The sequence below is a fragment of the Pedobacter jeongneungensis genome (assembly GCF_039538295.1).
Lineage (GTDB): Bacteria > Bacteroidota > Bacteroidia > Sphingobacteriales > Sphingobacteriaceae > Pedobacter > Pedobacter jeongneungensis.
In genome coordinates, this window is sequence record NZ_BAABBY010000014.1 from 57,672 (window position 1) to 143,811 (window position 86,140).

72 protein-coding genes (1 of these 72 running past the window's edge) are annotated in these 86,140 nt (G+C 38.1%); 33 read left to right on the forward strand and 39 right to left on the reverse strand.

Annotation, left to right across the window (positions count from 1 at the left end; translation table 11 throughout):
- Nucleotides 1-112, forward strand: partial view of an OmpP1/FadL family transporter gene (locus ABD769_RS22240; RefSeq protein ID WP_344853556.1) — the final stretch only. 1,424 nt of this gene lie to the left of the window's left edge; the window shows 112 of its 1,536 coding nt (coding positions 1,425-1,536); the start codon falls outside the window, past its left edge; it ends in the stop codon at nt 110-112.
- A gap of 53 nt (nt 113-165) precedes the next feature.
- Here the strand turns inward: ABD769_RS22240 and ABD769_RS22245 are convergent, their stop codons facing one another.
- From ABD769_RS22245 to ABD769_RS22255, 3 genes are all read right to left on the reverse strand, one after another.
- Nucleotides 166-2,586, reverse strand: coding sequence for a hypothetical protein (locus ABD769_RS22245; protein WP_344853557.1), 2,421 nt, complete (start codon nt 2,584-2,586; stop codon nt 166-168).
- 89 nt (nt 2,587-2,675) lie between these two features.
- On the reverse strand, nt 2,676-4,511 hold the full coding sequence (locus ABD769_RS22250) for a UbiD family decarboxylase (protein ID WP_344853558.1): 1,836 nt from the start codon (nt 4,509-4,511) through the stop codon (nt 2,676-2,678).
- Nucleotides 4,512-4,616: 105 nt separating this feature from the next.
- A complete protein-coding gene (locus ABD769_RS22255) occupies nt 4,617-5,096 on the reverse strand; it encodes a Dps family protein (RefSeq protein WP_344853559.1) in 480 nt (159 codons plus the stop codon).
- A gap of 285 nt (nt 5,097-5,381) precedes the next feature.
- On the opposite strand from ABD769_RS22255, the gene ABD769_RS22260 reads away from it, so the two are divergent.
- Nucleotides 5,382-6,911, forward strand: coding sequence for a muramidase family protein (locus ABD769_RS22260; RefSeq protein WP_344853560.1), 1,530 nt, complete (start codon nt 5,382-5,384; stop codon nt 6,909-6,911).
- A complete protein-coding gene (locus ABD769_RS22265; protein ID WP_344853561.1) occupies nt 6,908-7,558 on the forward strand; it encodes a uridine kinase family protein in 651 nt (216 codons plus the stop codon). The genes ABD769_RS22260 and ABD769_RS22265 overlap by 4 nt, the downstream gene beginning before the upstream one ends.
- Nucleotides 7,559-7,660: 102 nt before the next feature.
- Here the strand turns inward: ABD769_RS22265 and ABD769_RS22270 are convergent, their stop codons facing one another.
- From ABD769_RS22270 to ABD769_RS22290, 5 genes are all read right to left on the reverse strand, one after another.
- Nucleotides 7,661-8,320: a CoA transferase subunit B gene (locus ABD769_RS22270; protein WP_344853562.1), complete on the reverse strand. Its 660-nt coding sequence runs from the start codon at nt 8,318-8,320 to the stop codon at nt 7,661-7,663.
- 108 nt (nt 8,321-8,428) lie between these two features.
- On the reverse strand, nt 8,429-9,133 hold the full coding sequence (locus tag ABD769_RS22275) for a CoA transferase subunit A (protein WP_344853563.1): 705 nt from the start codon (nt 9,131-9,133) through the stop codon (nt 8,429-8,431).
- A gap of 296 nt (nt 9,134-9,429) precedes the next feature.
- On the reverse strand, nt 9,430-10,518 hold the full coding sequence (locus ABD769_RS22280; RefSeq protein ID WP_344853564.1) for a PQQ-dependent sugar dehydrogenase: 1,089 nt from the start codon (nt 10,516-10,518) through the stop codon (nt 9,430-9,432).
- 226 nt (nt 10,519-10,744) lie between these two features.
- Nucleotides 10,745-13,123 carry an endonuclease MutS2 gene (locus tag ABD769_RS22285; RefSeq protein ID WP_344853565.1) on the reverse strand — a complete coding sequence of 793 codons (2,379 nt, stop codon included), beginning with the start codon at nt 13,121-13,123 and terminating at the stop codon, nt 10,745-10,747.
- 6 nt (nt 13,124-13,129) lie between these two features.
- Nucleotides 13,130-13,669, reverse strand: coding sequence for a DUF4296 domain-containing protein (locus ABD769_RS22290; RefSeq protein WP_344853566.1), 540 nt, complete (start codon nt 13,667-13,669; stop codon nt 13,130-13,132).
- Between the two features lie 93 nt (nt 13,670-13,762).
- On the opposite strand from ABD769_RS22290, the gene ABD769_RS22295 reads away from it, so the two are divergent.
- From ABD769_RS22295 to ABD769_RS22310, 4 genes are all read left to right on the forward strand, one after another.
- Complete coding sequence (locus ABD769_RS22295; protein WP_344853567.1) at nt 13,763-14,464, forward strand: YggS family pyridoxal phosphate-dependent enzyme; 702 nt, start codon at nt 13,763-13,765, stop codon at nt 14,462-14,464.
- 1 nt (nt 14,465) lies between these two features.
- Nucleotides 14,466-14,933 carry a GNAT family N-acetyltransferase gene (locus ABD769_RS22300; RefSeq protein ID WP_344853568.1) on the forward strand — a complete coding sequence of 156 codons (468 nt, stop codon included), beginning with the start codon at nt 14,466-14,468 and terminating at the stop codon, nt 14,931-14,933.
- A 1-nt stretch (nt 14,934) separates the two neighbouring features.
- Entirely contained in the window at nt 14,935-16,200 is a 1,266-nt protein-coding gene (locus ABD769_RS22305; RefSeq protein WP_344853569.1) for an aspartate kinase, read from the forward strand.
- Between the two features lie 119 nt (nt 16,201-16,319).
- Nucleotides 16,320-17,507 carry a class I SAM-dependent methyltransferase gene (locus ABD769_RS22310; protein WP_344853570.1) on the forward strand — a complete coding sequence of 396 codons (1,188 nt, stop codon included), beginning with the start codon at nt 16,320-16,322 and terminating at the stop codon, nt 17,505-17,507.
- A gap of 720 nt (nt 17,508-18,227) precedes the next feature.
- On the opposite strand, the gene ABD769_RS22315 is transcribed toward ABD769_RS22310, so the two are convergent.
- The 4 genes from ABD769_RS22315 to ABD769_RS22330 form a co-directional block, all read right to left on the reverse strand.
- Nucleotides 18,228-18,425, reverse strand: a complete 198-nt coding sequence (locus tag ABD769_RS22315; RefSeq protein WP_029276380.1) for a cold-shock protein — start codon at nt 18,423-18,425, stop codon at nt 18,228-18,230.
- A gap of 211 nt (nt 18,426-18,636) precedes the next feature.
- A complete protein-coding gene (locus ABD769_RS22320; RefSeq protein WP_344853572.1) occupies nt 18,637-19,272 on the reverse strand; it encodes a peroxiredoxin in 636 nt (211 codons plus the stop codon).
- 163 nt (nt 19,273-19,435) lie between these two features.
- A complete protein-coding gene (locus ABD769_RS22325) occupies nt 19,436-20,530 on the reverse strand; it encodes a S1C family serine protease (protein ID WP_344853573.1) in 1,095 nt (364 codons plus the stop codon).
- An 8-nt stretch (nt 20,531-20,538) separates the two neighbouring features.
- Nucleotides 20,539-21,105 carry an RNA polymerase sigma factor gene (locus ABD769_RS22330; protein ID WP_344853574.1) on the reverse strand — a complete coding sequence of 189 codons (567 nt, stop codon included), beginning with the start codon at nt 21,103-21,105 and terminating at the stop codon, nt 20,539-20,541.
- A gap of 205 nt (nt 21,106-21,310) precedes the next feature.
- On the opposite strand from ABD769_RS22330, the gene ABD769_RS22335 reads away from it, so the two are divergent.
- From ABD769_RS22335 to ABD769_RS22360, 6 genes are all read left to right on the forward strand, one after another.
- The gene (locus ABD769_RS22335; protein WP_055911571.1) at nt 21,311-21,532 is read left to right on the forward strand and encodes a hypothetical protein; all 222 of its coding nucleotides are present in this window, start codon (nt 21,311-21,313) and stop codon (nt 21,530-21,532) included.
- A gap of 145 nt (nt 21,533-21,677) precedes the next feature.
- Nucleotides 21,678-21,896 carry a hypothetical protein gene (locus ABD769_RS22340; RefSeq protein WP_025142864.1) on the forward strand — a complete coding sequence of 73 codons (219 nt, stop codon included), beginning with the start codon at nt 21,678-21,680 and terminating at the stop codon, nt 21,894-21,896.
- Nucleotides 21,897-22,025: 129 nt separating this feature from the next.
- The gene (locus tag ABD769_RS22345; RefSeq protein ID WP_344853576.1) at nt 22,026-22,247 is read left to right on the forward strand and encodes a hypothetical protein; all 222 of its coding nucleotides are present in this window, start codon (nt 22,026-22,028) and stop codon (nt 22,245-22,247) included.
- Nucleotides 22,248-22,387: 140 nt separating this feature from the next.
- Nucleotides 22,388-22,594, forward strand: coding sequence for a hypothetical protein (locus tag ABD769_RS22350; protein ID WP_344853577.1), 207 nt, complete (start codon nt 22,388-22,390; stop codon nt 22,592-22,594).
- A 115-nt stretch (nt 22,595-22,709) separates the two neighbouring features.
- Nucleotides 22,710-24,056, forward strand: a complete 1,347-nt coding sequence (purB, locus tag ABD769_RS22355) for an adenylosuccinate lyase (protein WP_344853578.1) — start codon at nt 22,710-22,712, stop codon at nt 24,054-24,056.
- 87 nt (nt 24,057-24,143) lie between these two features.
- Entirely contained in the window at nt 24,144-24,695 is a 552-nt protein-coding gene (locus tag ABD769_RS22360) for a NifU family protein (RefSeq protein WP_344853579.1), read from the forward strand.
- Between the two features lie 218 nt (nt 24,696-24,913).
- On the opposite strand, the gene ABD769_RS22365 is transcribed toward ABD769_RS22360, so the two are convergent.
- From ABD769_RS22365 to ABD769_RS22395, 7 genes are all read right to left on the reverse strand, one after another.
- The gene (locus ABD769_RS22365; protein ID WP_344853580.1) at nt 24,914-25,702 is read right to left on the reverse strand and encodes an inositol monophosphatase family protein; all 789 of its coding nucleotides are present in this window, start codon (nt 25,700-25,702) and stop codon (nt 24,914-24,916) included.
- Nucleotides 25,703-25,761: 59 nt separating this feature from the next.
- Complete coding sequence (locus ABD769_RS22370; RefSeq protein WP_344853581.1) at nt 25,762-26,910, reverse strand: prolipoprotein diacylglyceryl transferase; 1,149 nt, start codon at nt 26,908-26,910, stop codon at nt 25,762-25,764.
- A gap of 378 nt (nt 26,911-27,288) precedes the next feature.
- Complete coding sequence (mtaB, locus tag ABD769_RS22375; protein ID WP_344853582.1) at nt 27,289-28,611, reverse strand: tRNA (N(6)-L-threonylcarbamoyladenosine(37)-C(2))-methylthiotransferase MtaB; 1,323 nt, start codon at nt 28,609-28,611, stop codon at nt 27,289-27,291.
- A gap of 78 nt (nt 28,612-28,689) precedes the next feature.
- Nucleotides 28,690-28,833, reverse strand: a complete 144-nt coding sequence (locus ABD769_RS22380; RefSeq protein ID WP_344853583.1) for a hypothetical protein — start codon at nt 28,831-28,833, stop codon at nt 28,690-28,692.
- Between the two features lie 11 nt (nt 28,834-28,844).
- The gene (locus ABD769_RS22385) at nt 28,845-29,390 is read right to left on the reverse strand and encodes a hypothetical protein (protein WP_344853584.1); all 546 of its coding nucleotides are present in this window, start codon (nt 29,388-29,390) and stop codon (nt 28,845-28,847) included.
- 53 nt (nt 29,391-29,443) lie between these two features.
- Nucleotides 29,444-30,010: a UbiX family flavin prenyltransferase gene (locus ABD769_RS22390; RefSeq protein WP_344853585.1), complete on the reverse strand. Its 567-nt coding sequence runs from the start codon at nt 30,008-30,010 to the stop codon at nt 29,444-29,446.
- Nucleotides 30,011-30,445: 435 nt separating this feature from the next.
- Nucleotides 30,446-31,093, reverse strand: coding sequence for a Crp/Fnr family transcriptional regulator (locus ABD769_RS22395; RefSeq protein ID WP_344853586.1), 648 nt, complete (start codon nt 31,091-31,093; stop codon nt 30,446-30,448).
- Between the two features lie 287 nt (nt 31,094-31,380).
- Between ABD769_RS22395 and ABD769_RS22400 the strand changes: the two genes are divergently transcribed.
- Complete coding sequence (locus ABD769_RS22400) at nt 31,381-33,237, forward strand: PAS domain-containing sensor histidine kinase (protein ID WP_344853587.1); 1,857 nt, start codon at nt 31,381-31,383, stop codon at nt 33,235-33,237.
- A gap of 3 nt (nt 33,238-33,240) precedes the next feature.
- Here ABD769_RS22400 and ABD769_RS22405 read toward each other — a convergent pair whose 3' ends face one another.
- A complete protein-coding gene (locus ABD769_RS22405) occupies nt 33,241-33,471 on the reverse strand; it encodes a hypothetical protein (protein ID WP_344853588.1) in 231 nt (76 codons plus the stop codon).
- Between the two features lie 386 nt (nt 33,472-33,857).
- Here ABD769_RS22405 and ABD769_RS22410 point away from each other — a divergent pair, with 386 nt between their 5' ends.
- A complete protein-coding gene (locus ABD769_RS22410) occupies nt 33,858-34,058 on the forward strand; it encodes a DUF3606 domain-containing protein (RefSeq protein ID WP_344853589.1) in 201 nt (66 codons plus the stop codon).
- Between the two features lie 119 nt (nt 34,059-34,177).
- Here the strand turns inward: ABD769_RS22410 and ABD769_RS22415 are convergent, their stop codons facing one another.
- The 5 genes from ABD769_RS22415 to ABD769_RS22435 all read right to left on the reverse strand — a co-directional run bounded on the left by ABD769_RS22415 (nt 34,178) and on the right by ABD769_RS22435 (nt 40,531).
- On the reverse strand, nt 34,178-34,498 hold the full coding sequence (locus ABD769_RS22415) for a hypothetical protein (protein WP_344853590.1): 321 nt from the start codon (nt 34,496-34,498) through the stop codon (nt 34,178-34,180).
- On the reverse strand, nt 34,488-34,619 hold the full coding sequence (locus tag ABD769_RS22420; RefSeq protein WP_344853591.1) for a hypothetical protein: 132 nt from the start codon (nt 34,617-34,619) through the stop codon (nt 34,488-34,490). Before ABD769_RS22420 ends, ABD769_RS22415 begins: the two co-directional genes overlap by 11 nt.
- A 289-nt stretch (nt 34,620-34,908) precedes the next feature.
- Complete coding sequence (locus ABD769_RS22425) at nt 34,909-35,772, reverse strand: OmpA family protein (RefSeq protein WP_344853592.1); 864 nt, start codon at nt 35,770-35,772, stop codon at nt 34,909-34,911.
- A 72-nt stretch (nt 35,773-35,844) separates the two neighbouring features.
- On the reverse strand, nt 35,845-38,358 hold the full coding sequence (locus ABD769_RS22430) for a beta-L-arabinofuranosidase domain-containing protein (RefSeq protein WP_344853593.1): 2,514 nt from the start codon (nt 38,356-38,358) through the stop codon (nt 35,845-35,847).
- A gap of 187 nt (nt 38,359-38,545) precedes the next feature.
- A complete protein-coding gene (locus ABD769_RS22435; RefSeq protein WP_344853594.1) occupies nt 38,546-40,531 on the reverse strand; it encodes a sialate O-acetylesterase in 1,986 nt (661 codons plus the stop codon).
- 215 nt (nt 40,532-40,746) lie between these two features.
- Between ABD769_RS22435 and ABD769_RS22440 the strand changes: the two genes are divergently transcribed.
- Nucleotides 40,747-41,061 carry an RNA recognition motif domain-containing protein gene (locus ABD769_RS22440; protein ID WP_344853595.1) on the forward strand — a complete coding sequence of 105 codons (315 nt, stop codon included), beginning with the start codon at nt 40,747-40,749 and terminating at the stop codon, nt 41,059-41,061.
- A 187-nt stretch (nt 41,062-41,248) separates the two neighbouring features.
- Complete coding sequence (locus tag ABD769_RS22445; RefSeq protein ID WP_344853596.1) at nt 41,249-42,502, forward strand: Na+/H+ antiporter; 1,254 nt, start codon at nt 41,249-41,251, stop codon at nt 42,500-42,502.
- A 569-nt stretch (nt 42,503-43,071) separates the two neighbouring features.
- On the opposite strand, the gene ABD769_RS22450 is transcribed toward ABD769_RS22445, so the two are convergent.
- Genes ABD769_RS22450 through ABD769_RS22460 form a run of 3 tightly spaced genes read right to left on the reverse strand, consistent with a single transcriptional unit; the run spans nt 43,072 to nt 47,004 of the window.
- A complete protein-coding gene (locus ABD769_RS22450) occupies nt 43,072-44,748 on the reverse strand; it encodes a sodium/sugar symporter (RefSeq protein ID WP_344853597.1) in 1,677 nt (558 codons plus the stop codon).
- 32 nt (nt 44,749-44,780) lie between these two features.
- Nucleotides 44,781-45,932 (reverse strand): galactokinase, encoded by a 1,152-nt coding sequence (locus tag ABD769_RS22455; protein ID WP_344853598.1) that lies wholly within the window; start codon nt 45,930-45,932, stop codon nt 44,781-44,783.
- A gap of 10 nt (nt 45,933-45,942) precedes the next feature.
- A complete protein-coding gene (locus ABD769_RS22460; protein WP_344853599.1) occupies nt 45,943-47,004 on the reverse strand; it encodes a UDP-glucose--hexose-1-phosphate uridylyltransferase in 1,062 nt (353 codons plus the stop codon).
- Between the two features lie 160 nt (nt 47,005-47,164).
- Here ABD769_RS22460 and ABD769_RS22465 point away from each other — a divergent pair, with 160 nt between their 5' ends.
- On the forward strand, nt 47,165-47,863 hold the full coding sequence (locus ABD769_RS22465) for an NUDIX hydrolase (protein ID WP_344853600.1): 699 nt from the start codon (nt 47,165-47,167) through the stop codon (nt 47,861-47,863).
- 80 nt (nt 47,864-47,943) lie between these two features.
- Nucleotides 47,944-49,755: a glycoside hydrolase family 15 protein gene (locus ABD769_RS22470; RefSeq protein WP_344853601.1), complete on the forward strand. Its 1,812-nt coding sequence runs from the start codon at nt 47,944-47,946 to the stop codon at nt 49,753-49,755.
- Nucleotide 49,756: 1 nt separating this feature from the next.
- Here the strand turns inward: ABD769_RS22470 and ABD769_RS22475 are convergent, their stop codons facing one another.
- The gene (locus tag ABD769_RS22475) at nt 49,757-50,527 is read right to left on the reverse strand and encodes an SDR family NAD(P)-dependent oxidoreductase (RefSeq protein ID WP_344853602.1); all 771 of its coding nucleotides are present in this window, start codon (nt 50,525-50,527) and stop codon (nt 49,757-49,759) included.
- A 233-nt stretch (nt 50,528-50,760) separates the two neighbouring features.
- Between ABD769_RS22475 and ABD769_RS22480 the strand changes: the two genes are divergently transcribed.
- A complete protein-coding gene (locus ABD769_RS22480) occupies nt 50,761-51,288 on the forward strand; it encodes an OmpA family protein (protein WP_344853603.1) in 528 nt (175 codons plus the stop codon).
- 94 nt (nt 51,289-51,382) lie between these two features.
- Here ABD769_RS22480 and ABD769_RS22485 read toward each other — a convergent pair whose 3' ends face one another.
- From ABD769_RS22485 to ABD769_RS22495, 3 genes are all read right to left on the reverse strand, one after another.
- Entirely contained in the window at nt 51,383-51,679 is a 297-nt protein-coding gene (locus ABD769_RS22485; RefSeq protein WP_344853604.1) for an Rdx family protein, read from the reverse strand.
- A gap of 704 nt (nt 51,680-52,383) precedes the next feature.
- Nucleotides 52,384-57,225, reverse strand: coding sequence for a chemotaxis protein CheB (locus ABD769_RS22490; RefSeq protein ID WP_344853605.1), 4,842 nt, complete (start codon nt 57,223-57,225; stop codon nt 52,384-52,386).
- A 4-nt stretch (nt 57,226-57,229) separates the two neighbouring features.
- Nucleotides 57,230-58,759 carry a GAF domain-containing protein gene (locus ABD769_RS22495; protein WP_344853606.1) on the reverse strand — a complete coding sequence of 510 codons (1,530 nt, stop codon included), beginning with the start codon at nt 58,757-58,759 and terminating at the stop codon, nt 57,230-57,232.
- Between the two features lie 326 nt (nt 58,760-59,085).
- On the opposite strand from ABD769_RS22495, the gene ABD769_RS22500 reads away from it, so the two are divergent.
- On the forward strand, nt 59,086-59,502 hold the full coding sequence (locus ABD769_RS22500; RefSeq protein ID WP_344853607.1) for an SRPBCC domain-containing protein: 417 nt from the start codon (nt 59,086-59,088) through the stop codon (nt 59,500-59,502).
- Here the strand turns inward: ABD769_RS22500 and ABD769_RS22505 are convergent.
- Nucleotides 59,477-60,592: a PepSY-associated TM helix domain-containing protein gene (locus tag ABD769_RS22505; RefSeq protein ID WP_344853608.1), complete on the reverse strand. Its 1,116-nt coding sequence runs from the start codon at nt 60,590-60,592 to the stop codon at nt 59,477-59,479. The genes ABD769_RS22500 and ABD769_RS22505 overlap by 26 nt on opposite strands.
- Nucleotides 60,593-60,595: 3 nt before the next feature.
- Nucleotides 60,596-62,947: a TonB-dependent receptor gene (locus tag ABD769_RS22510; RefSeq protein WP_344853609.1), complete on the reverse strand. Its 2,352-nt coding sequence runs from the start codon at nt 62,945-62,947 to the stop codon at nt 60,596-60,598.
- Between the two features lie 160 nt (nt 62,948-63,107).
- Between ABD769_RS22510 and ABD769_RS22515 the strand changes: the two genes are divergently transcribed.
- From ABD769_RS22515 to ABD769_RS22530, 4 genes are all read left to right on the forward strand, one after another.
- Nucleotides 63,108-63,902, forward strand: a complete 795-nt coding sequence (locus tag ABD769_RS22515; RefSeq protein ID WP_344853610.1) for an SDR family NAD(P)-dependent oxidoreductase — start codon at nt 63,108-63,110, stop codon at nt 63,900-63,902.
- An 837-nt stretch (nt 63,903-64,739) separates the two neighbouring features.
- Nucleotides 64,740-65,546, forward strand: a complete 807-nt coding sequence (locus ABD769_RS22520) for a phytanoyl-CoA dioxygenase family protein (RefSeq protein ID WP_344853611.1) — start codon at nt 64,740-64,742, stop codon at nt 65,544-65,546.
- Between the two features lie 158 nt (nt 65,547-65,704).
- Nucleotides 65,705-66,394, forward strand: a complete 690-nt coding sequence (locus ABD769_RS22525) for a CDP-alcohol phosphatidyltransferase family protein (RefSeq protein ID WP_344853612.1) — start codon at nt 65,705-65,707, stop codon at nt 66,392-66,394.
- Nucleotides 66,391-66,858, forward strand: a complete 468-nt coding sequence (locus ABD769_RS22530; protein WP_344853613.1) for a GtrA family protein — start codon at nt 66,391-66,393, stop codon at nt 66,856-66,858. The genes ABD769_RS22525 and ABD769_RS22530 overlap by 4 nt, the downstream gene beginning before the upstream one ends.
- A 409-nt stretch (nt 66,859-67,267) precedes the next feature.
- Here the strand turns inward: ABD769_RS22530 and ABD769_RS22535 are convergent, their stop codons facing one another.
- The 3 genes from ABD769_RS22535 to ABD769_RS22545 all read right to left on the reverse strand — a co-directional run bounded on the left by ABD769_RS22535 (nt 67,268) and on the right by ABD769_RS22545 (nt 72,277).
- Nucleotides 67,268-68,359: a phosphotransferase enzyme family protein gene (locus ABD769_RS22535; RefSeq protein ID WP_344853614.1), complete on the reverse strand. Its 1,092-nt coding sequence runs from the start codon at nt 68,357-68,359 to the stop codon at nt 67,268-67,270.
- 115 nt (nt 68,360-68,474) lie between these two features.
- On the reverse strand, nt 68,475-69,827 hold the full coding sequence (locus ABD769_RS22540; protein ID WP_344853615.1) for a Gfo/Idh/MocA family protein: 1,353 nt from the start codon (nt 69,825-69,827) through the stop codon (nt 68,475-68,477).
- A gap of 134 nt (nt 69,828-69,961) precedes the next feature.
- Nucleotides 69,962-72,277, reverse strand: a complete 2,316-nt coding sequence (locus ABD769_RS22545; protein WP_344853616.1) for a beta-galactosidase — start codon at nt 72,275-72,277, stop codon at nt 69,962-69,964.
- Between the two features lie 562 nt (nt 72,278-72,839).
- On the opposite strand from ABD769_RS22545, the gene ABD769_RS22550 reads away from it, so the two are divergent.
- From ABD769_RS22550 to ABD769_RS22575, 6 genes are all read left to right on the forward strand, one after another.
- Nucleotides 72,840-74,654: a type VI secretion system Vgr family protein gene (locus tag ABD769_RS22550; RefSeq protein WP_344853617.1), complete on the forward strand. Its 1,815-nt coding sequence runs from the start codon at nt 72,840-72,842 to the stop codon at nt 74,652-74,654.
- Between the two features lies 1 nt (nt 74,655).
- The gene (locus ABD769_RS22555; protein WP_344853618.1) at nt 74,656-74,829 is read left to right on the forward strand and encodes a hypothetical protein; all 174 of its coding nucleotides are present in this window, start codon (nt 74,656-74,658) and stop codon (nt 74,827-74,829) included.
- Nucleotides 74,830-75,214: 385 nt separating this feature from the next.
- The gene (locus ABD769_RS22560) at nt 75,215-76,024 is read left to right on the forward strand and encodes a hypothetical protein (protein WP_344853619.1); all 810 of its coding nucleotides are present in this window, start codon (nt 75,215-75,217) and stop codon (nt 76,022-76,024) included.
- 11 nt (nt 76,025-76,035) lie between these two features.
- Entirely contained in the window at nt 76,036-79,665 is a 3,630-nt protein-coding gene (locus ABD769_RS22565; RefSeq protein WP_344853620.1) for a PAAR-like protein, read from the forward strand.
- 10 nt (nt 79,666-79,675) lie between these two features.
- Nucleotides 79,676-80,905 carry a hypothetical protein gene (locus ABD769_RS22570; RefSeq protein ID WP_344853621.1) on the forward strand — a complete coding sequence of 410 codons (1,230 nt, stop codon included), beginning with the start codon at nt 79,676-79,678 and terminating at the stop codon, nt 80,903-80,905.
- A gap of 528 nt (nt 80,906-81,433) precedes the next feature.
- Nucleotides 81,434-83,365: an LTA synthase family protein gene (locus ABD769_RS22575; RefSeq protein ID WP_344853622.1), complete on the forward strand. Its 1,932-nt coding sequence runs from the start codon at nt 81,434-81,436 to the stop codon at nt 83,363-83,365.
- A gap of 39 nt (nt 83,366-83,404) precedes the next feature.
- Here the strand turns inward: ABD769_RS22575 and ABD769_RS22580 are convergent, their stop codons facing one another.
- The gene (locus tag ABD769_RS22580) at nt 83,405-83,899 is read right to left on the reverse strand and encodes a DUF416 family protein (protein ID WP_344853623.1); all 495 of its coding nucleotides are present in this window, start codon (nt 83,897-83,899) and stop codon (nt 83,405-83,407) included.
- Nucleotides 83,900-84,079: 180 nt separating this feature from the next.
- On the opposite strand from ABD769_RS22580, the gene ABD769_RS22585 reads away from it, so the two are divergent.
- Entirely contained in the window at nt 84,080-84,886 is an 807-nt protein-coding gene (locus tag ABD769_RS22585) for a DUF6597 domain-containing transcriptional factor (protein WP_344853624.1), read from the forward strand.
- A gap of 73 nt (nt 84,887-84,959) precedes the next feature.
- Nucleotides 84,960-85,916, forward strand: a complete 957-nt coding sequence (locus ABD769_RS22590) for a nitrilase family protein (RefSeq protein WP_344853625.1) — start codon at nt 84,960-84,962, stop codon at nt 85,914-85,916.
- Nucleotides 85,917-86,049: 133 nt separating this feature from the next.
- Here the strand turns inward: ABD769_RS22590 and ABD769_RS25030 are convergent, their stop codons facing one another.
- Nucleotides 86,050-86,133: an IS3 family transposase gene (locus ABD769_RS25030; RefSeq protein WP_425568871.1), complete on the reverse strand. Its 84-nt coding sequence runs from the start codon at nt 86,131-86,133 to the stop codon at nt 86,050-86,052.
- Nucleotides 86,134-86,140: the final 7 nt, after the last annotated feature.

Consider the following 86,140-nt stretch of genomic DNA (forward strand, 5'->3'; position numbering starts at 1 on the left):
TCAAACGAATTTTAGTTCAAGTCCTTATTTATTAGATAATTATACTGAGCCTGTTGCCGATGTAAAAAGTAATAGAAACAATGTATTTTTAACTTTTGGAGTAAGATTCTAAAATTTAGAAACGTCATACAAAAACGGCTTCAATATAATAATTGAGGCCGTTTTCTATTTACCCCTCACCACAATCTCTTTCTCCCCATAAACCACTCCCCCATCAGTTACGCCCTGTACAACAATTTTAAAAGTGCCTGTTAAATCGCCGGTATTGAAACTAACTGATGTTTCCCCATTAACCTTTACCTGATAGTTCCAATAAACGGTTGAAAAATTGATAGGCTCATTTTTATTGGTGATATCAGATACATAAAATTCTTTCGGGAGATTAATTCCTTTCAAAAGAATCACATTGGGTTTAGACTCAGGCTCCACACATCCATGGTACATCACTGCAAGTCCGATTTCATTAACATAAACCTCACCCTTTACAGGAATCTTATTTCCACTATCGGACATGTGATTGGGACAGTTTAAAATATTATTCATACAAACATAATCCCCACATCTGTTAACATAAGAATTTTTAACAAATTCAATTCTTTCATCCCTTTTTTTCGTAATCGTTACTTCTTTTAGCCTGGTGCCGGTAATTGAACTTAAGTTTTGGTTATCTTCAATCAACACACTACCTTTTACGTTTAATTGCTCTAAATTTTGCTTTACTAAATATTTCTTTATCTCATCCTCAGGATTGTTGATTTTAACTTTATACAGGTCGTATTTAGCTGTTGTCATCCCTAACCAAACAGGCAACTTCGGCTCTTTAATAACTAGATTGGCAAAGGGCAAATTAAATTTCCCTACGCTATCGGTATTCAGAAAATTCAGGTTTTCTCCGGCGATGGTTGTTAACTCTAGCGGTTTATCTAACGGCTTATTTCTTCTGGTTATTTCACCCCGGTATTCAAAGTTCGTAAGTTTTGTTGTATCATTATCTACTAACGTTTCAGGCCATTTATACCTGCTCCAGGTTTTCACCAGGAGTACATCATTCAGATAATCCTGATCAATATATTTTAACCCTATTGGGTGCTTAGGAAGTGGTTTTAAGTATTGTTGTAAATAAAAGTAATCAATAATGTTTTGATGATTACCAACCGAAATTCTATTGGCTTGTGTACAGGAAACGGATACCAGAGCTACAACTGAAGCGTTATTTTTATCAGTTACATTCAGTTTTAAGTTCACCTGATCCCTTGTGCCGTATTCTTTTTTATCTGCCGATAATTCAGTTTGATTTAGCTGATCGTAATGCGCAAAGAAAATCCTTTCGGCCATTGGCCGGTAATTGCTATCCAGGATGGTCACTGTATTTAATCCAATGGGAACAGAGTCTAATTTTAACCTTATGCTCTGGCTTTTGTTAGCCGCTAACATCAAACCGGTATGTAAAAAAATATCAGAGAAATTATGCACCAAAACATGTACTTTTTGATTGTTGTTTGCTTCCAGATGCATTCTGAAATCATTTTCAGCAATTGCAGTACCTGCCGATAAAACCACCCCATTTTTTAATATTGCCGGCAAATTATAGCTGGTATCTTCCTGCTTATGCCCAAAAAGTTTAACATTATACTTTTTTGATGATTGAGGACGGATCGAAAATGAGCCAAGTCCGGTAGAATTGCTTTGAAGGGTGTCAATTGGGATATCATTTTCATACAAGATACCTTTGGCTTTTACAACATTCCCTTCGAGGTCTTTAATTTCAAACCCCACTTTAGATAGTAAACGGTCAACCAGGTAGCCTCCTTCCGGGTAAAATTGAATTTTATAATTTGAAAGGTTTCTAACCGGAAGGTTAAACGTTACATACCTGACATCTTTACCTTTTTTAACAGAAATACGCAGCAGGTTATTGTCGGAGGTAATTTCATCCGCAGGAAAGTTGATCATCAGTTCACCGATTACACTACTTTTAGCTATACCTGAAATTAATTTTTGCTTATCCTTACCAATTTGATATTTGATCTCTGCATTTTCAACAAAATGGTTATCACCTGATAAAATTTTTAAAAGCGCTGTCCCATTTTTGCTCTGCTCATCATAAGCCTTAAAAATAGAAATATTGGCCGTTAAAGGATTTATTGTTGAAGATCTAATGGTAACAGGCTGAACAAATTCACCATCTGGCTGGTTACCTTTTTTGATATTGGTATTCGCAACAAAACGATACGAACCTCCCGGCAGCGAATCAGGTAATGTAAGCGATCCGAAGGCAAATCCTTTATCAATGAGAAATTTATCCTGGATGACGACACTACTATCCATGTTGTTGATCATCGATAAATAAAGTGTATGGTAATCATCTAAGTTGGCTATTGTTTTTAGCAGGTATCCGCTAAACCAAACCTGATCGTTATTGGTGTAGACAGTTTTGTCAAAATGGACGAACAAATTAGATTGAGTGCTTTTTAAGCCATAACGATTGAGATTTAAGGCAATACTATCCAGTTTTGGATCCTGTGCCCTCGCCTTTATTAAAAAAAGTAAGATCAGGGTAAGGATAATGAGAAATTTTGAAGGCATATTTAGAATGATATACCTAAAAATCTACATTTTAACCTGGATTATCAAATTATCGCCAAATAGTGACTAATTATAGGGTATAAAATCAATTATATTACGCCAAATAACGCTCCCCCTTTTTTACCCATTTCATTAATTTTAGCCTCTACCGCTTCCTCTCTGATTAATTCGGGTGCGTGATGAGGCTTTTTTCTGGCGTCTATAATCATCGAACCTTTACACCCCCAGTGTTTGTTGATCGTAAAATCGTTAATACCGTAAACATCGGCTGCCGGATTACTTCTTGTAAAAGCTACCCAAACCAGGTTATCAATCGTTTCGGCAGTAAACGCTGCATCATCGGCCAATATAATCAGGGGCAAGCCAGCTAAATCCTGATCAATGAGCGACATATTCAACATCGCAATTTCTGCAGCTGTTTTCTCTGGGTTAAGGTATTTATTGCCCTCTAAAACTAAAACACCCGGCATGGCAATTTTTGGCTGGTAAAAGCCATCGCTCAATTTTAACCCTTCAGGAATTTCATTCCACAATTCCCGCTTTTTATCTCCCGCTGCTGCAATTACCACTTTCGATCCACTGTTTAAGCCGTCTCCGCTGTAATCCAGCGTATCTATGGTAGTATTGGTATAAAAATGGATATCCCTCGTTAAATCAATCCGCTCTAATAGGTGTTTGATAAAATCTTCAATATGATGGGTACTGAGTTGCTGATCATCTTCTTTAGCGGCTATAAAAAGGTATTTCGCCAGGCTCAACTGGTTTTTACCCAGAATATGATTGGCAATGGTCAAAATTTCCTGTGGCCTTCTTTCCTTTAAATATGGCGTATAACGTTCGCTACCGATGGCAAAAAGTAAAGGGTGCACACCCGCAGCATCAACGGCATGAACTTCTTTTAAGCCATGTATTTCCTGCGGTATGGCGGAGCCTGTAATTTCGTGTATCAGGGCACCAAAACTGGTGTCTTCCTGCGGCGGACGACCAACCACAGTAAACGACCATATTGCATCTTTTTTATGGTACACATTGTGCACCTTCATTAAAGGAAAGGGATGCGTTAAACTATAATAGCCCAAATGGTCGCCAAAAGGCCCTTCGGGTTTATTTTCGTTGGGGTAAACAGTACCGGTAATGATAAAATCAGCATCAGCAGAAATACAAAAACCTTCATCATCGTAAAAATAACGGAAGCGCCTGTCGCCAAGTGCTCCGGCAAAAGTCATTTCCGACAAACCTTCGGGCAATGGCATTACAGCAGCTAAAGGATGCGACGGCGGACCACCGACAAAAATACTCACTTTTAAAGGCTGTCCTAAAGCGTTGGCTTTCGATTGATGCACGCCTATCCCCCTGTGGATCTGGTAATGCAAACCAATTTCTTTATCCTGAATATAATCGTTTCCGCCTAACTGAATGCGGTACATGCCCAGATTGGCGTTCAACACACCGGGTTTGTCAACATCTTCGGTGTACACCTGCGGCATGGTCACAAAAGGACCGCCATCCATCGGCCAGTTTACAATCTGCGGCAGCTGGCTGATGCTCGTTTTTAAAAATTTATTTTTTGCAGAGGGCGTTTTCAGCGGCAAAGCAGACAAGGCCGACATGGCTGAGCCTGCATATTTAAATGGATTTTTTAATGCCTTTATCGGATCGTTTCTTAACGATACCAGCTGCTGTACTTTTGGCAAAGTATCCCTGAAAATGAATTTTGATCGTTCCAACGTTCCAAACAGATTGGAAACAGCCGGAAAAGGACTTCCTTTAACTTTTTCGAACAATAACGCTGGTCCCTGGTTTTCGTACACCCTCAAATGGATGGCTGCCATTTCTAAATAAGGATCTACCTCCTCCTTAATCCTGATTAAATGACCATGCTTTTCGAGATCGGATACGCATTCTGCTAAACTTTTGTACGCCATGCCCAAAGATAAATATTTAGATTTTCTACGAAACAAAAAAGCCCTATATAAGCAGATTTTACAATAAAGCTACTTATACAGGGCTATTAACCTACTAATAACCTGTTATTTTTTACCGGCAAAAGAGCGTAACATCCAGGTATTTTTCTCTTTAAACTGCATAAAACGGTTCACCATATCGTTAGAACCATCGTCGCCGGCATCAGCAGTGGCTTCTAAAAGTTCTCTTTCTAATTCGATTAAAGTAGCCATATCATCTAAAATGGCATCAACCATGTCAAGGTCTTTCAGTCCGATGGTATCAATTTCTTTAATTTTCGATTCTTTAATATAATCTGCAAAACGGCTGTGCGGTGGTTTGCCCAAAGTTAAAACACGCTCAGCAATCTCATCAATGGTTAACTGTGCGTTGGTATAAAGTTCTTCAAATTTAACATGAAGGGTAAAAAAGTTCTGTCCTTTAATATTCCAGTGGCAGCCTCTTAATTTTTGATAATGGATATGATAGTTAGCCAGATAATCGTTTAACAGATCTACAACCGGTTTAACTTCTTTTTCGTTTAAGCTTATTTCTTTAGCGTCCATTTTATTATAATTTATGATGTATTTTTAATGTGTACCTAACAAACCAAATTTAGAAAAGTTTTGCTCAAATATTGCTTTTATACAATACCTTATTTAATAGACCGTTTAATATTCAATATTGTAGGGAACAGCAATTTTATAAACATTTGTTAATGAATATTATATCTGTAATACGAGATCAAAGTCATCTTATTTTTACGTAAAAACGAGCTACAGAACATAAGATGGTTAATAATATTATTCGTATAATTGCTCCCTTTGACTTAGAAATTTACATAAAAATAAATGCATAAAATATATTTATCTGCTGTAGTGTTATTTGCCTTAAATATTGCAAATGCCAAAGCCAACACAGCAAGAGACTCTATCGGTGTAGAAAATAATAAAGGCAAAAAACTGATCATCCATCAAACTGTAGCAAAAGACACTTATTATTCCATTGGGAGAAGGTATAATGTTTCTCCAAAGGATATTATGGCTTTTAACGAAAACAAATACCTGCAGGTTGGCGTAATCATTAAAGTTCCTACCAATGTTCCTTTTACAGGCAATGGATCATCAAGTACGGAAGTTTCTTCATCATCAGCGGGTAATGTGATAGAACATACCATTAAGCCAAAGGAAAACTTAAACATGCTGGCCGAAAAATATGGTACTACTATAAATGAAATTAAAGCCTTAAACAATTTAACGGGCAGCAACCTTAGTATTGGCCAGGTTATAAAAATCCCTGCAAAAAACGGAGAACAAACTGCCACAGCTACTCCACCAGCTCCACCAGCAAAAAATAACAGCGAAGTACCTGCAGCCAATACGCAACCCTCAGATCAAACCATGATTGAGCACACCGTTGCGCCTAAAGAGTTTTTAGGGAAAATTGCTGAGAAATACGGAACCACGGTTGAGGAAGTGAAAAAAGCCAATAACCTTTCGGGCAATAACCTGCGGATCGGTCAGAAACTGAAAATTCCGGCAACCAAAAATATCGACGAAAATAAAGTAGTTTCTACTGCTGCCATTGAAGAAAAACCGACACAGGAGAATAAATCTAGTGATACAGCGGGTACGCATACGGTTTTGAGAAACGAAACGATTTTCACCATTGCCAAACAATACGGGGTTACGGCATATCAGATCAGAACGATGAACAATCTGCCTGATAATGCGATTACCATCGGACAGGTTTTAAAAGTTCCGGGTGGCATTGTTGCTGATGTACAGGTACCAAAAGAAAAACAGGCCGAAACAAAAACAAAAGAAACTCCTGCAGAAGCAAAAGAAGAGAGTTTTATCCATACGGTAGCTACTGGCGAAAACATTTTTTCAATCGCAAAAAAATACAATTTAACTGCTTATCAGATCAGGACGGCAAATAAACTGGACGACAACAATATTAAAGTAGACCAGAAACTGATTATCCCTAAGCCACCGCAACCAAAATCGGTAAACGAAGCTTCAAAAGAAGACCAGGGAAATGAGCCTGATAGTACGATGGTTAAAGACCCTAAACTGCGCCGCGACCCAAGTGTTTATGGCTTAAGTCAGATTGAAGAAAAAGGTACAGCCGTTTGGATTGCAGATCAGGACCTTGATGGCACAAAAATGCTGGTTTTACACCGTACAGCACCTGTAGGCAGGGTTATTAAAATTACCAACCCGATGACTAACCGCACCACCTTTGCCAAAGTTGTTGGTAAATTTACAGAGAACGAATCTACAAAAGATGTTATCATTGTAATGACTAAAGCTGTAGCCGATTCATTAGGTGCTTTAGACAAACGTTTTTTCTGCAATTTAACATACAGTGCTCAATGAGTTCAAACAAAAAGCCTTTTATAATTGGTATTGCCGGCGGTAGCGGATCGGGCAAAACATTTTTCCTAAACTGCTTTCTTCATCATTTTAAACAAGATGAAGTTACCCTGGTATCGCAGGATGACTATTATATTCCTGCCGGTGATATGACACAAGAAGAAAACAAGTTGTATAACTTTGATCTTCCATCTACAATTGATAGTGAACAGTTTTTAAGAGACATTAAGCAATTGATGAGTGGAGAAGTGGTTTACAAAAAAGAATACAACTTTAATAATCCACTGGCTGTGGTTAAAATATTGGAAATTAAATCGGCACCTATTATTATTGTAGAGGGCCTTTTTATCCTTCACTTTAAAGAAATTGCTGCATTATTGAATCATACCATTTTTGTGGATGCTGATGAACAGGTAGCCCTAGACCGTCGTATAAAACGCGACGGTTTGGAACGTGGTTATCCTGAAGAAGATGTATTATACAAATGGCACAACCACGTAGTGCCCGCTTATAAAGAATACCTGCTGCCCTACCGCGAACAATGTAATAAGGTAGTGATGAACAACACCAACGAACCTGATGAAATTATCGCCATTACAGAAGATATTTCAAATGATTTAAGAAATAGTATTTTAGTAGATATACAATAAAACCACCAAAGAAGTCAAGTTTTAAAAAACTTGACTTCTTATTTATAGTAAATCGTAACGCTTTACCGATGTGGTTTATGTCCTCACAAACCACATCACTCCCTAATCCAATCTCATTTCCGGAATATCTCCTTCCACAATCAGTCGCCCGGCTGTAGATTGCTTAATAAATTCGATACTCACCCCTGGCGCACGTTCTAAAAGTTTAAAACCACCTTTAGGTAAAATATCTAAAACTGCCAGTTCGGTTATAATTTTTTTAATGCATTTCACACCGGTTAAAGGCAAGGTGCACTTTGGCAATAATTTACTTTCGCCGGCCTTATTAATGTGCTGCATGGCTACTATGATGTTTTTGGCCGAGGCTACTAAATCCATTGCTCCACCCATTCCTTTCACCATTTTACCCGGAATTTTCCAGTTGGCAATGTCCCCGTTTTCGGAAACCTCCATGGCACCCAGAATGGTTAGATCTACTTTTTGTGCACGAATCATCCCAAAACTCATAGCCGAATCAAAAATAGATGATCCGGGTAAAGTTGTAATGGTTTGTTTTCCGGCATTAATTAAATCGGCATCCTCTTCTCCTTCAAACGGAAATGGCCCCATGCCTAACAGACCGTTTTCTGATTGTAATACTACATTAATTCCCTTCGGTATATAGTTGGCCACCAACGTAGGTATGCCTATGCCAAGGTTAACATAGTATCCGTCTTTTATTTCTTTAGCGATACGCTGCGCGATCTCTTCTTTTGAAAACATAAAATTGAATTAATGAATTTTGAATGATTGATTGAATGGATAATTAAATGAGTGAATGAGTGAATGATTGAATGTTCTAATCTGCTATTCGACTTCAGACTGCCGACTTCAGACTCCGGACTTTCTCACCGTTCTCTGCTCAATTCTCTTTTCATAATCTTTCCCCTGAAAAATCCGGTGCACATAAATACCTGGAGTATGGATATAATCAGGATCAAGTTCGCCCGCCTCTACCAGTTCTTCTACCTCTGCAATGGTTATTTTACCTGCCATGGCCATAACGGGATTAAAGTTGCGGCTTGTTGACCTGAAGATTAAATTCCCTGCCGTATCACCCTTCCAGGCTTTTACAATAGCAAAATCAGCATCAAAAGCATATTCCATCAAATAATCCTTACCATCAAAATTACGTACCTCTTTACCTTCTGCCACTTCGGTACCTACACCTGCGGGGGTAAAAATTGCCGGCATACCATATCCTGCGGCGAGACAACGAGTGGCTAAAGTACCTTGAGGAATCAGGTCTACTTCCAGTTCGCCACTTAATAACTGCCTTTCAAATTCTGCATTTTCGCCTACGTAAGAAGAAATCATTTTCTTAACCTGACGCTGTTTTAGCATCAATCCGATACCAAAATCATCAACACCGGCATTATTGGAGATACAGGTTAAATTTTTGACCTGTTTATTTACTAAAGCATTAATACAATTTTCCGGAATACCACAGAGACCGAAACCGCCAAGCATAATGGTTGCCCCATCTGATATATCTTTAATGGCCTCTTCAGCGCCAGATACCACTTTATTTATCATTTTATGAAATTTTGGTTAGTCCGCTAAATTACAAATTGCCATCAAAAATGCAGCAATTATAAATTTTAAATCTACAGGGAATATTTATCGATTGGAATTAATCTAAATAACCATTACCTTTGTGCTGCAATGATTTACGAGAGAGAAGAAAACCAATTCATATTACCCACCGATCCGGAATTTCAAAAAGGAATGGGTTTTATTTTCAGCTGTACAGCCGAACACAAAAAATGCTGTGAGAAATTTAAAAAAGGTAAACGCTGCAAAAAATGCCCCGGCAATAAAAAGAAATAAGCTTATTTCGCTATTTCTACAATCTTATCATCACTTCCGTTACTGGTACAGATATAAATTTTACCTTCAGGCGATTGGCAAACAGCCCTGATCCGGCCATAAGTATTTACATAAAAATCTTTTGTTCCGGTGATTTTAGTCTGTGCATCATCTAATTTTAGCTGCATTAATTTAGTTCCTTTTAATACCGCCAATAACAGCGAATTTTTAAACTGCGGAATATAATTGTTATTGTAATAAGCCAGGCCACTTGGCGCAATGGTTGGCGTCCAGTTGATTAAAGGCTCTACCACATTATTAGCGCTGCAGAACGATTGCTCGCCACTTTCATTACAAAAACCTTTAATATTTGGCCAGCCATAATTCCGGCCTTTTTCAATAATATTGATTTCATCATCTGAATCCGGACCATGTTCTGAGGAAAATATTTTATTTCCAACCTGCACCAAACCCTGCGCATTACGATGTCCTAAACTCCAAACCGGATTATTCGGGTAAGGATTATCTGAAGGAATGGTCCCATCTAAATTGATCCTTAAAATCTTTCCAGCCAACGAATTTATATTCTGAGGATTTGCCGTATCGGAAGCGTCACCCGTACTAATGAATAATTTGCCGCCACTGATTAACAGACGCGAGCCGTTATGAATGGAAGCAGCAGGAATCTGATCTAACAATATGAGTGGACTGGTTAAATTTCCTCCGCCATAAGTATAACGCACCACTTTTGCTTTATAGGTATTTCCATAGCCGTAAATAACATAAATATAAGGATTAGCAGTGAAATCAGGATGCAATGCCATGCCCAATAAACCACCTTCGCCGTTGGTGCGCACCTCAGAAATGGTTAATAATGGCGTAATTTGACCTGTAGAAGGATTTAAACGGCTGATTTTACCTGCTTTTTCGGTAAACCAGATGAAATTATCAGGTCCGTACACCATTTCCCACGGAAGACTTAACCCGGAAACAACAACTTTTGCTTTTAATTCTACATCAGGTAGTGTTTCCGGATCTTCATTACCATTGTCAGTCTTTTTGCAAGTTGTGGCAACCAATACCACAAAAAAGCAGAGCAAGATTTTTTTCATAGCCGTAACGTTTTAGAAATAACATAGTTACGGCTATAAAGTTTTAGTTTTGGTGTTACCGTCATGGCGAGAAGGCTTTTTCAGCCGACGAAGCAATAACAACTCTTTTTATTGAAATCTGCTTAGATAGATCTCACCATTCCGCTACGCTTCAGTCGAGAAGATGATGCTTTCTTGAACAGCTTATTTCACATCTCGTGTCTCGAATCCTGTGTCTAAAACCCCTCTAATTCAAATAAACATAAGTAATTCCATCTCCCCCTCTATCCGCATGCTCATCCTCCATTCTGTTTACCTGGCTGTATTTACGCAGATACTCCCTAATCATTTTCCTCAAAATCCCATCTCCTTTACCATGAATCAGTTTAATAGACGGGAAGCCAAGCATAATGGCTTTATCCAAATATTTTTCTACTTCATGCAAGGCATCTTCCGTACGTTTGCCACGAAGGTCTAATTCGGCCCGAAAGCCCGAAACAGCATCGTTCATACGCCCGGCAAAAGAATTTGCACTGCTTTGTATCACTTTTTTTGCTTCGCGGTTGCTAACCTTTTGCACACGGTTCTTTTTAACTGTCGACCGTAAATCGCCAATAGCCAGAACCAGTTCATTCCGGTTAATTTCCAAAACCTGACCAATGGTTTCACTATCCGTAAATTTTACCAGATCGCCTACTTCAATTTCGCCTGTAACCACCACAGGCACCGGCTTTGGACGTTCTTTTGGCACCGTATTTTTAACCAGTTCACGTTGCAGGTTCTGGCGCAGTTCTTTAGTTACTTCCTTATCGGCCTGTTTTTCTTTAATCTCTGCAATGGTGTTTTCTACCAGCTTATTGGCATTTTTAATGATATTTTGCGCTTCCTGCTTCGCTTCTTTAATGAGTACCTTTTTGTTCTCCTCTAAAAACGCTTTTAACTTTTCATTTTCAGCAACGAGGTTTTTAGCTTTATTCTGCTGATTGGCCAGGCTCACTTTTGCATCATAAACGTTTTTCTTCTCACGTTCCAGATCAACCAGCATGGTATCTACCCGGTTCTGGTTGGAACCTGTTTTCTCTCTGGCCAATTGAATTACCTCTTTTGGCAAACCAATATTCTGTGCAATTTCGAAAGCGTAAGAACTACCCGGTTTTCCCATTTCTAAAATGTAAAGCGGTTTCATCTTTGCATTATCAAAAAGCATTGATGCATTTTCCAATCCCGGCGTATTCCCTGCGAACAGCTTTAAATTAGAATAGTGGGTAGTGATTACGCCTCTTACTTTTTTATTGTTCAATACTTCTAAAACAGCTTCTGCCATTGGTCCGCCAAATTGCGGATCGGTACCTGTACCAAACTCATCAATCAGCACCATTGTTTTTGGCGAGGCATGTTCTACAAAATAACGCATCTTTTTCAGGTGTGCACTGTAGGTACTCAAATCACTTTCTATTGATTGATCATCACCAATATCGGCAAAAATATTCTCAAAAATACCCACCTCACTATTCGCATCAACGGGAATCAACAAACCTGTTTGCAGCATAATTTGCAGTAAACCAACGGTTTTCATACAAACAGATTTACCTCCGGCATTCGGCCCTGATACCAAAACCACACGCGTTTCGGCATCTATATGAATGTTTAAGGGCGTAACGGTTTTCTTTTCTGCTGTAAAAGAAATCGATAACAAAGGATGTCTTGCATTGATCAGTTTGGTTTTAGGCTCTTTTAATAAACCGGGCATTTCTGCTTCAATATCTAAAGCAAATAACGCCTTGGCACGCACAAAATCGAGTTTGGTAAGGAAACCATGATAAGAAAGCAATAATGGCGAATATGGACGAAGATCATCCGTCAATGCAATTAAAATCTTAATGATTTCTCGGCGTTTATCAAATTCTAAATCGCGCAGCTTATTATTTAAAGTAAAAACTTCTTCCGGTTCAATGTAAACAGTTTGTCCTGTGGCCGATTCGTCGTGCACAAAACCTTTAAGCTTACGCTTATTCTCGGCCAAAACCGGGATACACATCCGGCCATCACGAATGGTTAAGCTACCATCGGCAACCCAGTTATTGGCAATGGCCTGCTTGTAAATCGAATCCATCCGTTTACGCACGTCCTGCTCCGTTTTTGCAATCGCACCTGTAATCTCCTGCAATTCTTTTGAAGCATTGGGTTTAATCTTCCCTTTGGCATCAATTACCGTTTCAATTTTACGGAGAATTGTTTTTTCGATGGGTAAATGCTCAAATAAAGCTTCGAGCGTGGGGTAAACTTCGGCCCGCTCTTCAAAAAATCGCAATACCGAAAAAACAGTTTGCAGGGAAGTATATACCTGAAACCACTCATCTTCTAAAAGATAAGTGCCTTCTACCCTGATTTTTTCAACCAGCGATTTAATATCAAAAAAAGTATTAATCTGTAAAGGCTCCTGGTTTTGAAGGATGCTTTTGAATTCGTTTGTTTGCCGTAAAAATTTATCAATCTGATCAAAACGGTTCATCACCTGCATCTTGCCCACCATTGTTTGTCCCATGGGGCTCAAACAATGCTTGCTGATCAGCTGCCTGATCTCTACAAAACCTAAACGTTCTAAACAATTATCGGGATATAACATATTATTTTATTGTACCAGTGCCGGCGTGGTGGCCGAAACCACCTGCATTGCCCCGGTTTTCTTTATATTAATGAGTGAATCGGCCTGTTTTTTCTTTTTCGCAATCTCAGCTGTAGCTTTTACCTTCGATAAAGAATCGGGTTTCATTTTTTTTCTGATCGCGAGAGAATCGGCCTTAAACTTCTTCGCAATCACCAGTGAATCGGCTTTAAATTTCTTTTTCTGGATCATTTTATCCGCTATTTCTACCGCTTTTTTCTGCTGGGTTAAAGATTTCTGTATGTTTTTGTACATCAGTTCAAGCTCCTTCGGATTGGTATTATACCACACCAGACTTTTATTATACGCCGCAGAATCTATTCCGAATTTTTTATAAATTCCTTTATAATATGCTGCTGCCACCTTTTTAGCAGAGTCTGCCACATAGATGCTAGCTATGTAGCCATCAACAATATGCATATCATATAAAATCTTTTCCATCTTATCAGGTTTAATAATGTCATCAGGTATGCCCGGTTTGCAACCAAACCATAATATAGCTGTCATTAAAACCCATATTAATCTCTTCATGCTTAATTAAAATATTATTTTTTGCCCAAATTGCAGCAAGGTTATTAATTTTACCAAAAATAGTTATAAATGAGCATAGCTGATAATCTTAAAAAATATAAAAGCGAAGTTGAATCGGACGGGGTAAAACTGATTGCAGTTTCAAAAACACAACCAATAGAATCAATTTTAGAAGCATATAACGCCGGACAGCGCATTTTTGGAGAAAACCATGTACAGGAAATGGTTGAAAAGGAAGCCCAGCTCCCTAAAGATATCGAATGGCACCTCATCGGCCACCTGCAAACCAACAAAGTAAAATACATTGCCCCTTTTGTTAAACTCATACATGGAGTTGATAGTTTAAAACTGCTGCAGGAAATTGATAAACAAGCCGCAAAAAACAAACGCGTAATTGACTGTTTGTTACAGGTTTACATTGCCGATGAAGATACCAAATTCGGGCTTGGTTTTGATGAAGTGATTGAATTGCTACGCGACGAAGCATTCGCCGGATTAAAAAACATCCGTATTGTAGGTTTAATGGGCATCGCTACCAATACAAAAAACGAAAAACAGATTACTGTTGAGTTTAACGAATTAAAAGTATTTTTTGATGGTATAAAAGTAAGCTTTTTCCGTAAAGAGGATTCTTTTAAAGAAATATCAACAGGAATGAGCGCCGATTATAAAATCGCAGTCGAAGAAGGCAGTACCATGGTTCGCATTGGAAGCAGTATTTTCGGAAAAAGAGTAATTAAACATTTTAAAAACGATATTTCTGCCAATTAGTATGGATTTTAACATCAGATTTGCAACGGCAGAAGATTGCCCAAGAATACTGGAGCTGATTAATGAGTTAGCCGTTTACGAGAAGGCTCCTGAAGAAGTAACCGTTACTTTAGATCATTTTATTGATGCAGGCTTTGGTAAAAACCCGGTTTGGAAGGCTTTTGTAGCAGAAGTGGATAACACTATTGTCGGCTTTGCGCTTTATTACACCCGCTATTCTACCTGGAAAGGCTGCAGATTATACCTCGAAGATTTTATCGTAACCGAAGAATTCCGTGGAAAAGGCCTGGGCAAAATATTATTCGAAAAAGTAATAGCAGAAGCCAAAAACGGCAATTATAGCGGAATGGTTTGGCAGGTGCTCGACTGGAATGAACCCGCCATTAATTTTTACAATAAATACAAAGCACATTTAGAAAGTGGCTGGTTAAACGCAGCTTTATCTACAGAACAAATCAAGGCATTTTAATATGGATATTTTTAAGTTTGGTGGTGCCTCGGTAAAAGATGCGGCAGGTGTAAAAAACCTGGCCAATATTGTGCGCGATTACAAAAAAGGAAACTTGCTGGTCGTAATCTCGGCGATGGGCAAAATCACCGATAAATTAGAAAAGCTCACCCAGGCATTTTTAGCACAAAATGATGAGGCGCATGCCATTTTTGAAGAAATTAAACATTTTCATTTCAACATCATAGACGAACTTTTTCAAGGAAAACACCATCCGGTTTACGATGATGTAGCCAATACTTTTGTAGAAATCGATTGGTTGATCGAAGATGAACCGGACAACAATCCGGATTATATTTACGACCAGATTGTATCCATCGGTGAAGTAGTTTCGACCAAAATTGTAGCAGCCTGGTTAAATGAAACGGGTAGTAAGACACTATGGGCAGATGCGCGCAACTATATCCAGACTGATAATACTTATCGTGAAGGAAAAGTTGACTGGGCAAAAACCAATCAGATTATCCGGAAAGATTTGGTCCCGCTTTTGACCGAAAACATCATTGTAACCCAAGGCTTTATCGGCGGAACAAGTGAAAATTACACCACAACTTTAGGTCGTGAAGGTTCTGATTATTCAGCAGCTATATTTGCTTCCTGTTTAGATGCCGCTGCTTTAACCATATGGAAAGATGTTCCAGGTGTATTGAATGCCGATCCAAAGTGGTTTGATGAAACCGAAAAAATTGCCCAGCTCTCTTACCACGATGCCATAGAACTTACTTATTATGGCGCAACGGTAATCCATCCAAAAACGATAAAACCGCTTCAAAACAAAGGTATTCCGCTTTTTGTGAGGTCGTTTATCCAGCCGGAAGGTTCCGGAACTGCCATTACCAAAGAAAATAATCCCTTGCCAATCCCCTCTTTCATTTTTAAGGTGAACCAGGCGCTAATTTCTATTTTCCCGAAAGATTATTCCTTTATTATTGAAGAAAATCTGAGCAATATTTTTGAACTTTTTCATAAGCATAAAATTAAAATCAATACCATGCTCAATTCTGCAATCAGTTTCTCGGTAAGTATTGATGATCATCCGGTTCAGATAGAAAAACTGATCAATGACCTATCAGATGAATTTACCGTGAAATACAATAAGGGCCTGGAACTGGTAACCATCCGTTATTACAATCAGCAAACGATTGATCGTGTAACCGTAGAAAAAGATATTTTACTCGAAGTTAAAAGCCGCCACACCTGCCAGATGGTGATGAAGAATAAAACATAACGTTATTGAATAACATTAAACGCGTACGTCATTTCAACCGCTGTGGAGAAACCTACCTAAACAGATTTCTCCATTTCGCTGCGCTTCAGTCGGAATGATGATCCTTTTTAATAATATAAATGAACAACAAACTTTTAGCTAAATCTGTACAAAATTATATCAACGCAAACTTAAGTGCAGATGTAAATCAGATTGCTTTAGCCAAAAGTCCGTTCGAAGGCGTAACTTCAGCCGAATTAGCTACACAGATTACCGCAAAAAAGAAATCGGAGAAGAAATTACCCACCTGGTTCAATACCGAAAATATTTACTACCCGCCCGTACTTTCTATAGAGCAAACATCTTCCGAAGTTACAGCGAATTACAAATCAAAGCTGGTCAAAGGAAATACTTTAATCGATATTACAGGAGGTTTTGGCATAGATAGTTATTATTTTTCTAAAAAAATACAAGAAGTTATCCACTGCGAAATCAATCCTGAATTATCGGTAATAGCACAGCATAATTCAAATGCATTAGAAGTAATAAACATCACATTTAAATCAGAAGATGGCATTGCTTATATTCAAAATATTGACAAAGCATTCGATACTATTTATGTAGATCCTGCTCGTAGGGCAGAAAAAGGCAAGGTTTTTATGCTGAAAGACTGTAGTCCGGATGTAGTGGGTAATTTGGATACATTGTTAAAAAAATCATCGAGGATTATTATTAAAACGGCTCCATTACTTGATATTTCTGCTGGCCTAGCCGAGCTGAAACAAGTTAGCGAAATTCACATTGTGAGCGTGAAAAATGAATGTAAGGAGCTTTTGTGGGTAATAGATAAGGGATTTGATCAAGACACCAAAATTATTGCAGCAACTTTAAATAATGGAATTGAAAAAGATTTTTCTTTCTACCGGTCAGCAGCCAACGGAGCTGTTCAATTTGCAGAAAAATTAAATATTGGCGATTTTCTGTACGAGCCAGATGCGGCGCTTTTAAAGTCAGGCGCTTTTAATTTAATCGGATCAACTTATAATCTCTTAAAACTGCATCCTCAAACGCAGCTATTTACATCTGATGCGATAAACAAGGTATTTGCGGGTAGGATATTTAAAATAGATGCAATACTGAACACCACTGAACTCAAAAAAGCAGGGAATTTAAGAGGTAACGTGATTGTCCGTAATTACCCTGCAAAAGCAGAAGAACTGGTTAAGAAATATAAAATCAAAGCAGATCAGGAACAGTTTTTGATTTTCACCAAGGTTGCCAACGGAGAAAATGTAATTTTAAAAGCGTCGATTATACAGTATTATTAGCTGTTATTCTAGGTATGACCCCTCAATTATCGTCATTTCGAGCGGAGTGCAACGCAGCCGGGAACCACAAAGTGCTCAGCGAAGCTAAACCCGAGATAGATCTCTCCCCGCCTGTACGGGCAGGCATTCCAGTCGAGATGATGGCCATTTAATTGAACTGTCATTCTGAACGCAGTGAAGAATCTTTAATATACAAAATATTAAATTTAAATCCAGCTAACTTTTTTAGGAAAGCAGGTTCAGAAGCTTTTGGGATACCACAGTCCCGCTCCCGCTTCTGCCGATGAAAATATCGGCATCTCGCTAAGATCGGGTTTAGCTTGCTTAAATAGTACAGCTGTTGTTTGTAAAATAAACCCGACAGACAGCGTTATCCCGATTTAAGTATTATATTTTATCCTTAGCGCATTTCAATCGGGATTAAGCAAATGGCGGGACTAGCGAAACCGAAGTACTACTGCTGCTGCTTTTCAAAAAACAAAACAAAATTAAATTAAATAACTCTAGTTATAAGTGCCCCTGAACTTAATCAAGAACTTGCGGGTAGTGAAATCCTAACTAAATGCCAATTGACCTTTATGTAAAGTAAAGTCCGGAATACCGTATTTCATCGGCCAGGGATTCTTCACTAGGTTCAGAATGACAATACTATTAATGCAAAAAGCCCTTCTTTCGAAAGGCCTTTTGCAGGGATGAAGAAATAATCTTTATGTGATTTGCTTAAACTTTCTTAACGTTTACTGCCTGTAAACCTTTTCTGCCTTCAGCTACTTCAAATTCTACTGTGTCGTTTTCTTTCAAGCTTTCGATTCCACCTAAAACATCTTTAAAATGTACAAATAAGTCTTTATTGTCTTCTTGCACAATAAATCCAAAGCCTTTTTGAGTGTTAAACCACTTAACTTTTCCGGTTGCCATAAAAAAATAAAAAATTGTATAAAATAAATAAACCTTTTACGCTTTGATCAGCATTTCATTCAACCAATTGACTCTTAAAAATGGGATAAACAATCAGTTTGAGCGTTAATATTGAAACAAAACTATCAAATATAATAATTTACGCCTATAATGCAACCCCTTTTTGGCCGTTCAACAAGAATGTTGCGTTTCAAAAAAGGAAATCGCAAAATTATTTATTCGGTTGAGGTGTTGTACGTAAATAAGGTTTAATTACCTGGTGTCCTTTCGGAAATTTAGCCGGAATATCCTCGGTTTTGATGCTGTTAACCACAATTACATCTTCTCCATCCTTCCAATCGGCAGGAGTAGCTACGCTATAATTGGCCGTAAGTTGTAAAGAATCGATTACCCGCAATACTTCATTAAAGTTTCTGCCGGTAGAAGCTGGGTAAGTAATAATCAATTTAACTTTTTTATCGGGACTGATGACGAACAATGACCTTACCGTTAATGTTTCTGAAGCATTCGGGTGGATCATATCATAAAGGTTTGCAACAGTTTTATCCGGATCGGCAATAATCGGGAATTCAACAGAAGTATTTTGCGTTTCGTTAATGTCGTTGATCCAGCCTTTGTGCGATTCGGCAGAATCGACACTCAGCGCCAAAACTTTAACGTTTCTTTTTTCAAATTCACCTTTTAATGCCGCTGTTCTGCCTAATTCTGTAGTACAAACTGGGGTATAATCTGCAGGGTGAGAAAACAGTACGCCCCAGCTGTCACCTAAATATTCGTAAAAATCGATTTCCCCAATAGAAGTACTGGCCTGGAAATTTGGTGCGGTATCGCCTAGTCTTATGCTCATAATATGATAATTTTTAAGTTGATTAAAACAAATCTAAACAATAGTATAGTAAATACATAGGCATTATATTATTTTAAGACCTCTAAATTACAATTGCAATAAAAAACCCTGAAGATTTTCGATCAACAGGGTTTAAGAATATTAATTTGTTTGGGGGTTTTAACTAGTAGGCTTTAATCATAAATACATAATCCTGTATTTTTTCGATCTGCTTGGTGCGTTTTAATCCTGAAAGCAAGCTCTTTTTATTAGCTGAGAGCTTATTTGTTCCTAAAGAATCCTGAGGGATTGCCCTCATGGCTTCTAAAATATATTTTGATTTGATTGCGAATGCAGCACCTTCAGTCTGATCCGGTTTACCACTGATAATCCCCACTAAATTTCCGTTATTATCTAAAACCGGTCCGCCACTATTACCCGGGTTAACCGAAATAGCCACCTGATATTGAGTAGTATCGCCAATAAAACCGTTTTTCGAGCTCACATAACCTTCTCCAAGTACCGCATCATCTTTTGGATAACCCAAAGTATAAACCATTTCGCCAATACTGCTCATGCTTCTTTTAATGGTATAAGGTATAGATGATAAATTACTGAAATGTTTATCGCTGATTTTTAAGATGGCAATATCATTCTGTGGATCGGTATAAACAGATTTTACTTTAAACGATTCGCCTTTACTGTTCTGTACATATAAAGAATCGGCACCATTAATAATGTGAAGATTGGTTAAAATATAACCATTGGTAGAAATGGCAAAACCTGTACCGCCAAAACTATTCTGAACACTCGGCTTATCAGATGTGGTGGTATTGTTATTGATTTTCCTGATCAGGCTGTTTTGCGTTTTTATGGCTTTATTTACCTGATTGCTTAATTGCCTGTAATGTTCTTCCTGTTTACTGCTATGCTGGATAGAATAAATAGAAACCAGTGAAAGTATTAAAAATGAAGCGGCAACGGCAATGGCAGATTTATGTTTGCGCCATAACTGCACCACACGCGATGGATGCGGCCTTAGCGCGTTGGCCAAGCTTTCTACATCAATTTCTGCATGGATCTGGTTCAATTGTTCCTTTAAACGCAACTGCCCGGCAAACGTTTCCATAGATTCTAAAAAGAATTTATGCGAAACTACTTTATGATCTACTGTGGCATCATTACGACGTAACTGTTCAAAAGCTTCAGTTTCCTTTGCATTAAGTTTACCTAAAAGATAATCTTCAATAATTGCATCTAACTCCAAATCGTTTCTCATTTCAATTATTATGGTTGAAAAAATATTTTCTTTAACCTTTGCAGGCATTTATATTTCTGCGTTTTTGCATTATCGGTATTGGTATAACCAAACTTCTCGCAAATATCCTGCATGGATAAATTGTGGATATAAAAATCCTGAATAATGGTTTTACAAGGTTCTCCGAGATGATCGAGTGCCGATTGCATTTTTACAAATGCGGCATCTTTTTCTTCGTGTTCTTCTACATCTTCCTCAACGGCAAACACATCTTCATAATCGGTAATGTTGCCTGCCTTTTTACTGTTCAGGTTAAGTTTCTTTAACCAGATACGCCGACAAACCGAATAAATGTAGGTTTTAAGTTTGCTGCTCAGCTCAAAGTTGCCTTCCTTAATTTTGTTATATAAAATAATAATGGCCTCCTGGTAAACATCTTTTGCATCATCTTCATCACCATTATTGTTCAGGATAAACTGCAAAACCATTGCATAATAAGCCTTGTATAACTTGTTAAGTGCATCTTCGGAGTTATTTAGAATACCTAAAATAACCTCTCTATCTGTTGGAACTGAACCTTTTAAACTGTTATTCACTAGTTAATACATTTTTCGGTAAATAGTAACCCAATATTAGACAAAAAAATATTTATAGCTACTATAATTGCTTAATACAAACTTAAGCCCATCGGTAACCCAAAAGGCCGGATAAAAAATATTTTAACTTTTTTTCTGTTTATCGGGTTACCTTTCTACCTTTGCGGCATTAATAAGAAATTAATTACTTTAAAAAAATTCAAAAATGAAAAATGCATTCAAATTAGGCTTTTTAGCTTTAGCTTTATCTTTATCAGTTGTTGCTTGTAACTCAGAGAAAAAAGCTGAAGGAGCTGATACTACTTTAACTGATTCTTCTACTATCGTTACTGATACTACTGCAAAAGATACTACAGTTAAAGATTCTACAGTTAAAGATACTACTGTAAAAGCTACTACAACTACTACAGAAGAAGTTAAACACTAGTCTAACTTTATCATAAGAAAACGCCTTGAAGCAAGCTTTAAGGCGTTTTTTATTTTTATTTTATTTTTTTTTATTTTTTTGGGTTACCTTTTTTAATAATCAGTATTAACAGGTAAATTAATTAATTACTTAAAAAATATTCAAAATGAAAAATGCATTCAAATTAGGCTTCTTAGCTTTAGCTTTATCTTTATCAGTTGTTGCTTGTAACTCAGAGAAAAAAGCAGAAGGTGCTGATACTACAGCTACTGATTCTTCAACTGTTATCACTGATACTACTAAAAAAGATACAGTAGTTAAAGATTCTACAGTAAAAGATACTTCAGTAAAAACTACTACTGAAAAAACAGAAGTTAAACACTAGTTTAAATAACATAAAAAAAACCTCCCAGATGCAAATCGGGAGGTTTTTTTATTTTAACCCCCATATGAGGGTTACCTTTCAGGTATTTGGGTATTAAGAGTATATATTAACCCTAAAACATATATCAAAATGAAAAATGCATTCAAATTAGGCTTTTTAGCCATGGCTTTATCTTTAACAGTTGCTGCTTGTGGTGGTTCAGACAAAAAAGCTGATGGCGCTGATACAACAGTTACAGATTCTTCTACAATTGTTACTGATACAACTAAAGTTGATACAGTAGTTAAAGATTCTACCGTAAAAGACACTACAGTTAAAGCTACTACTACTAAAGAAGAAGTAAAACACTAGTTAATTTAACTAAATATTATAAAAAAGGTCGCGATTTTTACATCGCGACCTTTTTTATTTAGAAAAACCGGGTTACTTTTTAATTTTTCTGGTATTAATTGGTAATTAATTAATTTTTAAAACCAAACCAATCAAAAAAAATGAAAAATGCATTCAAAATGGGCTTTTTAGCACTAGCTTTATCTTTATCAGTTGTAGCTTGTAAATCAGAGAAAAAAGATGGCACAACCGATTCATCTACAGTTGACTCTACAGTTGTTGATACTACCGTTAAAGATACTACTGTAAAAGATACAACCGTTAAAGACACTACAGTTAAAACTGATACTACTGCTGTTAAAAAATAGTTTTATCAAAGCATTTGAAAAGCCTTAGTTAACCTAAGGCTTTTTTTTATTTGGGTATCTAGACCTTAAAATCCATCAATTGTAGTAAATTTGCGGCAAAAATATAATCCGCATAATGAATTTAACATCACTACAAGCTATTTCACCTGTTGATGGTCGTTATAGAAAAACAACCGAAAGTTTAGCTGCTTACTTTTCGGAAGAAGCATTGATTAAATATCGTGTTTTTGTAGAAATCGAATATTTTATCGCACTTTGTGAGATCAACTTGCCTGGCTTGGAAAGTTTTGATAAAAATCTTTACGCCGGATTACGTAAAATACACGAAAATTTCTCAGAAGCTGATGCGCTGGAAATAAAAGAGACTGAAAAAGTAACCAATCATGACGTTAAAGCGGTAGAATATTTTATCAAAAGCAAATTCGATGCACTTGCACTTCAAAATTATAAAGAGTTTATCCATTTTGGCCTAACCTCTCAGGATATTAACAATACTGCCATACCATACTCTATTAAGCTTGCCTTAAATGAAAGTTATTATCCGGCGATCGATACCTTGATCGAAAAAATAAATGCACTGGCAACTGAATGGAAAGATATTCCGATGCTGGCACATACGCACGGTCAACCGGCCTCTCCTACTAAACTTGGAAAGGAATTTTTGGTTTTCGCAGAGCGCTTGAGTATTCAGGTAGAAAGTTTAAAAGCCATCCCGAACAGCGCAAAATTTGGTGGCGCAACCGGAAATTTTAACGCACACCATATTGCCTATCCACAAGTAAACTGGGTTGATTTTTCAAATGAGTTTGTAAACAACACTTTGGGTTTAACCCGTGCGCAACATACTACACAAATTGAACACTACGATCAGTTTGCGGCACAATGCGATGCCCTAAAACGCATCAATAATATCATTATCGATTTGGACAGGGATATCTGGACCTATATCTCGAAAAATTATTTCAAACAGAAAATTAAGGCAGGAGAAATCGGTTCGTCGGCTATGCCACATAAAGTTAACCCGATTGATTTTGAAAATGCAGAAGGTAATGCAGGTATTGCAAACGCCTTATTCGAGTTTTTTGCTGCGAAATTGCCTATTTCGCGTTTACAAAGAGATTTAACCGATTCTACTGTTTTAAGAAATATTGGGGTTCCATTCGGTCATACTTTAATTGCCATTAATTCTACTTTACGCGGCCTGAATAAAATTTTATTAAATGAAGCAGCTCTACATGCTGATTTAGATGATAACTGGGCAGTTGTAGCAGAAGCCATCCAAACGGTGTTGAGAAGAGAGAACTTTCCTAATCCTTATGAAGCTTTGAAAGAACTTACCAGGACCAATTCAAAAATCAACGCAGCCAGTATTGCTGATTTTATTGAAGGACTTGCCGTTTCGGAAGAGATAAAAGTGCAATTAAGGACCATCAGCCCTTTTAATTATACCGGCGTTTTTTAACCTGATTAAATTGACGTTAAGCAGACAGCAGTTAAAGGTTTTATTAATGACTTATTGTTAATTTTGTTTATTCAAATTGATTAAGACATGACGATTAACGTATATACAGAACAGACTCCAAACCCAGCTACCATGAAATTCATGGTAAATAAGCTGTTAATTAATGGCAGTGAAGATTTTGCGACTAAAGAAAGTGCAGAACACTCTCCGTTTGCTAAAGAGTTATTTAAGTTCAACTTTGTTTCTGGTGTGTTTTTCGCCAGTAACTTTGTTACTGTTACCAAAACAGATGATGCTGAATGGGCTGATATTGAAGCCATTTTGAAAGAATTTGTTAAAGGAGCGGTAGAATCTGAATTGAAAATTAAAGAAGCAACTGCTGAAGAAGCTCCGGCTTTTGAAGGTTCGGAAACTGAAATTAAAATCCAGCAGATTTTACATGACTACGTTCGTCCGGCTGTTGAGCAGGATGGCGGTGCAATTACCTATAAATCTTTTGATGAAGGTGTGGTAACGGTAGAATTGCGTGGATCTTGCAGTGGCTGTCCATCTTCTACCATTACGCTTAAATCAGGTATCCAGAATTTATTACAGCGAATGGTACCAGAAGTTACAGAAGTAGTTTCTGAAGCGCTTTAAATTGCATTTTTCATAGTACATATATAGTGAAAAGGTCCTGGTGTAAACCGGGACTTTTTTTATTTGAACCTCTTTCCCGTCATCTCGACTGAGGCAACGCGAAATGGAGAGATCTGTAAAAAATGTCGTCATTGCGGGGATGAACGACGAAGCAATATTACGACGATCGCTACCTGCGACCGCATTAGGATTGCTTCGTGCCTCGCAATGACGAGTTATTAAAAATACTGCTTAATCGCAGTTAGCATCTCTGCAGTAAGTTTGCCGTTGGTGGCTAATATTTCTCTTTTTTCAAAATAATCATTTCCTCCCGAAAAGTCGAACACCTCTCCTCCTGCCTGCTGTACAATAAAACATCCGGCGGCAAAATCCCACTGTTGCAGGTTGAATTCGAAAAAAGCATCAAAACGTCCGCAGGCGGTATAAACCAGATCTACGGCTGCCGCACCAATTCTGCGTACGCCATGGCTTTTTTGCATCATTTCGGCCAGTAATTTTAAATATTGAGGTTGTTTATCAAACTGCCAGTACGGAAAGCCCGTAGCCAATAAGCTTGATTTTAAATCAGGATTAACAGAAACTTTAATTTCTTTTTTATTCATAAAAGCTAAGCCACCTTTGTAAGAATAAAACATTTCGCCCCTGTTTAATTCATAAACTACTCCGATAACAGGCAAACCATCTTCATAAAGGGCCACGCTGATGCCATAAGCCGGTATGCCATGGATAAAATTGGTGGTACCATCTAAAGGATCGATGATCCAGGTATATGTTTTACCTTCCCTGCTGATTGTTTTCTCTTCGGTAATAAAACCAGCATCGGGAATTAATTTTTCGAGATTTTGAACAAGTTTCTGTTCTGCTGTTTTATCGACATAGGAAACCATATCATTTAATCCTTTGTATTCGATTTTTTGTGCATCAAATTGCATGGCTTCTTTACGGATAAAGTTTCCGGTAAGCTTTACAATCGATATCACTTTATTGCATAGTAATTCGTAATTCATAGCTATTTAACAACCAAACATAGTTGTTGTTGGATTTAAATGAATATTTAGAAAGCAGTTTAAGCCAGTTGATTTTTGTTCCTTAAGGCATAAGCACTTAACGCGATACCGCCAACTACAAGGAAGGTAGAAATCATTTCGGCCTGGGTAAAGCGAAGACCAAAAACATGGTATTTTGAATTTACACGAATCAATTCGATACAGAAACGCTCTAAACCGTTTAAAATCATATAAATACCAAACATTAAACCAGGCGCTTTGATTTTATCCCTGATTTTCCATAAGAAAGCAAAAAGGATTAAACAGATAATTACCTCGTAAATTGGTGTCGGATAAACACCTTGGGCCAGTTCGTTACAGAATTTACCATTACAACCCGGAATTGGAATTCCTTCGCCTACCACATTATTAGGATATTTGTACGACCATAACCAATCTGGCATCCATGAAAAAGGTTTTAGGTTCGGATTTACAATTCCCCAGTCGCCATCGCCGGCTAAATGGCAGCCTATACGGCCAACAGCATAAGCCAGCATCATTCCCGGTCCACCAACATCGAGCATGTGCAGGGGCTTAATTCCGTTTCTTTTAGCAATAATTAATACTGCAGCACCGCCACAGATTAAACCGCCGTAAAAGGTTAAGCCGCTAAATGATAACAACCTTTCGATAGGATGCTGAACAAAATCATCCCAATATTCTAAATTATCAAAGAATTTTGCCCCCAAGAAGCCCCAGATCGCTGCCCAAACAATCAGGTTGCTCATGGTTTGGTATGGATGAACAGTAACCAGCGTTTCTTTTGGTTTATCGAGTTTGTGTTTATTTTTTTCAGTGTAATCCCAATAAGCAAATAAACCGGCGAAGAACAAACCACCGATGATATTTCCTTTAGCCGACATGAGTATGCCCTGCGCATCGCTAACAAAAAGCCTGTAATTTAACAAGGCGTAAACCAGTTTATAACCAATAACAAAGCCAAAAAGGCCATTCATAATCAGTTCTGATGTTGTAGCAGGTTTACCGATTACAATTGTTTTTTTAATTGGATGGAGTATGCCAAGTGCTTCTTTACGCTTAAGTTCTTTGGTAAATGCCCAATAACCTGCCACAAATGCCAGCGCCACAAAAACGCCGAAAGTATTAAACGGAAGCGGTAAATTAATGCCGAAAAGATATTCTAAAAAATGTGAAACGGTAGGAAACATACAAATAATTTGAAGCGAAGATAGGAAAGAAAGACCAAAGCTTAAAGACTAAAGTGGAAAGACTAAAGACCAGCGTTTAAAGCAGAAAGAAACAGGTTAAAATCTAAGTTTTTTTTGAAAAAGAGTGGTTCTGTATTTCATCGGTTAATACAGCCCTGCTCTACGCTTTACTCACCCGATTGAAAAAAATCGGGATTCGTGCCCGCTCCGATCAGGTTTAATTAACTTATTACACTAGTTCTTCGCGAAAATTTTAACCAGTCGATATCAACTCCATCATCCATCTTACATTTTCCATCATCTATCCTTCGAATACGCTCAGAATGACAAACAAGTTGATGTGAACTTCGGACTCAGGACTACCGACTTTGGACTTAACTAGTGATGTGCGTAAGCAGTTTCCAGTTCTGCTACTTCTACTTCGCCATCGGCGGTAATCTCTAATAGCTTAACAGCTTTTAATTCGTTAACCATAACCGGATCATATTTGGCACGTACTTTTACATAGTTCTTGGTAAAACCGTGCATGTAGCCCGATTTTTGATCGGCTTCGAAAAGCACTTCTCCTTCGCTGCCAATCTGAGATTCGTAAAAAGCCCTGCGTTTTTTATCAGATAAAATATGGAGCATTTTGCTACGCTCATTACGTTCGCTACCTGTAACAACACCTTTCATTTCTGCAGCTGCAGTTAATTCGCGCTCAGAATAAGTAAATACATGCAGGTAAGAAATATCAAGCTGATTCAGAAACTGATAGGTATCTAAAAAATCTTCTTTTGTTTCGCCGGGAAAACCAACAATCACATCTACACCAATACAGCAATGTGGCATTACCTCTTTAATTTTAGCAACACGCTCTACATACAAATCTCTGCGGTAACGGCGGCGCATTAAGCCTAAAATTTTATCGGAGCCCGATTGTAAGGGAATGTGAAAATGAGGTACAAATCTTTTTGAGGTTGATACGAACTGAATAATCTCATTGCTCAAAAGGTTTGGCTCAATTGATGAAATACGGATCCTTTCAATTCCTTCAACTTGATCCAGTGCTTTAACCAAATCAAAAAATTTATCTTCCCGCTGACCGTTACGGATACCGAAATCGCCAAGGTTTACCCCTGTTAACACGATCTCTTTTACACCGCTTTCGGCAATCATTTTTGCCCGGTTAACCACATTTTCGATGGTATCGCTACGGCTTGCGCCACGTGCCAACGGAATGGTGCAATAGGTACAAGGATAATCGCAGCCATCCTGCACTTTTAAGAAAGTACGCGTTCTATCGCCAATAGAATAAGAAGCGATAAAATTATGGTTTACTTTTTCTATATTCTGTTGATGCACAACCGCTTTAGGCTGTTTGGTTAAATCAGTAATGTATTCTACAATCCTGAATTTTTCTGCAGCGCCCAAAACCATATCAACGCCTTCAATTTCGGCAATTTCCTGTGGTTTTAATTGCGCATAGCAACCTACAATGGTTACAAATGCATTGGGAGAATATTTTAAGGCCTCTTTAACAACTTTACGGCATTTTTTGTCCGCATGCTCGGTAACTGAACAGGTATTAATTACATACACATCGGCCTGATCCTGAAATTCTACCACAGCATAACCTGCATCGGTAAATAAACGACCTATGGTTGAAGTTTCAGAGAAGTTGAGTTTACAACCTAATGTATAAAATGCGACCTTTTTCATTGAGCCTGCAAAGATACAATTTTTAGATATTAGATTGGATACAATATATTTGTTAGTGAATAACTGACAAAATACAGACTATAAATTATTGGGCACACAGATAGTTGTACCATCTTTTAAGCGCAACTCGTGCATCCCCTCCGGGCAGGCTTTTTTTTCGCATCCGGATAGAAATAATCCCGAAGCGAATAAAACAACTAAAATAAAAACTGATTTCGACATGATGTTGCTGCTTAGTTTGCGTTATACGATTTAATACAATCTTTTACAGCATCGAAACTATAGCTGTCGTCTTTTTTAAATTTTTCCAGCAATTCAGGTTTGTCGCTGATCAGGTTATATAAATTATCTTTACGCTCACTTCTTGATCCAAAAATGCGATTGCTCTTTACCTCTAAAAGTTCTCCGTTTTGTTTGCTTGCATACCAAACGATATCAACATGGTTGTTTCCAGACTGACGGTAATATTCTAACAAATCTATTTTACCCCTTACAAGCCTTTGCAAAAAATCAGGACTCTTTTTATCCGGACGTTCTTTAACGAGGTAGTTGATTTCCTTTTCGGCTTTAAAGAATTCTTTAGTTTCGCGAAGTTTAATTTTATTAAAACTATCCGTTCCTTCAGGTTTGAATCTGTAAAAACCGATAAATTGCTTTTTGATTTCCCCTTTCAGGGTGTCGTTTTTAGAAGTAATCAGAAAATCCTGTGCATTAAGTCTGGAAAAAAAAAACGCGCATAGAAATGCACAGCATAAAACGGAGCGTAAAAATAGTTTCATGATATTGGTTTGGTTTAAAGGCTAAAAATATTTAAACTTTGGCAAAATAGCAACTACTCCTGCCAGCGATAACTTTCCTGTTCAAACCCTGCCAAATCAAGCACCCTGCTGATCACTGTTCCTGCCACTTCCTCAATAGTTTTAGGTAAACTATAGAATGAGGGGTTTGCCGGACAAATTATTCCTCCTGCTTCGGTAACGGTTTTCATGTTATTAATATGGATCAGGCTGAAAGGCGTATCTCTTACCACCGCAATCAATTTTCTCCGCTCTTTTAACACTACATCCGCAGCCCTCGAAATCAGATCGTTCGATATGCCATGTGCAATACGGCCTAAGGTACCCATAGAGCAGGGAACGATGATCATGGTGTCGTATTTTGCTGATCCTGACGCAAAAGGCGCATTAAAATCGTTCTTATTATAAAAAGTAAAGTCTTTAAAATTATTGTAGTTTTGATTGCCAAGTTCGAACTGCCAAACCTCTTTCGCATTATCGCTCATTACTACCCCAACCGCTTCAATCTGATCTTTCAACACCGATAACTGGTCGAATAAAACTTTGGCATAAATAGATCCGCTCGCTCCGGTAACAGCAACAATTACTTTCTTTTTCATCATGAAACAAAAATAGGTTTTCTGGGGGGATTAAAAATAAAAAAAGGGCCAGAACATTGTTCTGACCCTACATCTACCTATGAAAAACATACCCTCGAAAGGGTAAGAACAAATATATATAAATTTTTAAAAAAATGTATGCAAGAAATGTTAAATCGTTAAAATGAGGTATTTAAATCTAAAACAAAATATAAACTCCTGATTAACAGTTCAATAATTTTTATTAAAAAGATAAAAAAACTATTTTAAGAGACAAAAACGTGACGTTTTATATAACATTATCATGAAAAATGTATTACAAATAAGTCACTTTTACTCAGTATGCCATTACATTTTAAATTCCATACCGTTATTTCGGTAATTTGGCTTTACATTTTTTTGATATTAAAATAACATTGCACTCAAAATAATTCAGGCTAAAGTGCTTCTTATTTGCGATTATCGTGATGGTATTTCTGCAAACTGCAGCGCCAGCTTTGACCTGATACGGCTTAAGGTTTCCAATCGCATACATAAAAAAGAAGCAATATATTTTAAGGGCACCCTGTTAACCAGTTCAGGATAAGATTTCATAAACCGGAGGTAACGTTTCTCTGCGGATTGTAACCTCGAAATAAGTGCCCTTTCGCAGGCTTGCAAATAATGAAGCTGGGTCATTTTCCGGCTTACATAATTCACAATCTGGTAATTAAGATATAGTAATTTTAACATCGTGTAGGGAACAGCAATAGCAACCACATCTTCAAGCGCCTGTACATATTCCTCAATGGGTTCGCTTTCATCCCAAAAATTACTAACGTTGCCAACAAACTCGTTTTCTTTTGCAATCCAGGTGGTTATTTCCTGGTTATCTTCTTTCATATAGCCCCTCACAATACCATTTAAAATGAGGTATGTACATTTATCGCGGTGCAATGGCGAAGTTATAAACTTATTTTTCTTAAAGTTAACGGGAAAGGTATGGCTATTAATGATAAATTCTATATCAGGCGTTAGATCGTGAAACAATCTATATACTTTTATCAACGGCGAAAAGCCATTAAAAGGTAGCCACTTATCTTCTGAATAAATGTTTTCGGGATTCATGTTTTATCTATTGTGTAACTGCAAACTAATCGTTCAAAAAAGAACGACAAACGAAAATATTATCTACCTATTTCTGAAACACAGATACAGGAAAAATGTTTAGCTAAAAATAATTTATCCATAAAAATAAATGCTCGCTGTAGTTTTCGGATCATTATATATTGAAAAGTTACATTAGCTCCGTATATCTACTACAATTTTGTAGTATAAATATGATGCAATCCCAGCAAATCTATTGGCAATTAACGTCGTAAAGATTATATTTGGTAAAGCGCCAATTCAATTTTATGATCAATTTAACCTCTTCATTCTTAAAAGCATTATTAAAGCACTCCAAATCGCCCCTTATTATCTTTAAAATAAAACCCGTATTGGTGGTGGTGGAGCACAATGATGCTTATCAGGCTTTAATAGAGCGGATTGGAGGTGAATTAAAGTTTTACGATATTGATGCGATCCCTAACCTGCTATCTGACAGAGAGAAAGATTTACTGGTTAAAACGGTACATAAAGTAAGCGAGCTTAAAACAAACAACAGTATAATTATTCATCCCATTTATTCCAATTCGCCAAATGTGAACTGGGAGCTGGAGTTTTCACCTGTGCTTCAGGCTGAGCACCCGGTTGAATATATTGTTTGTTCGCTTAAAGAAATCCCTACTAATGAAAATGATCTCGAACATATTTTACTCGAACTATCTGAAAGCGAAGCAAGGTTTAGGGGCTTTTTTGAACAGGCGCCGCTAGGTATGTGCGTATTACGGGGCAGGGAATTAATTACGGAGTATGCAAATGATAATATTTTAAAACTCTGGGGCAGAACCAGAAAAGAAGTAATCGGCATTCCGCAGGAAGAATCAAGACAGGAACTTGGCCTGCAAAGACAGATATTAAGCCGTGTGAAGGATATTTTTAAAACAGGCGAGCCTTTAACATTAAATGAACTTAAAATTTCGACATCTACGGCTGATGGTTACTTTATAGCCATGTACCAGCCGCTAAAAAACGATAAAAATGAAGTAACCAGCATTCTTGTTATTATTAAAGATATTACAGAACAGGTAAACTTTAAAAAGGAATTGCTTAAGGCAAAAGACATTTTAAAAATTGCTATGGATGCCTCAGAAATGGGATCGTGGAATATTGATATAGAAAGCAAAAAAGTACTTCTATCAGAAAGGGCACAGCAGATTTACGAACTGGATAGCAATAAATTAAGCCTGGATGAAGCAAAGTCGCTTATTAGTCCCGAAAATTTAACGTTTCTAACCGGCAGTATCAGAAAAGCACTGCACAACAAAGAAGCGTTTAATATCGAATACCAGATTAATTTAAACGGGATTAAAGCCAAAACAAAGTGGCTGAGAACGGCCGGAAAGGCTTATTATAACGAACAGGGAAAGGGTGTTTATATTGCTGGAGCGGTTTTGGATATTACTGAGCATAAACAGGATGAAATCAGAAAAAATGATTTTATTGGGATGGTAAGTCACGAACTTAAAACACCATTAACCGCCTTAAATGCTTATGTACAGCTTTTACAATATAAGCTTAAAGAAACCGGGAATGAATTTACTGCAGAAACACTGGATAAAATTAACGTTCAGCTGAAAAGAATGTCGTTAATGATTGATGGTTTCTTAAATGTATCTCTACTGGAATCGGGCAAAATTTTACTTAATAAAATTGATTTCGACCTGGCAGACCTGATTGAAACCATTGCAGAAGAAAACAGGGTAATTTTACCAAGTCATTTTATACAGGTAATCGGATCAGAGGGAATGATTGTAAATGCTGACCGGGAAAAAATCGGCAATGTAGTGAATAACCTGATCAGCAATGCGGCCAAATACTCAAAAAAAGAATCTCTAATTGCCATAAAATGTAAAAAAAGACAAGGTGAATTAGTGGTAAGTGTAGAAGATGAGGGAATTGGCATTAAAGAAAACGATCTTCCTAAACTGTTCGACCGGTTTTTCCGCGTAGAGAGCCAGGTTACACAAACCATTGCTGGTTTTGGCGTGGGTTTATATATCTGCGCCGAAGTGATAGAAAGGCACGGCGGAAAAATATGGGCAGAAAGTAAATTTGGTGAAGGCTCTACCTTTTATTTTAGCCTGCCTGCTCCCATAATAAGTTCTTAGCTGTTATAAATTACATAGGCTGGGCCAGAGTTTTTCTTTTTCTACCTCAACATTCATGGCAGAAAGCCCCTGGGCTGTTAATTGTATCTCAAAAGTTACCTTCGAATTTATTTCAATTTCATTGGGTATTGTGTCCAGACGAAAATGAATATCCTGACCATTTTCATCCATTATGATTCCAATGCCAAGTTCAATATTGATCTGAATAACTTCTCCTCTTCTTTTATCACTCATAAACACTTGTAAAAAACTCGACAATTATAATCAAAAAACGTAGAATTAAAAATACATAAACACATTCTTATGCACAACTTAGAGCTATACTAAAACGTTTTGTAGTGGTTAAATAAGTTAATATATCTATTATGGTTTTTCCAATCATATAAATGAACAATTCTTATGAACAAAAACAATTTTAGCTATTGAGTTAGATTTAGATGATACCGATGGCAATGAAACATATAAACCGATTTTTACTATAATTAACTACAGAAAACATAGTGATTAAGATTATTTAACACAACTCACTGCATTACAGCTTGTTATTTCCAATAAAAAAAGTTAATTTTATCAAAACAAAATGGGTTTGTAAGTGTTATTACCGAATTAATCATCCCCCTATGAAAAATCTCAATCAAACCACAGGCATTAAAGAAGAAATTATCCTATTATCCGAAGAAACAGACCGTAATTACTGGGCAAACCGTCTTGGCGTGAGTTCTGAAGTATTGAAATCGGCCGTTAGGGCCACCAGGTGCATTACACTGCATCAGATTACGGCTTATTTAAACCAGCAAAAGAAAGCAGTGAGTATTTCCTGATTTTATAAATGATCTTAACAGAGGGTCTTCATTTCAATCTGCTGGTTGAAATGAAGATCAAACTACACTTCTCATCCTCCTCTTTTGTTTTCTAAAAAACCCAATCACGCTCAATCTGTTTAATATTTTAACCTCGCCACACTATAAGCCAATAGGTTGATGGATTCCTTCGAAATTTTCTTTTGAAGAAAGCTATCTTTGATATTACTAACCGCATTTCCAAGTTTATCTTCTAACAGATCAAGCATAGCCATAATATTTTCTGGCGCTACAATTAATGATAAAATAGGGTAATATTTATTTTCGAGGTCTTTTTTCTGTGTATTGGTAGCTAAGTCCAATGTCCACTCTTCGTTTGCTGAAAAGCCATATTCGTGCCTGGTATTGTTCAATTCATACAAAAAAACTTTTGCCTGAACTTTTTGATCGTTATTTGCCATTTTTACCCGGTTTTTCGGCGAATGGATCGATTTCAGTTTTTGCCGATTTACCTTTACCGGACTGATAATCTGAGGGTGCTTTTTTGTTCACACTGGCCTCTTTCTTTTTGTCTCTACTCATGAATCTTAATGTTTATGATAAATAAGACCAATCATCATTGCATAAACAATTCGGTGGTTGGAATAAGAAATACTCATCTAAATAAGATTAGCGAATACCATAATGGTACATCAGCGAGAGAAAGAAGTAATTGTATTACTGATATAAACAAATATACATTTTTAAATGGTTAAAACAGTCATAGAAGTCTGGTTATCAGGATATATTTTATTTACGCATTAAAAAGCACCGCAAATAAAAAAGGCCTGAAATTAATTCAGGCCTTTTAAAATGTTATTAATGATACGCGCTATTTTTGTGATTGCTCAGGCGCTTTACCTATCAGATCCATAAATTGATCCAGCTTGGGTGTAATAATAATCTGTGTACGCCTGTTTTTGGCTTTTCCACCAGCAGTTGCATTATCTGCAATTGGGTTATATTCGCCACGGCCACCTGCTGTTAAACGTTTAGGATCTACAGCATATTTGGTTTGCAATACCTGCACTACAGATGAGGCACGTAAAGCACTTAAATCCCAGTTATTGCGGATATTGGGCTGTGTAATGGGCACGTTATCGGTATTACCTTCAATTAACACATCATAAGTATCGTAATCTTTAATGATCTTGGCGATTTTACTTAAAGTTTCTCCTGCTTTATCAGAAACTTCGTAACTACCTGATTTATAAAGCATATTATCAGCTAAAGAGATATAAACCACCCCTTTAAGCACCTGTACATCCACATCGCCAAGTTCTTCCCGGCTTAAAGAGCGGGTTAAATTATTGGTTAACACCATATTAAGCGAATCGCTTTTGTTTTTGGCATTTACCAGTTGTTTGATGTATTTATTTGAACTGTTAATTTCATCAACCAGCTTCGAGATATTCACGTTACCCTGGTTACTCGAGTTTAAACATTTATTCAGGGCATCTTGTAAGGCGGTAACATTTGCCCTTTCTGATGCAATCTGTTCTTCTAAACTTTTAACCCTGCTGGTGCTTCCGCTAAGTTCGCGTTGGCTATCCTGATATTTATTGCTAAGTTCCTGATTTCTTTCTCTTAATTTCGAATAAGTATCCTGAAGTTCGGCGTATTTTTTATTACTTACACAACCTGCAGCAAGGGCGAGGCCAAAGAGCATTAAAGGGATTGATTTGTATAATTTCATAATATTAATTTTTTTATTGTTAATAGTTTAACAAATTTCCTGCCGCAAAGTTTAATATGCCTCTAACCGATGTTAAAAAGCGTTAATCTTTACAGAATCGAAGCTGGCCAATGCTTTATACGCTCTTAATCCTATAGTGCCCGACTGATACTGGCTATCTTTTGCAGAAAGAATAGCTTTTGCAGATCCGTTTATAAAAATATCGAAATTATCGCCCTTAGCAACAATTTTTAAGGTGTACATTTTGTTCATTTCAACAGGATATTTTGCTGAGCTCAGCACAATCCATTTTTGATCGCTCGCCTTACCTAACTGTACCGTTCCATCAACCGGGTTCAAACCAACATAATATCCCTGATAAGCATCAGGACCGATGGCCGGATTAGAAACCCGGAACATTAGGCCTGCATCGCCTGCGGTATTGATTTTTACATCGGCCTGGTAAGTAAAATCTTTAAAATCTGTGCCATTGGCTACATATTTTGAACCTTTAATGCCGTAACCACCAGAGCCGGCGTTTGAGGCTGAATTAACCTGCCCATCTTTCCAAAACCAACCACCACCATAAAAAACCCAATCTGCTGCCATTCCTTTATCAAAACTTTCTGTCAGGCTTTTATTTACTTTTTTGGGCTGACCAATTACCGGAAAGCAGCTTAAACGGATATTTTCGGATCCGTAGGGTACTAAAGTAATTTCTTCATCTTTTTCATCAGAGGCAACAGGACTAAAGGGCACATCAAAAGCTGCCACCTTGTTATAGCCTAAACCCCAGGAAGGGATTTTTTTGCCCTGAATCTTTAATTTTACAGGTGATGATGCTGCGATAAAAGGATTTTCTGGCATGGCAGATTTTTCGATTTTAACGGTACTGTTTAAATTTCCTTTAGTTAATGAAAGTCCATAATTCCATGGTGAGGCGGGAAGGATTTCATAATCGGTAAAACCAGCAACAGGATGCGTTTTGGTAATTTTATTTTCAGCCTTGATTTCTAATGCATAAACGATTGGACCACGCATTACACTTACCGAATTATTTACCTGAATTTGCGTACTTACCTCCATCGGGAAATTAAGTTCCAATTGGTCGTTATTTTTCCAATCGCGGCTAATTGAGAACATTTCTCCTGCTTTTACACCGCTTAATAGAGTTCCGTTTAATTTTATGACCGGTTTAATACTCCATGCCGGAATTCTCAAAATTAACGGAAATGATGCCGGTGCTGTCAGACCGATTTTTAACCTGATCTGTTCTTCGAAAGGGTAATTGGTTTCTTCGGTAATTTTAATTTTTTTGTTCCCGGCCACTAAAGTTTCTATTTCCATTGGACCATAGGTAATTACGGCCAGCCCCTTACCGGGTGTAGCCACCACGCTATTTTTCACAAAATACGGCCAGCCCATGTGCATATTATAGCGGCAGCAACCATAGCCTGAGTAAGGACTGGAAACGATGCCAGAAGCATAATCCTGATTAAAGCCATGTTCGCCATGTACGCTTTGTACCTGATTAGGCAAGGTATAATAAGAATGATTTTTAAAATCCCTGCTAAATTGGGCGGGAAGGGCATTAAAGGCTACTTTTTCGAGCTGATCGCCAATTTTTGCCTCGTGAATTACTTTGGCAGCAGTTTCTAAACTCTGCATCCATTCTACCACGGTACAGGTTTCTACCCCTTCAACACTGCTGGTACCTGCCAGAAATTCTGTTCCGGAGCCTAAACCTTCAGGCTGGCCGTGATCGTGCATGATATGCTGAATACCTTTTAAAAGGGCATCGCGGTTGGCAGGCGAGTCGTTCAGTTGTGCATAAACCACAGGGAATTTTAAGGCCTGAGCCACATTAACCATGTGTTTTGGCTGAAAATCGTCACCATAAAAATAAAACCCGTTATTGGTATAAATATCAATCCAGGGATAAGCCTGTTCTTTTAATTTTTCTACCAGTTTTAAGAGGTCCTTATCGCCGGTTTTATTGTAAAGCCAGATGGCAATTTCCATATTGTCGCCAGCTCTTGATTTACCCCATTCTTTTAAAGGATCGGCATCGAGATTGGCCAGTTCGTATTTAAAATATTTGGAAAGAAACGGGATTACCCTTTTATCATTTGTGGCTTCGTAATAACTTTGAAGGGCATACATCATGGGCATACGCGGCCACCAGTCTTTCATTTTTGGCGGACCGAACAAACCATTTGGCTGCTGATTATTGAGCGTCCAATCGATATATTTTTGTGCTTTAGCTTTAAGCGCAGGATCATCTAAGGTATAAGCCAGAGCTACTAAACCTTTAACATAGTAAGGTACCCGCTCCCATCCGTTACCATCTCCGCCAAGCCAATCGGTATTTTTACCCAGGTTATCTTTCTCCGGATATAGTTCTTCGGCCATTCCTGTTGCGCCATCGCGCTGTTGCTCGAGTTGTTTTAATAACCACCCTTTGGCTTTTATACTGCCGAGCGGCAATTGCACATAAACCTGTTGTTTTAATGGCGCTTTATTAAATTCGGTTAAATTTTGGGCTTGTAAATTTTGAAAAACTAAACTGGAAATCAGAAAACAAACTGGTGTTACTATTCTCTTCATAAAAGGATTATTGGTTAGATAATTATTTCTATAAAACTAACAAATATAGGCGAATAATAAAACGATTTAGTAAATATCCAAGAAGGTAAATAAGTAATTGATAATCAAAAAATTATCATAAAAAAAAACAAAACCGACAACTTATATTAATAAATTGCCGGGCTTTATAAAAAGTTATTTATAAAAATTATTTTTTGCCGAAAGTGATGCCTTGCCAGGTATCCGTTCTGAACGGTGATGCCGGAAGCCCATCACTTGTAACAAGATTTGCTACGGGATTATTTCCCCATGCATAGCGCACAGCAACAGGATTTGCAACCTGATCGCTGCTTACTACAATCTGATTTCCCTGGATACTGGCTTTTGCCCAGTGAAATTTCTTATCTGCCCCTGCAATGGCAAAACCGGTAAGGGCTGCACCATCTGCTACTTTTATTCCATTTTCGGTATTGCTAAAGGTTAAACGGATCTGTTTTCCTTCAACTTTAGCAGATTGGTAAACCGGCCCTGAATAGTTATTTTTCTGACCGTAAGTTTTAGCCAGTGCGATCAGGCCGAGTCTTCTTCCTACTTCCTGTTTGTTTTTAGGGTGAATATCTTTTGCGTCGCCAATATCGATAATGGTTGCCATGCCGGTATTTGGTAAAGTTAGTGTTCTCTGTTGTGCCTCCCTAAGTTCGGCCCAGGTCGATTCTACAGGAGCATTATCTACCTGCATGTAATTGGCCAACTGTACAAAATAGAAAGGAAAATCGCCCTGCCCCCATTTCTGGCGCCAATCTTTAATCATTACAGGAAATAACTCACGATATTGATAAGCCCTATCGGCATTGCTTTCTCCCTGATACCAAATGGCTCCTTTTATTGAAAACTGTATAAAAGGATGAATCATGGCATTATATAAAACAGTTGGTCGGTTGGGTCCGCTTTCGTCGGCAGGTTTTGGTCCGATGTTATTAAAATTGAGTCCAACTTTATATTTCCAGTCTCCCGTAAGTGAAATTTGCCCGCCAGCGTTATTTGTTAAATTTAAATTTTTGCCTTCGCCATAAATTCCGCCGCCGCCACCACTATCAAAAACGCGCACGGTAATGATATTTTCGCCGGGTTTGAGTAAATCAGCTGGTATTGTATAGGTTCTTCCTACATTATAACCAACGGTTTCGCCAACTTTTACACCATTTACGTAAGTGATGTCGTTATCATCAATAGTACCAAGGTTAAGTTTTATACCGCTTGTTTTCCAATTTTCAGGAATATTCACCTTTTTACTGAACCATACAATGCCATCGAAATTTTTGAGTGCTGCCTCTTCCCACAAAGTTGGTAAAGTCATGCTTTTCCAGTTGGTAGTTTCTGCTGCAGTCCATTTAAGCTGTCCGGCATGATATCCGGAATCCTTTTCTGTAGTCATTTTAACCCAACCAGCTATTTTTTCATCGTATGAAACTGTTGAAGAATTTTTAGCGGCTTGCTGGATTTTATCAACGGCTGCAGAAAAATCAGTCATTTTTTTAAGCGATTCAGCGCTGGTCCAGGCTTCTGCAATGGTACCACCCCACGAGGTATGGATTAATCCGATTGGGATTTTTGTTTTCTCGTACACTTCGCGGGCAAAGAAATAGGCTGTAGAAGAAAAATCTGCAATATATTTTGGACTACATTCCTGCCAGCCGCCATTAGTTACTTTGGCATCGCTTAACGGAACATTACTGGTGATATGTTCTGCCTGTAATAAACGGATGTTTGGGAATTTCGCATCTGCGATTTCTTTTTCATAATTGTTTATTTTCCCCCAGCCTGCAAGTGGCATTTCCATATTGGATTGACCTGAACAAATCCATACATCACCGATTAATACGTTACTAAGCTCCAGTAATTCTCCATCCGAAATGGTGATGGTGTAAGGTCCGCCATAAGCAGGAGTTCCAACTTTAATTTTCCAATTGCCTATTGCATCAGCAATGGCACCATAATTAATTTTATTCCACGAAACTGTGATTTTAACTGCTTTACCAGCAGTTGCTTTACCCCAAATTGCAACATTTGTTTTTTGTTGTAAAACCATATTATTGCTAAAAACCGATGGCAACAAAATTTTCGCTTGTAAAAACTGGAAGCTGAATATTAATAATGCAAGTAGAAATAAAGATTTTGATCCCGGGATGCTCATAATTGATCTGTATTTTGATGATTAGATAGCGAATTTACATTTTCTACGGGTTAACAGCAATACATTCATTGCCCCGGGCAAATTTATGTTAAAAATGAGGTAAAATTCGTTCAATTGTTTTGGGTAAGAATATCATTTTGCTTATTTTGCAGGTCTAAAAGAACAGCTCTGGATTCAAGATCGAATTGCCGGACGTTCCTCAAATTACTGAATTAATGGTTAAGATTTTTATAGGCGGCCTTCCTGACAACATCCAAGAGATGGATTTGGCAATACTGGTTAGTCTTCACGGCAGGGTAGAAACAATTAAAATTGTGCGCGACAGGGCTACGGGCAAATGTAAGGGTTATGCTTTTTTGGAAATATATAGTCTTCCTGATGCCAAAAACATTGTATCTACTTTAAATGATGAAACTTTTAAAGGCAATGTTATTACGGTAAAAATATCGGAAGAGGACAATACCGCTAAAGCGGTGAAACCAAAAACCAACCAGCCTTTTAAAAGTAAAAGACCAAGGTTACAGCGGTAATTTTTCTTCAAATTTCTTTACAACATCTTACCCTTTCAGTTTTCTTTGTTTTTATAGCAGCAAACTGTTAATCAGTATTTGCTTTCTGTTAATTAGTTTTTTGACGATAAACTTTTTTATCTGGTTCTAAACCTATATTTTGCCAGCATAGTTCCGATGCTCATGTAAATAACCGACATAAACAGATATGGAAAATTATGCCATTGTAATATTTATTTTAGCGGTAATGATCGGTTTATCCTCAATTGCCGACCATATTAAAATCCCCTATCCTGTTTTATTGATTATTGCCGGTATAGCAGTTGGTTTTATTCCTTCTTTACCGCCTGTTGATATTAATCCGGAAATTATTTTTTTGATTTTCTTACCACCATTACTCTACGATGCCGCTTTTAATATTTCGTTCAAGCAGTTTAAAACCAATATTAATACGATTCTTACATTAGCTATATCACTTGTTTTTATTACGGCAATAGGCATTGCTGTTGTGGCACATTATATAATTCCGGGTATGAGCTGGCCGATATCTTTCGTACTGGGTGCGATTCTTTCTGCTACTGATGCGGTTGCTGCAATGAGTATTACGAAAGGATTAGGCTTATCGCATAAAACCAATACCATTTTAGAGGGCGAAAGTTTGGTTAATGATGCTTCGGCACTGGTAGCATACCGTTTTGCTGTTGCGGCAGTAACCGGAACCGCTTTTGTATTTTGGAAAGCATCGTTAGAATTTGCAGTTTTAATGGCGGGAGGTTTCCTGATTGGTATGGTAATGTCGAGAATTCTGGCTTTTATTCTTAAAAGGATACACGATAACCGGTTGGCAACCATCAGTTTTATGTTGCTGATGCCCTTCGTTACCTATTTAATTGCTGAACAAGTGCACGTTTCGGGCGTAATTGCTGTGGTAATGCTGGGCTTAAGCATCTCGAGATTCAGCAATATGGTTTTCCCGGAACAGCTTAAAAATCAGTCGAAAAATATCTGGGACATTATTATTTTTTTATTAAACGGATTGATTTTCATCTTAATCGGGCTGCAGTTTCCTTACGTTTACAGGAACATCAATAGCGCAGATATCCTGCCTTATATTGGTTATTCTTTTGTGATTACCATTCTAGCTTTGCTGCTTAGGATGGCACGTGTTTTCCTACAACGGTTTAACCTTCAGAAAGCTTTTCAAAAAGGAAAACATAAGATTACAGAAGAGGCTTTATTAGATTTTAAAAATAGTCTGATTATTAGCTGGTCGGGTATGCGGGGCATAGTTTCTTTGGCTATTGCCATCGGATTACCAGCTACTTTAGCTGATGGAAGTGCTTTCCCGCAGCGTAATGCTATTATTTTTATTTCTGTTGTGGTGGTTCTTTTTACGCTTATCGGGCAGGGGCTTACTTTACCATGGTTAGTTAGGAAACTGGCAACTGAAGATGAAGGATAATGCTCTGTTTTACTTCAGAGAGTGCAAAGAACTAAAATCACAGAGAGCGTATAGGTTAGATAGATAAACTTTGACAATCTTAAAGGCTTATTGCACAATAGGATTGTTAAAGTGTACTATAATCTGATTATAAACTTAAAGGGCGACTTACCCTTGACTATCGTAACTATTTCATTTATCATTAAGGAATTAAGGTAGTTAAGAAAACTTTGACAATCTTAAAAGCTTATTGCACAACAAGATTGTCGAAGTGAACTATAATATAAATAATGATCTGATTATAAACTTAAAGGGCGACTTAGCCTTGACTTTCGTACTTATTCCATTTATCATTAAGGAATTAAGGTAGTTAAGAAAACTTTGACAATCTTAAAGGCTTTATGCATAACAAGATTGTCAAAGTGAACTATAAATAAATTATGATCTGATTATAAACTTAAAGGACGACTTACCCTTGACTATCATAACTATTCCATTTATCATAAAGGAATTAAGGTAGTTAAGAAAACTTTGACAATCTTAAAGGCTTAGTGCACAATAAGATTGTCAAAGTCTAGGCCGTTATTGATTTACCAATACACGCTGTAAAGGGCAACCAATAATCCTATAATTAATAATGCACCAACGGCAAAACTGGTTGAAGTTTTAAACATTTTGGCATCGATAGCCAGTCCTTTCGCTTCTGCTTTTGCTTTATTGCTCGATAAGCTAATGATTAACATACCAAGGATACAAAAAACAAAAACAAAACCCATTCTGTCTAAGAAAGGTATTTCGTAAACACCTGCGGCATTTTTAACCGAAAAGCCACTTCCCGACAGCCATGAAAGATCGGTAAGATTAGGTAAGAATTTAAGTACGATAGAAAGGGCAAAACCGCCAATAGTAGCAAATAATGCCGCACCTGAAGTTGTTCTTTTCCAGAAGAAACCTAAGATAAACATGGCAAAAATACCAGGTGATACAAAGCCTGTATATTCCTGGATGTATTGAAAACCACCTTTTTTATCAATCCCCAGGAACGGAGCAATTACTACTCCCAGGATCATAGCCACAACGATAGAAATTTTACCAGTTGTTACCAGATTTTTTTCTGATGCTTCAACATTTAATACCTTTTTATAAATATCCAATGTAAAAATAGTAGCAATACTGTTTGCTTTACCTGCTAACGAAGCCACCACGGCAGCGGTTAATGCGGCAAAAGAAAGTCCTTTTAAACCTGCAGGAAGCAAATTTAACAATACCGGATAAGCACGATCTGGATTTACTGAACCACCCTGAATCATTTCTGACTGGAAAGCGCCATCTTTATATAAAACATAAGCTGCAATACCCGGAAGTACTACAATAATCGGCATTAATAATTTTAAGAATGCAGCGAAAAGAATCCCGCCGCGGGCCGTTTCTAAATTTGCCCCCAAAGCACGCTGGGTAATGTACTGGTTACAGCCCCAATAATTTAAATTCACAATCCACATACCGCCTACCAATACACTTAAACCTGGTAAATCGATGTAATTTTCGTTGTCAGGCTTTAAAATCATGTGAAAATGCTCTGAGGCTTTAGTTGTCATCAAGCTATAACCTTCGAAAATCCCTGATGTACCATAATGCGTAGAAACGAGGTTTAAAGCCAGATAAGTGGTTGCCAAACCACCTAAAATCAGGAAAAACACCTGAATCACATCGGTATAACCGATTACTTTCATCCCGCCGAGGGTAATGATGATGGCAAAAATAGCAATGGCATACATACAAAAACGCAGATCGAAACCAGAAATACTGCTTACGGCCAAAGCACCCAGATAAAGGATCGAAGTTAAATTTACCACCACATACAGCAATAACCAGAACACGGCCATAATCATGGCCACTGTTCCATTATAGCGCTGATGCAGGAATTGCGGCATAGTAGCAATTTTATTTTTCAGGTAAACCGGAATGAAGAATACCGCTACCACTACTAAAGTAAGCGCGCCCATCCATTCGTAAGTTGCAATGGCTAAGCCCATTTTAAAGCCTGAGCCACTCATGCCGATGAACTGCTCGGCAGAAATATTCGAGGCAATTAATGATGCACCAATGGCCCACCAGGTTAAAGAGCCTTCGGCAAGAAAATAATCTTTTGAGCCTGTAGATTCTGATTTTTTCTTGTTGTAGATGTAGAGCCCGTAAGCGGCTACAATAACGAAGTATATTGCAAATACAATATAATCCTTCGTGTCTAATAAATTGTTCTTCATTGATTTATTTTGGTTAGTGTATCTAAGCTGTATTAATTGTATAAGCTGGTTCCATTATCGGTTTGGACGGTATAAGCATCTAATTTTAACCCAAACTCCAGCTGGTATTTAGCAGCCAGTTCTTCGATGAGACCGGCAATTTTATCTTCCTTAACAATATTTATGGTACAGCCACCAAAACCTCCTCCCATCATCCTGGCACCTAATACATCATCCAGGGGTTTAACAGCATCAACCAGAAAGTCGAGTTCTTTGCAGCTCACTTCGTAATCTTTGCTTAAACCTTCATGTGTTTCGAACATTAATTTGCCCAAACCTTGCAGGTTACCATTTTCCAATTGCTCTGATGCGGTGAGCAAACGGCCAATTTCTTTTACTACGAAACTACATTTTTTGTACACCTCTTCGTCTTTTGGTTTAACATAAGCATCCAGCATGCCTAGATCAACATCACGCAGGGTATTTACATTTGGGTAATGCTCTTTAACCCAGGCAACACCCTGTTCGCATTGTGCCCTTCTTTTGTTGTAAGCCGAATCGGCCAGGGCATGTTTTACATTGGTGTTTAATAACAATAATTTATATCCATCCAGTTTTAAGGGGATATAGATGTGTTTCATCGACCGGCAATCGAGCATAATGGCCTGATCTTTTTTACCAAACACCGAAGCAAACTGATCCATAATACCGCAATTAACGCCTGCAAAAGTTTGTTCGGCTTTCTGCGCAATTAAAGCAATATCCATTTTCGGAACGGAAAGCGAAAAAAGCTGATCGAGAGCAAAACCGGTAGCACACTCTACCGCAGCAGAAGATGACAAACCAGCGCCCAACGGCACATCGCCATCGATATAAAAGTTAAAACCACCCAGTTTATAACCTCTTTCTTTTAGCTGATCGGCTACTCCCAAAATATAATTGGCCCAGCTGTTTTCTGATTTTTTTAAATTTTTAACCGATGAAATATCAAATTGCTGATAGCTTTCTGAAAATAAATGGATTTCATCATCTTCTCTTTTAGATATAGCCACATAAATGGCCTTATCAATAGCGGCCGGCATCACAAAACCACCATTGTAATCGGTATGCTCGCCTATAATGTTGATCCTTCCGGGAGAGCGCACCAGGAGCGGTTCGGCATTGAAAAGCTTTTTAAATGTATTTTTTAACTGTTGTGCATTCATTTTTAGTATTTTATCCTTCAGTCTTGCTGATTTTATAGTGTATGGTAGACATTTCTTTTAAACGGTTTGCGGCAAATTCAGGTGTAATATCTCGCTGTGGATTGGCCAGCATTTCGTAACCTACCATAAATTTTTTAACAGTCGCCGAACGCAATAAAGGAGGATAAAAATGCATATGCCAGTGCCATTCAGGATAATAACCATTGTTTACCGGCGTTTGGTGCATTCCGGCTGAGTAAGGAAAAGAGGTTTCGAACAGGTTATCGTATTTGGTTGTAAGTACTTTAATTGCTTCTGCCAATGATTTCTTTTCCGCCTCGCTGAACAATTTAATGCTGTTTACATGGCGTTTGCTGATGATCATGATTTCGTATGGCCAAACTGCCCAGAAAGGAACCAACACTACAAAATGATCGTTTTCAAATACAACACGTTCGTTCTTTTTCAATTCCAGTTTTAGGTAATCGGCAAGCAAACTTCTTCTATGAATGGCATAATAAGTTTTCTGACGTTCGGTTTCTTTGGCAATTTCGAGGGGAATATCACCCTGCGACCAGATCTGTCCGTGCGGATGCGGGTTGCTACAGCCCATTATTTCGCCTTTGTTTTCAAAAATCTGAATGTATTTGATCCAATCGTTTTCGGCCAGACTGTTAAATTCATTCTGCCAAACATTTATCACTGCGGTAATGGCTTCCACACTCATTTCGGGTAGCGTAAGGTTATGCTTCGGGCTAAAACTGATTACCCGGCAAAGCCCTCGCTGGTTATTTGCCACCAACAAATCATTTTCATTCATATCACCTGCAGGTGTATCTTCGAGCAAGGCTGCAAAATCATTGTTAAAAACAAAGCTTTCGGTATAATCCGGATTGCTATCGCCATCTGCCCTGCCATTGCCCGGGCATAAATAACATTTGGGATCGTATTCGGGACGGTTATCAGGTGTTACATCTTCAACCTTGCCCTGCCAGGGCCTTTTAGTGCGGTGTGGGGAAACTAAAACCCATTCTCCGGTTAATATATTTAACCTGGTGTGTGGGTTACTGTCGAGTTCGAATGTCTGGTTCATCTTATATTTTCAATTGGTTAGAATAAGGAAGTCATTTTACTTCACCCGTCTAAGCCGCCAAATTATAAAATTAATATTAATTGTCAAACAGACAATTAATATTAATTTTTATATTCGTGAAAATTTGAACATATTAAGGCCTTAAAACCTCATATAAAAAATGATTGAATATTCCAGACAGCCGCATTACCTTGTTGCTGTTGATTGTATTGTATTTGGATTTGATGGCGAGCACCTTAAAATTCTTCTTGTAAAGCGCGGTTTAGAGCCCGAAATAAATAAATGGAGCTTAATGGGCGGTTTTGTTGGTGCTGAAGAAAGCCCTGATGATGCTGCAAACAGGGTATTGAAAAAAATGACGGGTTTGGAAGGCGTATATCTGGAACAAATGCAGATTTACGGCGAACCTAACCGCGATCCGATAGAGCGCACGCTTTCTGTGGGCTATTTTGCACTAATTGATATCCATAAGTACGAAGCGCAGTTAAATGATGATTATGAGGCCGAATGGTTTTTGATTAACGACAGGCCTAAACTGATTTTCGACCATAACCAGATGGTTGCAGATGCCCGTAAAAAATTAAGGTATAAGGCGGCCCTCCACCCTATTCTGTTCGAAATGTTGCCTAAAAAATTCACTATACCGCAATTGCACATCCTTTTTGAAGAGGTAAACGACACCAAAATCGATACGCGGAATTTCAGTCGTAAGATTACATCGACCGGACTGCTGATTAAACTTGCTGAAAAAGACAGAACAGGTTCAAAGAAAGGCGCATTTTATTTTAAACTTGATAAAAAGAAATATGCGGCCAATGCACAGGCCTTTTTAAACCTGATGCCCAATCTGAAAGTTTAGGTTTTACTTCTGTTGGTGCTATGAAAGCTAAAACAAAAACAAAGCCTTATTCCTTTGCTTAGGTAGTTGATACCTTAAATATGGCAAAGCACAAAAAAAGAAAATTCCAGCCTATAGAAAACTATGGCGTTATCGGCAACCTTAAAACCGTGGCCCTGGTTTCGCTGCAGGGATCAATCGATTTTTTATGTGCGCCAAGGTTTGATTCGCCTACCGTTTTTGCCTCTATGCTCGATTCGGAGAAAGGTGGTTACTTTTCAGTTGAGCCACAACTGGAAAACTGTACCAGCAAGCAACTTTACCTGCCGGGAACGGCTGTACTCCTTACCCGTTTTTTTGCTGAACAGGGCATTGCCGAACTTACGGATTACATGCCTTTATCGAAAGAAACTGATTTCCCAAGTGCTATCGTGAGGCAGATTAAAGCGATAAGGGGCAACATTACCTTTAAAGTTTATTGTGTGCCAAGCTTTGGTTATACTAAAAGTACACATACCGTTCAGCATGAGAATGATGAGCTGGTGTTTTTTTCCAAAACGGAAAAAATTAAGCTTAAATTAAAGGCAGATGTTCCGCTCCACATAAAAAAAGATATGGGTTATGCAGAATTTACGCTAAAAGAATCGGAAATGGCACATATCATCATGGAAATTATTGAAGGTGATGGATCTGCAGCCGATTTAAACCATTATACGAAACATGGTTATAGGAAAACCGTCGATTATTGGCGTGAATGGATTAACCAGACTACCTATAAAGGTCGCTACGACGAAATTATCAGAAGATCTGCCATCACCCTCAAATTGCTTACCTCAGCAGAATTTGGATCAGCAGTGGCAGCGCCAACTTTTGGACTGCCGGAAACCATTGGCGGGAACCGGAACTGGGATTACCGCTTTACCTGGATCAGGGATGCGGCATTTACCATGTATGCCTTTTTAAGGCTCGGCTTTTTTGACGAAGCCACGGCGTTTATGGACTGGATATTTAACCTTTGCCAAAAGATAGACCTTCAACTGGTTTATCAGATCGATGGAAATGCGAAGATAAAAGAAGTAGAAGCCGATCAGTTTGAAGGTTATCAAGCCTCAAAACCTGTAAGAATAGGTAATGAAGCGGCAAGCCAATTACAGATTGATATATATGGCGAACTGATTGATACCGTGTACATTTATAACAAATCGTACAAACCAATTACTTATGAATTCTGGACATTGATTGAAAAACAGGTTCAATGTGTAATTAAACAATGGAAAAAACCTGATCACGGTATCTGGGAGATCAGGAATGAGAAAAAGGAATTCCTGCATACGCGTTTAATGTGCTGGGTAGCAATGGACAGAGCGATTAAAATTGCCGAAAACCGATCGTTCCCTTACCCTGAAAGTGAATGGCACAATATCCGCAGCGAGATTTACGTAGACATTTACCATAATTTCTGGAATGAAAAATTAGGTGCCTGGGTACAGTATAAAGGTGCCACACACGTAGATGCGAGTGCTTTACTGATGCCTTTAACACATTTTATCTCCCCATTAGAACCCCGCTGGCTTTCTACCATGAAAGTAATTGATGAAGAACTATTGCTGGACGTACTGGTTTACCGTTATAAAAACGGCATGACTAAAATAGATGGATTAGAAGGCGAAGAAGGCACCTTTAACATGTGCTCGTTCTGGTTTATAGAAGCACTGGCAAAAAGCGGGGAACTGGAGCGTGCAGTAGAAAATTTTGAAAAGATGATCGGTTACTCCAATCACCTTTTACTTTTTAGCGAAGAACTTGGCCGAAAAGGCGAACACCTGGGCAATTTCCCTCAGGCTTTTACGCACCTGGCGTTAATCAGTGCAGCAGTAGAGCTCAACAAACAGCTGAGCCGCGAAACGGATTAGCTTATTGCTCTTCGTAATGATAGGTTAAACCGCCGTCAACAAAATAAGTTGATCCGGTTACATACGCGGCATCATCAGAAGCGAGAAAAGCCACCACATTGGCCACATCTTCTACCTTGCCCATTCTTTTTAAGGGAATATTCTGCAGCACTTTTTCAAGTTGCTCCTTATCATTCAATAAATCCTGATTGATGGGAGTAGAAACTGCACCCGGTGCTACATTATTGATCCTGATGTTAAAAGGCGCCAGTTCTGTGGCCAGATTTCTCGTCAGCATTCTTAAGCCGCCTTTACTGGCACAATACGCTGCAAAATGCGGAAATACAATTTCTTCGTGTACCGAACTCATGTTAATTATTGTTCCGGCTACTTTATGCTCCCTACAGTAGTTTACAAAAGACTGGATACCGAAAAAAACACCTTTTAAATTGGTATTCATTACCAGATCATAATCTTCTTCGGTTACTTCCCAAAAATCGGCCTTCTTCTCAACGCCTGCGTTATTGATCAAAATATCAAGATGACCAAACTCTTTTACGGCATCGTTTACCAGTTTAATGGCTTCTTTCGCTTTACTTAAATCGGCTGCTAAAAAAGAAGCTTTTTGTCCCATTTTTTCGATCCGGGCAATCAGTTTTTCGCCACGCTCATCAAACTTGTGTCCATTTAAAATAATATCACAACCTTCTTTGGCTAATTTTAAGGCACATGCAGCACCAATTCCCTGGCTGCTTCCGGTAATTAAAGCAACTTTATTTTTGAAACGATCCATATCCATATTTTATAATAGATAAAGAAAATTTAGCGGAATATGTTTGGAGAAACCGCATTAAAATGGTGTTGATTTAAAATAAGTTATCCTGAAAAAGATCCTGAAATGACAACTAAATCTGATTGATTAATGCAAAAAATATAACTTCTTAAATAAAACACCGTTATACGTGTAATCGTTTTTTAGTATGTTTGGGCAACAAACACACAATAAACTTAAATTAATTTTAAAACATGAACATTACCAAAAATCTCCTGTTTACTACGCTTATTGCTTTGGGTACGCTTACGATGTATTCTTGTAAAACCAAAAAACTGGCTGCAAAACCAGCTCCGGCACCTGTTGAAAAACCAGCACCACCTGTTGAAGAGAAAAAACCGGCACCAGAACCTGAACCCGAAAAACCAGAACCCATTGAAAAACCGAATTTTAATTTAGATAACATCCAGTTCGAGTTTAATTCGTTTGTACTTAAAACTTCTTCTTTCCCAATTTTGGACAGAGCAGTGGCTGAAATGAAAAAATCACCAAATACTAAGTTTATCCTTAACGGATATTCATCTGCCGAGGGTACACCAGAGCATAACATGTCGCTTTCAGTTGACCGTGCAAATTCGGTAAAATCATATTTTGTTAATGCCGGTTTAAATGGTAACAACTTTACCATTGTTGGGCACGGGGATAAAGATCCAATTAGTCCGAATACGACTGAAGAAGGTAGAATTTTGAACCGTAGAACTGAAATTAAAGTTCAGAAATAAGAACAAAAAAACAATATTAAAAGCTGAATCGTGTAAAATGATTCAGCTTTTTTGTTTATAAGTTGCCTTACCGGCTTTATAAACTATAAAAGTCTTATTTTTTATCGTCCTGTTTAACGTCAGAATGACCAAGGTTTTTGTCTGGACTAATTTCATCTCGGATCAGCTGTTTTAACTCTTTAATTTCGGGAAAACGCTGCATCTGTTTCCTGTCGAAAATTAATTTATCATTTATCGTTATTGTAAATACACCCGATGTTTCGGCCGGCAATAAAGTAACGCCTTTTACCTCATCAACAAAAGTGGTTAAAATTTCCTGCGCCATATAAGCCGAGCGTAGCATCCAGCCGCATTTAGGGCAATAGGTAATATTTATGAGGGGTTTCTCCATGATTTTCTTTTTTACAAGAATACAAAATTATGGAAGATGTAAAACATAAGATGGATGAGGACTGATGACAATTATCAAATCACAATGACCAATAGTGATGGTTAAAGGAATAATTCAGAAAATTGTGGAAAATGAAAGTAATGATCGATTTACATTGAACAATTATACCTAATTACACTGAAAAATAAACTTACTTTGCAAGCATCTCTGTAGCCAGCGGAAAATGACTATACTCCCTGCTCTGCTGCCTTTGCGCTAAAAATTTAAGCTCCTACCTTTTCTTCTCTCTATCGGGCCTAAAAATAATATAGAAAACAAAAATTCCTGCTAATAAAAAAACTATTCCTAAAATTAAATTTGCCCTATCATCCATATAAAACCAACACCGCTATGTACAAATAGTTGGGATTAACCTACAACCTGTAAGAGTAAACGATTTTAGCACTGAACAAAATGAACTAAACAAGTTTTAGGCTCATCTGTTATCAAAATAGAAATAGGGTATCCACATCCATGTTTACCCCATTTCAAATTACTCCCGTGTTAGAGGAATTATAAATACATTAATAAAGCACATTTTGTTTGCTTTGTATGGATTATCATACATAATAAATTTCAGAAACAGGTTGAAACCAGTAAATAAAAATCTTCCTAAAACGCTCAGGATGATAATGCTAAAAAAATATTCAACATATACTACATCGCTATTTATCTTTCAATGGAATTTTAAACCAGAATTCTGAACCTTCCCCTTCCTTACTGCTTACGCCGATTTCGCCTCCGTGCCTTTCAACAATTTCTGCTGAGATATATAAACCTAAACCAAGCCCGGAGAAACTATGCGAAGAGGCTTCTACCCGGAAAAACCTGTCAAATACAAACTGCGATTTATCTTTAGGGATGCCAATACCATAATCACGAACAGAAACCAAAAGGTAATCTTCTTCCGTTCTTGCCGAAACTTCAATTTTATCGGCATCGGGCGAATATTTAATGGCGTTTGAGATAAAATTACTCAATACCTGTTCAATACGATTGCGATCGGCAAATACCTGTACATCGTTTATTTCCATCACAATATCATGCCCGTTCAAACTTTCCTGCAAGCCATCAATGGCATCTTCTATCACTCCGGCAATGTTAAAATCAGAGAAGTTGAAAGTCATTTTGCCAGCTTGTATCTTGGTTACATCCAATAAGTCTTCAACGAGTGCCGTCAGCTTTCCAATCTGTCGGTTGGCCTTATCTACAAACTCATAAATCTTTTCAAATTTCTGTTGTTCGGCCATTCTCAGCGCAAATTGCAAAAAGCCTTTAATACTGGTAATAGGTGTTTTCAGTTCATGACTGGCTATACTCATAAACTCATCTTTACGGTGCATCAGCTCTTTTGTGGCCTGCTGCGCTTTCATTAAATCGGTTACTTCGAAACCAAAAAAAGCAATTCCATCTATTACACCTTTATCAGAAAATACAGGGTTTAATATCATATCGAACCATTTCTCTACTGATTTACCTGTAGTTTTATTTATCTGATCAATTTTATAGGCATTGGCTACATAAGTTTTGCCTGTTTGCATTACCTGGTCTTCAATTTCCAGAAGTTCAGGCGATTCGAATTTAGATCCGTTCCCAATCCTTGAGCGGCCGATATAATCTGTACCTCCATCAAAGGTTTTAAAGGCTTCATTCACAAATTCGTATTTCAGTCCTTCCCCTCTGCGGATGGTAATTAATGCAGGTGCATTTTTAAAAATGCTGTAAAACTCGTCTTGCTGTTTTTTGATGAGTTTTTGAAGTTCTCCACGCTTTTTCTCGGTATGTTTCTGTTTGCTGATGTCGATTACGTAAGTTACAGCACCGTTAGGCACTTCTTCATCGAGCAGGGCAGCACCTACCAGCACATCAACAGGAACGCCATCTTTACGGAGGTATTGTTTTTCAAATGGCGGACAGAAACCTTCTTCTTTTAACAATTTAGCAGATATTTTACTGATTGGTAAAAAAGCTTCGGGTGTGATCTGCATCCAGTCTATATTTCCGTTTTCGAAATCAGACCGTGTATAACCTAAAAGTTTTAAGAAAATATCATTGGCATCCTCTATCCTGCCGGTTTCGGTATTGCTAAACAAAATGCCGATTACATTGGATTCGAAAATCTTTCTGAATTTACGTTCGGTAGAATTTAGTTTTACTTCGGTATCTACCAGTTTCGAAATATCAACAATAGAGCCTACCATGCGGTAAGGGGTTTGCAGATCATCCAGTAAAATGCTGCCACGATCGAGCAAAGTAGCATAACTGCCATCTGCTTTTTGTAAGCGGTATTGGGCTGTCCACTGTGTTTCGTTGTGGTTAATGGCATCGTAAACACTGGTTTTTACCCTTTCGCGGTCATCCGGATGGATTTTATCAAACCAAAAGGCAATATTTTGAGTCTCCAAATCCTTTTCATAGCCAAACATGGTGGTAAAGTTATCGCTCCGCCACATGGTATTATGTGCTAAGTTCCAGTCCCAAATGGTATCGTTAGTGGCGTGTGATACGAGGTTGAAACGTTCTTCACTTTCAGAAAGTTTCATGGTCCGCTCTTTCACCTTCAGTTCAAGGTCGGAGTTAAGCTGGCGCAGGTTTTCGCGTGCACCCAAGAGCTCGTTGTAGTTTTTCTTCAGTTTCTGTTCGGCCAGTTTTTGCTGACTGATATCTGTGAGGGTGGCCACAAAACCATCCGACATTTTTACGGCAATAAGCTGGCACCATTGTTCTTTAGAGAACTGTAGTTCCGTTTCGAGCACCTTGCCATTTTCTACAACGCTAACATATTTATTAAACAGGTTACTTACGGTTAGTTCGGGTAACATTTTAACCAGCCTTGCACCTGTTAGTTCTGCTTTATTTTTCTTTAAAATACTCAGTGCCGAATCGTTATAGGTACTGCATTCAAAATCAGTAATAAAATGTTTGGCATCCCTTACCGCCCTGAAAGCTAAAATGCCATTTATGCTGGCATTAAAAACACCGCTGATGATGTTGTTCAGTTCGGTAATCCTTGAAATATCTACGAAAGAAATTACGACTCCATCTACCCGCTTATCTTTCCTTAAATAAGGCATAATCCGCATTAACGAACGGGTATTGTTTTTTAGCTGAACTTCTTTTTCTATTATATGCCCGCTTAATAATACTTGTCTGATATCACCGGTAAAGTTTTCTGCCTTAATATTATTTGAAATATGTTCAATGGAGCGGCCAATATCTGCTTCAATAAGGTTAACCATGCTGATTGCTGCAGGATTAAATTTACGGATAATCATTCCCGCATCCAGAAAAATCTGTCCGATGTCTGTACTCCTGAAATAATTGTCCAGGTCATCGTTTAACTCAATGAGTTCTTTAATTTTAAGCTGATGCTCGGTATTAAGGGTATGAAGTTCTTCGTTAAGCGATTGCAATTCCTCATTGCTGGATTGAAGTTCTTCGTTGGCCGAAAGCAATTCTTCGTTACTGGATTGAAGCTCCTCATTGGTGGTCTCCATTTCTTCAACCGCCATCTGCAGGTTAGAACGGGTTTCGTTTAGTTCGGCTTCCAGTTCAAATACGTATTCAGATTGTGTAGCATCATGAAAACCGGGCAATGCCAATTCGTCTTTTCCGGCAACAACTTCTAAAACATGCTCGGCAAAAACCACCATTGTAAAGCCGTTAGTATTTGCAGGATCGGATGGTACAATGGAGATATTGACAAATAAATTATCCTTAAAACGGATCTTTTTTAAGGTGATTTTTTTATTCTCTTTCCATGCTTTTCTCAGTCCGGTATTAAGCACAACTGATACCTCTCTGGGTACCATTTTCAAAATATTCAGTTCAATGCTTTGTTCGGGCAGCGATAAATATTGCCGGTAATCGCCAACAGCATCCTGCATAACATAAGCCTGATCTATAAATACGGCTACATACCCAACATCTGAAGAGAGAAAGTCGGCCAGGCGTTTTTCGAGCGGACTTTGAACAGTTTCATTAACATTTCCTTTTTTCCGGTCTAAACCAGGAGCTGTCCTGGAGCCGGTGTTATAAGTATTATAGGTAGAATAATTAATTTTTCCGGTTTTCTGATAGATTTTCGATTTACCCGAAATTTCTGTTAATCCGGCTTTCATAGATGATGCCGTTTCGCTCGAGCCCAGAAACAGGTAACCGTTAGGCAGCAGCGAAAAATGAAATATCGAGAGAATTTTTTCCTGCAGAATGCTGTTGACATAAATAAGCATATTCCGGCAGGTAACCAGGTCATTTTTTATAAAAGGCGGCGATTTAATTACATCGTGTTTGGCAAATACCACCTGTTTGCGTAAGCTGGCAATCACGCTGATGTATTTCCCTTCCTGTATAAAGTACTTTTTAAACAGGTGGGCCGGAATTTCCTTTTTTACAGTAAGCGGATATTGCCCTTTGGAAGCAATTTCGATGCTTTTATCATCAATATCGGAAGCAAATATTTTAATTTCGATTTTTTTACCAGAGCGGTCTACACAATCATTTACCATCGCGGCAACAGAGTAAGCTTCTTCTCCGGTGCTACAGGCACATATCCAGATTTTGATAACATCGCCATCTTCTTTTCGTGCAACTATATCCTGCAAGGCATATTCGTTAAGCTGTGCAAAGGCCTGTTCATCCCTGAAAAATTTGGTTACACCGATGAGGAAATCCTGCGCTAAAATTTTCACTTCATTTGCATTGCCCCGCAAAAATTCTACATAACGATCGAGTTTTTTTATGCCTCTTTCATTCATTCTCCGGCCAATGCGCCTGATGATGGTTGGGGTTTTATAGAGGTTAAAATCGTTGCCGCTGCTGTTGTGTACCAGTTTAAATATTTCATCAAGCAGTTCTTCATTTACCTTACCGTTTTCGAGTACTTTAACGGGTTCTTCATTTACGTAACTAAAAAGCTCTTCCTGCATCCTTGAAGGAACCATCACATGATCGGCGTTGCCTGATGCTATGGCTGAATTTGGCATTCCGTCGAACTTGGCAGAAGCCGGATCCTGAACAATTACCATCCCGCCGTTTTCTTTAATGCTTTGGATGCCTTTGGTGCCATCAGTTCCTGTTCCGGAGAGGATAATGGCAATGGCTTTCTCTTTTTTATCTTTAGCCAGGGTATATAAAAAATGATCAATCGCCGTATTTGGTGCTTTAATCTGCGATTTATCTGCCAGTTTAAGCCGTCCATTTACCAAAGTCATAAGTTTATTATTGGGAATAATATACACACAATCCTGTTGGATGGCCATATCATTTGCAGCTTCGAACACCTTCATATGGGTATGTTTGCCCACCAGCTCTACCAGTAAACTTTTATAATCTGAAGAAAGGTGCTGGATTACGACAAAAGAAAAACTCGAATTTGCAGGCATGTGGTCGAAAAATTCGTGAATAGCTTCCAAACCACCTGCAGAAGCCCCAATAGCTACAATATATTTATCGTAACGCTTATTCAATACCAGATCCTGCTTTTCCTTTTCCTGCTTTTTTTCCATCAGGTTAATTATAAAGTTGCTTTGTTCTAAATTCAAATATAAAATTCCTCAATGATTCGGCGATTTCCAGTTCATTTTGGACCCAGGGCAATGATTGACCATAAACGGTTTGTAACCAAAGTTTAAACGAGTTACGCGGGTGATAGTTTTTACCGTCTTTGTCAAAATTGATGACCTGCTCCGGGTCTCCGCCCCATTTTATCTGCCGTATTACCTCCGGACGGAAGCAGATGACATAATCGCCGCTCCTGCCATCAACCGGAATCACTAAAATGCCACTTCCTGTTTTTTCGTAAGCCCTGGCTTCTTCATATAATTCGCCCAGGTGGCTGCTCGAAAAAATCTTTTCAATCCCCTTGCCTTCAAGCCAGAGCATCAGGTTATAAATTTCACTTTTATCAGGAATATCACCCCGGTATTCTATTCGGTTTCCAATCTTTACCACCACTCCACCAGCATTAAACAAAGAAAGAATGTTTAGGTTTTCGTCATCCAGCAATCCTTCGATAATATCATCTTTGCCATAAATAAAATCAGTAATGGCGGTCCGTTTTTCCAATCTAGAGGCCGATTGATTGTAATCTTCCTGATCTAAAATGGCTGCAATCCTGTTTGATATTTCTACCGAAAGCCATTCGAAAATATAGCGCATATCTACATTCGGATAATTTGGTTCGATGTGGTGACAGGAAATTAATCCCCATAGTTTACCCTCACGCAACACCCTGATCGACATAGATGCACTTACATTCATATTCTGCATGTACTCCAGATGTACCGAAGCCACACCCCGTAAATTACAGTCAGACAGATCGATAAACGCGTTCGTTAACGGATTAATTACCGGATATAAGCGAACAGGCTGATAAGCCCTGTTAGAAATAAGCCTGAAGGGATTTTTAAGGTAAAGTGCCCTTGCCTGTTTAGGCACATCAGAGGCCGGAAAGGTTTGGCCGAGATAACTTTCCAGGGCTCCTGAAATATCTTCAGCAATAACAGTTCCGTTCCAGTTGGCATCGAACTGGTACATCCTTACTCCATCAAAGCCAGAAACTTTACGTAATTGTTTAATGGCCACATTGCAAACTTCGTCAAGGGTAGAGCCGCTTTCCATTGCCGAAATAAACTGCCTTACTTCCTGAAAAACATCCGAAAAGCTTTTCCTTCCTTCTTTTGATGCCGCTTCTATTTCGAGCAGGGAATAATCATTTTTAATATGGATCAAACCATCAAAAGACAGCTGTTTGCCCTCCTTCTCAAACAGGAGGTTCAAAGGAATCCTGTCTTTGGCATCACCGGCAATGAGTTTAGTGATATTTTCTACATCAGGGCGGCTAAAAAAAGATGATAAATGTTTGTTCATCATCTGCGCAGGTGCCTCATCCGTTATGTTACTCAGGTTTTCGCTGACCTGAATAATATTCAGCGTTTTATTCTCAAGCACCAGCAGGTACCCGTAGTCCTGAATGGAGTTAATGTGGTGTATGGGTAAATTTCCGCAGAATTCTGCATCATAATTTCGTATTTCTGACATTTCCGACTATCGTTGATGGTAACCTTGTGAAGACAAACACAAGATTCCATTTCTTAACAATTATACTGCCAACAAGTTAACAGTTTAAGATAATTTTCCTTTAAATAAGCCGATCAAGGCATATCTTGCTAAAATATAGATTAAGGACTTTACATAACGAAAAATCATGAAAATAATACTACAGATACAACCCACAGGAATGTTATTATACCATGCATGTATCTTACTAAAAAAAGTAAATATGCCTGAATAACCCTTTTTATGTCTTCAACAGCCGCCTATATGTTGATTGATAAGGGTTAATTTTATAACATAATCAACAAAACATGAGCAACGAAAAGAATTTAACAGCCAGTATAGAGATTAACAAACCGGTTGAGGTGGTTTGGGAACTTTGGAATGATCCTGTACATATTGCCGTTTGGAATGCGCCATCTGAGGAATGGATCAATGAGAAAATTGAGAATAACCTGACTGAAGGAGGATTTTTTTTATATGTAATGGCCAAAAAAGATGGCAGCGAAAAATTCAATTTTAAAGGTACTTATACCGAAATAATCAAACATAAACGCATTGCCTATACGTTAGATGATAACAGAAAAAGTTTGATCACTTTTACAGGAGATCAACCGGTTATCCTTACTGAAACCTTTGAACCTGTTGCACACCTTGATTTGGGCATGCAACAGGAGTTCTGCCAATCTGGACTGAACCAGCTTAAAGCTTACGCTGAACGGTTGTAGCCGTTTTTTTAACTGGTTTCTTCCTTTTCTTCCACCAGATGATAAAACCGGTGACGGGTAAACTGGCGGCAATTAACGCGGCCAGGAAAGAAACTATTTTATTGGGTAGCCCTAAAAGCCTGCCTGTATGCAGGTCGTAATTGGTCGCTTCGATTAAGTCAGCGCCATTAAAATCTTTATACAGTTTAGCCCTGAGCATTGCTCCGGTAGCTTCTTCGTAAAAAAATGTATTCTGATTTCTGGCCCAGCGGTAAGGATAAATCATTCTTAAACGCAGTTCGCCTTTACCCCGCAAAGAAAAATTGGTTGCCATAGCCCCCGGATATTTATTTTTTGCTTCAGTATAAATTTTATTGTAACGTACAGGTAACGAATCAATCTGCGCCGGTTTAGCAGCAAAAATGGCTTTTCCCTGCCCCAGTTTACTGCCTGTAAAAAAACTCGCTGTATTTTTTACACTTTTAAAGGCAAAATATAAACCGCTTAATGCTGTGATTAAAAGTATAATTGACGCATAAAAACCCAATACATTGTGCAGGTCGTAATTGAGGCGTTTAAATGATGCTTTCCTTTTAATCGTTAAAGATTGTTTTAATAAACGCATTTGCCCGGGGAACCAAAGCACCAGCCCGGTAATCAGCATGATCACAAAAATAACCACCGACCATTGCATGATAAACTCTCCGGTTTTCCCCAACAATAATGAAAGATGGATATGTTCAACTACCTGAAGCCAGTCTTCTTTTCCTTTTTTTACTAAAGAAGCGTCGTAAGGGTTAAAATAATAAACAGCAGCTTTTTTTGTGGTAATTTCTACTGTTGCATTCGGTATAGCATCTTCAATTCGGATCAACCTTAACTGATCTTTTGGCGAAAGTTTTTCAAAGCTTAAAATAACCTGATCTAAACCAACGAAAGGCTTCTGCTGAACTGCCACATAACGAAAATCTTTCTGGGTTAGATCTCTTATTTCTTCTTCAAATACGTAAAGCGCACCCGTAATACTGATGATGATAACAACCAAACCACTTGCCAGGCCTAACCAGAGGTGAATATTCCTGATGACGTTTTTAAAATTTTTATTTTTCATTGCCTAAAAAGCATAGCCTAGCGATAGGTTAAACCTGCGTCCGTTGCCCCTCACATAATTTACATTACTGCCATAGAACTGAGAAATAGCAGGATAATAAACCTTATTCAGTAAATTTTCTACCCCTAACGATAGTTTTAAAGGTTGTATAATCTGATAGGCAGCTGCAACATTAAACAGGTTAAAAGCTTTAACCGGACCTTCTCCGATTAAATATTTACCCGCAGCGTTGGTTTTAAAGCGATCGCGGTTACCAACACGCATCCAGTTTACATCCAGGCTCAGGTTTTTAATGCCCGTATATTTTAAATAAACAGTAGTTTTTGATGGCGGGATACGCGTTGTATTTAAATACACATCTTTATCGCCATTAAAATTCCCATCATCATCCACATCACCTTTTCCTTCTACCTGTGCATAATTTCCTCCTATGCCCAGCTCTTTTAAAATCTGGTAATCAGCCTGGATTTCAAATCCATATACACGCTCAGGAATACGCTGAGAGATGTATGTTCCATTCACTTCTAAAAGGTTGGCACCCAGTTTTGATGTGCTGTAATAATATGCCGCGCTAAAATTTAAGTTACCGATAGTGCTGCTAAAGCCAGCTTCATAATTGTTTACAATAATCGGCTTGGTTTCTAACTGTGATAAAGTATTGCTTTTTGCCGCCCTTAAAACCCTGCCTAATTCAAATACCGAAAATGATTGTGCATAGCTAACAAAAGGATTAAAGAATTTAAATTTAGAATAACGCGCACCTGCATTAAACACCAGGGCATTGTAGTTTAATTTACCACCTTGTACAGCAATGCTTCCGGCACCGTTGGCGCCAGTGGCCAGGGTGTTAAAATCGTCCACATCGATATTGATGTTCTCGATCCTTAAGCCGCCTTTAATGGTTAAATCGTTAATTAAAGTTGCCGAAGCCTGTAAATAAGGCGCAAAGTTAACCATGTTCATATCCGGCACCCATAAACGGCCATCAGTTAAGCTTTGTGCAGTTTTATCGTTCATTAAATCCAAACCGTAGTTCAATTGCATGGGCACCTTTTGGGTAATGTTAAACGGTGTATTTAAATTTACCCTTGCACCTTTCTTTGTTGAAGTAATGGCAGATTGGCCACTACCAAAAAATGATGCTGAATTTGAATAAATGGTATAAAAATCCTGGTAATATATATTGGCTGTTAAATCGGTTTTGCCGAAAATCTGCTGATTGGTATATTGTAAATTGGCATTGTGGTTAAACCTCGTCCCTTCATCTTCGCCCAATCTTGTTCCGTAAACACCAATTGCAGGCAATTGACCATAAACGCCATCTTTGGTAATATATTTAGAGTGCTGCCTTGAACTGAAATAATTGTACATTATCTGTAAACGCTGCCTGGCAGTAATGTTATAGCCCAGTTTTACAAAACCATTGTAAGATTTCGTTTCACCCAAACCATATTCAGGCGAAATTACCAAACCCTCAGCATCACGGAAAACACCTGTTTTTTCGTACATGCCACTTACCAGGTAATCAAATTTATCTACCTTGCCATACAGCTGTTGCGAAAAACGATAACCTATAGTGCTGTCGCCTTTTAAGTTACCCGTAATCCCTGCCTGACTATAACCTCCGAAGGATTTGCCCTTATCGGCTTTTTTAGTGATGTAGTTGATTAAACCACCTTCTGCCCCATTACCATAAATTGCTGTAGCTCCTTTAATTACCTCTACACGTTCTATAACTGACGGATCGATACTGCGGATATCCCTGCCACCTGCCCTCAAGGGTGTAGATTGCGGAATGCCATCAATTAATACCAAAACATTTCTTCCACGCAATGTCTGACCAGAGTTACCTGTCTGATTGGTAGAAAAACCTAATCCAGGTACACTGTAAGAAAGTATGTTGGCCAAATTCGGACTAATGGCAGATTGTGTATTTAATTCTTTTGCCGTAAGCACGGTTACCGAGGATGGTGTTTGCGATAAAGATTCAGGCCTTCTGCTTGCCGAAACAATTACGTCGTTAAGTCCTTCGCTCTGTTCTTTTAAAATGAAAGTAACTTTGGCTGTATCATTTATATTCACCAATACGCTCTGCTCAAAAGGGTCGTATCCGGTTATGGAAACCCTAACCTGTTGATTTCCGGCCGGTACAGAAACCAACTTAAAATTTCCGGATTTATCTGAAGTGGTTTTAAGGTTTTGCTTCCTGATCTGGATATTGGCAAAAGGTACGCTGTTTCCCAACGAATCGACAACCTTACCACTGATTGATCCTTTCTCTGTTTGTGCAAAGATGGTAACGGACGATAGGATAAAAAGAACTATAGCTAAAAGTTTGATATAAATATGCTTCATGAAACTGGAAATTTCGGCAAATCTAACATTATTTAGACTTGTTAAAAATAATAATCAGAAAAAGATGCCTATCTGGTAATTAATCATTCGCCATTTTAAAATAATTGAGACATAATTTCTATTTTATTTGATATTTGTGCTAACCGTTTAAATAAAAAGGATGTCGGAAATAAAGAAGCTTAAGTATGCAATGGTAACCGGTGCCAGTAAAGGTATCGGCAGATCGATGGCTGTTGCACTGGCGAAAAGGAAAATTAACTTACTGCTAGTTGCCCGTTCAGCAGATGAACTACATGGTCTTCAAAACGACATTAAAAAAAAATATGGTGTTGAAGTAGATATTTTATCCATCGATCTCAGCTTGCCGCAGTCGCCAAAGGAAGTTACAGATTGGGTAAATGCAAAAAATTACGCTGTTTACATCCTCATAAACAATGCAGGTTATGGTTTATGGGGCAAGTTTGCCGCGCTGGATTTGACCGCTCAGTTGGAAATGTGCCAGTTAAATATGAATACCGTTACTTCATTATGCCATTTACTGCTTCCAATACTTTCAAAAGAAAAAGAAGCTTATATCCTTAATGTATCCAGTACTGCAGCTTACCAGGCGGTGCCTACACTGGCCATTTATTCGGCAACTAAAGCCTTCATATTATCATTTACAAGGGCATTGCGCTTCGAACTTAAAAACACCGGTGTTTCGGTAAGCTGCTTAAGTCCCGGGCCGGTTGATACTGGCTTTGCCAGTCGCGCAGGTTTAGATGCCTTTAGCAAAATGGCCGAAAAATTTAACATGCAGCCCGATGAAGTAGCTGAAATTGCAATTAAAGGGATGTTTAACAAAAAATCAGAGATTATTCCAGGTTTTACGAATATCATCAGCGTATATGCCAATAGAATTTTACCAAAAGGATTTATCGAGAAAATGGCCGCAGGGATTTATAAGACGAAATAAAATAGAAGATGTGGGATGGAAGATGGAATTAATAACCAATGATTAATTTGTAATGACCAACTGCTACCGCACTAAATGATTTTATGATCCTGAGCGTAGTCGAGGATCTTCCCAATACATTAATTTTACTTTGATAATCTTCCGGAACCAATGCCTGTAAGATTGTCAAAGTTTACCGTTTCAACGTTTCAATCTGCAGAAACGATTTGTCATCCTGAAGTTTACTTTGACAATCTTTTGGGAATAATGTCTGTAAGATTATCAAAGTTTACCTTTTAGAAGAAAAATAAACCCAGATAGATTTCATGGAATTACTATCTGCCAGAAGCGATTTGTCATCCTGAGCGTTGTCGAAGGATCTTCCCAATAACATTAAAGTTTACTTTGACAATCTTTTGGGAATAATGCCTGTAAGATTGTCAAAGTTTACCGTTTAGAAGAAAAATAACCCAAATAATTTCTTAGCGTGCAATTTGCCAGAAATGATTTGTCATCCTGAAATTTACTTTGACAATCTTCCGGGACCAATGCCTTTAAGATTGTCAAAGTTTACCATTTCCTCAATACATTAATTTTACTTTGACAATCTTACGGAACCAATAACCTATCCGTCCTCAAAAAAAATATTTTAAAAAATTTTAAATAAAATTCTTTGGAATATTAAAAATATGTTACGTTTGTATTAAATACTACTAAATCTATAGACAATGTCGGATAAAACGAACCTGTTTTATTTTCCTTCAGTACCGAACCACTCGCCCATGCGAATGTGCTGTTGTTGCGCATAATTCTATCTATTCAAATTATTTCTTTTTCTAAACCTTTAATTTACTTACAATGGCCACATCGTATCCAACCTTTACCCTATCCGATCAGTTAACCAGGCAACAACTTGATTTTTTTAATACCCATGGTTTTATCCATTTCAAAAATTTCATTAAACCAGCAACGGTTTCTTCCATCATTGATGCCTCTAAAGAGGTAGAAAAAAAATGGATCGAACAAGATATCAAAAAAATAAACGGAGTGCCTATTAAATACGGAAAAGACCTCGATGGCTCGCCGATTGTACAACGTTTCGCTTTTCTTAATCAACAGCATCAAACTTTGAGCGGTTTATTGTTAGATCCACGTTTTAATGCGCTGCTTCAACTGGCTGGCGATGGTGCGCGATTGGGTACGGAAGAAAAAGACGGCATGGTATTTAACCATTACATTAACGGACCAGACAGCAAATTCAGTAAAATGGGCTGGCACACAGATGGTTTACGCGATATTTTTTATGGTACCAAATTGAACCCAATGTTGAATGTTGGTATCCATTTAAGTACCTTAAAACCCGAAAATGGCGGATTAAAAATTATTCCGGGTACGCACAAACAAAGTATATACCAGATGTTGTTCCGCAAGAAATACTTTTTGGATAACAAATCAGATGCTGATGAAGTATCGATCTTACCCGAAGCTGGTGATTTAACCATACACGATGGCCGTTTATGGCACAGGGTTGCAGAATCGGCTGTACGTGGTGAGGAAAGCAGGCGCCGTGTAATTTACATCCCGATTATTGCAGGTAAGTACGCACCAAAAAATGAGAATAGTCCGACGGTGTTTTACCAGCGTTTTGCAGGGATTGTAAAATAAATATATGTTATTTGTACTATTATTCAGTTACCTGGTCAGATCAGGAAAGCTAAAGCGGATAAGCGATTTTTATAAGGGCATACCGAAGAAAATCGGTTTAAAATTTTACCGGCCGGGAACCGCGATACTATTTAGCGTAATACTGGTTGGGGTATAAATTGGAGGATAACATTAAACAGAACGAAAACCATACAAAAGGCAAAAGGGTATTTGCAGATCGGGAACGTACCAATATTTTACGTAAGGGCGAGCAAAGCCTGATCCTTTTTTTATTGAAGAAAGTACCTGCGTGGGTATCTCCTAATATTATGACGGGTATCGGAATGTTCGGATCTATAATTGTGTTTTCTGCATTTATTTTAGCTCATTTCTACAGCCGGACTTATTTACTGACGGGGATTTTAGGATTTTTCATCAATTGGCTTGGCGATTCGCTGGATGGCCGATTAGCATATTACCGCGAAACACCTCGAAAATGGTATGGTTTTGCACTCGATATTATTATGGATTGGCTCAGCATCATCCTCATTGGTTTTGGATATTATTTTTATGCAGAAGGACTCACACAGGTTTTAGCCTTTCTTTTTGTGGTGCTTTATGGCTGGTCGATGATTATCAGCCAGTTGAGGTACAAAATAACCGGTCATTACCAGATCGATTCGGGCCGCTTAGGGCCAACTGAATTGCGAATCATCATTTCGATTGTTCTTATTGCCGAAACATTAATTACTGGCAGCATTACCTATTTTGCTATGGCCATGGTAGCTTTGTTAATGATATTAAACACCATTGATACCTTTAAACTTTTAAAAGCCGGCGATGCTAAAGACAGGGAGGAAAAAGCATGATCAACTGGCCATCTGTAAAGCTTTTTTTAAAGGCACAGGTATCTGCATTTTCTGGTGGCGTAACCGATTACGGCTTAATGGTACTTTTAACCGAATGGCTTCATATCCATTTTACCATTTCAATTTTAATTTCCGGTACTGTTGGCGGAATTGTTAACTTTTGCATTAACCGTTTTTGGGCCTTCAAAAGCACCGATGATTATTGCAGTTCTGCGAGCGGGCAACTGATCCGCTTTTTTACGGTAGTTCTGGGAAGTATTTCTTTAAAATCAGGAGGAACTTATTTATTGCATCAAAGCCTGAATGTAGATTACAAAATCGGCAGATTATTAATTGACAGCGTTGTTTCTTATGGTTTTAACTATCCTCTAATGAAATATTGGGTGTTTAAAATTAATAAATCCCATGAATTTGATGATGAAGAGGAGTATTTTGATCCTGTAGGGAGAGAACAAAGGGCTTAATTACTTTGCTACTATTTTTTATGATTTATCATATAATAGTCCAACCATATCTAACTGGCAAGTGTTTGCGCTTTTATTCGTTAAAATAAAGCTATTTAAAGGGTTAATTTCTTAAGAAAAGGGATAGGCTTTTAAGGTGATGATTTATCTCTATAAATTGTCATTGCGAAGCCAATTTTTCATTGGATGAAGCAATCTCTATTGTATTATTAAAAGCATAAAAGATTGCTTCGTCGTTCCTCCTCGCAATAACGACTTTTCTACTTAAATCTGGCGATGGTAAAAGTAAAAATTTCAATTCAACAGACCGTTGATTATAGATATATGTATGTTTCTAATTAATAAAGGTAAAAAGGATGTCCAGCCCAAACGATGAAGCATAAAAACCGAACACCTTACCTTTACCTTATCAGTTTAATATTGTTTTAGAGTCGCTCATCCTATCCTGGTTTATTTTTTTAATAATTTCTTCGAATCTGGATTGTTTTTCAATGTATTTATTTAATAAATCGATCTGGTTTAAGCCCCTTACCAAATTATGACCGGCATAATTGGTTTTATAGTAAGTATCTCCATTTAAAAAATCGGCTATAAACCTTACGGCCTGCATGTAAATCATAAATTTACCTGCATAAATGAAGAATTGTTTTTCGGTAAAATTTAAAACCGGATCCATCTCTTCCATATATCCTTTATGTATCGCTGCAAACACATCTTCCCTGATGGCGATTTTACTAAAATCTTTTTCCTCTTCGTTTGCTTCTGATAAATAAGTACGCATCATATCACCTACATCGCTTATAAAATAGCCCGGCATCACCGTATCCAGATCGATTACGCACAAGCCAACACCTGTATCAACCTGCAAAAGCACATTGCTGATTTTGGTATCGTGGTGTACCACACGCAGGTTAAGTGCGCTGCTATCAACCATATGGCCGTATTGCTCTTCGATATCGTAATGCCTGATGATTTCCTCTATCGCGAATTTTGCTTCTTTGATCCTTTCTTTGGTTGCCTGCTCTAACGCAGTTTTAAATTGTTCTACACGCAACGGCAGGTTATGAAAATCTTCGATGGTGGGTTTTAACTTTTTTACATTGAAAGCGCATAACATCCTCGTAAATTTACCAAACTGCTTTGCAGCGTGATAAGCCTGCTCCGGACGGTGCACAAAATCAATTGAGCAAGAATTTTCAACAAAAGGGAAAACACGGTAAAAGTGATCGTCGATTACTACAAAATCATTTCCATCTGTAGTTGATATGGGCGCAACAAATAAATACTTGGGAGCGGTTTGATCCAGATATTTCTTTATCGTTTCGATATTTTGGGCAATATTTTGAGGCTGACGAAAAACCTCGGTATTTACTTCCTGTAAAATATAAGCTAATTCTTCACTATAAACTTTCCAGGTATGGTTAATTAAACCCGAGCCAAAAGGTTCAATTTTAAATTTTTCTACGTTAAGTCCATAAGCACCTAAGACTTCTTGAAACATAAGATGTTAATATTTTTGATGAAAATTGTTCCAGGTTAATCTACATTGATGCCCCCGGATAAAGTTGCGTGTTAAAATATGCGGGCAGGCTTGTACACACTACCCGCAACCGAGACTAAAAGCCGCTATCGTCTAAAGCGAAAGTATTTTTACGGTCTTTCCATTTTCCTTTGGTAAAATCAGGGAATTTTTGTGGCATGTTCCCTTCTTTTAACGATTTGGTAGAAAGCGGTGTAATTACACTCATGGTAACCGAATCATATACATCAATCGGCGTTTGTTTTTTCTGTTTTACGGCCTGGATAAAGCCATTAAATACAAACCAGTCCATACCACCGTGACCAGCGCCTACTGCTTCTGCTTCGTATTTTTTCCAAAGCGGGTGATCATATTTATCAAACCACTCCTTTGCGGGATCCCAAACATCGTCCTTTTTAGATTTATGGTCGATATAAACCGATTTGTTTACATCCATCCATAGGCCTTTTGTACCCTGCACCCTGAAACCGATAGAATACGGGCGTGGCAAATGCGTATCATGACTTAACAACACGGTTTCGCCATTTGCACAGTTGATCATCGTAGTGGTTACATCACCGTTTTTATAATTGATTTTGGCATTTGGATGGCCTGGCGACATTTCTTCTACATAAGCAGCCAATCCTCTGGCTTTAGAGCTGAAGGATACCAGACTGGTAAAACTGTTTCCCCTGTTAATATTGGCATATTGCATTAACGGACCTACGCCGTGTGTGGGATACAGATCGCCATCCTGATCGATGTTGAACTGCGTACGCCATTGTGCCTCGCTTAAAGCTTTTGGGCCGTATTCTACCCCACCACCATAATAATCTTTGCCGTTGTTAAAAAGTACGTTTCTTAAATTATGCTGATACCCACCTTCCAGGTGTACCAATTCGCCAAAGAGGCCCTGTCTAACCATATTCAGGGCTGCCATCACATCTCTGCGGTAACAAACGTTCTCCAAAGTCATGTAAGGCATGCCGGTTTTTTCAGAAGTATTTACAATATCCCAATGATCCTGTACGGTTAAACCTGCAATTACTTCGCAGCCCACATATTTACCAGCTTTCATGGCATCAACCGCCTGATCGCGGTGAAACTGCCACGGGGTTGCTATAATTACGGCATCGATATCTTTACGTTCGATCAGTTTTTTATAGGCATCTACCCCACCTGTATATTCTGTTGCGGCTGGCCTGCCTTTTTTAGCAATAAAAGCCCGGCAAACTTTAAGTGAGCTTTCCTGGGTATCGCAAATTGCCACGATTTCTACATCGTCTCTTAAAACACCTTCAGAGATATGGCTCATTCCACGTGCGCCTACACCGATATAGCCCAATCTTACTTTTCCGCTGTCTGATGATGCAAATAAACTTCCGGTTGGCAGGATGGTTAAACCAGCAGCCGTAAATGCACCATTTTTGATAAAATCTCTACGTTCCATTTGTGTTGTTTAATATTTATTGTTTAGTTTTTAATTGATCCGGTTATTTCTGAACAAACGTTTTACTAGCTGTTATTTCGCCCTTTTTCTCTTCAAAACCACTTCATCTACAGCGCATTAATAATCATTTTAGTTTAAAGGTTTTTAAATGGTTTCTGGTTAAAATATAACCTGTAATCTTTAATCCTTCCATTGGCGTTATCCTGCCTTGGCAGTAATTTCAATCCTTTAATATTGTAGCTTTTGCCCAGGTCGATTACGATCTGATGCGGTGGTTTTGGTGATTTATTTTCCCACTGGGTATGCCAGATACTGGTAAACTGCAGGTCGAAAACATTGGCTGCATTTCCGTCATCGCTGCCAAGTTCTTCGCTATCTGCAAAAACAATTTTCCAATCGTTACGGGGAATTTCATTGCCTTTATCATCAAGCAATACAATTTCTGCAACAGAGGTGTATGGTTGCCCTTTTTGTTCTGATAGTGCTTCCAGGCAGAAGTACCTTGCTGTTACCGGTTTAAAATTTACTGTTTGCCATTTATTATCATTAGAAAAGGTGCCTTCGGTATAGGGCTGTTGTGCATCGGCAAGCCACTTCTGGTTGGCTTTACGGTGTAATTCGGGCTGTTTTTCGTTTACTACATCTAAAATGGGTTTGTCCAGAAAGCTTAAATCCGGTTTTGCATTTCCGAATAAATCGAAAACCACCACTTCGTTTTTACCTTTTTTAAGCCAGCTGCCCGGCACCAGCATGGTTTGTGTAGGGCCGATATTCCAGTATCTGCCCAAACACATTCCATTTAACCAAACTAATCCCTTATTCCACTTACTCATGTCGAGATAAGTATCCTGCAGTTTATCAGCATTAAAATTTCCTTTATAAAATGCTGCTGTTGCAGGCTGGTTTGTAAGCTTTTCATAATGCAAGGGAATATTTACCTCACCCATCCTGACAGGATAATTTTTCCAGCCTTTTAATGTAATTTGTTTTCCGTTTTCAGTTAAAACTACCTCACCGTGTATGCCTTTTCTATCGTGCATCTGGTATCCATAGTTTACACGACCTGTAGCCTCCACCAAAATTCTTAATGTGCTTTTAGCAGTTCTGGCCGGAATTTCGATGCTGAATTTATTTTTTCTTCTATCCAGTTCACCTATTTTTTTGCCATTAATGTACACCAGGGCATAATCGTGGATATCTTTAAAAGTCAAAGTAGCTTTTTTACCAGCAGTTAAAGCCGTTTCGTACAATACCGCGCCAAAATCCTGGTTTAAATCTTCCATTAGCAAGGCTGTATCTGCTAATACGGGCTTAGGGAGGTTTTTGGTAAGCACAGCTATTGATGAAAAAGTAACCGGTTGTAGTTTCTGTATTTTGTTTGCTGCAGGTACTTCAGGCAGCACCTCCCCTTCCTGCAGGTAACCGGCAAAAAGCTTGCGGATGGCATAAAACTTCTCGGTAGCATTGCCTGCCTCATCAATAGGCGCATCATAATCGTAACTACTGGTTTGCGGCAGGTAAGGCGGTGCATTGGCGCCACTGTAGGTGCCAAAACTGGTACCGCCGTGTGCCATATATATGCTGAAAGATGCTTTCTGATCGAGCATATATTTCAACTCATTTACAATACGCTGCGTATCACCTTTGTGGTGCGGCCTGCCCCAGCTATCAAACCAACCCGGGTAATATTCGCCACACATTAACGGGCCTGTTGGCTGTATGGCCCTTAAGGCTTTAAAATTGGCTTCTGGTCCGCTGCCAAAGTTTACTACGGCAAATAACCCATCAGGATGATCGTTTTTTAACTGCGAAGGGCCATCGCAATGAAATAAGGGAACAGTAAAGCCGGCTTCTTTTAAATCGGTCTTAATGATGTTCATATAATCCTTATCGTTGCCATAACTCCCGTATTCGTTCTCTACCTGCACCATGATAATATTACCACCATTATTAACCTGTAAAGGTGCCAGCTGTTTGCCTACTGCTAAAAGGTATTTTTTCGACCTTTCTAAAAAGTATGGATATTGTGTGCGCAAACGAATGTTTTTATCTTTAAGCAGCCACCAGGGGAAGCCACCAAACTCCCATTCGGCACAAGAATATGGCCCGGGCCTCAATATTACATACAAACCCACTTCTTTAGCCAGTTTGCAAAATTCTGCCGCATCGCTCTGGCCAGTCCATGTAAACTGATCATGCTGTTTCTCATGCATGTTCCAAAATAAATACGCACATACCGTATTTAAGCCCATTGCTTTTGCCATTTGCAAACGTTGTTTCCATTCGGCCTTTGGTATGCGGGCAAAATGCATCTCGCCACAGCGTATTACATAAGGCTTGCCATTAAGTTCAAAAGCATCGGCACCTATGGTAAAAGTACTTTGTTTTTGGGCCCAGCCATTTACATTCAGGCTGATTAACAATCCTATAGCAATTATATTTTTAAGCAAAAGGGCACGCATTTGTTTAGGTTATGTTGGGTTTTGTTGATTTGTATTTTTAAAAGTAGAACAAGCAAATGAGCAAAACAACATAAATAACAGCGCAAACGATTGACTAATTTTTAGGTTACACATTTTAACTAAGCCTAACGAACGCGCTTATTTTGCAATTGGGTTTAACCCATTTTTAAAGAAATAAATTGATTTTTAAAAGGCTGGGTTATTAACTGGAAGCTTAAAAACAGATAAATATAAAATGCTTTTAATCATCTAATTTTTAAAAAGATGTAGAAGTATTTCCACAACTACAATACATAGTGTGGAAAATTAGTATAATACCCCGATATTTTTTTTCATAAACATGCTCAAATATTTTCTTTAATATATTATTCTTTGAGCGCCATAATCTGCTTTAAATCACAAAAAAGAGCACTTTTTCCCAAAACAACTTCTTTCACGCAAACACAAAATCCTTAAAATCAGGCTATCACAAAACAATTTGGACAAAATTTTGCAAGAGTGTAGATGCAGATTGCATTTGTATCTGGTTTTCTAATTCTGACCTCTTATTATGGAAGACAAACTCATTACCGAAATCAATATCGAAGGCAAGGCCATCAAACACTTTGATTCGTTCGATCTGGAACAAAAATTTAACGGGCATCATTATTTTGAGCTAAGGTTCAGGCAAAACCAATTGGGTTTGCCGGGACTTATTACGCTTGATAACAGCCGCGATTTTGTTGGCAAAACACTTACAGCTTCTTTTGGCTATGAAACTGATAAATTACAGGAATTTACAGGGCTGATTACCAAAATATCGCTTGATCAAAGTCATGGTTATCATGGCGTACTTGTTGTGAGTGGCTACAGTCCTACCATTTTAATTGAACATGGAGCAGATCTGGGTTCTTATCTTGATAAAAGTTTAGAAGAAATAGTAACGCTGACCACAAAAGATATAGCTAAAAATGATCTTAAAATAGTAACCAATACTAACCGCAAAATCCCTGTCGATTATCTTATCCAGTACAAGGAGAACGATTTTGAGTTTTTAAACCGTTTATCGGCCGAATATCAAGAATGGTTTTTCTATGATGGGAAACAACTCAATTTCGGCAAACCAGATGAACAAAAGGAAATACAACTGTTTTATGGTCGCGATGTGCAGGATCTGCAATATGCCATGGAAATTTCTCCGATCAAAAATAAAAATTTCACGTATTACCCCACTGAAGACGAGATTTTGCAAAGTGAAAGCACAGGCAAAACAGACGGCATACCTGACCTTGCACATGCAGTTCGAACTGCTAAGCAAACCTTTAGCAAGACACATCATCAACAGGTACAAATCGCTATAAACAGTAATAAGGAAATTAAAACCTATACAGAAAACGAGGAAAAAGCCAATGCATCAAAGTTTTTAAAAATCAATGCCAAAGGCGATAATGCAGCATTAAGCATTGGTTGCGTTGCCGAAATCATGATGAGCATAAAACAGGAGCTTGCTTTCATCACCGAAAGTCTGGGTAAATTCCTGATTACCAGTATTCATCACCATATTGATGTAGCGGGCAAGTACCATAATACTTTCGAAGGTTTAGTCGCCTCAACAGAATATCTTTTGGTAAAAAATTATAAAAGGCCAAATCCGCAGATGCAGCTGGCTGATGTGGTGGATAATAATGATCCGCTTGGCCATGGACGGATTAAGGTGAGGTTTAAATGGGAATGCCTCAACAATGATGTTACTGATTGGTTAAGGATAATAACACCAGATGCAGGCAGCAGCGCACAGGTAAATACAAACAGGGGGTTTGTGTTTGTTCCCGAAGTTGGCGACCAGGTTGCTGTAACTTTTGAGGAAGGAAATATTGCAAGGCCAATTATAATGGGGAGTATTTTCCACGGTTTAAATGGTGCGGGAGGTGATGAAGATAATCATTTAAAAACAATTGCAACCAGAAGCGGGCATACGGTTGAATTTAATGACACTGCGGGTGCTGAAACCATTACCATTACCGACAAAAACCACAATATCATCAGATTTGACACCAGCGCATCAAGTATCGAAATCAGCGCACCAGAAAACATTAACATTACGGCTAAGAATATAACCATTAATGCTGAACAAAACATTTCAATAACTGCCGGAGAACATCTTTATTATAATGCCGGAGGAAACATTATGAGCAATGCGGGCGAAAACCATTCGGTAATGGCAGAAAACATCAGCATGGTTGCTAACAATAATATTAATAAAAGTGCTTCCAATATCGAAAAAACTGCAGAACATATTAATTTAAACAGTACAAAAGAGAATATCGAGTTGCATAGCAGCAAAGAAATTGTAAACAAAAGCGGCAATAAAGTTAAATTGTTCTGACATGGGTACGATCAAATATATCAGCAAAACCATAACTGAAAATGCAGAAAGTATTAAATGGTTTGCCACCAATGGCGACATTAATTTAAATGCATCAAAAGAGGTGATGCTTCAGAGCAGGGATAAGATTAAGTATGATCGGTATGAGCCTGTTAAAAATAAACACATGAAGTAGAAGAAATTATAACAGGGTTGCCAAGAGATAGTTTAATTTATAATAATATATACGATTTCGAAGTAATAAAATTTAAAGGTGATGTTTTGCCAAAAGATGAAAGATCTATAAAATGGAAACTAGAGTTCATTTACGATGGAAATCATTACAACGAAATCTTGCCTGTGTAGGAAAAATTATAAAGCTAAAATCTAATCTTTTAGAAATGTGTGGAAGGGGATTTACCTTAACGGCCTACATTTCTGATGCAGGTAATGGAGGTAAATATTATGGATGGCAGCATAATTTCCATTTTCTCTCTTTATTGCATTGAGCAAAGTAAAGGCTTCGAAGAGAGAAAAAATATGAATTCAACAGTAATTGAATTATCAAACAAAGAAACAATATGAGTAAAATTCAATACAAATCTTTAAATAAACCTTTAAGCATGCTTGGTAAGATAGAAATTGCAGAGAAAACAGCGCTTAAAGGTGAGGATTTTATTAATTTCTTTAGTGTAGAAATTTTTCCACACAAAACTTCAGCTTGGTATGGAAATCAGAGTATAGAAATTATACGCAAACCAATTCCATCCGGTGCTTTACTAACTAACAATGCAGATGTATTTGCACGTCAGGTTTCGGCAACATTAAATCAGTTAACCTTAAAACTGGGTTTAAACGGGGTACCTGTTACCATCGAAAAACAAAATGAACTCTGGCAAAGGTGGCTGAATATTAGGAGTAATTTAGCCAATACTTTTACAGGTAACTGGGTTGAACCGGCCCTGGCGGAAATCGATAAAAAAATATTGCCAGGCAAAACATTCACACATTATATCATGCAAGACCTGTTTCTGAACGAGTATTTCAGGAATATTTATGATGCTTCTTTTACAGGTAACGCTTTTTATAGCAAAAGAACTGTGCATGGCTTGTGCCCCTTCCCTATCCAGTTTAACGAAAAATGGTTGCTTCATACTTCTGCCACTGAGCAATCGATTAATTTTTCAGGTAAGTGGGATAAAATTGCTGATCAGTCAGGTTTTAAAGAGTGGCTTAAAAATAAAACTGATGATCGCCTCGGCGAAATCCGTGTTGAAGGACAATATCAGCTAGATCCTGTTACGGGTTGGTGTAATGCATTGGAAAGCTGCTATTCCTTAACCACAAACAGTTATAAAAAGACGCTTAAAATTACTTTAACCACCAATTAAATATAACCAAAATGGATTGGAGCACAGATCCTGAGCCAGTTAATGCTAAAGATAATATCACAGCTCTTGATGCTGCCGATACCCTAAAGGGGGCAGGTCAGCCTGCCGTGCAGGATCCTGACCGTTCCATCCCGAATACAGAAATTACCGAGATTTTGGCCTGCCATGGTGCAAAATGCACGTGCGATCAGGCTTTTGATCCTTCTTACAAACCATTAAAAGTACTCAGCCATAATAAATATATAATCAACGATAACGGTGAAACCAAACTGATCGCCACCACTTTAGAAAATAAACTGCTCAACCTCAACTTCGGCCAGTGTAAAGTACCGGATCCGGGAAAACCCGTGCCCTGTACGGCCAAACTGCAATGGAAAGATTATTACGAAAAAGTAGAGCTCCCCAACGGGGCTTATGTGCTAACCAATAAAAGCACCGCAATATGTACAGCAAAAGGCGGAAACATAAAAATTGTTCAGCATGGCCAACAGGTTAATATCACTCCCCGCGAACTCGAAAACGCCAGTGCAGGCAGCTGGGTAGCTGATGGCCCCTTGCTTACCGAGGAGTTTATGTACACCAGTGCGGTGGCAAAAAACAACGACGAAGACGGTGCGGCCGTAAAGTCAATTGCCCCGCTAACTTATGGCAAGCTGCAACCGCTCAATAGCCCTGTTACTTTCAGGGCAGAGTTTTACGGACAGCCCGGCGATGCCGAAAAGCAGGGCGTAAACTGGGTAATTTACGATACAAACGGCGAGCCCATGCAATTGCGGAGCGATGCCGGCGAAACCATCACCATTACCTTCAAAAAAGCAGGAATATACCTCATTGAGGCCTATGGCAAGGCTAATAGTGATAAAAAAGTAACCAGGGCTTATACCATCAAGGAAAACACGATCGAAACGGTAACCACGGTAGACGGAAAAACCAAAGTGAGGGTACAGGTACCTGTAACATTCAGGTTGAAAAGCCTTTTCCCTGGCCTGGCCGTACCCGGCGATATCAGTACCATTAGCTGGGAAGTGACCAAAACAGGTGGTGTCGGGGTGCCTGCCCTTTTAACCCCAACAGGGAACATTACCCAGGTCATCTGTAATGATGAATGCACTTACGTGGTATCGGCCTGTTTTAACGGTGTCCCAAAACAATCAGAGCAGATCCATGCCCTGAGGAATGGGATTACATCGGTGATTGCCTCTGTTGAAAGTACGAGGATAAAAGAACAGGTCATATTTAGCGTAAAAGACCATTTTAAAGTTTTACCTGCCCTGCCCGAAGAAAGTACTGCGGTAAAATGGACATGTAAAAACGATGAAGGAAAACCTGTTGTAGCATTTGAAACCAAAACAGGCGAAACGGTAAGCCATCAATTTGAAGAACCAGGCGAATACACCGTACAGGCATACCTGTTACAGCCAGGTGCCAAGGTAGCGGTTAAAATAACCGTCGCCCAGCCCGCGCTTATCCTCGCACAATGGGAATACCCCGAAGGTGGCAGAAAAATAAAAACGGGTTGGGAAGAAAAAAACCACGCTTATCTTAAATTCAAAGCGGCAGAGGGCATTACCGTTAACCTGGAGTACGGTTATATCGATGGTAATGGCAATGCAAGGGCCATGCACGTCATCAATGGCTTCAAGGTGCCCCAAAACCAGGTACCCGATACCGCAAAATATCCTTTTGTACCACACGCAGCCCAATATTCAAAACTGTTAAAAGCAGGAACAGAATTTTATTTCAAGGTACATGCTGCCGATAAAAAATATGAAATTTTAAACGGGGATATCCCCCAGCCGTTGCAAAAACTAAAATTGGTTACAGGTGAAGAAATTGTAAGCATTGAATTTTTAACCGATGGCAAAGCAGTTATACAGGCCTTATACGGCAGTAAAATGCAATGCCGAATCCGCACCCGGAACCTGAGCGCAGAAAACATCTCAGTAAAAATATACCGTAAAGAAAGCCGGCTGGGACTGGATAACCTCAGAAACGATACTCTTGTACACCATAAAGAATATCCATTAAACCCTGACGGTACAGTTGAATTTGATTTCACCCTGGACAAAAGCTGGGAGAAAAGTTACAGCGAAAAGCTGCACCGATTTTATGCCGTGATCGGAGAAATGGAGTTTTTTGGCATCAGTAACACCCTGATGGCCTTTAAGAATGATGTGCCCGCCAATGGTGGCAAAGCACTGGTGGGGATTGGAAGGCAGGAAGGGCATAATACTGGCAGCTGCCCGAGGTGCAATAAGGATATTACCCCGGCAGAACTGAAGCAGGTATTCACGGACGCAGATAATGAGACACTCACAACTGTTGCCAATACCTACAACAAATATATGGCAGAACTTGGCATGAATACCTGCTGGGTAAAAGCACATTTCTTTGCCCAGATCAGGGTCGAATCTAGCACTAAACTGCATTTAAAAAGCGGGGAGAGTATGAACTATAGTGCCGACACTTTGATTAATGGCAACTTAAATAAAAAAACCGGTAAGCGCGACAGTCCACCATTTTCTTATTTCACCAAACATCATGATGATGCTTATAAATATGGCCGGACCAAAGACCATGCGGCGAATCAAAAGATGATCGCCAACTTAGCCTACGCCGATAAAAACAGAAGTGTAGATAATAGGGTCGGTAATATCCAAGAAGGTGATGGCTGGAATTTTAGGGGTAAAGGCCTGATCCAGCTTACAGGAAGGGAAAATTATACCAAAGCAAATGCCTATACTTTAAAATATGAAAAAACAGATATCCTTAAAAATTCAGACATCGTATCTAAGGATATTAAGATAGCTGTGCTTACCTCCATGGCCTTTTTTAAATGGAAGGGGTTGATTGCGCTTAGTAATGGCCTTTATAAAAATAAAAAAGTGTCAGAACAGGTCGGAAATAAAGTTGGGAATAGCTATGTAGAAAAACAAAATGCTTTGGACAATTACACTTCAAAAATATTCAAAGTTATTGAATGCGATTGGAAAGCAGTCGATATAAAAGATGATAAACAAAGAGCTCCATGGATGAAAATTGCAATTTCGGAAGCAAAAAATTATGGTGGCAAAAAAGAAAATATAATTGGGGATAGAATCAAACTCTATCATAAAGAAGGAGGTAATTTAGAAGGAGGATATAGAACTTCATGGTGTGCCTCGTTTGTCAATTGGTGTATATTAAAATCTAATTATAAAATATATGCCTCAGCCTCTTCACAGAGCTTTTTATCAAGTAAAAGAGTAGAAAAATGTGAGATTTTTTATGGGGCTATTGCTGTGTTTACAGATTGTGATGTTAGTGGAAAAACACTGACGAGCGAAGATGGATTCACTCACGGTCATGTTGCATTTGTTTATGGAAAACTTCCAAATAATGAATATTGTATTTTGGGTGGAAATCAAGGCGATCAATTAAAAGTTTCAAATTATGATTGTAGTGGAAAAATATTTTATAGCTATACGCAAAAGGATGGAACGAAAGTTTACAAACGATTCAGAGGCTTCTATAAGCCAAAAGGCTACTCATTAAAAACAATAGATAGTCTAAAAGACAATTATGCAAAACTTAGCGATGCTAACACGAAAACAATCAACAAATCAATTAAAGAGAATAAAAACGGCGAAAAAACACAATAAAATTATTAAAATGAAATTAAAATTAGTATTAGGCTTAATAATTATCACAACTCTTTTCTCTTGCAGAAATGCTAAAGAAAAAGATGATGCCAATTTAAAAAAAGATAGTATGATCACAAAAATTTTAACTCATCAATTAGAAGATGGCCCTAAATCGGATTATAATGATATTAAATATAATATACATGATTTTGAGGCAACAATTTATATATTAAGAAAAAAACTAGAACAAAATAATTTCAAATTTATTGATAAAGCATTATTCGCAGAAAAAATCAAACTATATTTTAATAGAACGATTGACACTGGTAATACTGATAAATATCTTTATTTAAACTTTTTAGATCAATGTAATAAAACATTACATTATTATCCTAATGATCATTTTTTGATAGAAGGAAGCTTTATATTAAAAAACGAAAGTTTTATAACAAATATGTATGCTATTCCTGAAATCCTAGATTACCAAAAAGATTATCCTCAATTAAATTTTGTCGAAGAAAAACCGAGATTTATTTATGATGCAATTGAAAAAGAAAAAATAGAGATTGATCGCTGGAAAGACTTACATGATCTTCCAAAAGAACGCGAAAAAAACATATTATCTCTTGTCCATCGTAATAAGTACCTATTTAATGAAAGCAAGTCTAGCTTAACATGGCTACTTTTTAATGATCAAACTTTTTTAAAAAACTTACTTATTGTTTTTGGATACGATAAAGAACCAAAAATAAATAAAATGGTTTTAGATTCTATTTATAAAGAAAATACTAAAAAAAATATAATATATGGAGAAGTTATTTCTAGCTTATTTTTTGCTAAGGACTGTAATAATAAACTAGAAATAAGGGCTAATTTGCTAAAATATGTTGAAGAAAATACTAGTCCAACAGATAACCATTTTATCTATGCATTAGGAAGTTTCATAAGTACATTATATGACGGAGATGAATATGAAATCTTCGACGAAGACCCCTCTAAAAAATTCACCGATGTAGAAAAAGCAGAAATTGTAGCCAACATTGCTAATATCGAAAACCCTGCTATAGAAAAATACAAATCTCCTGCATCATCTGATGTATGGAATCTTCCGGGTTCTTCATTATACAACCTTTCTGTTTCGCACCCTGAAGTAATTAAAATAATAGAACAGCATAATTATTTCGGCCTGCCTAAAATGAAAGAGATAATAGCCAAGTTACAGGAAGAGGCGCCACCAAAAGGTGCAGATCCGGAATAATAGAAATTTGAGATACACGTAGAAGAGGATAATTGCCCCAATAAATATCACATGTTATTGGCCTGATAATTTGCAAACACAGAGGCATTACAAATTTGCCAATGCCAAAAAGCCCATCCACGCTAAACCCGGTAGCAACGGAAATCCTTTTTATTGGCAAGGTATCTCCAATTATTACCCATATAGCCTGTTGCGCAATATTTCCAATAAAAAGATTGGAGTATATAACGGGACTAAAGCACCCACGAAGGTATGAACGCCCATTTTCAAATTAGACTCCCCGAGTCTGCTTTAGAAACACCTTACAATACTATGCCGTCAGATTACCCTCTAAATTAATGAAACTGTCAAAAGAAAACTCACGGTTAAGCAACAAGACGATATTAATTAAATATTAAGTTAACAATTTATTAATATCTTTAGGCGCTAACCAAACCTTCAGAATTCCTTCAGAATTGGAACTTACCTTCGCCCAATACTTATACAATTGTGGCAGGTAAGCTAAAAACTTTTGGATTCGACCTTATAATGAGCATTAAACAACAAACAAACAAATTACTGAATAACAGATTTGGTCCAGTTTTTTTAGTTACCGCACTGTTATGCAGTATATCTTTACTCACCAGGCTGGCTTTACTGGTTTATAGTGCCTCATCTGTTGATTGGTCGGTACTTAACCTGATTAAAATTTTCGCTATCGGCCTCTTTTACGATCTTGCTGCAGCATCTTTTGCAGTAATACCCATTGTAATTTATTTATGGTTGCTGCCTTCTAAATGGTATAACCGTAAATTCAGCAGGGCATTGTTGTTTATTTATTTCTTTTTTGTTGTTTTCAGTCTTATTTTCAATGCCATTTCTGAGTGGTTTTTTTGGGAAGAATTTTCGGTGCGTTATAACTTTATAGCGGTCGATTATTTAGTGTACACTACAGAAGTGATCGGAAATATCCGCCAATCGTACCCCATAAATAGCATTATGCTGGCTTTGGTGTTGCTGACGGCCGCAGTTATTTACCTTTTAAGGCCATATATAACTGCATCAACCACTGCAAAAAGCAGTTTTGGTAAACGAACAAAAATTGCTTTGATCCTTTTATGCCTGCCTGTTTTTACCTATTTCTGCGTAAGCCATAAATTAAAATACCTGAGCAAAAACCAATATGTAAACGAGCTTTCGGGCAATGGGATGTACGATTTTGGTTTCGCATTTTGGAATAACCAGCTCGATTACAACACTTTTTATAAAACGTTGCCCATTAAAAGGGCCGGATCTATTTTGAACCATTTACTTCAGCAGGATACCAGCCTGGCATTCAAAAATACTTCGAGAAAAATTGCTAACGCGGGTGCTGAAAATAAGATGAACGTAGTACTCATCAGTGTTGAGAGTTTAAGCGCCGAGTTTCTGGGTACTTTTGGCAATACGCAGCACATTACCCCGCAGCTCGATTCGCTGGCCAAAGAAGGATTGCTTTTTAATAATTTATACGCCTCGGGCACGCGGACGGTACGTGGTTTGGAAGCACTTTCGCTTTGCATCCCTCCCACGCCCGGACAATCGATTGTTAAACGTCCGGATAATAAAAACCTGTTTACTTTGGGTAGTATCTTCCGATCTAAAGGTTATAACAGCAGGTTTATTTATGGCGGTTATGGCTATTTTGATAACATGAACGAATTTTTCTCTAACAATGGTTATGAAGTAACCGACAGAAGTTCGTTACAGGATTCGGAAATTCATTATTCTAATATCTGGGGCGTGGCCGATGAAGACCTGTTTACCTTGTCGTTACGCGAACTGGATAAAGACTATAAAAACAACAAGCCGTTTTTTGCACAGATTATGACGGTTTCGAACCACCGCCCTTACACTTATCCTGAAGGGCGGATTGATATTCCATCGCATACCGGCAGAGAAGGCGCCGTAAAATATACCGATTATGCCATTGGGAAATTTATCAGAGAAGCAAAGCAAAAACCCTGGTTTTCGAATACCCTTTTTGTTATTGTAGCCGATCATTGTGCATCCAGTGCAGGTAAAGTAGAGCTACCGGTTGATAAATACCATATTCCAATGATCTTTTATAGTCCCGGGCACATTGCACCGGGTAAATTTGAGAAACTTACCGCACAGATTGATATTGGCCCTACTATTCTGGGTTATCTGAATTTTAGTTACGACAGTAAATTTTTCGGCCAGGATGTTTTTAAAGTAAAAGACGGCGATGAAAGGGCCTTTATCAGTACCTACCAAAGTTTGGGCTACATTAAAAACGATAAACTGGTAATCCTCGATCCGAATAAAAAGGCAGTTACTTACAAACCTAATTTTACTACGGGAAGTGCAGTAACATTGCCGGCAGATGAGCAACTGATTAACGAGGCGATATCGAATTACCAAATGGCTTCATACTTATACCAGAAAGGTTTGTACGGTTTCGAATCTAAAAAGAGATAACTGCCTGAACAGAAACCTATAGAAATTACAAACGATATACTATTTACTTAATTCCAGCTGATTATTCCACTCTTTCAATAATTCGGGGTGTTTTAACAATTCTTCTTCACTTAAATCGGTTTCCAGTTCGCTTAATTTAAAATCGATGGTATCGGTTATTACGCTGCTGATGTTTAATAAATGGTCTATTTCGGGATCGATCAGGTATTCTAAAAGTTCGAACACTGCACAACCGGCATTCAAGGCGTAAGTTCCCGATGGATCGGTAAATTCTTCGGTATCAGGTAAAACTTCTTCCAATTCGGTTAAAAGTTGATTTACCTTTTCTTCATTCACACCATCCAGCACTGAATCCTTAATATATTGAATAGATTCTTTCAATATTTCAGGATTTCCCCACTTAAATTCATTGTAAAAATCGATGTAATCAGGTAAAAGCCTTTCGCAGATATCCAGTCCAAAGCCAATTAACCTACCTTGAGGTAAAACCGTTAATTGCTGACTTAAACGCTCGTAAAACCGGGTAGAATCCATATGATATTATTTTAGCAAACCGATTGACCTTTTAGCAATTAAAATCATTAAGAAAAACATTCCTCAATATTTAAATACATCAATGGCCAGGGCACAAAGATATGCGTAATTTTTACAGGCACAATTTTATTGCAATTAAACGATTTGCCTGCACGATGTTTCTCTTACATTTGCTTACGTATGCAATTACCGCCGCATCATTTACTCCAGGGACTGGTTAAACACTATCTGATTATTGATCAAAAAGTCAGCGTGGCACAATCCTACCGCATGTTTTCGGATGGTAATCCAGGAATCGTTTTTCATTTAAAAGATCCGTTTTTACAGTGGAATAACGAAAATTCTGCAGTCATTAAACAACCCCGGAATTTTGTTTATGGGCAACTGAGCCATTATAACACCATAGTTACCCAAGGTGATTTAAAGATGATTGTTGTGGTGCTTGAACCCTATGCTTTATTTACCCATTTCCATACGGCGGCATATGAGTTAAATGATGAAACGGTACCTTTGGCCATTTTTTTTGGACAGGAAGCCCGTGATGTTGAAGAACAAATTACCACTGCCACATCGCCCGTTGAAGCCATCGCAATTATTGAGCGCTTTTTAATCAAGCGGTTAACTGCACAAAGAAATTTAAGTGCCGGTTTTAACAGGGCCATGCGTTGCATTTACCAGCACCATGGCTTAATCAGTATCGAAGATTTACTCCAAACAATCCCCATAACCGAAAGGCAGCTGGAACGTAAATTCTGCGAGCATGTGGGTACCTCGCCTAAAAAATTTGCTGATATTATTAAGCTGCAGCACTTTCTTAAATTACTTCAAAAACAACCCGATAAGGAGAAAATAGCCGATTTGATTTATATTTCGGGCTATTACGACCATGCCCACCTGAACCGTAATTTTAAAAAGATGACTGGTTTTACCCCAATCTATTATAAAAAGACGCCGCAAATGCTGGCCATAAATCTGATGCAGGTATAAGCGGTTGATTGTCGGTTTTGTACAAATTTTTCATTATTGAGCTGATTAGTTTTGATCAGTTAAAATACTAAAAATGAAAAATTTTAAAATAGCTACCGCTCAGTTCGAAAACCGCAGTGGCGACAAGGCATATAACCTTTCGGTAATTGAAAAGCTTGCCAAAGAAGCCTCAGCTCAGGGTGCACAGGCAATTGCCTTCCACGAATGTTCAATAACCGGTTACACTTTTGCCAGGCACCTTTCTAAAGCGCAGATGCTCCAACTGGCAGAAATTATACCTCAGGGATCAAGCATTATCCGCTTAACCGAAATCGCCAAAGAATTTAACATCGCCATTCTGGCCGGACTATTTGAAAAAGATGAAAACGATAACCTTTTTAAAGCCTATGTTTGTGTTGACGGGAATGGACTGATTGCCAAACACCGAAAGCTGCATCCCTTTATCAACCCACATCTTTTACCTGGCAATGCTTTTACGGTATTTGATTTATATGGCTGGAAATGCGGCATACTGATCTGTTATGACAATAACATTATTGAAAATGTAAGGGCAACCACGCTGCTGGGCGCACAAATTATTTTTATGCCGCATGTAACCATGTGCACGCCATCTACCCGCCCGGGTGCAGGCTTTGTAGATGCTAAACTTTGGGAAAATAAAAAAGCGAACAGCGTTATTTTACGTACAGAATTCGATGGCCTTAAAGGCCGCCAGTGGTTAATGAAATGGTTGCCTGCCCGGGCCTACGATAATGGAATTTACGCTGTTTTCGCCAACCCCATTGGCATGGATGATGATCAGCTTAAAAACGGATGTTCGATGATTATTGATCCTTTTGGAGATGTAATTGCCGAGTGCAGGTCTTTAGGAAATGAATTTGTAATTGCTGAATTAAGTTCCAACAAGCTTACCGATGCGGGAGGATACCGGTATATCCAGGCCAGGAAACCAGATTTATATCAGGCTATACTTGGTAAGCCACACGAAAGCAATCAACAGGTTGCATGGCTTAAGAAGAAAACGATCTGATTGGCAGGATAAATTGAGGTTGTAAATCCATCTGCCGAATTATTCATTACAGAACAACCCTATATTTTATGCTATTAAACAAAAAAGCCTCACATTTTAGACTGAACCCAAAAAGTTGGACAAAGTTAAAAAATTAATTAGACTGATGAGCTCGATATTTTATCGGGCTCATCCCGTTTAAATTGAGTCTGATTCTGTCGTTATTATAATAGTGAATATATTCT

Excerpts from the sequence above, each read along its gene's own strand:
- ABD769_RS22245 (WP_344853557.1), bottom strand. The coding sequence starts at position 2,586 with ATGCCTTCAAAATTTCTCATTATCCTTACCCTGATCTTACTTTTTTTA.
- ABD769_RS22250 (WP_344853558.1), bottom strand. The coding sequence starts at position 4,511 with ATGGCGTACAAAAGTTTAGCAGAATGCGTATCCGATCTCGAAAAGCAT.
- ABD769_RS22255 (WP_344853559.1), bottom strand. The coding sequence starts at position 5,096 with ATGGACGCTAAAGAAATAAGCTTAAACGAAAAAGAAGTTAAACCGGTT.
- ABD769_RS22260 (WP_344853560.1), top strand. The coding sequence starts at position 5,382 with ATGCATAAAATATATTTATCTGCTGTAGTGTTATTTGCCTTAAATATT.
- ABD769_RS22265 (WP_344853561.1), top strand. The coding sequence starts at position 6,908 with ATGAGTTCAAACAAAAAGCCTTTTATAATTGGTATTGCCGGCGGTAGC.
- ABD769_RS22270 (WP_344853562.1), bottom strand. The coding sequence starts at position 8,320 with ATGTTTTCAAAAGAAGAGATCGCGCAGCGTATCGCTAAAGAAATAAAA.
- ABD769_RS22275 (WP_344853563.1), bottom strand. The coding sequence starts at position 9,133 with ATGATAAATAAAGTGGTATCTGGCGCTGAAGAGGCCATTAAAGATATA.
- ABD769_RS22280 (WP_344853564.1), bottom strand. The coding sequence starts at position 10,518 with ATGAAAAAAATCTTGCTCTGCTTTTTTGTGGTATTGGTTGCCACAACT.
- ABD769_RS22285 (WP_344853565.1), bottom strand. The coding sequence starts at position 13,123 with ATGTTATATCCCGATAATTGTTTAGAACGTTTAGGTTTTGTAGAGATC.
- ABD769_RS22290 (WP_344853566.1), bottom strand. The coding sequence starts at position 13,669 with ATGACAGCTATATTATGGTTTGGTTGCAAACCGGGCATACCTGATGAC.
- ABD769_RS22295 (WP_344853567.1), top strand. The coding sequence starts at position 13,763 with ATGAGCATAGCTGATAATCTTAAAAAATATAAAAGCGAAGTTGAATCG.
- ABD769_RS22300 (WP_344853568.1), top strand. The coding sequence starts at position 14,466 with ATGGATTTTAACATCAGATTTGCAACGGCAGAAGATTGCCCAAGAATA.
- ABD769_RS22305 (WP_344853569.1), top strand. The coding sequence starts at position 14,935 with ATGGATATTTTTAAGTTTGGTGGTGCCTCGGTAAAAGATGCGGCAGGT.
- ABD769_RS22310 (WP_344853570.1), top strand. The coding sequence starts at position 16,320 with ATGAACAACAAACTTTTAGCTAAATCTGTACAAAATTATATCAACGCA.
- ABD769_RS22315 (WP_029276380.1), bottom strand. The coding sequence starts at position 18,425 with ATGGCAACCGGAAAAGTTAAGTGGTTTAACACTCAAAAAGGCTTTGGA.
- ABD769_RS22320 (WP_344853572.1), bottom strand. The coding sequence starts at position 19,272 with ATGAGCATAAGACTAGGCGATACCGCACCAAATTTCCAGGCCAGTACT.
- ABD769_RS22325 (WP_344853573.1), bottom strand. The coding sequence starts at position 20,530 with ATGAGAAACGATTTGGAGTTAGATGCAATTATTGAAGATTATCTTTTA.
- ABD769_RS22335 (WP_055911571.1), top strand. The coding sequence starts at position 21,311 with ATGAAAAATGCATTCAAATTAGGCTTTTTAGCTTTAGCTTTATCTTTA.
- ABD769_RS22340 (WP_025142864.1), top strand. The coding sequence starts at position 21,678 with ATGAAAAATGCATTCAAATTAGGCTTCTTAGCTTTAGCTTTATCTTTA.
- ABD769_RS22345 (WP_344853576.1), top strand. The coding sequence starts at position 22,026 with ATGAAAAATGCATTCAAATTAGGCTTTTTAGCCATGGCTTTATCTTTA.
- ABD769_RS22350 (WP_344853577.1), top strand. The coding sequence starts at position 22,388 with ATGAAAAATGCATTCAAAATGGGCTTTTTAGCACTAGCTTTATCTTTA.
- purB (WP_344853578.1), top strand. The coding sequence starts at position 22,710 with ATGAATTTAACATCACTACAAGCTATTTCACCTGTTGATGGTCGTTAT.
- ABD769_RS22360 (WP_344853579.1), top strand. The coding sequence starts at position 24,144 with ATGACGATTAACGTATATACAGAACAGACTCCAAACCCAGCTACCATG.
- ABD769_RS22365 (WP_344853580.1), bottom strand. The coding sequence starts at position 25,702 with ATGAATTACGAATTACTATGCAATAAAGTGATATCGATTGTAAAGCTT.
- ABD769_RS22370 (WP_344853581.1), bottom strand. The coding sequence starts at position 26,910 with ATGTTTCCTACCGTTTCACATTTTTTAGAATATCTTTTCGGCATTAAT.
- mtaB (WP_344853582.1), bottom strand. The coding sequence starts at position 28,611 with ATGAAAAAGGTCGCATTTTATACATTAGGTTGTAAACTCAACTTCTCT.
- ABD769_RS22380 (WP_344853583.1), bottom strand. The coding sequence starts at position 28,833 with ATGTCGAAATCAGTTTTTATTTTAGTTGTTTTATTCGCTTCGGGATTA.
- ABD769_RS22385 (WP_344853584.1), bottom strand. The coding sequence starts at position 29,390 with ATGAAACTATTTTTACGCTCCGTTTTATGCTGTGCATTTCTATGCGCG.
- ABD769_RS22390 (WP_344853585.1), bottom strand. The coding sequence starts at position 30,010 with ATGATGAAAAAGAAAGTAATTGTTGCTGTTACCGGAGCGAGCGGATCT.
- ABD769_RS22395 (WP_344853586.1), bottom strand. The coding sequence starts at position 31,093 with ATGAATCCCGAAAACATTTATTCAGAAGATAAGTGGCTACCTTTTAAT.
- ABD769_RS22400 (WP_344853587.1), top strand. The coding sequence starts at position 31,381 with ATGATCAATTTAACCTCTTCATTCTTAAAAGCATTATTAAAGCACTCC.
- ABD769_RS22405 (WP_344853588.1), bottom strand. The coding sequence starts at position 33,471 with ATGAGTGATAAAAGAAGAGGAGAAGTTATTCAGATCAATATTGAACTT.
- ABD769_RS22410 (WP_344853589.1), top strand. The coding sequence starts at position 33,858 with ATGAAAAATCTCAATCAAACCACAGGCATTAAAGAAGAAATTATCCTA.
- ABD769_RS22415 (WP_344853590.1), bottom strand. The coding sequence starts at position 34,498 with ATGGCAAATAACGATCAAAAAGTTCAGGCAAAAGTTTTTTTGTATGAA.
- ABD769_RS22420 (WP_344853591.1), bottom strand. The coding sequence starts at position 34,619 with ATGAGTAGAGACAAAAAGAAAGAGGCCAGTGTGAACAAAAAAGCACCC.
- ABD769_RS22425 (WP_344853592.1), bottom strand. The coding sequence starts at position 35,772 with ATGAAATTATACAAATCAATCCCTTTAATGCTCTTTGGCCTCGCCCTT.
- ABD769_RS22430 (WP_344853593.1), bottom strand. The coding sequence starts at position 38,358 with ATGAAGAGAATAGTAACACCAGTTTGTTTTCTGATTTCCAGTTTAGTT.
- ABD769_RS22435 (WP_344853594.1), bottom strand. The coding sequence starts at position 40,531 with ATGAGCATCCCGGGATCAAAATCTTTATTTCTACTTGCATTATTAATA.
- ABD769_RS22440 (WP_344853595.1), top strand. The coding sequence starts at position 40,747 with ATGGTTAAGATTTTTATAGGCGGCCTTCCTGACAACATCCAAGAGATG.
- ABD769_RS22445 (WP_344853596.1), top strand. The coding sequence starts at position 41,249 with ATGGAAAATTATGCCATTGTAATATTTATTTTAGCGGTAATGATCGGT.
- ABD769_RS22450 (WP_344853597.1), bottom strand. The coding sequence starts at position 44,748 with ATGAAGAACAATTTATTAGACACGAAGGATTATATTGTATTTGCAATA.
- ABD769_RS22455 (WP_344853598.1), bottom strand. The coding sequence starts at position 45,932 with ATGAATGCACAACAGTTAAAAAATACATTTAAAAAGCTTTTCAATGCC.
- ABD769_RS22460 (WP_344853599.1), bottom strand. The coding sequence starts at position 47,004 with ATGAACCAGACATTCGAACTCGACAGTAACCCACACACCAGGTTAAAT.
- ABD769_RS22465 (WP_344853600.1), top strand. The coding sequence starts at position 47,165 with ATGATTGAATATTCCAGACAGCCGCATTACCTTGTTGCTGTTGATTGT.
- ABD769_RS22470 (WP_344853601.1), top strand. The coding sequence starts at position 47,944 with ATGGCAAAGCACAAAAAAAGAAAATTCCAGCCTATAGAAAACTATGGC.
- ABD769_RS22475 (WP_344853602.1), bottom strand. The coding sequence starts at position 50,527 with ATGGATCGTTTCAAAAATAAAGTTGCTTTAATTACCGGAAGCAGCCAG.
- ABD769_RS22480 (WP_344853603.1), top strand. The coding sequence starts at position 50,761 with ATGAACATTACCAAAAATCTCCTGTTTACTACGCTTATTGCTTTGGGT.
- ABD769_RS22485 (WP_344853604.1), bottom strand. The coding sequence starts at position 51,679 with ATGGAGAAACCCCTCATAAATATTACCTATTGCCCTAAATGCGGCTGG.
- ABD769_RS22490 (WP_344853605.1), bottom strand. The coding sequence starts at position 57,225 with ATGGAAAAAAAGCAGGAAAAGGAAAAGCAGGATCTGGTATTGAATAAG.
- ABD769_RS22495 (WP_344853606.1), bottom strand. The coding sequence starts at position 58,759 with ATGTCAGAAATACGAAATTATGATGCAGAATTCTGCGGAAATTTACCC.
- ABD769_RS22500 (WP_344853607.1), top strand. The coding sequence starts at position 59,086 with ATGAGCAACGAAAAGAATTTAACAGCCAGTATAGAGATTAACAAACCG.
- ABD769_RS22505 (WP_344853608.1), bottom strand. The coding sequence starts at position 60,592 with ATGAAAAATAAAAATTTTAAAAACGTCATCAGGAATATTCACCTCTGG.
- ABD769_RS22510 (WP_344853609.1), bottom strand. The coding sequence starts at position 62,947 with ATGAAGCATATTTATATCAAACTTTTAGCTATAGTTCTTTTTATCCTA.
- ABD769_RS22515 (WP_344853610.1), top strand. The coding sequence starts at position 63,108 with ATGTCGGAAATAAAGAAGCTTAAGTATGCAATGGTAACCGGTGCCAGT.
- ABD769_RS22520 (WP_344853611.1), top strand. The coding sequence starts at position 64,740 with ATGGCCACATCGTATCCAACCTTTACCCTATCCGATCAGTTAACCAGG.
- ABD769_RS22530 (WP_344853613.1), top strand. The coding sequence starts at position 66,391 with ATGATCAACTGGCCATCTGTAAAGCTTTTTTTAAAGGCACAGGTATCT.
- ABD769_RS22535 (WP_344853614.1), bottom strand. The coding sequence starts at position 68,359 with ATGTTTCAAGAAGTCTTAGGTGCTTATGGACTTAACGTAGAAAAATTT.
- ABD769_RS22540 (WP_344853615.1), bottom strand. The coding sequence starts at position 69,827 with ATGGAACGTAGAGATTTTATCAAAAATGGTGCATTTACGGCTGCTGGT.
- ABD769_RS22550 (WP_344853617.1), top strand. The coding sequence starts at position 72,840 with ATGGAAGACAAACTCATTACCGAAATCAATATCGAAGGCAAGGCCATC.
- ABD769_RS22555 (WP_344853618.1), top strand. The coding sequence starts at position 74,656 with ATGGGTACGATCAAATATATCAGCAAAACCATAACTGAAAATGCAGAA.
- ABD769_RS22560 (WP_344853619.1), top strand. The coding sequence starts at position 75,215 with ATGAGTAAAATTCAATACAAATCTTTAAATAAACCTTTAAGCATGCTT.
- ABD769_RS22565 (WP_344853620.1), top strand. The coding sequence starts at position 76,036 with ATGGATTGGAGCACAGATCCTGAGCCAGTTAATGCTAAAGATAATATC.
- ABD769_RS22570 (WP_344853621.1), top strand. The coding sequence starts at position 79,676 with ATGAAATTAAAATTAGTATTAGGCTTAATAATTATCACAACTCTTTTC.
- ABD769_RS22575 (WP_344853622.1), top strand. The coding sequence starts at position 81,434 with ATGAGCATTAAACAACAAACAAACAAATTACTGAATAACAGATTTGGT.
- ABD769_RS22580 (WP_344853623.1), bottom strand. The coding sequence starts at position 83,899 with ATGGATTCTACCCGGTTTTACGAGCGTTTAAGTCAGCAATTAACGGTT.
- ABD769_RS22585 (WP_344853624.1), top strand. The coding sequence starts at position 84,080 with ATGCAATTACCGCCGCATCATTTACTCCAGGGACTGGTTAAACACTAT.
- ABD769_RS22590 (WP_344853625.1), top strand. The coding sequence starts at position 84,960 with ATGAAAAATTTTAAAATAGCTACCGCTCAGTTCGAAAACCGCAGTGGC.